Origin of the sequence: Sporosarcina pasadenensis, assembly GCF_047228845.1 — a bacterium.
Classification (GTDB): Bacteria; Bacillota; Bacilli; order Bacillales_A; family Planococcaceae; genus Sporosarcina.
On sequence record NZ_JBFEGM010000001.1, the window covers coordinates 1 to 115,343 of the forward strand.

A 115,343-nucleotide genomic window follows, 5' to 3' on the forward strand; every position below is an offset into this window, starting at 1 on the left:
GAGGTGGATAGGTCCGGGGTGGAAGCGTGGCGACACGTGCAGCTGACGGATACTAATCGATCGAGGACTTAACCTTAAGTTACTTAAGTACGGTTGAACTTGACGTTCAGCGACAATGTTGGTTTTATCCGGTTTTGAACGAACAAGCATCGTTCATACATAGTCTGGTGACGAAGGCGAAGAGGTCACACCCGTTCCCATACCGAACACGGAAGTTAAGCTCTTCAGCGCCGATGGTAGTAGGGGGCTTCCCCCTGTGAGAGTAGGACGTCGCCGGGCAAAGGCCATCCCCTGTGGGGGATGGTTTTTTTATGTTTGACAATATAACCGAAGGTTAAATATCTGTCATACCAATAGTAATATTTCTGCAAATCGAACACTGCGCTGTTCGATTGGAAAGCGTCCGCTCGCAGCGGAAATCAACATTGTAGCTTTATCTCTATTTTAAAAGAAAAAAGACTGTAGGCAAACACCCACATTCATGGTGTTTGTCTACAGTCTGAAGCAGTCCAAGCAGGTTAGTTTTTCATTTTTATAATATCATGCTCAAGCCGAAAAGGATACTTGAAGCGACCATAGCCGCTACCATTAGTAAGACGACAAACTTCTGTACTTTTTTATTGCTCATTTGGCAAATCTCCTCACGTTATAGATACTTCCATTTTAACAGATTCCTTAAAATTCTCAAGATGTAGCGGATTTAAATAGAAAACGTTACAATGGATTGAAAGGGGGGCGTACGAATGAAAAAAGTTGATCATATCGGAATTGCCGTTAAAAATTTGAAAGATACCTTGCCATATTATACAGAAACACTTGGTTTGAAACTGCTTGGAATTGAAGAGGTTGAAAGTCAAAAAGTGAAAGTGGCGTTCATCGATGCGGGAAATTGTAAAATTGAGCTCCTTGAGCCGATCGGTGAAGAAGGCGCGATTGCAAAATTCCTTGAAAAACGCGGGGAAGGCATCCACCATATCGCATTCGGAGTTACTGATATCCGTACGCGGATGGAAGAGTTAAAGAAAAAGGGTATTCAATTGCTGCAAGATGAGCCGAAGCCGGGCGCAGGCGGTGCAGAAGTGGCATTCATGCATCCGAAGTCATCTTTCGGGGTGCTTTATGAACTATGTGACAAAGGGGAGAAGTCGAATGGACATTTATGATAAAATTAATGAATTATACGACAGGAAACGGGAAATTGAATTAGGTGGAGGCGATGAAAGGATTGCCAAACAACATGAAAAAGGCAAACTGACCGCTCGGGAACGAATCGATCTTTTGCTCGATAAAGGATCGTTTGTCGAGTTGAATCCTTTCGTCATACATAGGACACGTGATTTTGGCATGGATAAGCAGATGGGGCCAGGAGACGGCGTCGTGACTGGATACGGGAAAATCGACGGACGCCCAGTTTATCTGTTTTCACAGGATTTCACTGTATTTGGCGGTGCGCTAGGTGAAATGCATGCCATGAAAATTGCGAACGTCATGGACTTGGCTGCGAAGAATGGCGCACCTTTCATCGGTTTGAACGATTCTGGGGGTGCACGTATCCAAGAAGGAGTCGTTTCACTGGACGGGTACGGCGAAATTTTCTATCGCAATGCGATTTATTCAGGGGTTATCCCACAAATTTCCGTCATTTTAGGGCCGTGTGCAGGTGGTGCTGTATATTCTCCAGCAATCACTGATTTTGTATTTATGACAGACGAAACGAGTCAGATGTTCATTACAGGCCCGAAAGTCATTGAAACGGTGACAGGTGAAAAGATCTCATCCGAAGATTTAGGCGGTTCGAAAGTACATAATTCAATAAGCGGAAACGCTCATTTTCGTGGAAAAGACGAGAAGACGGTATTGGAACAAGTCCGAAATCTCCTTTCCTACCTTCCACAAAACAATAATGAAAAAGCTCCAGTTCTTGAAACCGACTCCCATGATGATTATCGCAACGATTTAGCGGATGTCGTGCCTTTCGAAACGATTCGCCCATACGATGTCCGCAAAGTCATCGAACAAGTCGTCGACGAAGATTCGTTTCTCGAAGTGCAGGCGGAATTCGCGAAGAATGCAGTCGTCGGATTTGCCCGAATGAAAGGCGAATCGGTCGGGTTAATATGCAACCAACCAAAAGTGATGGCTGGAGGATTGGATATCAATTCATCAGACAAGATTGCCCGATTCATCAGGACTTGTGATTCGTTCAATATCCCTGTCATCACGTTTGAGGACGTTACGGGGTTCTTCCCAGGAGTGAAGCAGGAGCACGGGGGCATCATTCGCCATGGTGCAAAAATTCTTTATGCCTATTCGGAAGCTACTGTTCCGAAAATCACAGTCATTTTACGGAAGGCATTCGGTGGAGCTTATGTGGCATTGAACTCAAAAGCGATCGGCGCGGACATTGTCTATGCATGGCCGAACGCGGAAATTGCAGTCATGGGAGCTGAAGGTGCAGCAAACATCATTTTTGCAAGGGAAATCGCAAATAGTGACGATCCGGATTCGACGAGAACCGAAAAAATTGAAGAATACCGGGCGAAGTTTGCAAATCCGTATGTCGCTGCTTCCCATGGAATGGTAGACGACGTTATCGATCCTCGTGAGACACGCATCAAGCTTTTGCAGGCACTTGAAATGATGAGAAATAAGCAAGAGACGAGACCTAGAAAGAAACATGGCAATATCCCATTGTAATCGGACGAAATCGAAGGAGAGATGCATAGTGAATGCACAGCGGCTATTAGATGAGTTTTTTGAGCTTGTACAGATTGATTCTGAAACGAAGCATGAAGAAGGAATTGTCACAGTATTAAAAGAGAAAATGGAAAACCTCGGATTCACAGTAGTGGAGGACGACTCTAAAGATGCGACAGGACACGGCGCCGGAAACTTGATTGCAACATTGAAAGGAACAGTCGAAGGTGCTGATCCAATTTATTTTACATGCCATATGGACACTGTCGTTCCCGGTAAAGGGATCAAGCCGGAACTGCGTGAAGACGGGTATGTTTATTCGGATGGCACGACTATTTTAGGTGCGGACGATAAGGCTGGGATTGCCGCTCTATTTGAAATGGCAAGAGTGTTGAAGGAAGAAGGCAAGCCGCACGGCGATATCCAATTTATCATTACCGCAGGAGAAGAGAGTGGACTTGTCGGAGCAAAAGCGATGTATCCGTCACTGCTGAAAGCGAAGTATGGCTATGCTGTCGATAGTGATGGAAAAGTGGGCGGTATTGTTACTGCTGCCCCTTATCAGGCAAAACTTTGGACGACAATCCATGGCAAGACGGCACATGCAGGAGTAGCGCCTGAAAAAGGAGTTTCAGCGATCAATATCGCTGCCAAATCGATTGCTGCGATGACTCTTGGCCGAGTGGACTCAGAGACGACGGCAAACATTGGTCGTTTCGAAGGGGGACAAGCGACAAATATCGTCTGTGATGAAGTCCGTATTCTAGCGGAAGCCCGTTCCATCAATTCCGATAAGCTCGAAAAACAGACTACCCACATGGTTGAAACATTTAAAAAGACCGCAGCTGCTATGGGCGGCAAAGCTGAAACGGAAGTGAAGCTCATGTATCCGGGCTTCAGCTTCAATGAAGACGCAGAAGTCGTGCAAACGGCAATGGAAGCGATACGTAATGTCGGCAGAGAACCTGAACTCATGACTAGCGGCGGCGGAAGCGATGGCAACGTATTCAATGGGATGGGAGTTCCAACAGTGACATTGTCGGTCGGCTATGAGGAAATCCATACGAAAAATGAGCGGATGCCAGTGGAAGAATTGAATAAGCTCACTGAATTATTGATTGAAATAGTTCGCATTTGTGCGACTAAGGGGGCTTGACCGTTGAGCGACTTGAAAGCGGTAATCATTCAATGCGGGCAAGAGGAATATGCATTGCCTGTAGATACTGTCGTTTCAATTGAAAAACTTGAACGGGTAAATCCGATTCCACATTTGCCAGAGTATATGCTTGGGTTGATGAAAATCAGAGGTGAATTGGTGCCGATATTGGACTTTCAGCAGATCCTTTACGGCAATTCTGCGAAAGATGATCCGAACGCAAGAATTGTTGTCGTGCAAACCGAAAATCTATTTATTGGATTACTCGTTCTTGATGCTAAAGAGATTTTGGATATCCCGGAAAGCAAATTGACTTCATCTGGGTTGATGGCCTATTCAAGAACGCCATATTTCAAGACAGTCGCCAATCTGGAAGATCGGATGATCACCGTTGTCGATGCTGAAATACTATCACGGACGTTGTCAGGGATGGATGAAATCGGGGAATACGTGCAAGCAAAACGTATGCAGGAAAAATAATGTAGAACCGGATGGCTGCATCCATCCGGTTTTTTGAATGAAGTGATGGAGGTGAGGCAAATGACAACTGTCCCGAATGCACAGGCGAAAGTCATCCTTCATCTTGATATGAATAGCTTTTTCGCTTCTGTCGAGCAGGCGCATGATCCGAAATTGAAAGGGATACCGATGGCGGTTGCTGGAAATCCTAAAGAGCGACGGGGCATCCTCGTCACCTGCTCATACGAGGCGAGGGCGCTTGGCATTTACACGACGATGTCAGTCGGCGAGGCGAAGAGGATTTGTCCCCATCTCGTCATCGTGCCGCCGGACCATGAAAAATACCGGTTAGCTTCCAATGCTGTTTTTTCGATTTTGCGTTCTTATACCGATCTTGTCGAGCCTGTCTCGATCGACGAAGCGTATATCGACATTACAAATATCGGTGGGTTGACGAGTGCCATTCAAATTGCGGAGCATATGCAGCAGCGAATCCTAAATGAATTGGACCTTCCTTGCTCTATCGGAATTGCGCCAAATAAGTTTCTGGCAAAGACTGCTTCCGATATGAAAAAGCCAATGGGCATTACGATTTTACGTAAGAGGCAAGTGCCAGATGTTTTATGGCCAATGCCTGTTATAGAGATGCACGGGATTGGAAAAAGCACAGAAAAGCGTCTAAATGAAATCGGCATTATAACAATCGGGGATTTGGCGAAAGCAGACGAATCATTAATTAAAGGCACGATGGGGAAAAACGGCATTAGACTGCGAAAGCGGGCGAACGGAATCGATCATCGGCCAGTCGATCCTGACGCGGCGGAAGAAAGGAAGAGTGTCGGAAGCTCGACGACATTGCCGATTGACGAAACGGAGCTGTCTGCATGCCTCGAAGTATTCAAGCAGTTATCCGTGAAAGTCGCACAGCGATTAGACAGGCGACAGCTGGCGGGTACGGTCGTCATGATACAAATCCGGACGTCCGATTGGCGGAACTTCACAAGAAGCCGGACAGTGATCAATCCGCTTTACAAAGCGGAGGATCTGTACAAAGAAGCAGCAGAACTTTTCAAACGGCATTGGGACGGGGATCCGATCAGGCTATTAGGAATTACGGTATCCAATGTCATTCCGATTAATGAATTGAATGAGCAATTATCATTTGAAAACTTCGAGAAGTACGCAAAAGAAGCAAAAATGGAAGAGCTTGTCACAGAACTAGAGAAAAAATTTGGTCCAAATTCCGTAAAACGGGGGCTAGGAGAAAGGTAGGCGATCGTAATGGAACTATTATTCTTAGGAACCGGAGCCGGCATGCCATCCAAGCAACGCAACACATCGTCGATGATCGTCAATCTATCTGCAGAGCAAGGTGGCTATTGGATGTTCGATTGCGGCGAGGCGACGCAGCATCAACTGCTAAGAACGTCAATCAAACCACGGAAAATCAATAAGATTTTCATCACACATTTGCATGGTGACCATATTTTCGGTTTGCCTGGCTTCCTTGGGTCGCGATCTTTTTTAGGTGGTGAAGATGAATTGATCATCTACGGACCGGTCGGTATTAAGGAGTGGATAACGACTACGCTTCGTCTAACGAAAACCCATTTGACCTATCCATTGAAAATTGTAGAGATCGAGGAAGGAGTGATCTTTGAAGATGATCAATTTATTGTGTCTACACAAGAACTCCAACATGTCATCCAATGTTTTGGTTTTAGAATTGAGCAAAAGCCGTTGCCCGGAAAGCTACTTGTAGATAGAGCATTAGAATCAGGAGTCCCAAAAGGTCCTTTATTAAAAAAGTTGAAAGATGGAGAAGACGTCGAGCTCGCTGATGGGCGAATCGTTTATAGCAGAGATGTCACGGGTGAACCGCAAAATGGGTTTACAGTTGCTGTCCTCGGAGATACAAAATACTGTTCAGCCGCTGTCGAATTGGCGGAAGAAGCAGACATTCTTATCCATGAAGCAACATTTGATATTGAAACAGGTGACCTTGCGAAAGAGTACGGCCATTCTACAATAGGTGATGCGGCACGAACAGCGAATGAGGCAAATGTGAAGGCGCTTATCGCGAATCATATTAGTGCACGTTTCATGCCAGCTGATATCGGTATTTTACAGGAGCAAGGCAAAGCGGTTTTTCCGAACGTCCACATTGCAGAAGACTTCAGTCACTTTGAGTGGAAAAACGAACAGTTGATAAAAAAATAAAGCTGCCGCAGTCATCTTTGACAAGCGGCAGCTTTCCTTATTTATTAAAAGTCCATCCTCGATCATACTGCTTAGGCGGGTCAATCGTCACGCCCAATTCCTTCGCGGCCGTATAAGCCCAATATGGGTTGCGGAGCAATTCGCGGGCTAATAATACAACATCTGCTCGGCCGTTCTTCAAAATTTCCTCGGCTTGCAACCCGGTCGTAATCAAGCCGACAGCGCCTGTCGCAATACTGCTTTCTTTTTTTATCTGTTCCGCAAACGGCACTTGATAGCCAGGATACGCATCGATTTTAGCGGGAACTACAGCGCCCGAACTGACATCTATCAAATCGACATCTTGCGTTTTCATCCAATTCACCATTTCGATGTATTGAGAAGTCGTCATTCCGCCATCTGCATAATCCTCTGCGGATATACGGACGAATAAAGGACCGTTCCAAACTGAACGGACAGAATCGATGATTTCGCGCAAAAAGCGATATCGATTTTCAGAAGGTCCGCCATAATCGTCATTTCTCTCATTTGCAAGCGGCGAGAGGAATTCATTGATCAAATAGCCGTGGGCGGCATGAAGCTCGATGACATCAAAACCAGCTTTTTTCGCCCGGACAGCAGCATCTTTGAAAGCGACAATTGTTTCCTCGATTTCCTCAAGCGACATTTCGACTGGTGTTTTATACTGTTCATTGAAGCGAATTGCACTCGGCGCATAAATATCGCCATCCACCGTAGCCTTCCTGCCGGCATGCGCAAGCTGGATACCTGTCTTCGAACCATGCTGCTTCATAAGACGTACAATGTCAGTCAGTCCCTCCACATGGTCATCGCTCCAAATGCCAAGATCCCGATCCGAAATCCGGCCCTCCGGCAATACGGCAGTCGCTTCCACGATAATCAATCCGACTTGCCCGACAGCCCGAGTGGCATAGTGAATCTTATGCCAATCTTCAACTTTACCATCTAAGTTATGACTTGAATACATGCACATCGGTGCCATGACAATCCTATTTTTAAATTCTACCCCGCGAATCGAATAAGGTGTAAATAACATTGCCATTACAATAATCTCCTCCTAGTAATTATTCAAGACAACGCTCCCAGTTCCCGGGAACGAATTTCCGCACTGTTGATGCACTCTTGGATCGTCTCTTTAAATAGTCGATTCTCAAGTGCTTTCAATCCGGCTTCAGTCGTACCACCCGGACTTGTCACATTTTTTCTCAACAGTTGAGGTTCATCACCAGTTTGCCGTAACATCGCTGCCGCACCTTCGAATGTCTGGATGACCAGTTCGCGAGCCACTTCATTAGAAAGTCCCTTTGCGATCGCCGCCTCTTCCATTGCCTCGACCATGTAATAAACATATGCAGGGCCGCTGCCGGACAAAGCCGTAACTGTATGCAACTCATCCTCTTCAACTTCTTTCACAACGCCAATCGATGACAGCAGTTCAAAAATGCGCTTTCGCATATGTGGATCGACTGAAGCATTCATTGTAACCCCGCTTGCGGATTTGCCGATGGTCGCCGATGTATTTGGCATAGATCGGGCGATTGGGCGGGTGCCTAGGCCATTCTCAATCGTATTGATCGACACACCGGCAATTACGGATAAAACAGCCGCATCTTTATTGATCGTATCAGCAATATCACACATTGCTTGTTGGATATCTTTTGGCTTTGTTGCTAAGACGATGAGTTCTGCTTCACGCAATGCATTTCTATCTTGGCAAATAAGTGAAACCCCATATGATTTTTGCATGTATGCTAGCCTCTCATCATCCGATTTGTTCATCACATAGACATCATCGGCCAGCATGACTTCATTAGCAAGTATACCAGCAATAATCGCCTCTGCCATTGAACCGGCTCCTACGAAAACGATTGTTCCCATCCTCATCAATCCTTTCTAGTGAATAAAAAAAGCGCTTCCGTCCCGATGCAATCAGGACGAAAACGCATGTTTCCGCGGTACCACCTAAATTTGCCGAAATGATCCGGCACAACTTTCAAACTTTCGTAACGTGAAAGGGACGGCCATGTTTCCATGGCAGCTCAGAAGCAGGTTCGGGGTAGGAGAGGGATAGCGGCTCTCAGTCGGTGACCGCACTTCCTTTGTCCTTCACTACCTCTACTCGTCTTCGTCAACGCTCAAGTATTGTAAATTAAAGAGATTATTGCACGTTGTCAGACAAAAGTCAACAATTATAAAAAGTCTTGGAACATATATACGATGCCGATGACAAAAGAAATGACAAGAACAGTGATCATTACTTTCCACACGCTGATCGGTGCTTTGCCGCTTACTTTTCCCGTCTGCCCATTCACAAGGAAGCGGTACACGTTATTGTTGAAGGTGAAGGACGAAATCCAGAGCGGGAGCAAAATATGCTTGAACGTTATCCCGTCATATGTCGTGTCTACTTTCACAATTCTAACTTCATCCCCCGTTTCCTTTCGAAGAATGCCATTCCTTATCCGTTGATCGATAATGCCACGAGCGGAAAACCAACCCTCTTTTAAAGGTATGGAATATCGCTCTGCAAGGAAGCCTGATAAATATTCCGTCCTATAGTCGAGTAAGCTTCCAAGTTGGAAAGGCTCTACTTTGTCGATTAAACCGGAGGCGACATTACGTGATGCCTTAACTAATACATCATCGAAAAATTCATTATAGGTGCCATACTGTGTGCGCCACCTTATTTTCCTGACCTGCTCCGTAACTTGCTCGGCTTTTCCGTCGATATATTCAGTCCTTGTCTCGGTCACATAATAGTACGTTCCAATTTTCACTGTATACGAGGACTTAGTATCGGAGTCAAACGTCCAATAAGGGATATATGCACCACTGATTTTTTGCAGCTCATAATCTTTCTTCAATTTTGAAGGGGCGAAATATCTCTTGGATATCCATGCTTTGAATTTCTCAACAGCTTGTTCTTTTGATATTTGAAAGGGAAGCACCAATGCCGGTTTAATACCCGCATCATGATCCGTGACGGCAATATGAGAGGAACCGCAAAATGTGCAGAAATCAGCAACTTTATCATTATCCAACAATGTTTCCGCGCCACAATTATCACATTTAAAGACCCGTTTCTCTTTGCTCCAACTATGATCTGCCAGATCTAATGCATCCAAATAGTCGTGTTCTTTCGTATTTTCACGGGTTGCTTTAATTTCCACTTCAGTTCCGCAAAAAGGGCATTTCAAACCTCGGGAAACAGGGTCGTATACAGCATTTCCTCCGCATGAACCACATTGATTTACTTCTGTTTCTTCAATTGTCTCAACTTCCAGGAATTCGTTGTCTGCATTCGTCATTCCGTCACCCCGTCACGTTCAGCCTTCAAGGTTATCTCCGCAATCTCCACAAAACTTTGCTGTCGGTCCATTTGTTGCGCCGCATCCCGCACATTTTTTCTCTGTCGCTTGTTTTGCGCCGCATTCACCACAGAAATTAGAACCTTCTTTGATTTCCGCTTGGCAATTGACACACGGGACTTTCTTCTCTTGAACAGAAGTTCCGCATTCAGGACAGAATTTCGCCGACGCCCGAATTTCCGCCTGGCAGTGTGGGCAAGCCATTTTTGCCGGTTCGGCCGAAGGGGCTGCATGTTGCTGATTTACGGAGAAAGCTCCAGCCATCACATTACCGATAGCAGCGCCCGCTCCGATGCCGGCACCAGTGGCCGCCATACCGCCACCTTCGTTCTGGGCGGCATCACGGATCGCTTCGGCTGCCTGATATTGCGTGTACGTATTCATATTCCCTAGAACACCCATCGTCGTCCGCTTGTCCATAGCTTCCTCTACTTCTTTTGGTAGTGACAAATTTTCAATAAAGAGGGAAGTGATTTCAAAGCCGAATTCAGCAAAGCGTTCCTTCATCTTCTCCCTACCTTGTACGCTTAGTTCGTCATAGTGCATGGCAAGGTCAAGTGCAGGTATTTGCGATTCCGCAAATAGATCTGTCAATCCGGAAAGGATTGTCTTTTTCAAGTGATTTTCTATGCTGCTCGTATCATACGAACTGTTCGTACCAAACAGCTCTTTTAAAAAACGTGCAGCATCGGAAACTCTGTACGAATAGATGCCATAGCCACGCAAACGAATCATCCCGAAATCCGCATCACGCATCATAATCGGATTGGAAGTTCCCCATTTTTGATTAATGAACTGCTTCGTATTCACAAAATAAACTTCAGCCTTAAACGGGGAATTGAACCCGGTTTTCCATGACTTCAATTTCGTCAAAACAGGCATGTTTTGTGTGTATAAAACATGATGCCCTGGCGTGAACACATCGGCAATTTCGCCTTCATTCACGAATACAGCTACTTGCGATTCACGAACGATCAAGCTTGCGCCCATTTTTATCTCGTTATTTTGCACAGGAAAACGGTAAACCATTGTATTGGAATTTTGGTCCGTCCATTCTATGACCTCAATGAATTGACTCTTAAAAAAATTAAAAATTCCCATATTCATCCCCCTAGGAAAAAATTATCGTCATTATAGTATACTACGGATTAATCGATTAAAGGTTTCAAGATTGGGTTTGCCATGAGTGACGTAGCTGAAGAAAAGAGGTACAATGGACTGAATATCCATTCATTATTAAAACTGATGGAATTTGAAGGAGTTTACTTATATGATACATAAAATCGAAATTCCAACGCCGTTTGCCGTAGGCGATGTCAATTCTTTTGTCGTCAAAGGGGATGCTTTATCACTTGTTGACGCGGGACCTAAAACACCGGAGGCATATGATGCGTTAAAACGCGGTCTGAAAGAAATTGGTTATACATTCAATGATATTGAGCAAGTCGTTCTGACTCATCATCACCCCGATCATGCCGGCTGGATGGATGCCTTTGATAAAGCCGAAGTCGTCGGTCATCCGTATAACAACCTATGGCTGAAAAGGGATCAGGCATTCATGGAGTACCATGATCGCTTTTATTTGCAATGTCTAAAGGAAGAAGGCGTGCCGGAGGTCTATTTCAATTGGGTGGAAAAGATGAAAAGGCCGATACGTTTGATGGGGGACCGGACGCTGGACAGGACAATCGGAGAGGGCGACGAGTGGACAGGGCATCCAGGCTGGACTGTCCTGGAAACACTCGGACATGCTCAAAGCCATATTGTTTTATTCAATGAAAAGACAGGGGAGATGATTGGGGGAGACCTTGTACTGGAAAAAGTATCGTCCAATCCTTTAATCGAACCTCCTGCGGACCGTGCCGCAGAGCGTCCGAAGTCGTTATTGCAATACAATGCTTCTTTGACACGGCTGTTAGATCTGCCGGTTAATATCGTTTACGGCGGTCATGGAAATGAAGTTCGGAATGTCCATCCTCTTATCGAATCAAGACTTCAAAAACAACATGAACGGGCAATGAAAGTACACTCTATGCTAAATGATGGAAGTAGGACGATTTATGAGCTGACACAGCAATTGTTCCCGTCTGTCTATGAAAAGGAACTTGGCCTAACACTATCCGAGACAATCGGACAAACAGATTATTTAGTATCAAAAGGACTCGTACGAGAAACGATTGGAGAAGGCGGTATTTTGTATTATGAACAAACGTAAGACCGTTTTAGTAACCGGGGCGACGAGCGGTGTCGGCTATGCAACTGCGATGCGGCTGTTAGCTGACGCCAATCGGTACACTGTTTATGCAACGGGAAGGGCACCGGATAAACTTTGGGAATTGCAAAATGAAGGGGCGATTGCCATTCCTGCAGATATTACAAATACGGCAGAGATGGAAAGCTTATTGGAACAGACCGGCCCATTGGATGTCGTCATCTTTTCAGCTGGGGTAGGGCGTTTCGAAGCCGCCCATGTATTGTCTGATGAAGAAATCCAATCGATGATAGATACAAACTTCATTGCCCCAGTCGGACTGACGAAGCGGGTCCTTCCGCAAATGTTGGATCGACGGGAAGGGCATCTCATTTATATCGGGTCGCAGGCAGGAAAAGTGGCGACACCGAAAGCCTCCGTTTATGCGGCGACTAAGCATGCTTTGATCGGTTATACGAATGCTTTGCGCATGGAGGTTGCCCCGTTCGACATCAATGTTTCCGTCATTCATCCGGGTCCGATTGATACGCCATTCATAGACATGGCTGACAAAACGGGAAGTTATCGTACTTCAGTCGGCAGACATTTGCTGCAAGTCGACACTGTCGCGGATGCAGTCATTCGGATAATTGACAAACCTGTCCGTGAAATTAATCTACCCGGCATTATGGGGCTCACAAGCAAACTGTATGCACTCACTCCTGGATTAGTTGAAAAAGTCGGTCGTAAATATTTTATGAAGAAATAATTGAGGGAAAAGAACTTGTAAATCCGCAAAAAAAGAGCATGATCCCAATATCAGACCATGCTCTTCTTTCCCGCACCGGAAAATTTGATTGTTTGTTCACTTGCTTCAAACTGTTTTTCCTGACAAACAGTAAACGCCCGTCAGTGCAGTTTGATCGATCTGACCCCTGACTTTAAAAAGTTTGGTCCTATTCATTAATGACCATAATGGGTGTCAGCTTCAAGTTGCACTTCCACAAAAAACTTACCTCTTACCGTACTTAAAGTGGCCGGAACAATACTGTTTATCCCCGGACGAGTGTTCCACTTGCCAGTAAAGCAAATTTTCCGCCAAGGCTGTGCAAATCTCCGTGGAATCGACCATCTTGCTATCTCATCCACTTTCGTTCTGCCTTGTATTCTACATATACCCTTCACTACAACAGGATAAACACTAATTTCAAAAGTTTTTTATTCCTCATCAATTTTTATCTCTTGCCATTTGTTCCTGCGCTAATCGGACCATCTCTTTCACCATATTTCCGCCAATTGGGCCACCTATCCTCCCAGCCTGTTCCGATGTCAGTTTGCCATTGTATTCGTCTGAAAGGGGAATGCCCAATTCCTTTGCAATTTCAAACTTGACCGCATCCGGTTGGTCGTCATCCACTGCATATCCTTTTGCTTTCATTACATCCACTTTTAGCTGATCCATTTGTTTGCGTGCCTCAGGAACTAAAAGACGATTTTTGCTTCCCATCCACTCATCTCCTTTCCAGCATAGTCTTTCCCGAAAATCAATAATGATGTTGAAAGTAAAATATACATTGCTTCTCGAATGCATTAGCAGTTCAACATGTTATACTAAAATGAAATCAATTAAATGAACAAAACGAATAGAAACAGGAGGCGAGCTTGGATATGAAAACTGTAACCATTGAACATATCGTAAAGCGATTCTCATTGGAAGTCCTTGTTGGACATCATATGCTAACTAAAATCTTAAAAAAGACGAAAGTCAGAAGACCGGGCTTGGAGTTTATGGATAAATTTGATTTTATTGCGACGGAACATGTCCAAATTCTAGGGAAGAATGAAATCAATTACTTGCATACGCTTTCGGATGAAGAATGCAAGCTCCGAATCGCCAATATTGTCCAATATGATCCACCTTGCATCATTATTACGTCCAATCAGGAAGAACCGCTTGGTTTAAGGCAATATTGTACAGAAGAACAAATACCCGTCTTACGGACACCTGATTCGACGAGTGAAATGAGCGCCAAGCTAGATGCTTACGTCACGAAAGAGATGGCACCTGAAATTGCCGTCCATGGCGTATGTGTCAATGTAGCTGGCATTGGAATCCTGCTCCGTGGAAAGTCGGGAGTGGGGAAGAGCGAAACGGCCCATACACTGATCGGCAGGGGGCATCGATTGATTGCAGACGATATCGTTGTATTGAAAAAACTTAGTCCGCAAACGCTTCTCGGCACACATGACGAAACTAACAAGGAATTCCTGGCGTTGCGTAGCATCGGTCTGCTCAACGTTGTCAGGCTTTATGGCCGTGCGGCTTTTCAAGAAGAAAGTCGAATTGCGCTCGATATTGAATTGACGGAGTGGAAAGACAATGCATTGAATAATGAACTTGAACTGGACACGAAATTCAAGTCTTATATGGATGTTCCTGTTCCGCATATCCAAATCCAACTACAACCGGGTAGAGATGTGGCAGGTTTAATTGAGGCGGCAGCAAATAACTGGTATTTACAACAGCAAGGATATAGTGCTGCAGAAGAATTCAAGAAGCGGCTTGAATCCGAATTTAATTGATACAGTTAATAGAAGAAATATAACGTAACCAAAAAAACCGATGGATTCGTCCATCGGTTTTTTAGCTATGGATTTTTAATGATCAATGCATTTTTTACCATTTGATTAATGTATTCCAACGTCTTTTGTTGAGCTTCTTCCAAACTATAATCCAGCCGGTTATTCAATATATTCGTGAGCATCCCTTGCCATAAAAGATTAGTCATTTCATTAAGTGAATCCACTTGTCGTTCATCGATCAGTCCATCCTGTGCTACCAATTGTAAAAGTGACTTTCCTCTTTTCGTCATACTTCGTTCGAACAAAATCGGTTTCAACTCTTCGGGGATATTGATCAAGTCAGAAGGGTACATCTCATAATAACGTTCAATCATCCTTTCCGGATGATCCCCAAGATCCATAATGAACACTGCATGGAAAATGGCGGGCTGCTGGAAGGAATGTCTGCAGAAGCATTCCCATGCAAGCATATACTTCTCCAAAGAAGTTTGTCCTTTCTGCATGCTTTCCGTAACTTCCTCCGTATATTCTTTCAACAGCTTCATCGATGCAAAGAAAATCAAATGTGATACTTCACCAAAGTAATTGTATATCGTCGCACTGTTGTATCCGGCACGGTCTGCGACCTTCCGAATCGTTACTTGATTTATTCCATCCTCGTTTATAATCTCCATTGTCGCATCAATAAAATATTTCCACATGCGGCTCAATTGAATTTTCTTGTTGCTCATAACCTCAACTCCATCCTTTCCAATCCATTAAACATAATACATTATTTACATTATACAATATTTACAAAATATTAATTTACCTTTTACAATTGTTCTATCATTTTTCATGTGGTAGAATAATCAATATTAATAAATAATCATGATTAGTATATCTTATCTGATTATCAGAGGTGTTTCCATCTAATCTTTCAATACTAGGGAAACTTGTCTTTGAAAGCGCTATCAAATCAAGGAATGGTAGTTTTGCAATGTAAAAATTAAATAGGGGTGGGAATATGAATAAAGTGAGGATTGATCCAATTATCTTTTGGGCGTCACTAGCAGTCATTATTGCGGCAACTGTTTTGCTAGTTGTCAATCGATCAACTGCAGAGCCTTATTTGGATGAAATGATGACTGCGATTACGTATAAGATGGATTGGGCGTTTCAGTTTTTGACAATCGGTTTGTTTATTCTCCTTATCTGGTTGGCATTCAGCCGCTATGGAAAGATTACCTTAGGTGAAGGCAGGCCTGAGTTTTCAACTTTCAGTTGGGGGACAATGCTGTTTACGGCAGGTATGGGGACAAGCATTATGTATTGGTCAATGCTTGAGCCGATTTTTTACTTTACTGGCCCTCCGTTCGGGATTGAAGCGGAAAGTAAAGAAGCTGCTGAATGGGCATTGACGTACGGCTTATTTCATTGGGGCATTTCCGCTTGGTCACTATATGCATTCCCGACAGTTGTCATCGCCTATTCTTATTTCATTAAAAAACGTCCTTCTTTGAAAATGAGCGTCGCTCTTAGCGGTGCACTCGGCAAATATTCGGATGGCTGGTTAGGCAAACTGATTGATATTCTTGTCATTTGGAGTCTGGTCGGAGGTTTAGGTACATCGCTCGGTTTAGGAGTTCCAATGGTGTCTGCCGTAGTAGGGAGTATTTTAGGTATTGAACAAACCCTAACACTCGATGCCATCATCGTCATTTGTATAACAATTGTTTACTCGGCGAGCGCTTACTTGGGGCTTCATAAAGGAATCAGGAGATTGAGTGACATTAACGTCTATCTAGCATTGGCGTTAGCAATATTCGTATTCATCGCCGGGCCGTCTTTATTCATATTGACGTACTTCACTAACAGCTTCGGCATGATGATCCAGAATTTCGCCATGATGAGCTTTTATACCGATCCCATCAGCCAAGGCGGTTTTCCACAAGGTTGGACTGTATTCTACTGGGCTTGGTTCGCAGCGACAGCCCCTTTCATGGGACTTTTCGTCGCAAGGATTTCGAGAGGAAGAACAATCCGTCAACTGATCACCCATATGCTACTTTGGGGTTCTATCGGTGGCTGGATTTACTTCATGGTATTTGGCGGCTATACGATGAACTTGCAATTGCAAGATATCCTTCCCGTTAAAGACATCTTAACCGAAAGCGGAGGACCTGCATCAATCGTTGCCATCTTGAAGTCATTGCCATTAAGCGCTATCGTCTTGCCGTTCTTTGTCATACTGGCGGTCATTTTCCTTTCAACATCGATGGACTCGGCAACGTATATTCTTTCAGCCATCGCAACGAAGGAATTGGGGGAGGGGCAAGAGCCAGCACGATGGCATCGGATGATTTGGGGAGCAGTTCTAGCAACAATCTCCATTTCGTTGCTGCTTATCGGCGGATTACGGGTCATCCAAACGTCCGCAGTCGTCGTATCTGTGCCAATTTATATTTTCTATCTTCTGCTCGTCGTCTCTCTTTTAAGATGGCTGAAGCAGGACTTTCCAAAAGCGTAAACAGGATATCACTTAGGAGGTTTTCATAATGGTTTTCAACGTTCGTGAAACAAACCGGGTTGTCCGGACAGAATTTCCGAGAAAGATTAAGGAAATGAACAATATTTGGATTCCGATGTCGGACGGAACGTGTCTTTCTGCACGGATTTGGCTGCCTGAAGATGCTGTCCAAAACCCTGTCCCGGCGATTCTTGAATACATCCCGTACCGGAAAAATGACTTTACTGCATTAAGGGATTCGCTGCGTCATCCTTATTTTGCTGGACATGGTTACGCGAGCATCCGTGTCGATTTAAGAGGATCTGGCGATTCCGAAGGGATTATGTATGATGAATATTTAAAGCAGGAACAGGACGATGCATTGGAAGTGCTTACTTGGATTTCCGAACAGCCATGGTTTACCGGAGGCATTGGCATGATCGGTAAATCATGGGGAGGATTCAATGGTTTACAAGTGGCAGCGAGACGCCATCCATCATTAAAAGCGATCATCACACTTTGTTCAACGGATGACCGTTATGCCGATGACGTTCACTATAAAGGGGGGGCGATGCTTGCTTCGGATATGCTATGGTGGGCTTCTACTATGCTTGCCTATAATGCCCGTCCCGCTGATCCGGAAATGGTCGGAGAAGCATGGCGTGACAATTGGTTGGAACGATTGGAAAAGACACCACCTTTCGTTGAGGAATGGGTAAGGCACCAGCACCGTGACGATTACTGGAAGCATGGTTCTGTCTGTGAGAATTACGAGGACATCGAAATTCCTGTATATGCGGTAGGTGGTTGGGCGGATGGCTATACGAACGCCATCCCCCGGTTATTGGAAGGATTGAAAGGGCCGCGAAAAGGATTAATTGGTCCGTGGGCGCATGAATATCCGGAAATGGCAGTCCCGGGGCCGCAAATCGGATTCCTTCAAGAGTGCTTGCGCTGGTGGGATCACTGGTTGAAAGGCATAGATACCGGCATCATGGAGGAACCGATGCTGAGAGCATGGATTCAAGATAGTGTCCCTCCTCAAACCGATTATTTTGTTAGACCGGGCCATTGGGTGGCGGAGGAGCAATGGCCTCCAGCTAATCTCGAAACGAAACGTTACTATTTGGACGGTTCTGTATTGACAACAGAAATTACTGATGCAAATGAAATTAAAGTGGAAAGTGTCCAACAGCACGGTCTTCATGCGGGCGTATTCTGTCCGTTCGGCCAACCGGGCGACTTGCCGGGAGATCAAAGGAATGAAAATGGCTACGCGGTCGTTTTCGATTCTGAACCGGTTGATGAATCCGTGCATATTTTAGGGCACCCATCATTCACTGTTGAACTTTCATCCGACAAACCGAATGCTTTACTATCGGTACGGTTAAATGACGTTGCACCAGATGGTTCATCCACTCGTGTGACGTGGGGACTGTTGAACCTTACACATAGGGATAGCCATGAGTTTCCTGAGCATCTCGTGCCAGGTGAAAAATACAGCGTCACTGTCGAGTTGAATGCAATCGGCCACAAATTGAAGAAAGGGCATCGCTGGCAATTGGCCATATCACCTACGTATTGGCCACATGCTTGGCCATCTCCTGAAGAAGCGACCTTGACTGTCTATCCTTCAGAAAAGACATTTTTGTCGCTCCCTATCAGGGAACCGAAAGCGGTTGACCTGGAACTGGAGCCTTTTAAACATCCAGAGACAGCCCCAGTTTTGGAAAAAGACATACTACGTGATGCAAAAAGGACACGCGCCATTACACATGACTTCGTTTCAAACATGTGGACGCTCGATGACTTTTCGGACGAAGGTGCCAGAAAACTACATGTCAATGGCGTTGAATACGGGAGTACGAACCGCAATATTTATTCAGTCAAAGAAGGTGAGCCTCTATCGGCAAAAGTACAATGTGATTGGACGTTGTCGCTCGGTAGGGGTGAATGGCAGACAAGCCTTGAAACGACGAGTGTCATGACTGCCGATGAAGAGAACTTCTATTTGATGAACAAATTGATCGCGTATGAGGGTGAAGAGGAAGTTTTTAATCGGACATGGGAAACTAAAGTTCCGAGAGAGTTTGTATAAGACACATAGGTCAGGAAAGTGACCGGTTATGGTCCCATTCCGCCTAAGTTTTATATGCGTCAACAAAATACTAAAAAGTCTCTCGTCCAAAATTAGGACGAGAGACTTTTTATATTGTTGTTATTTAATGCTCGGTTCCACTATCACTTCAACATTTCCTTGTAACGCTCTGCTAATCATACATGAAGTTTCCGCTTTCAATGTCAATCGCTCTACAACATTCCGCTTATCCGCCATACCTTTGGTTAAAACGATTTCCGGCTTATGTATGATCTTTTTATATGTAACAACGCCATTTGTGAAGTCCACCACGCCGATTGACTGCATCGTCAGGCTCTTCTTTTCTACTCCGCTTCTATCCATCATCGCGGCAAGCGTGATGATATAACATGTTGCAGCTGCGCCAAGCAGCATTTCATCAGGATTTGTCCCAATGCCTGGCCCGTCCATTTCGGTTGGGATCGACACTTCCGTCTTTAAGTTCAAAGTTTCGATTGTCCCAATATCATTGCGTAATCCTGGCCAGTCCGCCTTAAGATAAAAACGATGTTCTGCCATTTACATATCCCCTTTCTACTGAATTTCATTATATATGATACTAAAAGACATTCCATCTCAAAGATTCCAATGGTAAAGTATAGCGAGTAGTCATAATAGTTAGAGAGAAAAACGAAATAGAATTGGTGGGGTAGATTTGGACAAACAAGATTTGTTATTACTTTTTGACAAAGAACTTCGTAAAAATTTGCATACACCGGGTTATCGTCGTGAAGAAACAGAACACGTAATCCGACATGTCTCATTGCATGGCGAGAGGGGGTTCATTATTGCCTCCTATGTTAATGAGGAGAATGCAAGCGAAGCCATCCAAGAAGAATTGAACTATTTCAATCGACTAGGTGTAGGGTTTGAATGGAAAGTGTATAGCTATGATAAGCCGAATGATTTGAAAGTGCTTCTCGAACAGGCAGGATTCACTATTGAACCTCGAGAATCTCTTATGGTCATGGATATTAATGATACGCATACATTGCTTCAACGGGAAGAAAAGAATTACGTGAAGGAAATAGTTGATGAGAAGGGGATCAGGGAGATGATATCTTTAATAGATATCATTTGGGAGGAATCCCATGAAGAGTTAGGGAACCGACTATGGAGAGACAAGCAAAATGATCCGGATTCTCTATATCTGTATGGAATATATGATGATGACCGACTCGTCAGTGCGGCATGGATTTATTTTGAGAAGAATTCTTCATTCGCAAGTTTATGGGGTGGCTCTACTTTACCGGAGTATAGAGGCAAGGGCTTTTATACATCTCTTTTATCTGTACGAGCTAATAAAGCAAAAGAAAAGGGATATCAATTTCTAACTGTTGATGCAAGTCCGATGAGCAAGCCAATATTAGAGAAACATGGATTCTACTGCCTTGCCTACTCCTACGGCTGTCAATCACCGGAACTAAGCAGCAACCATTAAGAGGATAATCTTTTTAGAATGTTTTAGGGATAAATACGATTAATAGACATATCCCTCAGCCTGATTGAAAACGCTTGTCATCCTAGGCGCGAAGTGGAGCGAAGACGCGAATAGAACTAAAGTTCATGAGCGGACGAGCGACACGAGCAACAACGGATGCGAGCGTTTGTCAACAGGCTGAGAGCCCTAGGGAATGGGCTCTTTTTGACATCTTATCTTATATTGAAAGCTAATTGATCAATTTGGATTTTCTAGTGAATTTGAGATAGACGATAAAAAACAATCCAGCACTCAACAATCGAAGAGCAGAATTAATATACATAGCAATTTCAACATCCCACTGCTCAAGCAACCAGATGCCGATTTGAGGCGCTATAAAGGCGATGATCGACAATAAAACATTATAAGTCGTTATGCAATATGTCCTTACATGATCAGGAGACTGTTCCAACAGCAAGTTGAATAGTAATAACACGACGCCTGCCAGGAAAAATCCCGATGAAGTCTGGACAATCGCGATATAATACAAATTTGTCGAAAGGACTGTTAGAAACGGAGTCGTCGCCATCCCGACCGCAGCCCATACAAAGACCAAAGTATTCGACCTTTTTTCCGCCCATTTTTTCCAAAGGGGGAAGGAGAGGAACTGCGCCAACATGTTACCGACAGCGAACATGCTGACCCAGAAAATGGTTACACCGACGTATCGGACATGATAAATATTAAAAACTCCCCACGCCATCTGCCATGCAAAATTAAAGAAAAGCGCAGCTATCAAGAAAGACACATAATTCTTATGCTTGAAAATTGACCAATCCATCGTTTTCTTCTTCACTGAAGATCCATCATTTTTTACTGGCTCTTCTTCATGCTTCATTAATAAGTATACTTCGAGCATGCCAAAACAAAAAGCAAATCCGAACAATAATTGGTAGGCTGTCACGCTAGCGGATGCATCCTTCATTAAAATCCCGATTACAAGTGTTGAGAGCAAGCCTACAATCGTCAACAATCTGTTCCGGTCGCTGAAAAATGCACCGCGCCTTGATTCCTCTACAAGATCGCTAATGAAAGTTTGCCACCCAATATTGGCAACTGTATTCGGCAAACTCATAATGGCGATAACGACTAAAAAGATCCATGCATGCGTCGATGGGGAGGGCAAGTAGACAATACTTATAATGAACAGGAACATGAGCCTCGCCAGTAAGACCGAAAGCGCCACGAGCTTTTTCTGTGCTTGCGATCTATTCAATAAAATTGCAGCAGGTATCGTCATAATCAATGCCATTAGTGGCGGCAGCGAACTGATTAGGCCGACTTGGTAATTGGTTGCGCTAAGCATAGTTATTGCGAAAATCGGAAAAAAGTTGTTTGAAAAATTTAATGCAATGGTCGAAGCCATCCCATGGTAAATGCTGATCTTCTCATTATATGTACGCATAATCTCTCCACATTTCTATTCATTTGAACAACATACTAATCTGAATTATATACTTCGCTATACGAAATACAAGACTCAATTTATGAACACCAATAAAAAATTCATAGTAAGTGTTACTGTGGCATAATAATTAAGGTGTCCCATTTTTTATTGATAAATCTTCTCACTTAAAGTAAAATGTATTTGAGAATGTTTCTCAATCATAAAAGAAGGAGAGGACAATGTTTATGCTTCGCATTATCATTTTGGCGCTGTTGACAGGTTCTGTCGTCAGCATTTCAGCAATATCCCTTATTAAAGGATTTGACATGCAAGGGGCATTGATCGGACTTACTTCCCTCATCTTCTTATTTGGAATTGCTTCCTTCTTCTATACTGAATATAAAAAACAGACAATCAGTTCATAAACACCAGCCCACTGGTGTTTTTTTAATGGTCAATGAAGGAAATTTTGATTTCAATGAAGTATAATCAAATAGCTATATCTGTATGAGGAGGTACTTATGTTTTTTATTGAAGTTAAACGAATCTTAGTCGTCATATTCGGTTCTTTACTGATGGCGATTTCATTGAACTTTTTCCTGATCAATGCGAATGTATATGCAAGTGGATTTGCTGGGGCTTCTCAATTAGTCTCAAGCATATTGGATGATCAACTGGGCATCTCAATCAGTACCGGTATTCTCCTGTTTCTATTCAACATTCCGGTAATTATCTTAGGATGGTTCAAAGTTGGAAGAGGATTTACCATTTACAGCATCGTATCGGTCGTATTTACGACAATTTTTCTCGAGATATTGCCGGTTCTTTCCCTTTCCAATGATATTATTCTGAATGCTGTATTCGGGGGAGTGATCGCAGGTGTAGGCGTCGGAATATCTTTGAAGCTTGGTGCATCGACAGGCGGAATGGATATTGTAGCGATGGTCTTGTCTCGACTGCAGGATAAACCGATTGGAACATATTTTTTGTTGCTAAATGGAATTATCATTGTCCTTGCAGGCGTATTATATGAGCCTGAAAATGCGTTATATACGATGGTAGCGCTCTATGTGACAACTTCAGTCATCGACATGATCCATACCCGTCATGAGAAGGTGACGGCAATGATCATCACTCATAAGGCTGATGAGATGCAAGAGGCGATTCATCAGAAAATGGTTCGTGGCATCACAATTGTTCCTGCCAAAGGCGCTTATTCGAAGGAAGATAAAAGCATGCTCTATTTGGTCATTACGAGGTATGAATTATATGACCTAGAGAAGATCATTAACGAAGTTGATCCACAAGCTTTCACAAATATCGTTCAAACGGTCGGGATTTTCGGTTTCTTTAGAAGGGAAGACGAGCTCCCAGAACGACCAACAAAATAAAACGAGGTATCCCGGGAATATCGGGATACCTCGTTTTATTTAATTCCATTATCATTTTTGTCCACTATTTTAGTTGTACCTTCCAAGAACTTATTCAATTCCTCTTTATTCTTATCAAAGTCAATTTTAAGGACTTCACCAACATTGACCCTTTCAGGGCTGTAGGAGTTGTCGACCGGGATTCGAAGTGTATCTATTTTTTCGGATTTATTGTCCAAAATCCCTTTGCCTATGGAAAGCATTGTCATCTTGTCCAGATTCGTGTCGATATAGGCGTTTGTAGCTCCTAATAGCTTCGGTAAATTCATAAGACTATGCATGCCCACTGCTTCTTCCTTCAATTTTGAAAGCACTTCCTGCTGGCGCGCTACACGGCCAAAGTCGTTTTGGCTATCGTGCCGGAAACGGACATAACCTAATAGTTGCTCACCTTGCAGCCTTTGCACTCCGGGATGTAGCGTCATGTAAATTCCATGTGACATTGTATATGGAATGTCGACTTCGATACCATCTGGTGCGATAATATCTGCAATTTTAGGAAAGCCTTTGAAATCTACCATCGCATAATAATGTACATCCAAGTTGAAATTTTCCTTGATCGTCTGGCGTACGAGTTCGGGTCCGCCGAGAGTATAGGCGGAATTCATTTTATGCATTCCGTATCCAGGTATATCGACATACGTATCACGCATAATCGATATTAGTTTCACCTTTTCGGTTTTTTGATTGTAATTCGCTATCATCAACGTATCTGAACGGCCTTCTTCATCTTTTCGCGCATCTGAGCCTAGCAACATGATATTGATTTCGCCGAATTGGGGTTCCGGCCCGTCAAATATACCAAAATCCTCGTTTTGGTCTGACAATGTACCATCTTCAGCTAATGCCAATCCTTTATTATACTGATCAAACCAGTAATAAGCTCCAATTCCGAGCAAGACTAAGAAAATACTGATCACAACACCGAATTTCTTTTTTTTCTTTTTCTTCCGTATATCTATTCTTTTCAAATGTATCACCGCCTAATTATAAAAATCTATAATGAGATTGTTTAGCACGCGTATCATATCACCTATTGAACTGCTGAGCAAGGGGCATTTCCACTAGATATAGACGTCGTACAAGGCAAAAGGTTTTCATTTTATATAAAATAATAATTTCCAATTTCTGCAATTACATTTCTTTACCCTCGCTTTGCTGCTTGTATTCCATTGCTACATTACATTTTTACCGATTGAAGTCGCATGATTTGACTCCGAATCTTATTGTATTTATACTAAAATCCACTAAAAGGAGCTATACAACAAAGTCTTCAATTCGGGGCATTTGCCCTCGGCTTTGCTGACAACAACAAGTTGTTTGTGAGACCTTACCGATTATTTGGAGAGGTCTATTTTTGAGGCGATATGACCAATAATTGGTTATATCGTTTTTTATTTTTTATACTGGAGGCCGAATTTTGAAGACTTATGAAGAACTTGCTAGAACAGTACAGATAAATATCAACAAACGACTATTAAAATACGATGAATCATTACTTCACGTCGGAACAGGAAGGAGTGCATTCGTGTTTAGGATAAAGTCGACAATGAAAGCGATGAAAGTGTTTTTTCCTACTTATACTCATATTGCTAAGGAAGAGGCAATCATCTATGGAAAGCTGCAGCATATTGTCCATTATCCTTCCATCTATGCGTCAGGTGCGAATTTTATCGTCATTGATTTCATTGAAGGTCTTACACTTTTTGATTGTATAGTCCAAGGGAAAGTCATAGAGCCTACACATATTTCTGAAATCGATTACGCACTTTCATTGGCAACTGCCAGAGGTCTTAACCCTTCTGATATTCACTTACGTAATATTTTCATAACTACAGAAAATGAAATAAAGATTATTGATGTTGCGCGTTTTAGACAGAAGAAGGACTGTCAACAATGGAAAAACTTTAAAAGGGCGTATAGACAGTTTTATTGCAAGCGATACTTCCCTAAGAAAATTTCCGCCGATCTCTTAAATACTATTGCATGGTTATATAAGAAAGACTGGATACCTTTCTATAGAGCAGAAGCATAAATGGACTGTGTAGAGACTAGGGCAGCCGAATCCATGAATAGAATGCGAGGGATAGGGAATGGAATAAGGAGTGAAGCAATAAAGGAGGCATTATCTTGAAGCAAACAGCAGATTTGAATGAACTGAAGGATTTTGCAATGATGATGAAAGATAATAAAGTTAAAGGAAAGATATTTGTGAACCAGGCAAATTATAATTTGGAAGAGCCTCTTTTGTCGGATGAAAATACCGCTGGGCGGCAACCTCTTCAAATATTTCGGATTGTTATTCAAACAGGTCAGGAATCGATATATTATGAGTATCTCTTCAATGAAGCAACTGACTTGGAAGAAATAAATCTGCAGTTGGAAGAAGTGTATACTTATTTTGAAAAGGAAATAGTATCAGTGGAATATATGAACAAATTGGTGCGTTAAAATCATATTTTTATGCCAAACTAAAAACACACGTGAGCAACTCATCGTGTGTTTTTAGTTTGGAAATCTAAAGAATTATTTTGCTTCTACATACACATGAATTTCAGGCCCATACTTTTCATTGATTTCAACAGCTCTCTTTTCAGCATCTTCCTTATTATCAAAAGACCCGATTTCTATATAAAACTCACTCTCCAACGAGGAAAATAGAATGCCATTTTCTCGAAGAATGCGTAGTCCTTCTTCCTCATGCATAAATCCCTCCAAATTTGCAATTTTGCCACCAAACAAATAAGGGGCGGTCCGGACAGCATACCGCTTCGTATCATCCGTATGCTCATCCTCCGAAATACTTAATATGATTTTTGCTGGATCTGCAAATTCTTTACCTTCAATTAAAACGGGCCCTTTGAAGACTACGACAAATCGTATTAACGAGTCATCATGCGTAACGAGCCAATAGGCATCTTCCACGAAATCACTTTTTTTAAGATCCTCAAAATCATTCGCATCGAATGCTCTTGCGCCATGTATGAAAAAGGTCATAGTGTATGGACGATTCTGATACACAATTTCGAAGAAAGGCGGTACGAGCTGAGGTTCGTCGAATTCTCCTCTCTGTGTGAAGCCGATACTAAGATGCTCAACGTTGCCATCTTTTGTGACAGATATAGATTTTACATTCACGTTATCGGTAATTTGCCCTCCTGTAGCTATACCATTCTCAAACGAAAAATCCTTAATCGGATTACCTGAAACAGAAACGTTTTTAGTTTCTGTTTTTACTACTGTTAGCGGAGATTCATCACTTTCCTTTTTGATAACTGGTTCTTCTCCGAATTCAACCGTTGTAATTATCTTTCCCAAAACCGGGATATTAGAAGTGTTAGCCACCAAGCCCGGGATTGTGTTAACCACCGCAATAAATATAATAATTGTTGCCACTAGCCAAGCCAAAAAGGAATACCGATTTTTGGTTCTTCGTTTATTCATTATTTGTTCAGCTCCTTGAGTGAATCTAATTTTTCTGAATGTTCATCTATATATTATCATTCAAGCGATATGAAAAGAGCACTTTCTTAAAATATAATTTACGGTTGAGCAGGATAAAAACAAGCGTAAGATGAATAAAGTAGAGAAGTGGTCATTAAGAGCAAGGGGAGAAAAAAGTGAGGTTGTCAGAGATTCATCCGTTTTTTTATTACGTTCGAATTGAGCAAAAGAGATTTTTTCGTTTTATAAAAAAATTGTGGGAAAGAAAACGTTTTGCAAAGAGGAAATCTGAAACGAATTTCATCTTTACATGTAAAAAACATCAATCGTTATTGCGTAGGAAGCTAGGAGATAGCGATCCGGTGCTACAGGAAAATAAAATCGTGAATCTCACTCTAGCAGCAAAAAGAATCGATGGAATCATTATTCAACCGAAAGAAATTTTTTCATTTTGGGGATTGGTCGGTAGGGCTACAAGGAAAAAAGGGTATATTGATGGAATGCAGCTTTCAAGGGGAGAAGTGAAGACAGGTGTGGGTGGCGGTATTTGTCAGTTAGCAAACCTTCTATATTGGATGGTGCTCCATACGCCGATGACTGTAGTGGAAAGACATCATCATAGCTTTGATCCATTTCCGGACGAGGGAAGGGTGCTTCCTTTTGGCAGTGGGGCGAGCGTTTTTTATAATTACGTAGACTTCCGTTTCAAGAACACAACTGAATATGCTTTTCAAATTCGTGTATGGGTGACGGACCGTCATTTGAAAGGTGCTTCAAACGAGGAAATTACAAACAGTTATCATATCGAAGAAAGGGCACACCAATTTTATAAGAAAGATGGAAAGACCTTTAGACAAAATGAGATTTGGAGGTGGACTGTCGATAAACGGACAGGAGACTATGTACACGAAGAACTATTAATCAAAAATAATTCGGAAGTGAAATATGAATTGATTGATAGACAGCTAGCGAGTGACCTACAAAAAAGGCCGGGCGGGTAACTATCCCACCTGGCCAATTATTTGTGATCATTGAATTGTTGCAATTATACCTTCTTCTCTATCTAATAACAATTTGATCCCTGCAGCATAAGGATCTTCGTTCAGTGTTTCTCCAATCCAATAACGGATGGCTTGAATCATGTCAAAAGAACCAAGGACTTGTTTATGACCACGATGAGCAATCTCAGCAAAAAAGCCTTCTTCATCGTCGTAGACAAGCTCTACTTCGATTTCTCCCGGGAGAATGTTGTGTTTTTGGGAATAATCAATGCATATTGCATTTACAATATCCTGCTCGGACATCATTAATTCCGCCATGGATTAGCATCCTCTTTTTCTTTTTTTGCTTTTAGAAGAGAGAAAATCCTTCGAATTATACTAATAATGAAGATGATGGCCAACATATTGATCAGAAAACCTAAAACTGAACCTAATATTCCCATATTGGCAAAAAGGCTTCCGAAGAGAAGACCTGCAATCCCTCCGATGAATAAACCGCGCATGAGACCACCTGAGAAGAAACCACCTTTTGAAGATTGGTTTTTAGTAGGTTTAGCAAATGAAGTATTGTCTTCTTGCTTCTTATCCACTTTAGGTTTAGTGAAGTTGTTCTGATTCGGGTTAAAACTTTTCTTGCCAGACTTATATCTTTTCGCTTCAACCGTAGTAGCATGATCATTCAGTATAAAGCTGCCGATTGGTGACATGACTATCGTCAAGGCAAGTAACGCTGATAGTAATTTCTTCAATCCATAAACCTCCGTTAATATGCAAAAATAAACTCTGTACAAGTATAAGTATAAAATAAGTTGATGGCAAATAAATAAACGTTTGTTAACGTTAGGAAGAATGCAGATCAAATTTGACCATGCATTCTTCCCGGTTAGTCAATTACTCCTCTGGTTTAAACGTTTTGCAATCGGTGTCTTCACTATCGGCTGCCTGATCGCCGGTTTGGCTGACGACGTAAATGACATCGGCGTGACACTTATTGCCGTCTCCCCAATACGTGCAGTTATTCACTTCACATAAAATTTTCTGAGTCATTCTCTCACCTCCGTATTTGTATCGTTCCACTAAACTAATGAATCCATGCTTTCCTGAATGAGCATTGGAAGTGATAAAATGACAAAAAGGGGTGTAAGTTATTATGAAGCGTCTGACTGATCATCTAATAGTAATTTCTTTCGACTGTTTATCCTCATTGGATATGCCTATGCTTGAATCGTTGCCAAACTTCCAGAAGCTTTTACATGGTGCAGCCATTTGCAAGCAAGTCAAAACGATTAATCCTTCTGTCACTTACTCTTGCCATACATCGATAATAACGGGAAATTACCCGATTAAACATCGAATTACGACGAACACATTGCTGCAACCGGGGAAAGCATCGCCGGATTGGTATTGGAAAAGGCGATATATTAAAGGGACGACATTATATGATGAAGCGAAGAAGGCGGGAATGAAAACGGCGGCTTTGTTATGGCCGGTCACTGCCAGGGCAAAGATTGATTATCACATACCTGAAATCTTCGCCAACCGTCCTTGGCATTCCCAAGTTGCAGTCTCGCTAACCAACGGCAGTTTGCTTTATACGATTGACATGAATCAGAGGCTTGGACATTTGCGAAAGGGGATTCAGCAACCTTGGCTAGATGATTTTGTGACGGCCACTGCTGTACATACGATCAAAGTGAAAAAACCGGATTTGATGCTCATCCATTTAGTTGACCTTGATTCTCAAAGGCATACCCATGGTTTTGCTTCAAAGGAGGCAGATGATGCTTTGCGAAGACATGACAAAAGATTGGGCGACATCCTAAAGGCATTGGATGAAAGCGGAATCGCAGAGAAATCGACCATCATCGCTCTTGGTGATCATAGTTCCCTCGATGTATCGAGGGTGATCAAGTTAAATGTTTTATTGAGAGAAAGTGGGCTCATTCAAGTGAATGAAAAAGGGCAGGTGAAAAGCTGGAAAGCTTATTGCAAAAGCAACGATGGATCGGCCTACATTTATTTGAAGCATCCAGATGATAGACAATCCAAAGAAAAAATCCAAGCACTATTGCATTCACTGTTGAGGAATCCAGACAATGGTATAGAGCTTGTATTATCGGGAAAGGAAGCAGGTGAGTCAGGAGCCGATATCGAAGCTGCTTTTATGTTAGAAGCACGTGTAGGTTTTTATTTTACAGAAGAGCTTGATGGGGGAGCGATTGTCGAGATTGCAGATGAAGATTTCGTAGCTGGCAAATATTCAAAAGCCGTACACGGGTATTCGCCGCTAAAACCGGACTATCGGACTGTTTTTATTGCGAAAGGAAATGGGATAATTCCTGATGTGGATATTCCAAATATGAGTTTGGTCGATGAAGGACCGACATTTGCAAGGCTTTTAGGACTCAATTTAGGTGAAACGGATGGGCGGCTCATGAAGGAAATTATAGAAGAATGAAAAATGCCCGGAAATGGATGTTCATTCCCGGGTATTAATTTCGGAAGTCTGATACTCGTTCAGCAATGATGTCGGGATGAACAAACCGACTTTTCCGTGTTCCTCATGATCCATTGTAGCGAAAATAATTCCGATGACTTTTCCATCTTCGTTAAGTACAGGGCTGCCGCTATTTCCTCGGTATACAGGCGCTTTAATCATCATCACTTCATCAGTCCAACCGGAAAGCTTGATTGGTGCCAATATGGAGCCTTCATTGGCGATTCCTTTGAAGCTAAGCGGATTTCCGATAAATGTAATTGGGTCATCCATTTCTAAATTCACGGCATGATCGATAGGAAGAGAAGGGAAACTGTCTCCATTGATTTCGAGAACAGCCATATCAATAGAAGGAAACGTTTCTTTGACAGTTGCCTCATATCGGCCTTCTACCGGGAAGACAACTGAAATGGCTTGGTTATCCTCTACGACATGATAGTTGGTGAGGATAAGTCCATCATTGGAGACCGAGAAGCCTGTTCCTTTCCCATCTTCCGTTACTACAACGACGACAGATTTTTTATATTCAGCGATATTTTTTTGCTTCGACAATGAAGCTGAAGTCATAAGAAAATCGAGTGCGGGTATCGAGAATACTTGAAAGAGGCCGGCAAATGTACTGACGAATAACGTCAAAGACAAAAGCCAGATGAACCATCTCGGTATTTTTTTCTTTGGTTCCGTTTCTTCCTGCTGTTTCAATAACGCTTCCCGTTGCGCTTGCAGCACCAGTTCATGCATTTCTTCCTCGCTTATATCCTCGAAGTGCCTGTGTTCCGTATTATCTTTATGTTCTTCTTTCTCTTCATCTAACACTTTGCATCACTTCCTCTAGTCATTCGTTATCTATTAGTACTATTATAGCAGTGATAATGAATGGATATGGAAGGGCACAATTATGTATGAAAGTCCATATGTATAGAGTGGAAAGGGGAGATTGGCTTGGTAACATTGACACCGATACTCATTGGAGGATATACATTTACCGCGGTAACTGTTCAATTGCCAAAAACGACCTTATTGACAGTGTCCAATGATAAAGGATATATTATGTGCGGAGCTTTGGATGTCGGACTGTTGAATAATGTCTTGGCAGATCGGAAAATAGTGGCTGGCAGGGCGGTCGGCGTAAAGACGATTGAACAGTTGTTGAAAGCGCCATTAGAATGCGTTACGTTGGAAGCTGAGACGCTTGGAATCCATGCTGGAATGCGTGGAGAAGAAGCGTTGTTGAAAATGCTTTAACATATGCAACACATACTGCTTTACTGACTATTTGCGAATTAATAAAAAGACCCCCATCGCGCATAATAAGCGATGGGGTCTCTTTTTGTTATTATCGGTTGTCGTTACGGTTATTGCGGTTGTTTCTGTCGTTATCGTTGTTGTTGTTGTTGTTGTTGTTGTTTCTGTCGTTTCTGTCGTTTCTGTTGTTGTTGTTGTTGTTGTTTTGCCCGAAGAAATCATCGGCAAATTCTGTGTTCCTGTTTCTGTTATTGTCGTTATTGTTGTTGTTGTTGTTGTTCCTGTCGTTATTGCGATTGTTGCGATCGTTTTGACGATTATTCATTGTGTGAGACATCTCCTTTAAATTGTTTTTTGTTAAGTGAAATGCATTCACTTACATGATGTATGATGTCCTCTGTTCAAAAAAATATCCGTTTTTCCGGGGAATGAAAAAAACACCAACCATAAAGGTTGGTGTTTATTAGTGATAACTATGTAAAAGAAAAGCCGCCTTTGCCGTATCGAATCATAGAAAGTTTTAAACCACCACTCCTCAAAGTGGGTGTTCGCAGAAGCGATCCTGTCCGTCCTGATTAGTAATGAATCAGGCATACCATTCCAGCCTCGATATAAAACTCCCTTTTACAGCTTAAAGGTTAAAACTTAATGTGTATACGAACAATGCAGCTCATGTATATATAGTACACTTTTCTTCTGAAAGTATCAATGAAAATATATTCCAAGTCGAAATTCATCGGAAAGAATCCTGTTTGTTTCAGCCGATTACAGGGAAACATATGGGGGAATTTCATTGAAGGGAAGTGAATACCGTGAATCGTATATTTACATTGCTTGTATTCATTGGCGTTCCGCTGATCATCATTGGTTCGGTGATGGATTGGCCGGATATTCCGATTTTCATCATAAGTTGTGTCAGCATAATTGCGCTCGCGGGTTTCATTGGGAGAGCAACTGAAAGCCTGGCGATTGTAAGCGGTCCGAGGGTCGGCGGCTTATTAAATGCCACTTTCGGAAATGCTGTCGAGTTGATCATTTCGTTTTTCACTTTGAAAGCCGGGTTAATTGGGATAGTTCTCGCTTCCTTAACTGGATCAGTTCTAGGGAATTTGTTGCTTGTTTTGGGCGTCTCGTTCTTTGCTGGGGGGATAAAATACAAAACACAAAATTTCAGTATTCATGATGCGAGATATAATTCAGGTTTATTAATATTTGCAGTTATTGTCGCATTTGTCATCCCGGAAATTTTTTCGCAGACGTTGGATCAGGCTGATACTGTCACGTTAAGTATAGGCATTTCCATCATATTGATCACTTTGTATCTTGCTGGCTTGTTTTTCAAGCTTGTAACGCACCGGGGTGTTTTCTCATCTGCTGATACAGACAAGAAAGAGGAAGAAGTACCCGAATGGACAAAAAAGAAGTCAATAATCATATTGCTACTATCGACGATTGCAGTTGCTTACGTCTCTGAGCAGCTTGTACATACATTTGAGACGCTCGGTGATAAGTTCGGTTGGTCAGAGTTATTTATCGGTGTCATCATTGTGGCTATTGTCGGAAATGCTGCCGAGCATTTTTCCGCTATTACGATGGCTATGAAGAACAGGATGGATGTAGCCGTGGAAATCGCGGTCGGCTCAACATTGCAAGTAGCGATGTTCGTAGCTCCAGTACTTGTTTTGTTATCGCTAATGATGCCTGAATCAATGCCGCTCGTCTTTACAATACCGGAGCTTGTAGCGATGATTACTGCAACATTCCTCGTCATCAACCTCTCAAACGACGGCGAGTCGAATTGGTTTGAAGGTCTAACATTATTGGCTGCTTATGTCATTATCGGAATCGGGTTTTATCTATTATAAGGATGCTTACGAATTCTCATTCAGTGGTATAGACGGATAGGGAGGGATGAATCGATGTTAGTTCCAATCGGAGTATTCATGATGGCGATTTCTTTCGCCATTTTTGCGGTTGCACTATCTAAATTGCTCCTTCGTGCTTCATCTAATATTGAAGTAGTACGAACGACAGCAGTGCAAATGGAGTCTAAATTGGATGGAACCATTCAAGCGCTTGAGGGAATGTTGGATGAGACCGGCAGGACAATATCCGACATGGAGGAAAAATCCACATCGCTTGACAGTGTGTTTTTATCAGCAGAGGAATTAGGTAAGGCATCGAATGCTTTAAGTGAAGAATTGGAGTCTTTGACGCAAGGTTATGCTAGTAATGGAGATGCCCGAGGGGCAAAACCATTTGTACGTATTATTCAAACTGCTGAGTTTGTAAAGGGTTTGTTCAATTCATGGAAGCGCGGAAAAGCGCTATCCGACATTTAGAAAGGAGAGGGAGCAATGAGTTTGTCTGGAATTGGTGTCTTATTAATAGGGATAGGATTTTTAATTCTTTCTATCTTTCTTGCCCGAGTGCTTAATAATATGGCAGCAATTTTAAATGGTGTAGGCCGAACCGTAGAGCAATTGCCAGACCAATTAGATGACGTATTGAATGAAACTGGACAGATCATTCAAAATTCCAATGATACGTTAGCCGACGTGAATGAAAAGTTAGGCACGCTTACACCACTCTTTCATATCGTGGGAGATGTCGGAGAATCGACGAGAAAGCTTGCTTCATCCGTCAATGATATTGCAGGGACAATCATAAGGAAGACGGAGTCGGTTGATGAAGAGACGCGCAATAAGCGCCTTGGCGGTCTTTATGGATCAGCTGCGCTTGCATTATATGCAGTAAATAGTGGCAAGGAAAAGAAGAGGGGATTTTTAAAGCGACATTCTAAATTATATGCATCTGGTGAACAACGGGCTTTTGACATCGACCGGATGAAAGAGGAAGCAAAAGAAGCTGCCATGGAGAGCAATTACATGAGCAATGAAAAGTAAAAGCGATGGAGGAATAATTGTCCTCCATCGCTTTTACTTGTTATTTTCGAGCATCTGACCTTTCTTTCATTTCTTTCATTTAGTTTTCCGTTGGGAAAGATAGAAGATGAATGACAGAATGCCGTATATGCCTTCATATTTTTCGCGTTTCGTGAAATCGGAAGCATGGCTTGTATTCGTCTTTATCTCATTTGTTTTTTCCAGTGCGGCAAGTGTCAGTTTTCTTGTCGCCTCGCCAGTATCCCCGATAATATGGAAAAGTGGACTGACCTCTTTCACTTGATTATTGACATTGGCAATCGTTTCATTGCTCGATTGCATCACTTCTGTAGTATGTTTCGACAAATCATCAACCAATAGCGGCAGGCGATCTGTTGTCTGTCTAACCCCATCCAATGTATCGGTCAATTTACGTAATGGTTTGATTAATAACAAAGTGAGAAAAGCAAACGCTATACCGATGATGAGAACTCCGATCCCGAGCCAATCCATATGAATCACCTCTGCATATAAGTTTACTTAACTTTCTGTGGAGAAGGGAGTTGGTTCAGCTCTTGCTGAACGAAAGGGTCTTGCTTTCGCTTTACTGATTTGAATTTGAAGTACATTCGGGAAGCCGTTTCAGTCAAAATCGTCAATTTCTCCATTAGTTCACGTTGTTTCGGTTCGGGAGTGGCAATTTGATGAGAGATTGACTGGAATGAACGATTGAGATTTTCCGTTGATTGTCCAATATGTTGAGCTGATTGCGAAATGCTTTCCAATCGTTGGATCTTGCTTTCTACATCTGCGGCTATGCGATTGGTCCTTTCCATCAACTCATTCGACTTTGTTGTGATGCCGCCTAACTTATTTTCCATTCTGGCAATCGTATCTGATACTTCTGTCATCGTCTTTTTCGCATTCCGTAAAGCGACAATGACAAAAATGGCGATTAATAATAAAGATAAAGCCGCGATGATTGCACTTATATAGAGGAGAATCTCCATCCGGGTATCAGCTCCATTCTAATAATATTCCACTTACCTATCTCGTACCACTCTTTCCTTCCTTATAAACACCATAGAAGGATCAAGCTGAGTAGAAGAATAAAGCAACGAGCATGAAGAAGATGATTGGCAAACCGGAACGGAAGAAGAAAGATGCTTTCATCGTCACAACTTCAGAAGGTGGTCGCATCGTTGTTATTTCACTTTGAACATGTTTCCGGTAAAGCACCTTTTTCATACTAGTAGAAAAGAAATCGAAAAACCCAGATTGTAAAATTAATACGAGGATTCCAATGAAGAGATAGGATGCTCCTATATAGAAAGAAACGTTAATATAATCTAGAATTGTATGTTTCTTATAGAAGATTAAAACAAATAGCAAAATTAATAATTGGTTTACAATAATGTTCAACGCAATTTTCTTCATATTCTAACCTCTCTTATATCGTTTATATTATTTATTATTTATGTATATTATATCATTTGATTGAAGAATGCAATTTGAGCAAAAGTCAATGATTATATGGTTTTGCGAGTATATAAGTAGAATAATCGGACTTTTGTTTCTTTAATAATTATGTTCTTTCAGAAAAAAACATAAAAAAAGTCTTTGACTTAAGATGTTTTGAATGTATAATAAAAAGTGATAATTCTTTCAGACAATTACAAAAGGGAGGTCAATGCTTTGAAAACAAACAAATGGCTTTTGCTTGTCGCTTTATCATTAGTGCTAAGCGTCGTGCTTGCTGCTTGCGGTGGCAAGGACAAGGACGAAGACAAAACTGCTGCACCTAACAAAGAAGACGACAAAGCAACAGAACAAAAAACAGAAGAAGCCGGCGAACCGGATGCAGAACAAGTTGTAAACTTGATCGAAACTGCAGCAATCCCATCTGTTGACTCCGCAATCGTGGAAGATGCAGTAGGATTTAATGTATTGAACAACGTTAATGAAGGTTTGTACCGCTTGAACCTTGAAAACATTGCTGAACCGGCAATGGCAGCAGAGGAAGCAGAAGTGAGTGAGGATGGTCTTACGTACACATTCAAGCTTCGTGATGCAAACTGGTCTGATGGAACACCTGTAACAGCGCATGATTTCGTATTTGCATGGCAACGTGCAATCGATCCTGCAACTGGATCACCTTATGGTCCGTTCATGATGTCTGGAGTTATCAAAAATGCAACAGCAATCAGTGAAGAGAAAATGGACAAGTCGGAACTTGGCGTAGTTGCTGAAGACGACAAGACATTGGTCGTTACATTGGAACGTCCAGTGCCATACTTCCTATCACTCATGTCGTTCGGAACTTTCTATCCGCAAAAAGAAGAGTTTGTAACTTCTAAAGGCGATGCGTACGCAACGAACTCAGATAACCTTCTTTACAACGGTCCGTTCATTCTTACTGAGTGGGATGGAACTGGGGATAGCTGGGTATACAAAAAGAACGAACATTATTGGGATGCGGAAAATGTAAAACTTGAAACTATCAATGTAGACGTAGTTAAAGATTCTGCAACTGCAGTTAAGCTTTACAACGACGGAAAGAAAGACCGTGCAGGAGTTTCAGGAGACTTAGCTCTTCAATATGGAACTCATGAAGAAGCCGTAAATGAGTCGGACACTGCTGTGTTCTACTTCAAATTCAACCAAGAGCGCAATGGTGAAAAAACACCTCTTGCAAACGTGAATATCCGTAAAGCGCTTGCAAAAGCTTTTGAAAAAGAAGATTTGGCTGACGTTGTTCTTGCAAACGGATCAACTGCTGCAAACTTCTTAGTACCAAGAGACTTTGCATATGATGAAAGCGGAACAGACTTCCGTGACATTAGCGGAGATCACCTTGTATACAATGTGGAAGAAGCTAAAGAATATTGGGCAAAAGGTTTGGATGAGCTAGGTGTAACTGAAATGGAACTTGAAATCCTAGGTGGAGACACTGAACTTTCCAAGAAAATGAACGAGTATTTCAAAGCACAACTTGAAGGCAACCTAGAAGGATTGAAAATCAAGTTGAAAGAAGTACCGTTCGCAGTACGTTTGGAGCTTGATGGAAACCAAGACTATGATATCCAAGTTTCTGGTTGGGGCCCTGACTTCCAAGACCCGATTTCCTTCATGGATTTGTTCGTCACAAATGGAACTAACAACTTGATGTCATTCTCTAATAAAGAATACGATGAGTTGATCGAAGCTACTAAAGATGAGCTTGCATTAGATCCTACAGCACGTTACGAAGCATTCGCGAAAGCTGAAAAAATCCTACTTGAGGATGAAGCAGCTATCGCACCGATCTACCAACGTGGTTTGATTCAACTTCAAAAACCGTACTTCAAAGGACTTGGAGTTCATCCTTTCGGAGCTGATCATAGCTACAAATGGGCTTATATCTCTGGTAAAGAGTAAGTAAGCTTTGACAGTTTAATAACAAAGAGAGTATATGGCGGAAAATCCATATACTCTCTTTTTACTAAAAGGTAATAAAGTGAAAGTTTGTAAGTGTTTTCATTTTGAAAAGAAATTGATTATTCAATTTGACATAAATCAAACTCACGTACTTTGGAGGTGTGCAACGTGGTTAAGTATATTGGAAAACGGCTTGTTTACATGTTCCTGACGATGTTCCTGATTGCAACTGCAACGTTTTTCTTAATGCAAACGCTACCAGGTTCACCGATCGCTTCTTATAACAAGCTAAATGAAACTCAACGGGCGATTGTGGAAAAGAAGTATGGCATCGATAAACCGAAACCGGTTCAGTACGCCATTTATATGAAAAACCTTGCTAAAGGGGATTTAGGCACATCTTTCGTCTTTAAAGGGAAAAGCGTTAACGACCTGTTGGCGTCAAGGGTGAAGCCTTCATTTATTTTAGGGGCGCAGGCGATGGTGTTCGGTACGATTGTAGGAATTCTGTTAGGAATGCTCGCCGCCTTAAAGCAGAATACGATATGGGATTATGGAAGTACATTTCTAGCAATATTAGGGGTATCAATACCTTCATTCGTATTCGCCGCATTATTGCAATATTGGGTCGCTACTCAGTGGCATCTATTACCGGTTGGTCTTTGGGATGACGGATGGAAGTCAAGTATTCTACCATCCATCGCATTGGCAATGGGGCCGCTTGCACTATCTGCACGTTTCATACGTACTGAAATGATCGAAGTATTGAGCTCCGACTATATAACATTAGCAAAAGCGAAAGGCGCCAACGGTTTTGAAATCGCATTCAAACATGCTTTACGAAACGCGCTCATCCCTCTCGTTACTGTATTAGGACCGGTAGCAGCTGGAATAGTCACGGGTTCCCTTGTTGTAGAACAGATCTTTGCGATTCCGGGAATCGGGGAGCAGTTCGTATCTTCCATCATGACGAATGACTTTGCAACGATCATGGGTACGACACTATTCTTCTCTGCATTGTTGATTATTATTATCTTCATTGTAGACCTTCTGTACGGAATCATTGATCCGCGAATCCGTTTGTCTGGAGGTAAAGGGTAATGAGAAAAGAAGAACTTCAACAATTGCCGCCGGAAAAATTCGAGCGTATTACGATTGATAGCAGTAACGCCGAACGTATTACTAAACCGAGTTTAAGTTTTTGGCAAGATGCATGGTTAAGATTGCGCAAAAACAAAGCTGCAATCGTTAGCATGTTTATCCTTGTGTTACTAATCGTTATGGCATTGATAGGACCGCATCTAAATGGACATGATGGCGAGCAACAAGTTTTACGCCACGCCAACTTGCCACCAAAAATTCCTGGACTTGAGAAATTGGGGATATTTGATGGTATGGGTCAATTGGGCGGCGAGAAAGTAAACTTATATGAAATTAAGAAAGTGGACGAGTATTACTGGTTCGGAACCGATGGACTTGGCCGTGACTTATTCACCCGTGTTTGGGAAGGAACACAGATTTCCTTATTGATCGCATTCGTTGCTGCGGCAATCGATGTAGTCATCGGCGTCCTTTATGGAGGAATATCGGGGTATTTCGGCGGCCGTGTCGATGATATTATGCAGCGGATTGTCGAAATTTTGATTGGTATCCCGACACTGATTATCGTTATTTTGATGCTAATGATTATGGAGGCGGGATTAACCGCCATTATCATTGCGATTTCCATTACAGGATGGATCGGCATGTCCCGTATCGTGCGCGCCCAAATATTGAAATATAAAGGTCAAGAATTTGTACTAGCGTCCCGTACGTTGGGAGCAAGTGATAAGCGAATCATTGGCAAACATTTAATGCCAAATATTATGGGCATCATCATCATTAACACGATGTTCACGATTCCGACTGCTATTTTCTTTGAGGCATTCTTAAGCTTTATCGGACTAGGGCTGCAACCGCCTGCCGCATCATTAGGTACGCTAATCAATGATGGCTTTAAAGTGATGGAACATCAGCCGTATTTCCTTTTGTTCCCGGCTGTAATTATCAGTGTCTTGATGATTGCATTTAACTTGATCGGTGACGGACTGCGTGATGCGCTTGACCCGAAAATGAAAGATTGATTGGAGGAAAGCCAAGATGGAAAAAATATTGCAAGTAAAAGACTTGGAGCTTTCCTTCCACACGTTTGCCGGTGAAGTGAAAGCAATCCGCGGAGTCAGCTTTGATTTGAATAAAGGAGAGACATTGGCGATTGTCGGTGAGTCAGGATCCGGGAAATCGGTGACAACAAAATCGATTATGCGTTTATTGCCAGAGTCGAGCTCTGAATTTAAAAATGGTGAAATTCTTTTTAATGGAAATGACTTGACGAAACTTTCCGACAGGCAAATGCAGAAAATTAGAGGGAAAGAGATTTCAATGATTTTCCAAGATCCAATGACTTCATTAAATCCGACGATGACAATCGGCAAGCAGGTAATGGAGCCAATTTTAAAACACCAAAAAGTTAGCAAGGCAAAAGCGAAGGAAGTCTGTATCGATTTATTGCGCATGGTAGGTATACCAAATCCGGAAACCCGGATAAAAATGTATCCACATCAGTTTTCTGGCGGACAGAGACAGAGGATTGTCATTGCGATTGCGCTAGCTTGTAACCCGAAAGTATTGATTGCCGATGAACCTACTACTGCACTTGATGTAACAATCCAAGCGCAAATTCTTGAACTTATGAAGGATATCCAGAAAAAAGTAGATACGTCGATCATTTTTATCACACATGACCTCGGTGTTGTTGCAAACGTAGCAGACCGTGTCGCTGTCATGTATGGCGGTCGGATTGTGGAAGTGGGAACAGTGGATGAAATCTTCTACAACCCGCAGCATCCATATACATGGGGGCTTCTCAGCTCGATGCCATCCATGGATTTGAATGAGGAAAAGCTGTATGCGATTCCCGGCACTCCGCCAGATCTGTTAAACCCTCCTGTTGGAGACGCATTCGCGTTGAGGAGTGAATATGCTTTGAAAATCGATTTGGAGCAAGCACCGCCGATGTTTAAAGTGAGCGATACCCATTATGCCGCAACTTGGCTACTGCATCCGAATGCACCACAAGTTGATCCACCAAAAACAATTATCGAACGGATGAAGACATTCCGTGGAAGCAGATATTATGAGCAATCGAATGGAGGTAATGCATGATGGCAAAAAAATTGCTTGAAGTGAAAAACTTAAAACAATATTTTAATGCCGGGAAGCCTTCCGAAGTTCGTGCGATTGATAATATCAGCTTTGATATTTATCGGGGGGAGACATTCGGTTTAGTAGGTGAGTCGGGATGTGGAAAGTCGACGACTGGTAGGACAATCATTCGGCTTTACGATGCGACTGACGGAGAGGTTCTTTATGATGGAGTTAGTGTACATGCCAATAAATCTAAATCCGAAGTGAAGGCTCTGAATCAGAAGATGCAAATGATTTTCCAAGACCCATATGCATCCTTGAACCCGCGAATGAAAGTCCTCGATATTATTGCTGAAGGACTGGATGTTCACGGTTTGGCGAAAAACCCGAAAGAGCGAAAGCAAAAAGTTGTAGAGTTGCTGGAAACAGTCGGATTGAATAAGGAGCACGCTGATCGTTACCCGCATGAATTTTCGGGAGGTCAGCGGCAACGGATCGGGATTGCGCGGGCGCTTGCCGTCAATCCAGAATTCATTATCGCCGACGAACCGATTTCCGCGCTTGACGTTTCCATTCAAGCCCAAGTCGTCAATTTGCTGAAAGACTTGCAGAAAGAAAAGGGATTGACGTATTTATTCATCGCACATGATTTATCAATGGTAAAATACATCTCAGATCGCATTGGCGTCATGTATTTCGGAAAGCTTGTTGAAATGGCTCCTGCTGATGAATTATATAGAAATCCACTACATCCGTACACGAAATCGTTATTATCCGCAATTCCGCTTCCGGATCCGATTTATGAACGGTCACGGGTAAGACAACCGTACGACCCTAACCAACATAATTACGGACCCGATGAAAAAGTGGATTTCCGTGAAATAACACCTGGACATTTCGTGCTTTGCTCTGAAAAAGAGTTCAAAGAAATGAAAGCGCAAGTAAAGTAATAAAGAAAACCGCTATTCACATCGGATATTTCGATGTGAATAGCGGTTTTCTTATTTCTAATGTTAGACGCTCTTCGCAGTTTGTACTACATTTGCTTGTTTGCTACTATGCTGTTCAGCCTTTACTTTTTTAATATCAAATTGAATTAAGATTGAAATGACCAATGCAACGGCAAATAGTCCGGCGAAAAAGAGCAAGCTGCTTTCATAACTTCCAGTCGTGTCTTTCATCCAGGCCGCAAACATCGGTCCGGCAATGCCCGCCGCTGCCCAGGCTGTTAATATATATCCATGAATTGCCCCAAGTTGCTTTGTTCCAAAAATATCACCGATATATGCAGGTATGCATGAGAAACCACCGCCGTAGCAAGTGTAGATCACGGCGAGCATTACTTGGAAAGCAAGAGCGTTTGTTGTGAAGGGAAGAAGAGAAAATAATACTACCTGAATAACAAAAAATGCCGTGTACGTATGTCTTCTGCCAATGTAATCGGAAATGGATGCCCAGCCTAGCCGTCCAAAGCCATTAAAGAGGCCTAGCACGCCAACTAGTGCAGCAGCTTGTATTGTAGTCATTCCAATACTTTCGATAGCTAGAGGCTTGGCCGCCGACAAGATGGCGATTCCGCAAGTGACATTTAAGAATAGCATCATCCATAGATAGTAAAATCGTTTGGTCTTGACAGCTTCGTTCGCTGTCAATTGTGCCAAGTCTACCTTTGCTTCGACTTTTCCGGACTCTAATTTCTTCACATAACCTGCAGGCGCCCAGCCTTCCTCAGGTTTCTCAAGATATAGGGAAGAGGCGATCATAACTAATAAGTAGGAAGCTCCAAGGATATAAAAGGTGTTTTGAAGACCAACAGAATTAATGAGTGCTTCCATTATCGGACTACTGATTGCAGCAGCGAAGCCAAATCCCATTATTGCCATTCCTGTTGCAAGACCACGCCGATCGGGGAACCACTTCACAAGTGTGGAAACTGGAGCGATATACCCTACACCTAAACCAATACCGCCTAGTACCCCATAAAAAATATACAATAGCGTTAGTGAGGACATGCTTACAGCAAAACCAGCACCCATGACGCCGATTCCAAAGCAGGTTGCCGCAAGCAGCCCTGCTTTACGTGGGCCATGCTTTTCAACGAAGTGGCCCAGAAATGCAGCGGACAGACCTAGAAATAAGATTGCAATACTAAATGTCAATTGTACTTGGCTTGTGGACCATCCAAATTCGTCGATGAGCGGGTTGGTAAAGTTGCTCCAGGCATACACGGAGCCGATTGAAATGTGAATCCCAACAGCAGAGGCGGCAATTAACCATCTGTTCTTTGTTTTCTTCAATTTTCCTTTCACTTTCCACATCTCCCTTTGATAATAAAGTAGTATGACAAAGAAATCATTCTCTCGTTTAGTAATTACAATTGTAGAATGTAAGCGTTCTCATTCAACTGGAATATCAATGCGAGAGAAAATACATAATTTGTCATATTCCTGTCATAGTACCATCATCATTTGGGTTTGTCACTAAATATTATATATAATCTAAAAACATAGAAAAGTCATAATTCAATTCTTTCAGGATGCGAATACACGTTGAATGATTGACCTCTAATGAATCCCACTGCCGTTATTCCTAACTCATCTGCTAACTTGACTGCCAGTTCTGTCGGTGCGGATTTTGAGAGGACGACTTCACAGCCGATTTTTGCGACCTTCAATAATATCTCTGAAGATATTCTGCCGCTAAAGACAATTACCTTGTCTTTAACAGAGATATCTTTTTTTAAACAATATCCATAAATTTTATCGAGTGCATTATGACGCCCAATATCCATTCTAGTCAGCATGAAATTTTTTGGATCGCAAAGTGCAGCAATATGAACTCCGCCAGTTTGTTGAAACAAATCAGCTTTTTGATCCATCTTTTCCATTAACGTAAAACAGTCCTTAGGTGCTAATACTACATTCCTTTGCAACATTCGTTTTGCTGTGAGTGCATCATTGGCGAATACAAACCCTTGTCTACTCATTCCGCAGCATGATGTAATATATCTTTTGTTTTGGAGCTGTTCGTAAAATGGGAATGTTCTTCTTGTCTGTACATGGACTAAGCCCGCTTCTTCCTCCAACCGAATTTCCTCAATGTCTTGATAATGTAAGATAATCCGTTCGGATGCAAGAAATCCGACAACCATATCCTCTACATGTTCGGGCGTACAGACGATTGTCAATAACTCTTTACCGTTCAATTTAATAGTTATCGGGTATTCGGTTGCGACGTCATCCGTCTTTTGTTCAAACCCACCGTTGGCAAATCGGTAAATGGACCGACTTTGAATCCGGTTCATAATTGTTCTCCTTTCATTGATCAATGATTCTGTCAAACAAAAATACAGATACTGCAATATCATCCTCTAATTTAATGTCTGAAAATAGATGGAGGAACTTCGCTCCTACTACTTCTTCAAGACCCTCGGGAGGGGATTCCTCATACACTTCTTGTATCATTTTTGTTCTGGCGGAATGAACCATCTCTTTACCTTCACGTGTCCCTGCGATGAATTTTTCTGTAGGTGTTAAATTACCGTAAAGCGTCGAGATTGCCATATTGTCGATGAATATTGTTGAAATCCTTTCCGGGCCTTTTCCAAAGAGTTCTTTTCTCAACCTTCTAATAATGTCATTGAAGTCATGTATTCTTTTAGACATCCTCCATACTCCTTTTCAAAACAATGTGAATTGCCTTGCACTAATCCGTGAAATCTATTGAATAGTCTGTTCTTCTATTCTATAATACTAATAAGTATGATATCGGGGTATGAATCTGCACCGGTGTTATCCTTCCATTACTTTACATTCGGATTGGTTATTTAGCAAGCTCTGCTACTAGACTATTCCACCATAGACAAGCACACCTACTAGCAGGTGTATTTGTCTATGGTGGTTTTTTAATCTCAAAGGAGGCATTTACATGTCAATCAAGATTAATGGAAAGGCATTTCCGTTCAGGGACGGCATGACAATATTACAAGTGGTCAATGAACAGCAGATTGAACATCCGCAAATCTGTTATTTGCCTGAAGTGGATCCGATAGAAACATGTGATACGTGTATTGTGGAATTGAATGGACGCCTTGTACGTGCGTGTTCTACTAAAGCTGAACGAGGAATGGATGTGCAATTGTCTTCTCATCGCGCCAAAGAAGCGCAAACGGAAGCGATGGATCGTATCCTTGAAAATCACTTACTATATTGCACGGTTTGTGATAACAACAACGGCAACTGCAAAATCCACAATACCGTCGACATGATGGGTATCGAGGAACAGAAGTATCCATATGAACCTAAATGTACGCAAGACAGCGTCGATTTCACTCATCCATTTTATCGTTATGACCCTAACCAATGCATCGCTTGCGGCCAGTGCGTGGAAGTGTGTCAAAATCTACAAGTGAATGAAACGCTAAGCATCGATTGGGAAAGGGATCGACCGATTGTACTATGGGATGGGGGAGCGAAAATCAATGATTCTTCCTGTGTAGGCTGTGGCCATTGCGTCACTGTCTGCCCTTGCAATGCATTGATGGAAAAGTCCATGTTGGGAGAAGCCGGATTCATGACCGGGATGAAAGAAGAGATTTTGACACCGATGATTGATTTGGTGAAAGACGTCGAACCCGGATACAGTGGGATCATGGCAATTTCGGATGCGGAAGCTGCGATGCGCGATACGAGGACGAAAAAAACGAAGACAGTCTGTACATTTTGTGGGGTCGGGTGTTCCTTTGAAGTTTGGACGAAAGATCGTAAAATCCTGAAGATCCAACCGGTTTCTGAAGCACCCGTCAATGCGATTTCGACTTGTGTCAAAGGGAAATTCGGATGGGATTTCATCAATAGTGAAGAGAGGCTGACAACACCGCTTATCCGGAAAGGGGATTCTTTCGTAGAAGCGAGTTGGAAGGAAGCTTTGGATTTAGTAGCCGAGCGTTTAGGAACGATTCATAAAGAGTATGGAGAAGATAGTGTCGGTGTCATTTCATCCTCAAAAATTACCAACGAGGAGAACTATGTTATTCAAAAGCTCGCAAGGCAAGTGTTTAAGACGAATAACGTCGACAATTGTTCACGCTATTGCCAATCGCCAGCGACCGACGGCTTATTCAGGACAGTTGGAATGGGTGGGGACGCAGGAACAATTAAGGATATTGCAAAGGCAGGTCTTGTAATCATCATTGGAGCGAACCCAGCTGAAGGACATCCGGTTCTTGCCACGCGTGTAAAACGGGCACATAAACTACATGGTCAGAAATTGATCGTTGCTGATTTACGCAAACATGAAATGGCGGAGCGTTCGGATATTTTCATTAGCCCAAAGCAGGGAACTGACCAAGTATGGCTTATGGCAGTGACAAAATATATGATTGACAAAGGCTGGCATGATGCGGCATTTATACGTGAAAATGTCCACCATTTTGAAGAGTTCAAAGATGTTTTGAAAACATATACGCTTGATTTTGCTGAGCACGTGACAGGAGTACCGAAAGAAATGTTGGTCAGGACAGCTGAAATGATTCGCGACGCTGATGGAACATGTATTTTATGGGGAATGGGAGTCACTCAAAATACTGGCGGATCGGACACTTCCGCTGCGATTTCCAATTTACTTCTTGCAACGGGCAACTATCGCAGACCAGGTGCAGGGGCATATCCGCTTCGTGGCCATAACAATGTACAGGGCGCATGTGATATGGGAACGCTCCCCGGATGGCTGCCAGGTTATCAGCATGTGACCGATGAGTCTGCACGTGCAAAGTTCGAACGTGCTTATGGAGTGGAAATTGGCAATAAGCCAGGATTGGATAATATCCAAATGCTGCATGCGGTCGACGAAGGAATTATGAAAGCGATGTATATCGTCGGAGAAGACATGGCGCTTGTCGATTCTAATGCGAATCATGTACATGACGTCTTATCCAAACTCGATTTTCTGGTAGTCCAAGATATCTTCTTCTCGAGGACTGCAAGATACGCAGATGTAATTCTGCCAGCGGTACCTTCCTTGGAGAAAGACGGGACATTTACAAACACAGAAAGAAGAGTTCAGCGATTATATAAAGCATTACCGGAATTAGGGGATGCAAAGGCTGATTGGTGGATTGTCCAGGAAATCGCTACAAGACTGGGAGCGGATTGGAAATATTCACATCCTAGCGAAATTTTCGCTGAAATGGCCAGCCTTTCGCCATTATTTAGCCAAGCAGATTATAGCAATATGGAAAACTGGGATAGTTTTTTATGGGGGAGCCTTGACGGGAAAAGCACTCCATTACTCTATGTCGACGGTTTCAATTTCTCTGATGGAAAAGCAAGGTTCGCTTTATCCGATTGGGTGGAGCCTGTCCGTTATGATGATGAATTCGATTTGCACATTAATAACGGAAGGATGCTTGAACACTTCCATGAAGGGAACTTGACGAACAAATCTGAAGGAATCCAATCAAAAGTCCCTGAAATCTTCGTGGAAGTATCACCGGAACTTGCGAAGGAGAGGGGCGTACTTAGCGGCTCATTAGTAAGACTCGTGTCACCGTACGGAGCCCTTCGATTGCCGGCTTTAGTGACAGATCGGGTAAAAGGGAATGAATTATTCCTTCCGATGAACTCAGTCGAAAAAGAATCGGCCATCAATTTTTTGACTGGCACAGCGGTGGATCAGAGAACAAATACGCCTGCTTTTAAACAAGCTAAAGTTCGGATGGAAGTTTTGCGTAAGGAAGGCGAGAATCCATTGCCGGCAAGTAATCACCGGAATAAAAAACGGCATCCTCAAGATGGAGTCGAAGTCGAGCGGAAGTGGGCAAGACCTGGCTATGAGCATCTGACAGATCAAGTGGAGAAAGGGTGATTTCGATGGCAGCGCCAATTACTTCTATTAAAAGAAAAGAACTTACGGCGGAGGAATTGCAATATCAGAAGCTGAATGAACTGCAATCCCTCCTTACAGAACAGCAACAATCCTTGCAGAAAATCATTGAAATTACCGCCGAATTGGACAATGCAGGCGTGCTGGATGCGATGACTGCAATGGTGAAGGCGAAAGATGAGATTGCAGGCATCGCTGTCGCTCAAGTTTCGCGGGAACCGATGACGAATCTCATCAATAATATAATGAATGCGACAGGTCTTTTAACAACACTCAATCCAGAAATTACGGAAAGATTGAAGGATAGCATTTCAAAGGGGATTGAGGAAGCCGAGCTGTATAAAGGAAATGGCGATAAAGTATCCATTTTGCAAGTAATGACAGCGCTTAACGACCCACATATAAATCGTGCAGTGAAATACGGATTGGATTTCCTTAAAGGTGTTGGCAAAGGGCTTAATAAGTAAAATCAAATTTCCTATTATTCTTGAAACGAAATTACTTCTTATACGTATGTATGAATAAGGAAGAATAAGAATAATAGGGAGTGAGATTTCGTTGCAGAACATTGATAATGACGAAAATGAAAGTCAACAAGTTAACCCGTGGACTTCTGTATGGCTTCACCCAAGAAAAACAGTCCAACATGTCATGGAATGCAAATCTAGCAGCTTTGTTCTTTTCATTGTTGCTATTTCCGGGGTTATCCACTTACTCGATCAGGCAGTAGACAATGATTTAGTTGAGTCATGGAATATCGCCGCCATATTATTAGTTGCATTAATTGTGGGACCTATTGTTGGAATACTGGGCCTCTATATTGCCTCAGGCATTTATCATCTGTTTTCAATGATGCTGGGTGGGATGGGAACATATGAGCAAACTAGAACGGCATACGCCGTTTCGGAAATCATTATCGTAGTCGGTGGTATCGTTTGGATTCCGAACCTGCTCATTTTAGGTCAAGGCAATTTTATAAGCGATTATGATTTCTCGATTGGCCAATCTGTATGGCTCGTCATTTCGTTAATCATTAATGTTATTGTCAGCATTTGGTCACTAGTCGTCGTTATAGCAACAATTTCCGAAGTTCATCAATTTTCAGCGTGGAAGGCTGCTTTGGTCATCTTCCTTCCAATTATTATTCTAACTGTAATCGTTGTCTTTATTGTCGGATTGACTGCTCCAGCTTTATTTTGAAAATGAAAAAAGAGACGTCTCTTTGTCAATTACATCGAGACGTCGTCTTTGTTATTAGTTCGTTTTTGATTCATCTTTTTCTTTTTGTTCCTGTTGGGTCTTCCTGTATGCATTAATCATGGCTTCCTTATAATCGCCTAACGAAGCGAATTCATGGAATTGTTTTGAGTACTTTTTGTTCAACGACTCAATTTCATTCCGTTTCGTAATTCTTCGTTCAACTTTGTCCATTACCCGACCTCCTCATGGATCTTTTTTCTTAGCTTGTCTGATATGTCTTAAAATATGACATGAAACTAAGAAAGATGGAGCCGGGACAATGAACCATTGATTTTATTTTGAGTCGTCCACGAACTTTCCGTGATCGGGAACCGCAAGCGATTTAAATTCTGACGCCAATCTATTCAGATTCTCCTCCAACCATTGACCTTCGACTGGGACTCCGTGACCCGTAATGGCAATACTCGGATGTAATGCAGCTAAAATTTCAACCGACTGTTCCGCTGTCTCCCAATCGGGTGTCAAATAGCGAGGAGGACCTCCTAATTCTTTTTCTTGAGTAAACACTTTATATAGCTCATCCTGTATGACTGTTACGAAAGCATCGCCGACAATCATGGCATGATCATCATTTCGGAACATCGAAATATGTCCTTCAGTGTGTCCAGGTGTATGGATCCATTTCCAGCCTGGCATGAACGGGATTGTATGATCGTCTGCAAGAACATGAGCTTTTGACCCGATGTCAATGCCTTCATTGGGAAACATGAATGACAACTTGGCAACCATGCCTCCTTCAACGCTTGTATCCGGCTCAGGGTAATTCTTTTTGCCGGTAATATAAGGTAGCTCTAATTCATGGGCATATACCGGCACATCCCAAATCTCCAATAGGTCAATCAATCCTCCGATATGGTCGAAATGTGCATGTGTCAGGATAATGGCCTTTGGAGGGTTATCTTTACCGAATCTCTTTTCTGCTTCTTCCTTAATCCTTTCAGCTGACTTCGGCATTCCCGCGTCAATCAACACCCAGTCATTTCCTTCTCCCGGATAGCCGTAAAAGACAACATTAACAATCTGAACCGTATAACAGTAGAGGTCAGGAGCAACTTCTACTCCTTGTCCACTCGATACAGAAGTTAAAGGCTGAAATCTTTCTGTAGAAGAACTTCTTTCCATATGTCAAATCCTCCTTAGATATTTATCCATTTCTCTTATACCCTAATATGTGTATAAAACACTTTGTCATACGATTTATATAGAGATGGGAGAATAAATTTGTTGCCCTAAGCAGATCTAGTCTTTATAATAGAAAGGTACTTTCCTTTGTCTCAGTAGCTCAGGGGATAGAGCAACAGCCTCCTAAGCTGTGGGTCGCAGGTTCGATTCCTGCCTGGGACGTTTTTAGATAAAAAAGAGAACACGAAAATAATGACCGTAAACGCTGATATAACAGTGTTTACGGTCATTATTTGTTTTTTGAGAATATGTTCAGGCATGAAAGAAACTGAAATCATTTTACACATTCAATATACTAGCCATGTCCTCATATAACTGTACTGTCTGGTTAGCAGATTCCGTATCAAGCTCCTTAACAACATGAGTATATCCGGGTGAATTGCCATTCCTATATCAATAGTAGAAACGCCCTTGGAATTTAGAAAATTAACTACTCTTGTTGCGATAAACAAATTCTTGCCATTTGATGATTGAATTAGTTTAATGCTTGTCCTCCTTTACAACTGAAAGGCCCCTCTTTGTCAATTTTTGATAAGGACCAGTCTTTCCTTTTTGTCACTGTATGTAAATCACTCGTTTGAACAAAATTCGCGAATTAACCTAGAGGCTTTCGATTGGCTGATAGCTAAATCGCTTGCAACGCCTCGAGTCGACCCATGTTTTGCATATGATTTTTTAATTAATGTTCGAGTAACTTCGGTGATTGCATTGTCGAGTGAATTAGGATGCATAAGTTCGGGAACTTCCTTCACTTCTTCTGTAATTACTTGCGGTAAATCGGTTACCTCAATGATCGAGTCACTCGTAATTACTAGGCGTTCCATTAAATTTTCCAACTGACGGACATTACCAGGCCAAGAATAATGGTAAAGTACTTGTAAACAATGTTCGGAAATCGCTTTGTTTACATTGTATTTGCTATTGAATTTATTTAAAAATCGATACGTCAAAGGAATAATATCATCCTTTCTCTCTGCTAAAGTCGGCATGTGAATATCAATCACATTTAGACGATAATATAAGTCCTCCCGGAATGTTTTATTTCGAATCATTTCCTCCAAATCTTGATTGGTTGCAGCAATAATTCGGATATCAACCGTTTTACTCGTATTGCTCCCAATAGGTATAAATTGCTTATCTTGTATAACTTGCAATACTTTCGCTTGTAACGGCAACGCCAATTCTCCGATTTCATCCAAAAAGATAGTCCCAGTATCAGCCGTCTCAAATAGACCTGTTTTTCCACCTTTATTGGCCCCTGTAAAGGATCCGCTCGTATAACCAAATAATTCGGATTCTAACAGTTCTGCAGGAATTGCTGCACAGTTAACATTTAAAAAGGGTCCATTTTTTCGATTACTAATATTGTGTAAATGATGGGCAATGACCCCTTTTCCTGTACCTGATTCTCCGTGAATTAAAACGGTGGAGTCGGTCGGAGCAATTTTCTCGCAAAATTGTAAGATTTTCCTGAATTTTTCATCGTTTGCAATGATAATATTGTGCAGCTCGTGATTTTGGGCTTCTTCGATTTGTTGTTTTTTCATTGTAATCATTTGGTTAAAAACTTGGATTTCGGTAGACGTAATGACAATATAATCAATGTCTTGATCCTCATTGAGAATTGGAAATGCTCTCGTTAATAGCTCTGCGCCTATATAGGTTTGCTGTCGTATAGAAACGGGCTCTTTCTTTTCAAAAACCTCTGGAAGGACGGAAGGTGCCCAATAGCCTTGATCCAAAAATTCATTATTTAACTTCCCAAGGACATCATCTTTTTTTAGACCATAGTGCTTTTCGCAATTTTTATTTACATAGACAATACGCGTATCGCGATCGACTACATAAATTTCATCAGAAGAATAATCCAATATTTTCAAAAAGGACTCTAATGTTAAATCGCTATTTTTTAACTTTTCATTCTCTGGCATGAAACCACCCCTTTAAGGTTAGTTGAGTCATTTTTGGAAAAACACATTTTTTTGTGAGTCAATTTTGAATAGATTATAGCACGTTTTTAAATGAAATAGGAGATTGAGATAGAATTTTACGATTTTTTGAAACTTGGCATGCAAGTTGCATAACTATTTAACAACGTGATTAAGATATGCATTTTTAAAGATCACGTCATCAAGAGCAATCGGTTTTAACACCAAAGCAAACAAGGAGGCAAAGTTATGAATCATTCTGAAGTTATGGATATAACAATAATTGGTGGTGGACCAGTAGGATTATTTACTGCTTTTTATGCAGGATTGCGTCAAACATCAGTAAAAATTATTGAGAGCTTACCCCAATTAGGTGGGCAATTATCCGCACTTTATCCGGAAAAATATATTTACGATATTGCCGGTTTCCCAAAGGTCGGGGCTCAACAGCTTGTGGATCAACTCATCGAGCAAATGAATCAATTCGAAACGACAATTTGTCTCGGAGAGTCTGTCGAAGAAGTTGAAAAAGGTGATAACGGTATTTTTAAATTAACGACAAACGAAGGTGTTCATTATACGCGAACGATTATTATTACAGCGGGGAATGGGGCTTTCCAGGCGCGGAAAATGAATATTATTGGAGAAGACAAATTCCAAAATACGAACCTTCATTACTTCGTAAACAATATGAACCAATTTAAAGATAAAAAAGTCGTGCTATTTGGCGGCGGCGATTCAGCGGTCGACTGGGCATTAATGCTAGAACCGATTGCCGAAAAAGTGACACTTGTCCATCGACGGGACAAATTCCGTGCTCATGAGCATAGTGTTGAGCTTTTACAGCAATCGAAAGTCGACATTGTCACTCCGTACGTTCCGGTCGAGCTCGTAGGTGATGAGAAAATTGAAAGGGTTATCATTCAAGAAACGAAAAATGGTGAACAACTGGAACTTGAAGTAGATGATGTTCTTGTGAACTACGGTTTCGTTTCATCCTTAGGACCGATTAAAACATGGGACTTGGAAATTGATAAGAACTCAATTGTTGTGAATTCAAAAATGGAAACAAATATTGAAGGCATTTATGCGGCAGGAGATATTTGCACCTATGACGGAAAGGTAAAACTTATTGCAAGCGGGTTTGGTGAAGCGCCGGTTGCTGTCAGCAATGCAAAAGTCTATATTGATCCGACTGCAAAAGTACAACCACTTCATAGTACATCCGTTATGGGAGAACAAGAAACGAAAAAGAAAAAAGATCAGGTAAGTGTCTAGATTTAATTATAAGGAGGATTTCTGATGGCGACATACACAATGGTAGATCGTAGTACTTGTATTGCCTGTGGTGCCTGTAATCCCAATGCTCCAGATCTGTTTGAATACACAGAGGATGGATTGTCCTATGCGTTATTAGATGGCAATGAGGGCATTACGGAAGTACCCGAAGATTTAATTGAGGATTTGGAAGATGCTATAGAAAGTTGTCCAACAGACTCGATTAAGATGTCTGACACACCATTTAATTGTCAAAGGGTCGAAGCGAGTTAAATCTAGATACAACAATTTAAAAACTAAAATGAGAGTTAGGGGAGACGGAAAAATGGCTTATAACAAAGTGCAAAATGCGACAAACAGGACGTTTGAAAGAACAATGACATATGACATGTACACAGATCCAAAAATATTAGAAAAAGAAAGAGAGCTCATTTTTGACAAGACCTGGCATCTTGTCGGTCATGTAAGCCAAGTAGAAAAAGCAGGGCAGTTTTTCACAGCTGAAGTGATGGACGAGCCAATTATCATCATGCGTGGGACAGACGAAGTGTTGCGTGCATTTTATAATGTTTGTCCACACCGTGCAACAAAGCTTGAAAAGAATGAATTTGGTAAAAAGAAAATTTTGCAATGTATGTATCATGGCTGGACATTCAAAACAGATGGTAAGTTGAACAAAGCACCAAACTTCCGTGGAGAAGAAGAAGCGTGTGTCAAGGATGCTTGCTTGCGATCTGTCAGAATGGAAGTACTTGAGTCTTTAATTTTCGTTAACTTGGATGATGATGCCAAGCCGCTAAGCGAGTCTTATGGAGATTTCTTTGACCGCTTAAGCAAGTTCGAATTTTTAAGTGATTTAAAACGTACTCACCGTAAGACACGTACTTTTAAATCAAACTGGAAAGCTTTTATCGATAACTACCTAGAGTGTGATCACTGTCATGTTGCACACCCAAGCTTTGTTGATACATTGGATATGGATGACTACCAAATCATTACATGTGAGAACTATTCATTCCAGGGATCTATTGTGAAGCCGGACAAACAATACGGTGAAGTCGATCTAAATGAGGCGGAAATGCAAGGCGGTTCGTTCTTCTGGCTATGGCCGAACCTCATGTTAACGTTCTATCCTGGACCAGGGAATATGGCGTCGATTGAAATGATTCCAATCGATCACGAAACGACAATGGCTGTTTACACGTATTACTTCCGTGAAGATAGCTTGGATAAGATTTCCCAAGAAGAAAAAGACTTGATGACATTTGCTGAACAAGTTCGTTCAGAGGATATTGAGCTTGTTGAACTGGAGCAAATCGGCTTCCGCTCTCGTGCATTTAACAGAGGACGTTTCTCTCAATCAGAACAAGCAATTGTGCAATTCCACGAAATGGTATTGGAGGCCCTCGATGAATAAGATACTCGATCGAACAACGAAAAAATATTTATTGATTAATGGTGAAAAAGTGGAGACAGCAAATTACGCTCCACTTTACTCCCCGTATTCACGTGAACAAATCGCTGATATTGCGATGGCAGATGAAACGTTGACAAAACAAGCCATTACAGCTGCATATGAAGCAAAAGATATTATTGGCGAAATGCCTGCTTATCAACGAGCGCAAATTCTAGAAGATGTTGTAAAAATCTTAACGGATAGAGCTGAAGAAGCTGCAACCATCATTTCCACGGAATCGGCAAAACCAATCGTATTTGCACGGGCAGAAGTGGCAAGAACAATTGAGACGTACAAGTTCTCCGCAGAGGAAGCGAAGCGAATTCACGGCGAAACGATTCCATTTGATGCGGCAAGCGGCGGTGTAGGACGAATTGGTTATACGATGAAAGAGCCTATCGGTGTCATTGGCGCAATTACGCCGTTCAACTTTCCATTAAATTTGGTTGCACATAAAGTTGGACCTGCGATTGCAGCGGGTAATTCAATTGTATTGAAACCAGCTTCACAAACGCCACTTTCGGCTCTATTCATTGCAGAAGTGTTCGAGGAAGCTGGATTACCAGCAGGAGTTCTGAATGTTGTAACAGGTCCTGGCGGTGTTGTCGGGGAAGCGATGGTAGAAGATGACCGTGTGAAAATGGTGACATTTACAGGGAGTCCACGCGTCGGCATCGGCATTAGCAATAAAGCGGGCTTGAAAAAAACGACATTGGAGCTCGGTTCAAATTCCGCTTTAATTATCGACAAGGACGTTGAAATCGACGAAATCATTGACCGTTGTGTTATGGGTGCGTTTTCGAACCAAGGGCAAGTGTGTATCTCTTTACAACGCGTATATGTTCACGAAGATCGACACGATGAGTTTGTCGAGAAATTCGTGGCAGCAACGAAACAATTGAAAATGGGTGATCCGCTCGACTCGGAAACGTATATCTCTTCGTTAATTACACCTGGCGAACTGGAACGTACACTGGGTTGGATTGAAGAGGCGAAACAGAGTAATGCAACAATTCTTACAGGTGGGGAAGCACAGGATGGTATACTTGAACCGACGATCATCACAGATGCGGATTCATGCTTAAAAGTATCATGCCATGAAGCTTTTGCGCCGATTGTTGTTGTGAACAAAGTAGCTTCTGTTGAAGAAGCGGTGGTCCTTGTGAATGACTCCCAATTCGGTTTACAAGCGGGCATCTATACAAATAATGTGAAACATGCATTATACGCCGCCAAAAAGCTGGAAGTCGGTGGTGTGATGATCAATGACGTACCAACGTACCGGGTTGATCAAATGCCATATGGTGGATTGAAAGATAGTGGGACAGGTCGTGAAGGGATTAAGTATGCTGTTGAAGAAATGACAGAGTTAAAACTCATTGTTTGGAATCAAGGATAAGGGTGAAAAAACGTGAAAAGAATATATAAAATTGCTGTAATTGCTGGGGATGGCATAGGTCCTGAGGTAATTGATCAGGGAATTAAAGTACTCCACAAAGTAGCAGAACTAGACGGTAGTTTCGAGTTTAACTTTACACATTTTCCATGGGGTTGTGAATATTACGCCGAGCATGGTCGAATGATGGAGGAAGACGGTATTGAACAATTAAAACAATTTGACGCGATCTACTTGGGTGCTGTTGGTTTTCCAGGTGTTCCCGATCATATCTCCTTATGGGATTTATTATTGATCATCCGTAAGAGTTTTGATCAATACGTGAATATCCGTCCGGTGAAGCTATTGAAAGGTGCACATTGCCCATTAACAGATGTAAATCGTGAGGATATTGACATGTTGTTTATCCGTGAAAATACCGAAGGGGAATATTCTGGCGCTGGTGACTGGTTATTCAAAGGCCAAGAAAATGAAGTTGTGTTGCAAAATGGTGTCTTTTCACGTAAAGGGACGGAGCGAATTATTCGTTACGCATTTGAAACGGCGAAAAAACATGGACACAGCGTAACAAGTATTAGTAAAGCAAACGCTTTAAACTATTCAATGGTTTTCTGGGATCAGGTTTTTGAAGAAGTAAGCGCGGAATATCCAGAAGTGGAAACGGCCTCTTATCTCGTGGATGCGGCAGCGATGCTTATGATCACAGATCCAAAACGATTTGAAGTCGTCGTTACATCGAATTTATTCGGTGATATTTTGACGGATATTGGGGCTGCTTTGGCAGGTGGTATTGGCCTTGCAGCGGGTGCGAATGTGAATCCGGAGCGTGAGTTCCCGTCCATGTTTGAGCCAGTTCATGGTTCTGCACCGGACATAGCCGGAAAGGGTATTGGAAATCCATTAGCTTCTATTTGGTCCGCTAGTCAAATGCTAGACCACTTTGGACACGAGAATTATGGCAGATTAGTTGTAGACGCAATTGAAGAATTGCTAATCGAGAACACGACATTAACACCAGATATGAAAGGGACTGCCTCTACCTCTGAAGTCGGAGATCGTTTGGTCGGCATAATTGCAGAAATGATGCCTGCTACTGTATAAGTAACTATACTATCGGTGTGATTTTTCGCGCCGATAGTATAGTTGTAAATTTTTAAATTAATGCATGATTCGGTTAACTAGAAGAGAGAGATCAACTAGGAGTGAATGCATGAGAGGAAATACGATTGACAAACAGATTTTGAGTATCGCATTGGCATTGGTGGCACTATTAACGGTTCCGATTTTGATAAATCCAAAAAAGGGAACTGCTTTTTTAAACACAGTTTTGAATACGATTACAATTAATTTTGGACCCTTATATTTATGGGCATGTTTGGGTATATTCGGTTTTTTACTTTGGATTGCATTCGGTAAGTATGGAAAAGTAAAGTTAGGTAGTGGCAAGCCCGAGTTTTCTACGTTTAGCTGGCTAGCACTGATTTTTACTGCTGGAATCGGTTCTGGGATTATGTATTGGGGTATTATTGAATGGGCTTACTACTATTCAAGCCCACCCTACGGACTCGATCCTCTGAGTGTGGAAGCGGCCAGTTTTGCTTCTACATATGGCATGTTCCATTGGGGGTTCTCAGCTTGGGCAATTTACTGTGTTCCGTCAATCCCGATTGCGTACGCTGTCTATATTAAGAAGCATACGTCCTTCAGACTAAGTACGGCATGCCGTGGGATTATCGGCGATCGTGCAGACGGGCTTGTAGGAAAAATCATTGATATTTGCTTCATGTTTGGACTAATTGGTGGAATTGGAACTTCTTTAGCATTAGGTACACCGCTCTTGGCAGAAGGAATCCATCATTTGTTCGGTGTGGAGAAAACGCTTACACTGAATTTAGGTATCGTCGTATCGTTAATGGTTTTTTTCTCAATCTGTCTTTATTTCGGACTGAAGAAGGGGTTAAAGCTGTTAAGTGACTGGAATTTGTATTTATATATGGCGATTGCCGTATTTATCTTCATTTTCGGTCCGACGGCCTTTATCGTTGCTAGTTTTTCAGAAAGCGTTGGTGTGTTGTTTCAAAACTTCTTTAGGATGAGTCTCTATACTGATCCAGTCGGAAAATCTGGTTTTAGTGAGTCGTGGACATTATTTTATTGGGGTTGGTGGTTTTCTTACGCACCATTTACAGGTATGTTTGCTGCTCGAATTTCTAAGGGGAGAACCATTAAATCGCTTATTGTTGGGCAATTGGTGGGCGGTACGTTAGGATGTTGGCTGGCGTTCGCGATCTTCGGTAACACGAGTATGTTCTTCGAAATGACAGGTCTCGTCCCTGTATTGGACATTCTTCAAAATGAGGGTGCTCCTGCAGCCATTCTTGCGTCGTTGAATGCACTTCCGTTGGGCGGTATTGTGCTTGTCCTGTACTTGCTTGTGGCAGCGATTTTCCTTGCGACGACCGTTAACTCTGCAGCCTATACATTATCAGATGTCGCTTCTCAAAACTTACAAGCTGACGAAGAGCCTGCTCGCTGGTACCGTGTGTTTTGGGGAATACTGTTGACTAGTATCTCAATCGTTCTGATGTACGGCGATGGGTTAGAAGCGTTGCAGACACTATCCATCATTACTGCATTACCGTTAGTATTTATCATGTTGTTAATGATTGCTTCATTTGTTAAATGGATTAGAATAGATTATGACACAATCATTCGGGAGCAAGAAAACGCTGTAACTGATAGTTCACATTCGGAAGAGGAACAAGTTCCAGTTGAGAAGAAACGGAAGCGTTCGGATAAAGCATCGATTCTTTCAAAAACTAGATTCGAAAATTAAAACGGCCCATAAGAATATCCCTAATCATAAATTGCATCCCAATTGTCAGACGATCATCTGACAATTGGGATACTTTCCTTATGGGGGAATTTATAGAAAGGGGAAAGTTAGAATCTGTTCAATATAAGGTAGCTTCAAAGCTTTTACTATATGAGAAATAATCTTGAAGGAATGAAAGCTGATCATTGGTAAAAGGTTCGTTGTTGAGGGAAAACATCATATAACAAACTATTCGGAGACACAATTCATATTTGAATTAGTGTCTCCTTTTTAGAATTATAATAGACCCGAACAGAATTTGAGTTAATCTCAATTGTCTATTTGAGGAAATTGGTGAGCAAACACGTTGCCAATTCCTTAAAAATCACAAAACGGATTTGGCTGTTTTAGATAGCCCCGATTGATGGTTTTCTTTATGCTGAAATTATCCGTTTTCCGATATACGATTTTCGACGATAGACACTTAACACTAAGCCGATTAAAAAGGCATTTAGCAGTAATGGTGTAATCCCGTAGCTAATAAATGGCAACGGCACTCCTGTTAGTGGTAAGAAACCAAACACCATGAAAATCGAGTAAATACTTTGGCAACAATATAGTGTAACGGCTGCTATAACGAGTAATTTTCCAAATGATTGTGGCATTGTGCCTACCATCCAAAAAATACGTAGCGCAATAGCGAATATGACAATAATGACTGAGATTCCTGCAACATAACCATACGCTTGAATAAGCTGTACTAATACAAAGTCAGTATGTGCTTCGGGAACATAGTAATTCGTTTCCGTGCCAAACCAACCAGCCGCCGCAAGTACTGTTTTTAATTGGAGCATCATGTAACCTGCTGATTCTGCATATAATTCAGGATGTAAAAATGCCGCGATGCGGACTTTTTGATAGGGCGCAAGTAAATAGTGATAGGCAAATACACTATACGCCAATACCGTTAATCCAATTCCCCCTACAACTAAAAATACATTACGCTTCGCTTTTCCTGTGAAATAACTAAATCTGAACAATACAGCTACAACTGCAATATATAGCAGCGTTACAGTAAGATTCGGTAGCATCATAAAAAAGAATAGCGGAAGTATAAATAACCCAGTTAGCTGCCAACCTTTCAATTTATATTCAGTGAAAAATCCTGCAAACGCTACTAATAACAACGGTAGTACCGTCCACGCCTGAATGAGAATCGGGCCGATTCTAAACATTGCCTCGCCATTAAAAAAGATATTCGGCATAAACAATAAAACAATTAATAACAACAGTGCAACCCCATATATGAGCATACTAAAGCGTTGTAATTTACGGTAATCAATAAACATTAACATCGCCATTAACGCAATGGCTAAAACAATATGAACAACTTTATATTCGACAAAGTGACGTGTCATATCTGCCCCAAATTGCTGATTAAAATCGGTCGTTAAAATAGGCACAAAGCTGACAACAATCAACATGATTACCCCGCTAATTAACCAAAAATCCCATTTTGGCCGATGAATTTTGTCCATCGATTTCCCTAGCTGTGAAGCAGATCCCATTTCAGCAATCGATTTTTGCTCAGCCTCTTTTGGTGAGTAACCTTTGTTCATCCAAGCTTGTTTGGATTGCAGTAGATGATGCTGTAATTCTTCTTCTACGTAGCCACGCGCTTCTTTTGAGCGGATATAGCTCGTTACTTGCTGTAGAAATTCTTTATTCGACATGCATGTGCACCCCCAAAATTTGCTCCTTGATTGATAGCTTTACATGCGCGCCACCTTCCTGTAATTGCTTTTTACCAAGCAGCGTTAATTGATAGTATTTCACGCCATTTTCCCACCTTGCAGTAAGCCAACCCTGCTGTTCAGCTTCATGTAAAATCGAGTAGATAAGCCCTTCGTTATCCACAATTTGCTCAACACCGCCTACATGTAGCATTTGCGTTAACTCAACGCCTGATTTTACTTCCGTGAGCATAGATAACATTGTTTGTTTTAAGGGCAATACCTGTAGTTGTTTGTGTATTTGTTGTTGATGCTTAGCCGAAAATTCGACTTTGTTAAAGGCGGTTTGATCGACAGCTTTTTTTAAATTTTTCAAACGTTCCTCCACCTTATTCACGCTCCAATCGTTTCTTTAATAGTTGTTTTGCTTTCCGCAACCTCGTCTTCACGGTACTTTCATTTAGCTGCAAGACGTCTGCCATTTCCTTCATCGATTGCTCCTCGTAATAGCACAAATAAATAACTTCGCGGTACTTTACCGGTAGAGCGAATACAGCTCGTGCTAGTTCATCAAATTGTTGCTGCTGAATAACCTTCTGCTCGACACAATCTCCACTTTTCACTCGTGTGAAAAGACCTTCTTCAGTCGCGTCAACATTTCTTGCGTACCAGCTTCGTAAATAATCCTTTGAATGATTAATCGCAATGCGCCATAACCAAGTTTTCATTGAGGAATTAAAATGGAAGGTTGGCAATGCCTTATAGCACTTTACAAATATTTCTTGTGTTAAATCCTCCGCAACAGAAAGGTTATGTACATATTGCATAACAAGTTGTAATATATCTTGGCCGTAATCGGTCATTAGTTCATCTATGATTGTTTCATAGGAAAGTAGTTTCGTTTGTTCAAGTGAATAGCTATCCATTTCATTTCCTCCCTTTATAACATTAGACGATTGCCGATTGATGAAAGTTTGATTTTTATTTGTATTAATTTTTTAATGTGCCATTCTGGGTACGATCCAATCTTTTTGCGCACGCTATAAAAAAGTGTTTTTCGTACTTGGAGTCCTTTTAATCGTTGGATTAGTTGCTTAATATTGCCGACACTTATAATTCAGGCTTTCAATAATCTTAGTTATAATTCAAAATAAATGATACTCCTTTTTACTGGATTGTGGAGATATCAACTCATTCTTGTTCAACTAACAGGGCAGTTTAGTTGAACAGTATTTTTATTAAATTTGGAACATTTGCCAATATATAACGTTAAACTTATTGTGGTATGTGAATTTATTTTTGAAAGGGGAATTTAGAAGTGATGAAAAAAGCTATAATTGGAATTGTATTGTGTTCAATCTTGTTAATTGGATGTAATACAACCGAGGTATTAGAAAGCGAGCAGGAATTAGTATTTTCTCAAGGAAACGTGGAGAATGATGGAATATCAAATTTAATATCAGAATTAAAAAATGAAATAATAGTATCTATTACAGAGCAAACGGAGCTTGAAAGTGATTCACTAACAATAATGATAGATGGTGGTACTGATGAATTAACAGTTTCAGTAGGTTCCCCGAAGGATGCAAAAATTGATGATACGTTGATTCAACAAATAGTTGAAGATTCTATTAAGAATGTTTCTGAAACAAATACAGTAACAACTAGCGAAAAAAAAATAAAGGTGAAAATAAAGATAGAGAAATACTAACAGTGAATTTCTTAAAGGATACAAACAGTCTTATAAATGAAGTGGTTTTATAAGTGTGTGAAGAAATGTACTTAAACTAACGGGTGCTTAGTTGAAGAAATTTTTTGCTACTCTAAATCCACTATTATAAAATAGAAGGAATATAAAAGCTGTGATGGGGTGTGTACATTGGCTGAGATAATTCCTTTCAAGACAAAGCAGCAGTTGGAAACAGAGAAGGCGAGAAAAGCTATCTGTGATTGGGAAGATTATTTAAAATGGGAAGAGGCTAACTGGCATAATGTAATAAATAATGATGAAAACAAGGTCGATTTATCAAAGGAAGAGGTCGACTGGCTAAATGACTGGTTGCAGAAGAACGATGAGTAGTTGATGAGATTTTGGATATTAATTACGCAGAGAAATTCTGAAGGATTTATTTAAACGCAACACAAATACAACACAAGATACTTATAAAGGCTGTAACAGCAACGTATTTTGGCATATATACACGTCTGTCTGTTAGATGAAAAGTTAACTCAATAAGAAGTGAAAATAATGACCGTAAACGTTGATAGCACAGCGTTTACGGTCATTATTTGTTTTTCATAGAATATGTTCAGGAATGAAAGGAAGTGAAATCATTTCACAAAAATTTTACACATTCGAAGTACTAGCCATGTCCTCATATAGCTGTACTGTCCTGTTAACAGATTCCGTATCAAGCTCCTTAACAACATGAGCATAGTGTTTGAGTGTGGTTTGTCTCTTAAAGTGTACAATTTCGTTCGGGAAGTCCCAAATAAACGAGTGAACGTTCAAAAGTGATACTACATTTTAACGAACGATTTTCTAATATGAATTTCATTTAAATTGTTCAGTTCGTAAAAGTGTACAATTACGAAATTACCTTAAGTCTAATAATTTTATCTTTTGCAAACTCCTATTCTTTTAAACGGTGATTCAATGCTTGTTTTGTTTTTTTAAATAGACCAGCATTGTCTCATTTGGTCCAGCCAATTACATTAGAATGGAGGGGATTTGCATGAACGTTTTTCTAAAGGACTATCAATAAATGAATAGTGTGATACAATAGAACCACCTTCTGACTATATTATGATGATTTCGGATCAGGAAAAAGGTTGGTTGGTTAGCAGGATGTCATGAGTGTAAAGTTGTTATTCTTCAGGGGAAAGTATATCTTTCTCCAAAAATAAAACCACTAAAAAACTGTATTGAATATAACAAGGGGCTTCGTAGCATAAGGCTCAACGCTATAGATATGTTGAAAAAGGAAAGTAATGGTACGCTAAATAAAAAAGAAAAACTAGTATTGGGAAAATGGAAAAAAGACGAGGTATTAAATTTGGTCCCCAACTAAACCTAAATTCGATAATGAAATAAAAATGGGAAGTTCTGATTTGAAAAGACGGCTGAATAAATAAAGGTGCTGTCGGGTGACTGAACCTCTCACTAGGTCACGATGTATGCGGTGAAATATAGATAGTTAGTTAATGAATTTACTTCCTTGTTATGAACTGCACTATGTAATTGGGTGGTTGTGTTTTACGTTGACAGAGGACTTACTTTTAATGTGCTATTAACATATTTAAAATCATGACGATAGATATAGTTAGAAACACCTTCGATAATGGCAAACTTATTGAAAGATAAGGACGCAAAGCCACGGGTCTAAGGCTATGGAAAGAATAGCTATGACAGCCGGGTTACCGAAAAGGATTGGATAAAATAGGATTTGCAAGCTGAGTAGTTCTTTTTAAATAGATCTATTTACTGCTATTTCTTAGCCCACCAACCTTTTGGTGGGCTTTTTTTTGGTGCTGCGTCTGCGGTATTCGATTTGTACACGTTAGGGTACGTATGGCTTTATAAGGGGACAACCTTGAGGAAGGTTTCACTAATCTATACTCATTTAAAAAGGAGATTTATATTATGACAGTTGAAATAAAGAAGGGGTTACTTGAGGAACATATCCGTTCTGTTTTGGAGTTAATTGGTGAAGACCCAAATCGTGAAGGATTAATGGATACGCCGAAACGAGTTGCCAAAATGTTTGGAGAAGTCTTTGCGGGGGTTGGAATTGATCCGGAAACGGCGTTAACAACAACGTTTGAAGAGTACTATGAAGGAATGGTTGTTGTGAAGGATATTACATATTACACATTTTGTGAACATCATCTGATTCCGTTCTTTGGAAAGGCGCATATTGGCTACATTCCGAATGGACGAGTTGTTGGGTTAAGTAAATTTGCCAGACTTGTTGAATTGGTGTCGAAACGACCACAGGTACAAGAGAGAATGACCCAACAAATTGCTGATGCCATTATGAATGTATTAAGCCCTGAAGGCGTGATTGTTAGCGTCGAGGGACAGCATCTTTGTATGTGTGCAAGAGGAATAAAGAAGCCGGGTAGCTCTACTGTAACTACAATAAAAAAGGGCGTCTTTAAAGAAAATACTGCGTTAGCGGAAGAATTTGAAAGGTCTCTGCTACGAAATTAGGAGGTATGTTACCAATGCTTTATTTATCACGTAAGATGTATTTCTCGGCCGCTCATTATTATCGAGTTGATGAGTGGAGTGAAAAGGAGAATCAAAGGCTGTTTGGGCCATGCAGTAACCCACATGGACATGGACATGATTACATCCTTGAAGTGATGGTCAAAGGAAAGTTAAACAATGATTCTGGGATTGTTGTGAATATTACGGATATCGATAAAGTTGTAAAATCCTTTGTCCAAAAAGAATTAGATGGAAAGTTTTTAAATAAAGAAATTCATTATTTCGAAACTCATATGCCGACAACAGAGAATATCATTTCATATATATGGAATTCGTTGGATGGAAAGATTGATAATTGTCAAATTCATAAAATTCGTTTGCGAGAAAATGATTTCTTATATGCTGAAAAGGAGGAATCGACTTTGGTTCGATTAACACGAAAATATCATTTTTGTACTGCACATCGTTTGCATAGCGATCAACTAAGTAATGAAGAAAACCGTGAAATCTTTGGGAAATGCAATAACCTCTATGGTCACGGTCATAACTACTATCTAGAGGTAACAGTTAGTGGGAAGCCTGATCCGATAACTGGTATGGTTTCGAATCTTGCTGATATTGACCAGATAGTTGAACAAGAAATTATGAAAAAGTTCGATCATAAGAATCTGAATTTAGATACCGAAGAGTTTAAAGAATTAAATCCAACCTCAGAAAATATGACAATCGTTATTTGGAATCTTCTCTCTCCGAAACTCAGGAATCTATTCAAAATTGGATTATTTGAAACGGAAAAGAATTATTTCGAATATTACGGTCCGGAAATGGAATAAGCAGGATGACTAGTAAATCCTTATTTGGAAAAACAATTGCAATTACAGGTTCTAGTAAAGGGATTGGGAAGGAAACAGCAACTTTGCTTCAGGGGTTAGGAGCAAACCTGGTATTAGGAAGTCGTAGCAATTCCAAATCGCTGAATGGAAATGCATTGGAACTTCCACTTGATGTCACGAACGAGGAATCAGTTAAAAACTTTTTTTTACAAGCAATTAATCAGTTCGGCAAAGTGGATGTATTAATTAATAGTGCTGGGGTTGGAGTATTTGAAAGTATCGTAGATTCGTCAACTGAGGACTTTGATAATATGCTTTCTATCAATTTACGCGGGACATATCTTACGTGCAAACATTTTGGTAGACATATGGCTGAACTAAAGAAAGGCCATATTTTAAATTTAGTTTCAATTGCTGGAACAACCGCATTACCTGGCTGCGGAGGGTACTCAGCTTCGAAATTTGGTGTAGTAGGATTAACGAAAGTGCTACAGACTGAGCTACGTGGGAAAGGTGTCCAGGTTACATCTGTCATTCCAGGTTCCGTAAGTAGTAGTTTTTGGGACGATATCGAAACAGATCTCGACACCACAAAGATGATTCCGACAAATACTGTTGCAAAGCATTTAGTTTATTTAATTACTCAACCGCCAGGGGCATTTATTGATGAAATTACCATCATGCCACCTCAAGGTATTTTATAGGGAGGGGCTACCGTGAGACGGCTATTTGGTAAAGTTTTTAAGGATTTTTCAAAAGTAAATGACCAACCTGTCATGTCTCTCCCCTCTGAGTTGGAATTCACAGACATAAATAGTATGACGAAAAGGGGATTTCTAGCGAAGAAGTTGTCTAAATACGTTGGGTTAGGGACTGATAGGACTCAAGGAGATTATTTGTTTTACTTATCGTTTTCCAAAAAAACATTTCATAACCCAGATAATGAAAATGAACTTGTTCTCTTTTTAAGTGAGCTTATGTTGAAGTGGAGTGAACAAAATGAAGACATTCCACTTCAAATTAATCAATTAGACGTAGAGAATGAGACTCAAAATGCTATGCTGAAAGCTTTTGAAATCTATAAAAAAGACTTATTTCGTGTCCCTGATCCATCAGACAAAAAACATGAAATGTCGAAATTATCGCGGCATCCTGATGAGGGTAAGTGGGAAGTTTATCGTGATGTAATTTTAGCGGCTACGCAAGGTAAGTTTACGCTATTAAGAAAAGATGAAATAAACGGATATATAGCAGGAGACGTTTTTTGTGAAGGGACGATAAAAAACCGTTCAGATATCCCTAAATGTAGAAATCGCGCTAAAGAAAGTCTTGAATCGAAAGATCTTGCCAAAACGCAAATCATGAGTTGGTTACTTGTTCTATCAGAAGCCATTACGAACACGATCAAACATGCTGAAGAAGGAAAGATGACTCTGATTGAAAATGTTGAGAATAATGAAATTCGATTTGTGATTGAAGACAAGGGGCCAGGCTTTTTGTTAAGTGATTTGCCGCAGATGACTTTATTGGCTGGATACTCAACGAAGAAATCAATGGGACAAGGGTTTACTCTAATGATGAAGATGGCAAAGCATGTCGCACTGCATACCTCTCAAACAGGCTCAACCATTATCTTGACTTTTGACTCGAGCAAAGAGAAGGAGAAGAAATTTGATGCAACAGGTTAATAAGCAAAAACAATTAATGACGACAATTGATAAAACACTATTAACAGCTAATTTATTTGATGGCTTTTGGGATCGATGGATCGTGCATGGAGTTGAAATCGATGACTTAGCAAAAATACGTTCATCGATTTTAACAAAGGAACAATGGATCAATAGCTGGCAAAATCTTGCCATTCAAAAACATACGGAAGCAAAAGTATTAGAAGCAATGAATCAAAATGTGGACGCAGAATTAAAATATCGAACTGCAGGCCTGTACTACCATTTGATACAATGGCTAATTCCGGAAGATAGTGATGAAAAGTTAGATTGGTTAAATAAAAGTGTGATGAATTTTCATAAAGCTGATCAACTTTCTGAAATTAAGACAAGCTATGATCTTTTTGAAATAGAAGGTTCGCTTTATTTCGGAAGAGTGAGAATCCCGACAAATCCAAAAGGATTAGTTATCATTATTAACCCATTGGATTCAACAAAAGAAGAATTGTTTTCATATGAAATGGACTTTGTAAACAAAGGTTTGATTACGGTAAGTTTTGATGGACCTGGTCAAGGCCAAACGTTTACTTATATGGGAGTGCAAGGTACGAGATGTCTTTGGGAACGATTTGTCGATAAATTGATAGACTATGCAACAGAAAAATTCCCGCACTACCCAATTAATTTATTTGGAACTAGTTCAGGTGCAGCATGGTCTATATACGGTAGCTGTAACCCAAAAGTAAATAAAGTAACAGCTGTATCACCTGGATTTTTAACGGAAGATATTAAGTTGCCAGATTACTTTATTGAAAGGACTCAATTTATATTAGAAGAAGAAAATATTCTTCCAGCATATGATCGACTAACCTACCAAAGTCCTGTTTTATTAGTACATGGCAAGATAGATGTCATGGTTTCTGATAAAGACATTTATGACTTGTATAAATATTTACCTGAGGGGAAACGATTTTTGGAGTTTGAGGATGAAGGTCACTGCTGTAATTATAAACTTCCAGAAATCCGTCAAATTGCAACTGATTGGTTTCTAGAAAACAAGGAGGAAACGAAGTGAGTTTTGAAGAATACTGTCAGCTTATTTCAGAGCTTTCAAATGTACCAGTCACGAAAATTGAAAGACAATCTTCGTTTCGTGATGATCTAGACTTAGACTCTTTACAAATGGTGAATTTAATCGTAGAAATATCGTCTAGATTTGGATTGGATATGCCTAAAATCCAAAGCAATGAGGATCTTAAAACTGTTGAAAATATGTATAAAATATTTACGGGGGAGTGTTAATCTATGGGAACTATTTATAATTGGATTTTCAATCAAGATTTAGTCTTAAATAAAACGATAATTTCAACACAGCATGAAGATTACACATACAATGACATTCAGAATGAAATTGAAAAGTACACGAAATTATTACAACCACTTGGAGAGTTGAAAAACAAAAAAGTTGCACTAATAGTACCTTCTGTACCAAGTTTTATTTCTCTGGTGCTAACGGTAAATAAGTTAGGTGGTATTTTTATTCCGGTAAGTCCACTTCTTAGAAAAGATGATTTAGTTAAAGTATTGGACTTTTCGGATCCACATATTATCTTTACAACTAAGAATCATAATGGTTTTTCTTTAGAAGAAAGTGTTCATTCTTGGGCGGAAAGCTCCAAACTGGAAACAATCATCTTCGATTCGGAAGATCATAAGGTCTGGGAGCAAGTACACTATAAAGGTGAAAAGCGACCGTTAGAGCTAGAAGAAATGCAAATGCTAGCTTGTACGTCTGGAAGTACAGGTACACCAAAAGGGATTGTTGCTGATTTAGAATACGTTAAAGCAGCAAGTAATAGCTTCGTTGTGATGGGTGAATTAAACAAGTATGATGATGTGTTTCTAATGGCTCCAGCATCAGGAAACTTCGGAGTATGTTGGTTGTTATCAAGCTTACATGCTCAATATCACCTAATTACGACAGAATCTTTTAGTTTCCCAGACATTATTCAAATTTTGGAGAAGAAGCCATGTCAAAAACTAGTTTCCACGCCATCATTAGTACGCGCATTGTACTTATTTGCTACATCTTCTAGTAGTCCTGTATTTGAAAAACTCTCATTGATTTTCCTTGCAGGCGAAATGATATCAGAGGACTTTTTACATGCCCTTTCTAATGTTAAAGGTAAAATGAGAAGCTGTTACGGGATATCTGAATATGGTGGGATGATGTATACCGTAAATGATATTCGTGAGGGAATCAATTGGACAGTACTTCCAAATGTCGAATATAAATTGGACAAACAATCGCAAGAAAGTATTGGGGAGCTGGCGTTTAAAGGTGAAAACGAGTTTTTAGGATACTATAAACGTCCTGACCTCACCGAAGAAGTATATAAGGCAGGATGGTATAACTCAGGCGATCTAGCAAAAATAAACGAGGATGGAACTATTGAAATTATTGGTAGACAAAAAGATATGATTAAAAAAGGTGGACAACAAGTCATTCCTGGTGAAATTGAACAATTCTTCGGGAAACATCCTAGTGTTCAAAAAGCGGTCGTTGTGGGCATTCCGGATTCAGTCTACGGTGAGCGAATAGTGGCATTTGTCTCAAAAGAGACTGAAATAGACGTGAAAGAATTATATGAGTATTGTCACAACCAAATTGCCCGATATAAGGTACCTGATGAAATTCGCTTTATTGAAGAGATTCCCATTATCAATGGTAAGACCGATAAAGTAGCTTTGAAACAATTAGCAATGCAATCCAACTAATCTTAAAATTGAATTGGGGAATTATACCGGGATGATAAAACATACTACATTACGAAAACAGTTTTCAGTTAGAATGATATCGATTTTACTAGTTATTACATTAATTTCAGGGATTATACAAATCTTTGTTATGAATCGACAAATGGATTATGAAATTGAAAAACAGTCATTTATGATTTCTAAAAGTATAAGCCAGGGAATCAATGAAACAAATCTTGCTGCAACAAGTATTGAACATCAAATTGATTTGAAAATCACCGAACAGTCAAAGCGGATAGCAGAAATGTTGAATACAAAAAAAATTGATGATATTACAAATGAAAAATTGAATGTGATTAAAGAAGAATTGAGTCTATCTGATATATCTCTTTTTGTTAGAAAAGATAATAATTTTGTTGTTGTAAGAGCAACGGACCCCGAGGAAATCGGCTTTACTTTTGACCAGCCAGATATTATTCAATCAACTGAAGTTATGTTTAAAAACGAAGATCCTGCGGTGCCAGGATTATACACTGAAAAAGGGCTAGTTGTGTTACCGATCATGAGATCTGGAGTACATGAAAATAGCTATTATAAATATGCATACTATCATCCAGAAGGTGCTGACTTTTTGATAAATCCGTATATTACCTCGGATGAAGTATATAAATTTACCGAAGAAGTTGGCCCCAATTCCTGGATAGAAAAAATGAAGGAAGAAAATACTTATGTAAAAGAAATTGCTGTTATAGACCCACACGTTGTCCAAAATCCGGAATTAGCGGATCAATTTTTTCCTCCATTGAAAAAGATTGTCTATGGAGATTATCAATACGAGTCAGAGGATGACAAAGAAATTTTTATTAAAATGTTAGAGTCACCTAATAAACAATCATTTGTTCAAAAGGTAAATGGTGAAAAGGTTTTAAAACTCTTTTATCCTACGGAAACTAATCAAGTCATAATGCTTGTATTAGATTATAAAGAACTGACAGGACCAATTATCCGTCATTCTTTAATTTTATTAATAACTGGAATCGTTTCATTAATCTCATTACTTTTATTAATTGTTCGTTTCTTCAACAATATTTATGAAAACATCAAAAATATAACTAATCAAATTGAAGCTTTGGAAAAAGGGGATTTAACTGCTCACAGTACGATTAACGACGGAAGTGAGCTAGGAAGGTTGTCTGAGACTACGAATAGAATGGTGGACAGGTTGAACAAACTTGTGAAGGATACTCAGGAACAAGCAACGAAAACACAGGGACTTTCAGTTCTATTAGAAGCGGAAGCATCTCAATCTGTTGAAAAAATGTATGAGTTATCTACGGAAGCAACAATTAAATCAAGAGAACAATTATATGATATTTCCACCTTCTTAGATGAAGTAGTCGAGGTATTACTACCGTATAAAGAAGATGTACACGTACAGTCTGTTGTTGAGAGGATTGATCTTATGAGGAACATTGCGAATGAACGTACAGCTGCAACTACTGATATGACGATTACACTTTCAGATTTATTGAAGTCCTTGCATGGACAATCAAGTGAACTATCTGATATTTCAAATACATTGCTTGGACAAATGGGAAAATTCAAGTTGTAAAGTGAGGGCTATGATATGGAATTAACGATAAATAAAATAGTTGAAGGAAATAAAGTTACGCTGAACCTTAAAGGGATGTTAGATATTACAACAGCGAATGTCATTGACCCATTTCTTGACGAAGTGAATGATATTGATACATTAATTATTGATTTTTCCAACTTAGAGTTCATTGATTCAACCGGTATTGGGGCAATTATGAATGCGATTTTCTTATCAAATGAAAAGAATTTCAAACTAAAGCTTCAAGGAGAAGATGAATTAACGAAGGAAGTCTTAGAAACTGTCGGTCTATATGACATTTTGACTGCTATGCAAGGGGAGGTTGAATAATGTATATGGATAGTTTGACATATACTTTTTCAAATGCCCCGGAAGAGGAAAATAAAATGGATAAGACTTTACAGCGTGAAATCAATCTAGCGAAAAATATTCAAACATCCTTGCTTAATGGTAAAACTCCCCCTGTTGAGGGGGGAGAAGTTAAGGGGTCTTCGGTTCCTGCAAGATTAATTGGCGGAGATTACTTTGACTTCTACCCATTGGTAAATGGAAACCTTCGCATAGTTATAGGAGACGTCATGGGTAAAGGCATTCCAGCCGCGATGCTAATGATTTTAACGAGAGGTGCATTTCGAAGTGCTGCAGAGAGCACCCAAAGTCCGGGTGATACATTAACTGCGATGAATCAAGCATTGTTTGAAGATTTACGAACACTAAAATCGTTTGTGACTCTCTTCTGTGCGGATTGGAATCCGCAAACTTCTGTTTTAACGTATGCAAATGCCGGTCATAACCCACCGTTACTTATTAGAGGTTTAGGTAACACGGTTCAGGAGCTGCCTAAGGTGAAGGGGATAATGGTAGGAGGTCTTCCTAATCAAGTATATAATGAAAAAACGATTAAATTAGAGGAACAGGACACCGTCTTTTTTTATACGGATGGAATTGTTGAGGCACAAAATAAAGCTGGGGAGCAATATAAGTTAGAACGTCTTTCTCAAACATTATTAAAGAATAAGGATAGTGCTGTTGGGGAAATTGAAAAAAGTGTTATGGATTCTGTACTTCATTTCACAGAAGGAATGCCTCAGAAAGATGATATTACTATGGTTTTATTAAAAATCAGTGAAAAAAAGGCTGATATAACAAGTTTAAACTCTCCGGTGATATGGTAGGGGGATATACTTATGAACAGTATTGTTTCAAAGGGTAAGGATATCAATCAAGCAATTACGATTGGTTTAGACTTACTAGAGGCGAAAAAGAGTGAAGTATCAATTGAAATTATCCAAAATGAAACGAAAGGCTTTTTAGGGATTGGATCACAGGAAGCAATAGTAAAGATAACAAGGAATAATGGAACCAATAAACAAAAGGATATAGATCCGTTTGACTTGGTTGAGAAAATAGCTTCTGAATTACCCGGACAACAGAGTTATATTGAAGAATACAAAGAAGATAATTCTGAGGATACGCAATTAGAATCGCTTGAAGGAAAAGTCTGGGTGGAGGATGGACGTTTATATTGTAAATCTTCACCGATACGTTTTCCGATGGTGACAATACCGGATGGAGTTAAACTTTATAAAAATGGGCGGCAAGTATCAGAAAGAACAGCGGTTATTTCTGAGAAGGATTCGTACGAAATTAAGGTAGAAGATGTTGAGCAAGATACAAAGTGGTCAATATCGATGGACCAACAGCGACTAAAGGTTATGCTAGATGTAGAGCCTGGTTACAAGGTAAAAAGGAAAGTGATCGATCTTGACCCAGCTCATCATCTTGAACTAGTGGTTGAGGAAACGAGTGAGGTTGAAAATAATCTATCATATGCAACAGTTCTTCAAGAGTTAGAATCATTACGAGTAAAGCATGGCTTTAATCAGTCCGAAATTAGCAAGGCAATGGAAGTAATGCAACCGGCTACTTTTGAAATTGCGACAGGTATCAAACCAAAGCCTGGCAAGGATGGCTGGCTTGATATCAAGGTAGATGTGGATACATCTGAAGGGCTTAAGGAAAAAAAGGATGGCAGTGTAGATTTTAGAGAAATTAAAACCATTCCATCGGTTGAAAGAGGTCAGGTCTTAGCCGTTGTGCATCCTCCCATACCAGGCGAAATGGGTTATACCGTGACGAATGAACCGCTTCCAGCGAAACAAACCTTTCCTCTTATTATAAAAACCGGAAAAGGTGTTATGTCCGTCGATAATACAATTGTAGCAACTGAATCTGGTCGTCCTTTTATCGAAAAAAGAGGACAGCTCGTTAAAATATCAATTATGCAAAAACTGACCCATATTGGTAATGTTGATTTGACGTCAGGAAATATTCGATTTTTAGGCGATGTTGAAGTAGTTGGTGAAGTGAAAGGAACGATGAGTGTCGAGGCGGATGGGGATATAATTATTCACCAAACGGTTAACATGGCAACTTTGACAGCAGCAGGCGCTGTTATTACGTACGGAAATATTATTGGCTCAGAGATTTCGGCTGGGAAAAATAATATGTTAGTCGCTGAATTGGGGCACTTGCTCGGTATTATGAATCAACATGTTTCAAATCTAATCGGGGTTATTCAACAACTCTCCGTTTCACCAGCTTTTAAATCAAGTGATTTATCAAGAGCAGGGATTCAACCATTGATCCAGATTTTACTAGAGAAGAAATTTAAAGCCTTGCCACCAATTGCCAAAAAATATGTAGACATTGTAAGAATGAGTGAGGATTATTTACAAGAGGATGATTGGAGAGAGGTTGCTACATGGCTGCATAAACTTTTCTTATCATTAACGAATGAAATTGCATCCATTGATACTATTATGGGACTATCGCAAAAGATGATGCATTTGCATGAATTAAGTCAAACACCAATCGAACCTGATTCGTATATTACGATTTCGAATTCGCTTAATAGCAGTCTATATTGTAGTGGAAATATAATTATTATTGGTCAAGGCTGTATCAATACGAAGGTTCATGCCGGAGGTAGCCTGAAAATTATGGGTATCCTTCGTGGCGGTGAAGTGTATGGTCGATTAGGTGTGGAAATTAATGAAGTAGGTGCGGAAAGTGGTACTTCTACTTTAATTTCAGTGCCGGATGACCAACAAATTCACATTAAAAAGGTGATGGAAGGTAGTTCTATCAAAATCGGAAATAGCAAATATACCTTTACCAATACAAGATATAATGTTACAGCATACCTCAGTGAGGATGGACGAATAGTTATTCATTGATGTGAGAGGTAGGGAAAAAAATGTTTTGTTTTTTATTAACAATGATAAAAGAGCATGTAGAAGTTGAATTTGAAGGCGATTTAGATATAGATGGTACGGAGGTAGTGATAGATGAGCTCATCCCATCATTAGAGTCGTTCTCCTCAGTTAAATTAAACTTAAAGGATGTACCGTTTGTAGATTCTTCAGGTATTGGACTCCTATTAGATTTGGTCAAAACGATGCAAGAAAAAGGGGCAGAGGTCACTATTTCAAACGTAAGACAAGAGGTAATGGAGGTATTTGAGTTATTGCAAATCCAAGAAATTATTGGAGAAGAAATATTCGTTTAATCATTCGGCAGGGCTTTCCCAGAAGGTCATGAAAAATGGCTCTTGGGATGGCCCCTTATTCCATTATAAAACCAACTGATTTCCATTCTGGCGGACAATTTCCGTGGGCAAGGCGAGGATTCAACAGATGACTGGGTAGGACAATTGTCGATTGAAAAAAGCGACTATCAGTATTCCCTGCTTAAACGTTTATATTCTTCGATTACATAGGAATTGCGTTAGTGTGTAAATACATTCGGTTAAAATGAATATTTTCTATAGACCGAACGATCTCAAAAGGCTCCATCTTTTTACGAAGGATTCCTTTTATCCAAATCCTTAACGCTTCTTAGATACAATCTATTCCTTCATATGAAGACAGGGTGATAATTTTTATGTTTGATTCCTCGTTAATTAATTTTTCCGTATCCCGAAAAATAAAAAGGGTTTTTCCAAATGAACCCTATATAAATGATTAAATAGTACGCCAAGCAGAAGTTTCTGACAAGAAAAGATAGGTCTTGGATGCATTCGAATAAATTCATAAACGAGTCATCCTGCATATTTAATATTATTGGGCTTGAGAAGGCATTTAAAGTGTTATTGTTTCATAGATACAATTACTATGCAATAAGAACTAATTAAAGGGTTTGTGTTGAGTAATAGGAACTATTATTAATTGTCGAGTATTGTCGAATGACGGATAATAATAGTGAGAAAATGTTTTTAAAAAGAAGGTTAGTGCAAATGGATAAATATTATCTTTCAAAGTCACACTTGGATATTTTAGACCCGATAACTGATCATTTTTTTGAGGCTGTTGTTCTCTTTGATCGAAATGGCTTTTTAAAACTTTCAAGTGATTCTATAGAAACTGTACTGGGATATACACCAGAAGAGATGAATGGTAAAAAGTATTATGATTTCATCGATAGAGAAGAATGGCAAATTGCCAAAATGATTGCTTCAACTTGTGTAAAGAAAAAAAGGGGATTTCTTGTAACCGAATTGAAATTGAAGAAAGCGAACGGTTCATCAATCTTCTGTGAGATTCAGATTGAAAATGGTTTAAGCAATTCGGCAATTGCTGGCATGATCATCAATGTCAGACGAGCTTCAAACAAAGTAGAACCCTTATTTGCATTGAGTGATGCTAGACGGCATACAATTATATATAATGATTTGCCAAAGGCGATTGAAAGAGACGAATTACGACTTCATTACCAGCCAAAGGTGAATTTGAATACAGGGAAGGTTGTCGGGGTTGAAGCACTTGTTAGATGGGAACACCCTGAGCTGGGTCTAGTATTTCCAAATGAGCTGATTCCTGTTGCGGAGGAATTGGGTGAAATAACTGTAATCGGCAATTGGGTCATTCGGGAAGCGTGTATGCAAAACAAAACATGGCAAAACGAAGGTCATCCAACCCTAGTTATGTCCGTCAATCTTTCAATGCAACAATTTCAAGAAGACAACCTCGTTTCCGTCATAGCTGAAATATTACAAGATACCCTACTCCATCCCCGGTATTTGGAGCTGGAAATCACTGAAAGCATGACGGCAGACGTACAGCATACAATCAGTGTTCTTCAACGAATAAAATCTCTCGGTCTACTTATCAGTATCGATGACTTCGGAACCGGATATAGCAATTTGAATCATTTGAAGAATTTTCCTTTGGATATATTAAAAATAGATAAATCATTTATCTCAGAATCGACCCATAATCCAGTCGATCAAGCGATTGTGAAGACAATCATTCACCTCGCCAGAGATTTGGACTTGAATGTATTGGCTGAGGGAATTGAAAGTGTGGAGCATCTCCAATTCCTAAAAGAGCAATCCTGTACGTTAGGACAAGGATATTTATTCAGTAAACCTGTAGACGCCTCCGAATTAATGAGGACAATTAATCATATCGAATCCAATATTGATTTGCGGATGAATAGAGCCGCTTATGCGGAGTATTGAGCCACCAAGTACGAGGAAAAGAGCCACTGTCTTTGGGACAGGAGGCCACCAATCTAAATAATAGCCTCTTGTATAATTAGTTTGCATGCAAATACGCATGACAATAATGTACAGGAGACTTTTTTATAATTAATTGTCGGAGGATTCCGGAACTTTATTTTGAAGGAATCAGTCATAGAACAATCAGTTCTAGCACTGGACACTCAAGGAATACTGTTTCCGATGCCGTTCGCAGCACCAAGAAACTCGGCGTTGAAGACTTGGATGATACAATGACCAACTCCTGTCTAGAGGCATCTCTTTCCAGAAAAACAAGCCCTCGATAAGGGGTACTTCCCTGTTGACTGGGGCACGGTGCACCAGGAATCACAAAAAAAGAATCTCACTCTGATTACAGCCATCGGAATGTACCGCCTCTGCCATCTTTCTTACCTCTGAATGAAAATAAATGTACCAGGGTGTGAATATCAGTGTTAAAATCCTCAATAATAACGGTTTAAAATTCCCCAGTTTTCACTTTGTACAATCCTTGACATAATTTTATCCATTACCTAGCCAAAAGGGTACTAATGAAGAATGGAGAGCTTATTACTTCATATCATACGGATTATCAAAAACTGCATTTCGATATAGGAAATGTTATAATTGGCGATTGAAATTGAATGTTTTAATAATGTTGTTACTTCGCAAACGAGCCATTTAATGGAATGAGTCTTGTTAAACAACGGAGCAGTTTAGACCACTAAGAGTCAATGACAGATTTATTTAGCCTTGGAAGTATCTAACTGTTGTATACTTATATACTAAGGCAACTCTATTGATAAAGGCAAAATTATCGAAAGATAATGACGCAAAACCACAGATCTAAAGCATTAAGCTATGATGGCTGGGTTACCGAAAGGAGTAAGGGAATAATTGAAAAGAAAATGTTTTAAATACTCATTAATTTTTTTATTTACTGCTGTCCTTATTTTTATTGATACAATTTTGTCTGAGGAAGCGAGTGGACATTATCCATTTATATGGTCACTCGCTCTGATTCCGATTATCTATATTATAAATATGTATCCTAAATGGAAAGTAACTATAGGGGCTGGAGTCATTTATAGCTTATTGAAGTACACAACAGAGTTTAGTCAGAAAATTAAACCTGATAATAGCGAAATTAATGCTCTTATCTTAGGTTCGCTGATTAATTGGTCTATTGCTCTAACTGTTGGATACTTCATTATCAAATCTCATAAATTATATTTAAAAGTAGAAGAGCTAACTATTATAGACTCATTGACTGGTGCTTATAATCGAAGATATTTAGAGCTTTTTATGGAAAGAACTATTCCTATTAGTAAAAGGACGAACAGTTCTTTAGTTTTTATGATATTAGACATAGACCATTTCAAAAAAGTTAATGATAATTATGGTCATCAATGTGGGGATCAAGCTCTTAAGCATACTTCCAGTATTATTGATAATCACGTAAGAAACTCTGCTGGTGTCTTCGTTCGTTTGGGCGGAGAAGAATTCGCAGTTATTCTTCCAAACACCGATCTTGCTGAAGGGTTAATAATAGCAGAACGTATACGTGAGGCTGTAGAAAAAACAGAGTTCATTTATAAAAATGAACGTATTCATTTTACAATTAGCATTGGTGTATCTATTTACAATGAGGAAACCGTTGAGGAGTTTATAGAGAAGTCAGATAATGCGTTATATAAAGCAAAAGAAAACGGTAGAAATCAGATAGCAATTATTAATTGATACTTACTTTTTCTGCTGATTTTTATTTTACAGGAGCTTACTACGATATCTAAGAATTATTATTAATATAATTTGTATTTGAAATGACAGATACTTATGATAGCTTACGCCTCTGAAAATTTAAGGTCTGTTTTTCCAAAGCAAAGTCAATTTAAATTGAATTATTATAATAAACTAAGGAAAAATCGAATGGCAAATTATTAGGTACTATACATAGGATGTGGATTTTTTTCTATTTGTGCGAACGGGGAATATACTCTTTTTTAGCACAAAGTGTTGTCCAATATACTTTTAATTGATCGACACGCGGTCTCCGACTTGTTTTGCTTTAGTTTGATCTGCTTTTTCTAAGAAATGTAAATACACGCTTATTAACGCCTAAATCGTCAAATACCTATGACGTTCCTGTATCACTTTTGCATGAACTCCTTTGTAAAGATGAATTCGTCTGGCGTTACCATGTCGGTTCACAATCCTCCTATTTTTAGTTATGATTGGATGCGGAGGAGATCAACATGAAAAAACTATTCATCTTATTTATGGCTGCTATGTTATTGGTTGCTTGTGCAGATGGCACAAAAGAGCCGGCTGTTGTCGAAGATGATGCGACAGTCAAAGAAGAAATGCCTGAGCAGGAAGAAGTGAATGAAGAAGAACCTGTGGAAGAAGAAACGCCTGTTCAGGAAGAACCTGCTAAGGAAGAATCACAAGGTATGTCTATTGAAGAAGTTACTGAACTTATTGACTACAATGGCGTAGGTGTTGACGATAAGTTAGTTAGCGTGACTATTGAAAATGAAGAATTAAAAGCTGTTATAAAAATGGCAACAGATGATAGATTATCCGCAGAAGATTTAGCCGTTACAAGATATAGCCAACTCTCAGATGAATTACTGGATCATGAAGGTTGGGAAACTTTGACAATCGAATACGTGGGTGTGGGAACAATCAGTATGAATCGCACGGAAAAAGAATCAAACGAGTACGGCGATTACTTCCCAACAATAGAAATAGAAAATCGTTTAAAATAAAGTCCAACTATCATATCGCAGTAAAGTAAACACTCTCTAAATCGGGAGTATTTTTTTGTACTTAGCACTGTTAGACTTCGTAGTCGATTTAAGGAGTTCCGTTGATTGAAGCGGAAGGCGGGGACTCCTGCGAAAGCCGTTACGAAGAACGGCTTTTGCGAGCAGGAAGGGCTGCCTTAATTTCTGCAAAGAACGCAGAAATACGGCAAATCGAACCCTTCGCTGTTCGATTGGAAAGCGTCCGCCTGTAGCGCAATTCAACAGTGTAACAAAGCTTTGTACTTAAAAATAAATGGGGGTGACGGTGATGGGAAGTGCCGAATTTGAAGAGGTTCAACAAGATCGGGAAACAACTGAGGTAACCTTCAAGGATCTAGCTGAAAAGCATGGCATTAAAGATGGCAATCGGTATGAATAAATTCATCCGGGTCATTTGTATTTATTTCATTAACGAAGTATTCTTAACTACAATGTTTACAATACCTATAATTATAGTATATATTAAGGATAGAATGTTGGAAGGGGAGATTGAATATGTCAATTAAAAATGATCATCTGAAATTCGGCAGTGCGGATGCACCTTTGAAACTAGAGGCTTTTATTAATTTAGCATGCCCCGGCAGTGCAAGAATTTATCATTTAGCAAAAGAAGTATTGCCCCCATATATCGAAAACGGTCAAATCGAAGTAATTGTGAAATTATACGATAAACCGCGCGAAGAACTTCTCCGCGGTGCATTAATTCACTGGACATTTGATAATGCGAATCCAACAGAAACATTAGACGTGATAGGTAAACTACTTGAAACACAACAAGAATGGCATGATCTATCAGATAAAGAATTAAAACGATTACTTGTCGATAAATACACTTTGCAAGAAGAGGAACGCCTTGAAAATGTTGATGTAAGCTTAGCGATTACGGCTGAAGCGATAGAACGCGAAGTGAAAATCGTGCCAACTTTATTCTTCAATGGTGAAAAATTATTAGGTTTTACATATGAGCTAGAGCCTTCTGATTTAAAACAGGCAGTAGAAACGTCATTGGCTAAAATTTCATAAGACGATCAATGAGGAGAAGGTCTCGCACATCTATTAACATGCCTTTAAACCTAGATTATCATTATTTTGGACAGCAGCTTGTAAGTAAAGCTGCTGTTTTTTTATCTTCACTCAGCAAATATTTTTAAGCTGAGCGTCAGCTACAGAAGACTCCCGCCTTTATAGGTATAGGGATGAATGTGCTTTACTGATCAGCGGGTTTTCAAACGCCCGCTGATCGGGGGAGGAATGAAGTTCGATTCCTCCTTTATAAAGCCTCCGGCGTAATTGCTTACATTGACTCGGCCTCTTTAATTGCCGTTTGAGCTAATTTTGAAATCGTCATATCGTCCATCGGTGGATTATGTAGACCCGCTCTTACATCACGATAATACCTTTGCAATGGATTTGACATTTGAAGACTTTTGGCTCCGACCAATCGCATCGCTTTATCCACAATCGTAATTGCTGAATTCGTCACTATATGCTTAGCGGCAGCCAGTTCATTCGTTATCTGTTTGCGGCGAGAATCATCATCTACGGCATCGGCCACACTGTAAAGGAAGTGTCTTGCTTTCATCAGTTCTAGGTCCATTTCGCCTACTAAATTTTGGACATTCGGCAATTGACTAATCGGCCCTTGTAAACTATTAGGGGAGTATTCAACTGCAAATTTCACCGCATAGTCACGAGCCGCTTGTGCAATGCCTAGATAACAAGCGGGAATATGCAGAATCCAGCCATTCACAGTATTGCCCCTAGGCCCAAGATTGAATTCAACAAATTTCTCTTCCGAAACTTCAACATGATCTAACACTAAGTCATGACTCTCTGTTCCCCTCATCGCGATAACATCCCATGTTTCTTTAATGGATAAACCTTTTGAATCTCGTTCCACTAAGAAGAAGCCGATGCCCTCTTTTTCTTCAATCCATGCAGATACTAAAAAATGTGTTAACACGGGTGACATCGTCGTAAAGTTTTTTTGCCCCGTAATAACCCATTTGTCATTTCGTTTTACGGCATTCGTCCCAGGACGTCCACCACGTGTTGGACTGCCTGTTTGAGCTTCACTAACTGCTCGATTCACCAGCGCCCCGTCCAAAACCTCTTGTGCAAATGAAGTTAACATATCTTTACTCCACAGTTTTTTTCCATAAAGTTCACCGACAACACCTTGGTGCCACCCAATTGCTAACCCTGTAGCTCCATCAAAACTAGCAATCGTTTCTTGGAAAAGAACCATGTCACGGACGCTTATACCATCGCCGCCATATTCCTTCGGTAACGTTAGTTTCGTATATCCTAAATCTACAAGTGCTTTTATATTTTCTTTTGGAAACCGAACCTGCTCATCATTTTCTTTCGAATGACTTTTAAAGGCGTCCTCAAGGTTCATTAGCTCTTCAAGCCATTCCTTTTGAAATGCATTTTCAATAAATAACTTTTTTGACATGCCCGACACTTCCTTATTAGATTGATTAGTCTACACTTTCAATGTAACTAGTATATCTTTCTAATGTCTACTTTACAACTCGGATTACTTATGATAATCTATGAACTATTAAAATATATTCAGAATATTATAGGAGGGGGTGGGGAATTGATAACGGTAAGAAATATTAAAAAGAGTTTTAATAAGAATCCAGTGCTACATGGCATTGATGTAATAGTAAATAAAGGAGATATCGTGGTAATTGTCGGGCCGAGTGGATCAGGGAAAACAACCCTCCTTCGTTGCATAAACTATTTAGAAAAACCCGATGAAGGAAGCATTTCAATCGATGATTTTTCCATAGATGAAAAAAGTGCAACGAAAAGAAACATTCTAACCTTGAGACGAAAAACAGCTATGGTTTTTCAGCATTATAATTTATTTAAAAATAAAACTGTACTTGAAAACATTATGGAAGGCCTTCTCGTTTCGAAGAAAATTAACGTAGCTGAAGCACGTCAGATCAGCATGGATCTTCTTCGAAGAGTCGGTCTTGAAGAAAAAGCAAATGACTACCCGGTACAACTTTCAGGCGGACAGCAACAGCGCGTAGGGATTGCCCGCGCACTGGCATTAAAGCCTTCCGTATTGTTATTCGATGAACCAACGTCTGCACTCGATCCCGAAATGGTAGGAGAAGTTCTCTCTATTATTAAGAAAATCGCGGATGAAGGAATTACAATGATTATCGTGACACATGAAATTGACTTTGCTCGAGAAGTGGCCACTGAAGTTATTTTCATGGCAGATGGGGTTGTTGTTGAACAAGGTACGCCGAAAGATGTCCTAGTCCAACCAAAACACGAACGCACGAAACAATTTTTAAGTAGACTTACGAAAGAACCGGAATATGAAATTTAAGAAAGAGGAAGGGATACGTATGAAACGTAATTGGCTAGTACTTTTAGGAGCAACGGTGTTCCTAGCTATTCTCGCGGGTTGTTCAAATGGCGGGAGTTCAACAACAGAAGACGGAAAAAAGATTATTAAAGTCGCATTGAGCGATGATGTCAATCCTCCCTTTCTATATACAGATAGTGAGAATAACCCGATTGGCTACGACATGGACTATTTAGCTGAAGTTGAAAAAAGGTTGCCGGACTACAAATTCGAATATATCTTCGGAGAGGAAGAATCTAATTTAGTTGGTCTTGCTACAGGTAAAGTTGACATGGCGATTAACTGGTTTTTCAAAAATCCGGAAAGAGAAGAGAAGTTTCATTATCCTAAGTATGAATATGGCTACTCTCTAACATCTCTTATAACGAAAACAGACAGAGATGATTTAAAAACATTAGATGACATGGTTGGAAAAAAGTTCACGCCTATGTCTGCTAGTGGCGGACTTCGTTCTATTTTAAATGGGTACAACACAAGTAATCCTGATAATCCTTTAACAATTGAAAGCATTGAACACCCTTCAAATGCAGATAACTTAAAGCGTGTTGACGAAGGAAAAGCGGATGCGATTTTCCTCAATAAATCGACATTTGATGCCGTGCAAGAAACATTGAACTTAGATTTAAAAGTAGCTGGAATCGTTTCAAAAGAACCTATCTTTATTGTATATAATAAAGAAAATATCGAACTGGCCGATCAAATCGACGAAATTACGCTCGAATTGACAGAGGACGGTACACTTTCGAAGCTATCCGATAAGTGGTTTTCGACAGACTTCTTCCAAGACCTCGAATATATCAATGAAAAAGGATTCAGCTACGAATAATAATGAACACCGCATTGAATTGAAACAAATTCATGCGGTGTACGTTCGTACATATTTATTAGGTGGTGGGAAAGATGGGCTCGAGTTTGACAGACTGGATTGACATATTCGTTAGAGTACTGGATAAACTCCCGCTAACACTACTGATGACGGTCTTGTCCTTATTCTTCGCTTTACTTATAGGTTTAGGTATTGCGGTTATACGAATTCAGAAGTACCGGTATATCTATGGAATTGCAACATTATATTTATCATTTACAAGAAGTACACCTTTGTTAGTACAACTGTTTCTAGTTTATTTTGGACTCCCTCAGCTGCTACTTGTCTTTAATGTAGATATTAATCATTGGGATCGGCTTGTATTTGCCATTATGGCCTTCTCATTTCATACAGGTGCATTTATGTCTGAGGTTATTCGTTCAGCCTATTTAGCAGTAGGGAAGGACCAACTTGAAGCAGCCTATAGCGTCGGAATGAGCTATCCACAAGCGTTAAGGAGAATTATATTACCGCAAGCCTTTCTCATCTCGTTGCCTAATTTAGGAAACAATATTATCGAATTATTGAAAGACACATCGCTAGCCTTTACGATTGGCATCATCGACATTATGGGGCAAGTCCGTATTATTTTAGGGAATAATCATGGCATCGGCATGTTTCAGATTTACGTTGTGATTTCGCTTGTATACTGGGCAACTTGCATTATTATTGAAAGTCTTGTCGGTTATGCTGAAAAAGCCTTCAGGAAAGGGCATGTTGGTCTATCGAAGTAATATCTTGTTGAGGATCGTGATGAATTATGGCTGTTGTAGACTTTAAATTTGCTTTAGAGCAAGTGCCGACAGTGTTAAAAGGCGTGCCTTGGACAATAACAATAGCCATTGTTGCAATGCTTTTTGGGCTCGTTTTGGGTTTACTAATTGCTCTTTGCAGGATATATAAAATACCTGTATTAAATCAGTTATCCATTTTGTATATCTCTTTCATTAGAGGAACGCCCTTAATTGTTCAGCTATACGTCTTTTTCTACGGTGTTCCCGTACTCGTAGACTATCTGAACCCTCGTCTCGGTTTACAAATAGATGCAGATGAAATTCCACCACTTCTGTATGCGCTTGTTGCTTATACGATAAATACCGCAGCTTATCAGGCGGAAATCTTCCGTTCATCCATTAATGCCACAAATGAAGGACAGATGGAAGCAGCCTATTCGGTCGGGATGACAACGAGACAAGGTTTAATGCGAATCATTCTGCCACAAGCGTTCTTAATCGCATTGCCTAATTTAGGAAACGTTTTTATTGGGCTTATTAAAGCAACCTCGTTAGCTTTCGCTGTAAAAGTTGTAGAAGTAGTAGCCATTTCCAAAATTATAGCGAACGATGGATACCGCTTTATCGAAATGTATCTAGTCGCATCCATTATCTATTGGGTTCTTTGCCTCGTCTTTGAATTTATCTTTTTTAAACTGGAGAAGAGGATGAGTCGTTCTGAAGCAAGAATCGGTCTGAATACATCTGCTTAATATGGAAGTGATGAAAAGTGCCATTGCTCATGACTATGAGCAATGGCGCTTCAGATTGTAGCGTTTTGTTTCTGTTCATCTATCTTTTGGGTTGATGCTGTTTGGCTCTTTTCCAAAATGATTCATCCGCTGTGAATAATATTCCTCGGGAGTTTCCTGGAATGACAAGCCTTTTTCAAATATGGTTTCCGGATCCATTCCATTCGGTTCTCTTTCTGACTCGTTCCTTGCAGGGTGACCCGAAGGAGGCTGCTGTTTTTGCCTTGCTTTATCATTCATGCTGTTTTCCACAAATTCATTTTTGAATTCCTGCTCTTTATCTTCACTTTGCAATTTTTCTCCCATGAGATCTTTATCCATTTCAATCTCCTCCTTTAATGTATTATCCGTGCTTCTCAATTGAGGCTATTACTGTTCAATTGCCTTTTTTAACAGAATCAAAACTTATCTTCCATATAATAAGGACGGGTTTATTAAAAAGAAAATTCCGTAATTCGTTTAAGGGGTTCTCTTTAAAGGTAAAGCATGATATATTAGCAATACGTTAACAGACTAAAGTGATAAAGCGAGATAATAAAAAAGGAGAGAGATCAATGAGAAAATATATGACATTATTCATCCTTTCAGTAGTTGCATTGCTCGTCGTAACAGGATGTGGCAATTCAAAAACAGACGGAAAGTCGGGTGGGAAAGACGTTCTCGTCATCGGTGTAGATGATAAATTTGCTCCAATGGGCTTCCGAGATGAAAACAACGAACTCACCGGATTCGATATTGAATATGCGAAGGCTGCTGCAGAGCACATGGGAATGGAAGCAAAGTTCCAACCAATCGATTGGAAAACGAAAGAAACAGAATTGAGTAGTGGACGAATCGATTTGATTTGGAATGGGTATACAATTACGGATGAACGGAAAGGTAAAGTGCTCTTTACAAAACCTTATTTGGAAAACGCCCAAGTTGTTGCGACGTTAGTGGATTCAGATATTGCAACATTGAAAGATCTGTCCGGCAAAAAAATAGGTTTGCAAGGTCTTTCCTCGGCAGCGGACGCTTTGAATGCCAATCCAATTCATTCTGAAATTAAGTCTGTCTCCGAATATGCGGATAATGTTCTTGCACTTTCTGACTTGAAATCTGGCCGTGTTGATGCGGTCATCATTGACGAAGTTGTCATTGATTATTACATGTCCAAAGAAGAAGGCAAGTTTAAAGTGTTGGACGAGTCCTTAGCGCCTGAGGAATATGGAGTAGGTGTGAAAAAGGGCAACGAAGAATTGCTTGAGAAGCTACAGAACGCACTAGATAAAATGAATGAAGACGGCAGTGCTGCAAAGATCTCCACGAAATGGTTTGGGGAAGATAAAGTACTTAAATAATGAAACGAGCATGCCGGGTTTTCGATAAGAAAACCTGTTTTGCTTTTTAGAAGGAGTTATCATATGTCTATCGACTATTTCTTATCCATCTTGAAACCGATGCTGGAAGGGGCCCAAGCGACCGTTCTACTATTCCTAGTGGCGATCATTGTCTCAATTCCACTTGGCTTCCTGCTAACATTGGTTGCTAGAAGTTCCATCAAGCCGTTAGCATACTTGGCACATACTTATATTTATTTGATGCGGGGAACGCCGCTCTTATTGCAACTCCTATTCATCGTTTTCGGTCTACCGCTTATCCCAGTTATTGGGGAATTTTTAGTGCTTGACCGGTTTGTTGCAGCGTGTTTAGGATTCATTTTGAATTATGCAGCTTATTTTGCTGAGATCTTCCGTGGAGGTTTGCTTGCGATTGACAAAGGTCAATATGAAGCTGCCCAAGTGCTTGGTTTGAATCGCTGGCAGACAATGAGGAAGGTTGTACTTCCTCAAATGTTCCGTGTTGCATTGCCCGCAGTGGCGAATGAGTCGGTCACTTTGGTGAAGGATACGGCTTTGTTGTACGCGGTAGCAGTCCCTGAACTGTTGCACTTTGCGCAAACAGCTGTCAACCGTGACTTCACAATAACTCCATTCTTACTTGCTGGAGTCATATATCTACTCATTACGTTATGTTTGACACTGTTCTTCAAATGGTTGGAAAGACGATTGCGGTTCGATTAACTTTTGTTCGGAATAGATACGAGATTATTCGTTATTGATAAAGAGGAGTGTAAGGCATGCCGATTCTTGAAGTTGAAAACATAAAAAAATCATTCGGTCCGTTGGAAGTACTGAAGCAGATCAGTTTTGAAGTGAATAAAAATGATGTCATCGCTGTCATCGGACCTTCAGGATCGGGGAAAAGCACGATGCTTAGAAGTCTTGTTCACTTAGAAGAACTTGATGGAGGCAGCATTGCGGTAAATGGAAACTATATCGTTAAGGATGGAGTTTATTCAAAACCTCAACAATTGAAAGAGATTACATCCAAAATGGGAATGGTGTTTCAACATTTCAATCTGTTTCCGCATTTGACGGTCGTGGAAAACCTTGAACTAGCACCAAAGCTTTTGAAACAGGATAGCTCGAAACAAACCCGTGAGTTGAGCATGGAATTATTGTCAAAGGTCGGCCTGTCAGATAAGGCTGATGTATTGCCGTCCAAGCTTTCGGGCGGACAGAAACAAAGGGTGGCGATTGCCCGTGCCTTAATGAGGAAGCCCGAGATTCTATTGTTCGATGAACCGACTTCTGCCCTCGATCCGGAGTTGACAGGAGAAGTTCTCCGTGTCATGAAGGACCTTGCTCACGAGGATATGACTATGGTTGTTGTCACTCATGAAATGGAATTTGCAAAAGACGTTGCAAATAAAGCGATTTTCATGGATAAAGGCGAAATCGTGGAATCCGGAAGTCCGATCGATCTTTTGACGAATCCGCAAATGGACAGGACAAAAGCTTTCTTATATCGCACATTGTCCAAATGAACAGTCAGTAATTATCATGCAGTCGGGAAATGAGTCCCGGCTGTTTTTTTTCGGTTCTAAAATATTTGTTGGGGTATTCCCCAAATTCAACAAAAAAAGCACGTGAACACCAGAATTCCAAAGGTTTTCTTGAGGAGATTAACCATAATAAAAGTTATGAAATGCAATGCGTACGGTTTTAGGCGTTTTGATCACTTTAAAGCAAAGATATTATTGAACATTGGATATAAAGAAATCGGGGTTCATTTAGGTTAGGGATTTATCTTACGGCGCCGTTGATTTAAAAGAGATTCGTTGATCGGAGCGAAAGGCGGCGACTCCTGCCGGAATAGCATGAGCTGAAGACCCTGGACTGAGCAAAGCGAGGGAAGCGGCTGAAGCCATGCCGGCGGAAAGCGTCCGCCTGTAGCGTAAATCAACATTCTACTTCGCAAAATCTAAATGAAAGGGTGACGTGCAGATCACATCACACCAATATTTGACTTAGAACCTTTTTTCATTTTGACAACAATGTGAAGTGGAGTTTATGGTACGGAAATTATGTTACACTACGGATAGAAATGTATTGTTTAAGGAGATGTTTTCATGAATCAATCCGCAGAAGGGAAGCCGTTTAAAAAACGAAATTACCGGCCTGCCATCATCATTTTATCAGTCGTTTTAATAGGTATAATCGGCATATTGTCGGGGATGCAGGGGGTAGAGAATTTTGATGCGTTCGATGTTACAATCCTCCCGATGTTAAATGCTATTTTTAATAGCTTCACATTCCTCTTTTTAGTCGCAGCTCTCATCGCCATAAAGAAAAGAAATGTGAATGTTCATCAGAAATTCATATATGCCGCATTTTGTACGACAGCATTATTTCTCGTCACCTATGTTGCGTTTCATTATTTGTCCCCTTCTACACCATATGGCGGGGAAGGCATCTTAGCTGGGATCTATTATTTTGTGCTCATAACACATATTGTTCTTGCTGCGGTAATCGTTCCGCTTGCGTTGACAAGTGTCGCAAGGGCATGGAACAGGGAGCATGAACGCCATCGTAAAATAGCACGTTGGACAATGCCGATATGGTTGTATGTCAGCTTTACTGGTGTTCTCGTCTATATCATGATTTCACCATATTATTAAAATAAAAAGGCTGTTCCCGTGTGAGGGAACAGCCTTTATTTATTTTAGATAAGCGGGCGATCCGGATAATCCATACGATTGTTTACATACTCGCCATCTACTAAAACAAGAATTTTGCCTTCATTGAAATAATCATTATAACGATGAGCTTCCTCCTCCGGAATACCCATTCCGATCAATGCGCCAGTAAGTCCGCCGACTCCAGCCCCTGCAGCCGCGCCAGTGATTCCTGCCACGATTGGCCCCGCCGCAATGATTGGCCCGATGCCTGGAATCGCTAGTGCTCCAATTCCAGCTAATACTCCTCCAAGTCCGCCAAGCAATCCTCCTGTTGCAGCACCTGTTGCAGCGCCGTCTGCAGCATGGGTTCCTGTCTGCTCTTCGATGTTTTCTACGTGATCTCTATCTTTACTAATGATGGAAATTTCATTTGAACTGTATCCTTGTCGTTTCAATTCTTCAATTGCTGCTACAGCTTCAGATTCGGTTTCGTAATAACCTACCACGTGTCTTTGTACCATTTCAAAACGCCTCCTGATTATATTTTTGGTCTAGCTAATTGCTATTCTAGAAAATACCCCAACTAATCTATTTAAAACATCATAAGCCGTTTTTGATTTAAAGCGGCATATTCGGGTATTTAACTACCAATAGAATAGGAGGTATCAAGATGGATTATCTAATAATTGGTATGAAGCTCGTCGTCGGATTGATTACTTTCATGATTGTCATTCGGCTTCTAGGCAAGAAACATTTGGCTGAAATGACTCCGTATGACATCATCTATTTAATAATGTTCGGTGGAATCCTTGAAGAAACTTTGTATGATGAAAAAATTACAGTATGGAAGTTCCTATTCGCAATCGCAATTTGGGCTGTAGCAATTTTTGCTGTCGAGAAGCTGGTTGCTAAATTCAATTCGTTGCGAATTCTTCTTAAAGGAGAGCCTGATCAATTAATTGCAAATGGAAAAATCAATCAAAAAGCCTTTAAGAAAAACCAATTAGAAATGGAACAGGTTCGAACAATGCTTCGTCAACAAGGGATCTTTTCATTGAGAGAAGTACGTGACATGTATATTGAACCAGGCGGCCAAGTTTCCATTAATACGTTCGCAAAGTATAAGTCCGTCGTAGCCGAGGATTTAGGAATCGAAAAGAAGGAAGAAGAGCCAAGTGTCTTGCTCATCGATGAAGGCAAGGTGAAAACCGAAGTCTTGAATGCCATTGGAAAATCCAATGAGTGGCTGCAAGAAGGAATCAATGCAAAAGGATATGATCGTGTGGAGGAAATTCTCTATTGTGAATGGTCAGGTACAGATGGTTTCTTCATAAGAGGATTTACTGATACTATAGAATTGAATAATCATCAGCCGAGCTGATCGGTTGATGGAGGAGGCTGTAAGATGCAATCATTTTCAATGCTCATTAATGGAGAGGAATTCGGAGAGAGTCTTTCTATTATACAAGTCATGAATCCCGCGACAGGAGAACAGATAGCTACTGTACCTAATGGAGGCACAAAGGAAGCTGTTTTGGCTGTGGATGCAGCATATGACGCTTTTACAGATTGGTCCGCTTTATCTGCCTATGAACGGAGTTCACTTTTGAACAAATGGCATGAGCTGATTGAAATCCATATGGAAGAACTTGCGCGAACAATGACGGAGGAACAAGGAAAACCTTTAGCTGAAGCTAGGGGTGAAATAAAGTACGCGAACGGATTCATATCTTGGTATGCGGAAGAAGCGAAACGCATTTATGGTGAAGTGATCCCTTCAAGCCATACGGGAAAACGGATTTTCATCCATAAACAGCCAGTTGGCGTAACGGCTGTCATTACGCCTTGGAATTTTCCGGCGGCAATGATTACAAGAAAGGTTGGACCTGCACTGGCAGCAGGTTGTACAGTCGTCATCAAGCCTGCCGAACAGACTCCGATAACAGCTATCCGATTGGCTCAGTTGGCGTTGGAAGCTGGTATACCTGCTGGTGTCATTAACGTTGTAACAGGTGATGCGAGTGCTATAGGTGAAGCTTGGCTGAAAGATACACGTGTCCGTAAGCTGACATTTACCGGTTCTACGGAAGTAGGGAAGCTGCTAATGCGCGGAGCGGCGGACACGGTGAAGAAAATTTCTTTGGAACTCGGAGGTCATGCCCCGGCAATCGTCATGGATGACTGCGATATTGAAAAAGCGGTAGATGGAGTCATTGCCGCTAAGTTTAGGAATGCAGGACAAACATGTGTATGTGCAAATCGTATTTACGTACATGAAACAATTGCGGAAGATTTTACAGAAAAGCTTGTTGATCGGGTAAAACGTTTAAAAGTCGGAAACGGAGTGGATGAAGATGTTTCAATCGGTCCACTTATCGATGAAGACGCAATTAGTAAAGTACAATCACATGTAGATGATGCACAGTCAAAGGGTGCGAAAATTGCTGTCGGCGGCTCAAGGAAACAAGGTCTGTTTTACGAGCCGACTGTCTTAGTTGATGTTAAAGATAATATGGTTTGCATGCAGGAAGAGACCTTTGGCCCCGTAGCACCGATTACAACTTTTTCTTCGGAAGAAGAAGTTCTCCGAAGGGCGAATGATTCGATTTATGGATTGGCAGCCTATCTATTTACAGAAAATATCTCAAGAGGAATCCGGATGAGCGAGCAATTGGAATATGGAATTGTTGGTTTAAATGATGGACTTCCTTCGACTCCCCAGGCGCCATTTGGAGGATTCAAGCAGAGTGGTCTTGGTAGGGAAGGCGGCCATCATGGCTTGGATGAATATATTGAAATCAAATATATTTCAGTAGGGTTATAAGGCAAAATAGAGACATCCGCTCAAAGTGGATGTCTTTTTTTGTCTTTTTTATTTCATGCCTATCAAAAGTAGTATATTTCTAGGTTGAATATTTTAATAAATAAAATAGTTTTATCTTAAAATCTATTTATTTGCCTTGTAATAAATGGTAGACTGAAAACGACAACGCAGAAGAAGGGGGAAATGGTTTGGTTTTCAAAAGAACTTCCATATTTTTTATGGTTGTTATTATGTCGTTTGCTGCCGTGTTCACAGTTGTTCCAAGTCAGTCAGATGTACAAGCTTCAGGTCAGTACGAGAGTCTGGAAAGAAAAATCAATACGATAATGGCTGATTCATCAATGAAGTCTCTCGACGCCAGTGTCACTGTACGAAAGGCGTCAACTGGGGAGATTATATTCGAAGCTAATGCGGATCGCAAAGTTACACCTGCATCTACTTTAAAGCTTCTCACATCAGCGGCCGCTTTGGAAACGCTTGGTGAAGAATACCAATTCACGACAGATGTGCTCACGGACGGCTCAATAGCAAAAGGTGTTTTAAACGGCAATCTTTACTTAAGAGGGCAAGGGGATCCCACTCTTATGAAAAGGGATTTGGATCAATTTGCTGCCACTCTTTCAAAGCTTGGCGTAAAGAAAATCACCGGTGATTTAGTCGGAGATGACAGTTGGTTTGATTCCGAACGCCTATCACCAGGAATTGATAAAAGTGACGAAACTTTTTACTATGCCGCGCAAATATCCGGATTGACGTTATCACCGAATACTGACTATGATGCCGGCACTGTGATAGTCAACGCCATACCGACAAAAAAGGGGTATAAAGCGAAAGTGACAATGACGCCTGATACGGGCATCATCACGATTATTAATAAAAGTAAAACTGTTTCGAAGGGCTCTAAAAACACATTATCTATTAAACGCCAACATGGAACGAATAATATTGTCATAACGGGAAATGCCCCTCTCGGAAGTGGGGGTAAAAAGGAATGGGTGACCGTCTCTAACCCGACAGCTTATACGCTAGATGTTTTTAAAAAGGCACTTTCCGAAAAAGGGATCACGTTCACAAAACCATCGAAGGTGACAAGGCGGGAAGCCCCTCAACAAGCCAAAGTTCTTGCATCCAGACAATCGATGCCATTGAAGAAATTGATGAAGCCTTTCATGAAGTTAAGTAATAATACACATGCCGAAACATTAGCAAAAACGATGGGCAAACGAGTGTATGGGGAAGGAAGCTGGAATGCTGGTTTGCGAGTTATGCGTGAATTTGGACAAGCCATTGGTTTACAAACGTCTGAATGGAAATTTGAAGATGCATCTGGCATGTCCCATAATAACAAAGTAACGTCAGCCCAATTAACGGAATTGTTGTTCCTTGCGCGACAAGCACCTTGGTATGGAAGTTTCGTACAAGGTTTGCCTGTTTCAGGCATGAATGACCGTTTCGTTGGAGGTACGTTGAAAAACAGATTAAAAGGTGCTTCTGTGAAAGGGAAGATTATTGCAAAGACCGGTAGCTTGAACCAAGTCAGTTCATTGGCAGGATATGTTGAAACGGGAAATGGGGAGACATTGATTTTCAGTGTCCTAACCCATGGGAAGAAAACGAATGCACTACCAGCGATTGACAGAATTGCGACAGTAATCGCGACAACACCGATTAATTAAAACCCACAAACGGCATTAAAGTGTCGTTTGTGGGTTTTTCCTTTTGCAATCAAATTAGCAATTCGAATAACGTGCTGTCTTTATTCACTTCGGTGAACGGGAAGCCATTCTGTTCCATACGGAGCAACAGGCCTTCGTAATCTTCCTTCCTCTTCAATTCTATGCCTACCAGTCCCGGCCCGTTTTCCTTATTATGCTTCTTCGTATATTCGAAAGTGGTAATATCATCGTCCGGTCCTAACACGGAGTCTAGAAACTGCCGCAAAGCGCCTGCACGTTGTGGGAAATTGATAATGAAATAATAGAGCAGCCCTTCATGCAAAAGGGATTTTTCCTTAATTTCCTGCATCCGTCCAATATCGTTATTCCCACCGCTGATAATGCAAACGACCGATTTCCCTTTGATCTGGTCTTTATAGAAATCAAGGGCGGCAATCGGCAAAGCCCCTGCAGGTTCGGCGATGATAGCATGTTCGTTATATAAATTCAAAATAGCGGTACACACTTTTCCTTCAGGAACACTCATAATGTCATCGACATATTTCCGACAAATCTCAAATGTTTTAGCCCCTGCACATTTGACAGCAGCTCCATCGACGAATTTATCGATGTTTTCCAAAGTCATGACAGCGCCGTTCCGGATTGCGGCTTTCATACTGCTTGCCCCCTCCGGTTCGACTCCGATCATCTTAGTCATAGGGGATAGGTTTTTAATATACGTGCTGATCCCCGCCATGAGACCGCCGCCGCCGATGCTTGCGAAAACAAAATCAATCGGCTCTTCAATATCATTCATCACTTCGACAGCTACTGTACCTTGACCCGCGATAATATCCTCGTCATCGAATGGATGGATGAAAATCCGATCTTCCTTTTCTGCGCACTTCACTGCATGGGCGGAAGAATCATCGAACGTATCGCCGACAAGGATGACCTCGACAAAATCCCTCCCGAACATTTTCACTTGGTTTATTTTCTGTTTCGGCGTTGTTTGCGGCATGTAAATTTTGCCACTAATCTTCAAATGGGCACAAGCATATGCGACACCTTGTGCATGATTGCCCGCACTTACACAAACAATACCCTTTTCGCGTGCAGCTGTTTCAATCCGCTTAATTTTGTAAAATGCGCCACGTAATTTGAAGGAGCGCACATATTGTAAATCTTCCCGCTTAATATAGACATTACAGTCATATTTCTCGGATAGCCTCTCGTTTTTTTGCAAAGGTGTATGATTTACGACATCCTTGAGCAATTGATTGGCAATCAGTATATCTTCCACTTGTACTGTCTTCGTTTCACTCTTAGCCATCTTTGTCATACGCTCTTTCCCCTCCGGTAATAAAAATGAATATTTTATTATATTACCATGAAACCCGGAAGAAGAACATAAGATTGTTCATAATTGCTAATTAATTTTAACGATTTCATCAAGACACATTATTCAATAAAATATGTAAGCGTTTTCTTTACAGGAAAATCAAATATTAAGACGTCACGACAAGTTTTAATGCCTTTGGCCGGATGGAGAGATGAATTTTTTCAGAGTAGAAGATTTCCCCATCGATGACATAAGGCAATTTCCTTTGTCCTTCAATCATAATTTCCTTTCCTTTGAAATAGGAAACTTCATTAGCAATGAGAGGCTCTCCTTTTAGCAGTTCGGGGAAGAGTTTGGATAAGACTTTCAAACGTCTCGCATCATGTAAAGCTGTTACATCTATCAGACCATCGTCAGGTTGTGCAAGAGGGCAAATCGTAAGGCCGCCACCATACATTTTCACATTGCCATTCGCAATTAGCCATAGGTCAGTTTGGAGAACGAGGTTCCCATCGACGAAAAGTTTACCGTAGAATGACTTGAACGTCAGCAATTCAATGATGGCTGCAATCGTATAGGCGTCTCCTCCACGATTAAATTTATTGAGCCATCTTTTATAAATGGAGCGATCGGCCCTTATTCCAATCTGTGCATCCATTCCGACACCGACTACCGTCATTGCGTACATTCCATTCACATATAATAGATCCACAGACCTCGTTTCGCCGTGAATCAGCTTTTCGACAAATTGCTTCGGCTCGGCAACCAAACCGAAATTTCTAGCGACATCATTGCCTGACCCGGCAGGAAAGACAGCTAATGGTATGTTTGTATCGACCAATTGTTGGAGGACAGAGCTTACTGTACCGTCACCGCCAATTACGACAAAAGCCGTTTTTGAATGCATAGCTGTAGTTTCATTTATATAAGCACGTGTGATTTCTGAAGAGACGCATATATGCGCTTCATAAGGTAATTTCTTTTCTATAAGAATCGCTTCAATTTCATGCCATATGGCAACTGCTGCACCCTTACCTGAAGTTGGATTAATCATAAATACAAACATCGGATGACCTCTTTTCTATCTAATAGTTTAACATAATTAAAACTAAGGAATTACTCCAATTTCGAATAGTCTGTTTAGAGAATTAGAAGTCGGGGAAACTTATAGGGATGTACGAAGAAAAGGAGATGATATCATGCAAAAATGGGATAGTAGACCAGACAAGCCCGATGCCGGTTTATGGACCGCATTGGGAGTGTCTACACTTATCATACTCATTGTCATCTTCGTAAATCTTATGTAATTCTGTAAGGCTTCTTTCCGTTAAAGGAAAGAAGCTTTCTTCGTTTGTCTAAATTTCACTCTATTATTATAATGAAAATAGTGAATTGTGTTTAAAATGGGAGGGGGGAAAGTAATGAATAAGGTGGAATCCATATTACGTGCAGATGCTTTTGATATTAAGGAAATGATACTCAATGAGAAAGTGACTGTTGCAGAAGTCACTTCGATCTTCAGCGAGAGAATGAAAGAAAAAAATCCGACAGTCAACTTCCTGGTGGAAAACCGTTTTGATGCTGCGGTGGAGCAGGCTGCAAAGGCAGATGCCGCACGATCGAACGGTGAAGCAAAAGGAAAATTGTTCGGTGTTCCGATGAGCATGAAAGAGTCATTTAATGTCGCTGGAATGCAAACGACAGGTGGATTGATCGGAAGAAAAGGATTCGTACAGGACCAAGATGCGGAAGTTGTCAGGAAGTTGAAAGCTGAAGGTGCGATTATTATCGGGAAGACGAATACACCGGAATTATGTTTTTGCCAAGAAACGGACAATAAATTGTATGGCAGGACAAACAATCCATGGAATCTAAATCGAACAGCAGGCGGTTCCAGCGGGGGAGAAGGAGCAGCGATTGCACTCGGAGCGGCTACTGTAGGACTCGGTTCGGATATTGGTGGTTCAATCCGGTTTCCAAGCCATTTTAATGGTGTCGTCGGATTCAAATCTGGAAAAGGGCAAGTTTCCCAAAAGGGAAGTTTTCCGTTAGTGGAGAATGCATGGCAGCAAAGGATGCTTGGCATTGGACCGCTCGCGAAAACAGTAAGGGATGCGAAACTAATCTATTCGATCATTGCAAACCATGAAATGGATGAAAAGGACATTGGTGATTTTTCTATTGATGTATTTCGCACGACTGAATTCCCGCTTTCAGATGACATGGTGAAAATATTGAACGATGTATATCTATACTTGAAAAACAGCTATACGACGGAACGGGAGCCCATTCCGCACCTCGAGGAATCGGCACTTCTTTGGCAGGAGATCATGTCGATAGATGGTGGGAAGTCAACTAGAACGATAGCCTTCGAGAATGGAAAGGGTAGTCCATTTACCGCATTCACTAAAGAAATGACAGGCAGGAACGCAACTATTCATCGTTATTTGTCGTGGGCGTTGATCGGCGCTTCTTTATTCAAACCATCGGCGAAAAGGGTGAATGAAATATCGCTTCTGTTGAAAGATGGGGATGAATTCCTAGAAGAGTATTTGGAAAGACGGTTGATCGTCATGCCGGTTTACCATACTGCCGCACCGCCTCATGGCATCGTTTATAAAGAAATATTCTCAATTAAAAAGACATTCCTTAAATATATGCCATTCGTTGCGTATGCAAACACATGGGGACTTCCCTCATTGACGGTTCCAATGGGAAAGGATGATGACGGAATGCCGGTCGGTCTGCAAATCATCAGTAAAAACGGCAACGAGGACGCCATCTTTTCCCTTGGTACGATTCTTGAAAACCAATTTGGAGGCTACACGATGGCGAATTAGTTGTCAGAAAAGTATTCAAATAAGGCAGATGGGGGAGAGCAAAATGCTTTCCTTCATCTGTTTCTTTGTTGAGTTGCTGAATAATAGAAGATAATGAATACTATTTTTTTTATCACTAATTTTGATGGTGATTAAAGGCTGCTATGTTATAATGCATGATGAACATAATTTTTTTATCGAGGAGTAATGAAAATGTTAAAAGACTTCTTTATCGGCCTATCTCAAAATCAATTTTTGAATAGTGCGGCAAAAAAATATGGACTAAAACTAGGTGCGCAAAACGTAGTAGCTGGAACAAATATTGCAGAAACGATTGAAAGTATTAAAGAACTGAATAAGCATGGCATCTCTTGCACTGTAGACAACTTGGGCGAATTCGTGTTTGAGAGAGAGGAAGCAATTGCTGCGAAAGAACAAATTCTCGCAGTCGTTGAAGCCATTCATGAAAATGGCGTAGATGCACATATTTCATTGAAGCCTTCTCAATTAGGCCTAGATATCGATTATGATTTCTGTAAGGTAAACATTGGAGAAATAGTTGCTTCGGCAAATAAATACGGTATCTTCGTCAATTTTGACATGGAAGACCATGCTCGTCTTCAACCATCATTCAACTTGCTGGACGAGCTATCGAAGCAGTACGGCAATATCGGTACGGTCATCCAAGCTTACTTTTTTCGGGCAGAAGAGGACTTGCATAAATATAAGAATTACCGTCTCAGAATTGTTAAAGGGGCATATAAGGAACCTGCAGAGTATGCTTACCAAGACAAACAGGACATTGATAAGAATTACATCAAATTGATTGAATGGCATTTACTGAACGGTAAATTCACTTCCATTGCAACACATGACCATAATGTCATTAACCACGTTAAACAATTTGTCAAAGACAATAATATTTCAAACGATAAGTTTGAGTTTCAAATGCTATATGGTTTCAGGAAGGATATGCAGTTGGAGTTGGCGAAAGAAGGGTATAACTTCTGCACATATGTCCCTTTCGGCCAAGATTGGTATGGCTATTTCATGCGTCGTCTTGCTGAAAGACCACAAAATATGAACCTTGTTGTCAAACAAGTGTTTACGAAGAAGACGAATACGATGATCGGGTTAGCTGCAGGCGCATTCCTACTTGGACGCCTAACGAAGAAGAAATAATAGACGGCCAGCCACTAGGATATAACTAGTGACTGGCCGTTTTCTTATCCGAAAACAACGATTGTAATGAAATAGATGATCATGGCGATCAGGCCGATCGGCACTCCGAATCGCGCCCATTCGACACTTTTAATATTTAATTTTCCTGCGGCGATAATATTAGGGATATTGCCGGGGATGAGCATCCCGCCACTAATTAGAAGCCCTAATAAGATCGCTTTAATCGTCGGCTCGTCCATCTCACTGCTAATTTCCGCGGCAGCAAGCGTTGCATTATCGAGTACGGCCGATATCATATTGATCCAATAGAGAATATATGGATTAAGATCAAGCAGGAATCGTTTAATGAACGGTTCAAATCCGGCACCTAATAATGTCAAAGCCATAACGAATAGATACACTTTAAAGCCGCGGATAAGAATATCCGTCAATGACTCTTTCCCTTGATTCGCCTTCAACCCTTTTGTCTTTTTGGTAGGGTGGATAAGAATAATTGCTAATAAGCCAAAAGCGATGACTCCAGGAATGATATCTGAACCGATTAGCCTTAATAGATAAAAGAAATCTGCATTCAGTTTGCTCGTTGCAATTGTTGAAAGGGGCTCCCCGATAGGTGTCAATACAGCACCCATCCCAATTGAATAACAGGCAAGAATGACAAAACGGACTTCCGACTTACGATCAAGCTCCAACACACTAACGATCGCCACTAAAACGAGCGCTGCAATGATTGCAGTGATTACACTTGAAACGATTCCAAGAATGATGATAATGAGCGCCAAAAAGAGTTTGAAAGGAAGGATCTGGCTGACTCCTTTGATACTTTTTTCAAATGGCTTCTGCAGCCATTTGAAAATGAGGCCCGCCACTACGACAGCAATCGTAATATGTATGGGGTCTTCAAGAGCTTTCATTACCAAATCCCTATTCAGAACTCCGCTCACTACAACTGCCGCAATACCCATTACGAAGAGGAACATTTCTAAATTGCGCTCGACAAACGGGATTGTAAAGGGCAGAAATAGAACTAAAACTAGGATAATCGACAATCCCACAATCATAATATTTCCCCTTTTTACATTAATTAATTTTCTATCTATTCTATCATACCATTTTTAATTTTAATGGAGAACATCTTTAACAAAATAAAAAAGCAATACCGCGAGCGGTATTGCTTCATAAATGAAATAAGATCAATGAACACCCTTCATATACTTAAGGATGATAGGGGAGATGGCGAAAAGAATTAAACTTAAGGCAATCGCCACACCACCGATAATACCGAAATACATCATTTCAGTTTCAACAGAATAAAACTTCACGAGCTGTGCGTTAAGTGCTTGAGCTGCGGCGTTCGACAGGAACCATAAGCTCATCGTCTGTGCAGAGAAGGCTTCGGGTGCCAATTTAGTCGTTGCCGACAAACCTACTGGAGAAAGACAAAGCTCACCTAATACTGCAATGAAGATACTTAATACAAGCCATAGTGGATTTACAAGTGTACCAGCTCCACCGAAATAGGCAGGCAATAGAATGACGATAAATGAAAGCCCTGCAAAAAGGATACCGAATGAGAATTTTTGTGGGATCGTCGGTTGGCGATTACCCATTTTAATCCATAACCAAGCAAATATAGGTGCTAAAACAATGATGAATAATGGATTTAAAGATTGGAACCAAGCAGGTGAAATACGGAATCCTAAAATATCCAAATTTGTTCGTTTATCTGCATAGAGTGCCAAAATGGTTGAACCTTGTTCTGCAATAGCCCAAAACATGACAGAAGCTAAAAATAATGGAATGTACGCGAGTATCCTTGATTTTTCGTCAGATGTCGTCTTCTTGCTTCTATACATGAGTACGAAATAAGAAAATGGTATTAAGAACCCGAGAATCCCTACAAGACCGATGAACGAGTCAAACGTGAGCCAACCTCTAGGAATAGAAATGAATATAAGAGCCCCTAAAACTAATACAGCCGCTAGAGTGGCTATGAAGAAACGTTTGCGTTCTTCTGGGGGCAACGGATTTGCGATTTGAGTGCCTGCTAATCCCAAGTTCTTTTTCTTAGTTAAGACGAACAAAACTAACCCAAAGAACATTCCGACCGCTGCAAGACCGAAACCGAGGTGGAAGTTATATTTCATCCCCACAGTCCCTACAATCAAAGGTGCAAGGAAGCCCCCCATATTAATGCCCATGTAGAAAATACTAAAGCCGGAGTCACGGCGAATATCGTCTCTTTCATAAATATCTCCGACGATGCTTGAAACGTTCGGCTTCAATAGACCAGTTCCTAGAACAATTAATCCCATCGAGATGAAGAGCGCTGTCGCACCTCCAGGCAACGCAAGGACAATATGGCCCAGCATGATTAATATTCCACCATAGAATACCGCCTTGGACGTTCCAAATATGCGGTCTGCAAGCCAGCCCCCGATAATTCCGGACATATATACTAATGCACCGTAAATGGACATAATGGAGAGCGCTGTCGTCTCATTGATGCCAAGTCCGCCCTTTGACACTTCATAATACATGTAGAAGACAAGGATTGCCCTCATACCGTAATATGAAAAACGTTCCCAAAATTCTGTGAAAAACAACGTAAAAAGGCCTTTTGGATGTCCGAAGAATCCTTTTTGGGGAACGCTTTCAACAATTTGCTTTTTCGTTATTTGTGACATTTGAAATGTTGCCTCCTTTAGTATTTCATTATTATATAGACAAATTAATTATATTGTCAAAATAAAAATGGCTTCATTAAAATTTGTTTTTATCGCGATAATAGAGTGTTTTCAGATACTTCATGTATTTTTAAAATTATATTTATATCAAATCTTCGTATAGGTCATCTTTATCGGGACCTCTTTATCATTCCCCGGGTAATGGAACCGATACTTCACGGAAATAACGTATATTCATTGCATGTTCATTTTCAGTACAATTCATAATGAAAGAGAACGTCAACATACAAAAACAGTTGAAAATGAGCTATCATGAAGATATGCAGTTAGTAGAAATGGATGTGTTGGTATGAGCCAATTGATAGTTGAGAACTTAACAAAAACCGTCGGAGAGAAAACGTTGTTCCGTGATATTTCCTTCACGATCTTGAATGGCGAAAAAGTCGGCTTGATCGGGATAAACGGAACAGGCAAGTCGACGCTCCTTTCAATCATAGCCGGTACAGAGGATGCAGACTCCATCGCGAAGGAGCACCCGAATAAATATAGCATTTCTTATTTACCTCAATCTCCTGTACTAGACCCGGATAAAACTGTAATGGAAACAGTTTTCATGTCAGATGCACCGATTATTAAATTGAATTTGGAATACGAGTATGCACTTGCGCAACTCGCCAACGATTCTTCTTCATCTGAAAATCAAGAACGTTTTTCACGTTTGCAAAACGAGATGGACGCAAGATCGGCATGGGACTTGAATACAAAAGCGAGGATGGTCCTCACGAAATTGGGGATTGATTCATTTGATAAAAAGATGGGTGAGCTATCAGGAGGGCAACAGAAGCGAGTAGCTTTAGCGAAAGTGATCATTGAACCGACAGATCTATTGCTTCTTGATGAGCCGACGAACCATCTAGACGTCGAGTCGATCACTTGGCTTCAAGAATACTTGAAGGGCGAGCAAGGCGCTGTTATGTTCATTACTCATGATCGGTACTTCCTTGACGAAGTGTCCACGCATATTTACGAATTAGCCGACCGTAAGCTTTACACCCATACAGGAAATTTTGCCGATTATTTAGAATCAAAGGCACTTAGGGAAGAAATGGCGGAAGCGACCGATGCGAAAATGCGTAATCGGTACCGAACTGAGTTAAAGTGGATAAGACGCGGTGCAAAAGCCAGGTCGACGAAGCAGAAGGCGCGGATTGGCCGCTTTGAAGAACTGCAGGAGAACTTGAAGAAAGACGGGCCTGCTGTTGACATGGACGTATCATTGAAAACATCCCGCTTAGGCAAGAAAGTGATTGAGGCGAATAATATCTCAAAAGCATACGGCGAGAAAAAAATCATCAATCGCTTCAGCTGTATTTTGCAATCGGGGGACCGTATCGCCATCGTCGGTCCGAATGGAGCTGGAAAATCGACACTTATGAAACTATTCGCGAAAGATCTTGAACCGGATGACGGTTCCATTGAAATGGGATCGACCGTGAAGATTGCCCATTTTCATCAACATCTTCCTAAAATGGACGAAAACAAGAGGATCATTGAATATATTCGGGAAACTTCAAATGATATTGAAGATGGAAGCGGAACGCGGATATCCGCTACTCAAATGCTTGAACGCTTCCTGTTTCCTTCCGCCTCCCATGGTACCCCAATCGGAAAGCTATCCGGCGGTGAAAGGAAGCGGCTATATTTGTTGAAACTTCTCATGGAGCAGCCAAATGTGCTGTTGCTCGATGAACCGACGAACGATCTCGATATCGAAACGCTGTCGGTGCTTGAATCATTTATTGATTCCTTTCCAGGCGTTGTGTTGACAATTTCGCATGATCGCTTTTTCCTTGATCGAACTTCATCAAAGCTGTGGGTGCTCGATGGGTCAGGGAATATCGAAACCCTTTACGGCGTTTATTCCGACTACTTGGAGATGGAGAATGCCAAAAACAATGATGCCGTACCGATAAAAACTTCCCAAGACGAACATAAGCCGGAGCAAGCGCCAACTAAAAAAAGGATGTCCTACTCTGAGAAAAAGGAATGGGAATCGATCGAATTAAACATTGCCGATGTAGAGGCGAAGATTGAATCGACAGAAGCACAAATGGTTGCATCGGGATCAGACTATGATCGTTTGAGTGAATTGACGAAGGAACTGGATGAATTGAATGCGGAACACGAGCGTTTATTCGAGCGGTGGGCATATTTGCAGGAAATATCCGAATCATAATGAGAGGAGTTTTCGAAATGAAAATTGTAACGATAGAACCGACACCAAGTCCGAATTCAATGAAGATCATATTGGATGAAACACTACCTATGGGTATCAGCCATAACTATAAAAATGAAGATGCAGAGGGAGCACCTCACCCTGTTTCGAAAATACTTGCAATCAAAGGGGTTAAAGGAATTTACCACGTCATGGATTTCATGGCGGTCGAACGAGTAGGCAATATCGCTTGGGAAGACATTCTTGCGGAAGTGCAAGCTGTCTTCAATGACGAATCTGTGCATGTAGACAGAGATTCCGAAAAAACACCGGATGATCATTATGGAGAAGTGTATGTCCACGTCCAAACGTATAAGGACATTCCTCTTCAAGTGAAAGTTTTCGACAGTGATTCCGAACTAAGATTTGGGCTGAGTGAACGTTTTCGCGATGCAATGGAAAAAGTCCATAGTACTGAGGTGGAGAACTATATCCTCCTTAGGAAATGGGCTGACTACGGCATCCGATATGGAGACAAGCAGGAAATTGGTGAAACTGTCGTTCTGGAAGTTGAAGCGGCCTATCCGGAAGATCGGTTGCAGGAAATTATTCGCCAATTTGGACAGGGGAAAAGCAATGTGGAAGAACGGAAGCGCAAAGTCACGTTGCCAGATTTTGACGTTCCAGAATGGGAAAAACGTTTCCAACTGATCGATCAGATGCCAGATCCAGATATTTCGGATCTTCCTTTGCTTGATCGGGCATTGGATGATGAAAAGATGTCGATCCGACGTCTTGCAACGGTCTACCTCGGAATGATCGAGGATGAGTCTGTCATCCCTTATGTAGAAAAAGCGTTGAAAGATAAGAGTTGGGCGGTTCGCAGAACGGCAGGCGATTGCATGAGCGATTTAGGGTTTGCCGGTTTTGAGAGTGCTGCCATCGGGGCGTTGAAAGATAAGAACAAGCTCGTCAGATGGCGCGCTGCCATGTTCCTTTACGAAACGGGGACCGAAAAAGCATTACCCGCATTGCATGATGCCGAAGACGACACGGAATTCGAAGTGAAGTTGCAAGTGAGGATGGCCATTGCAAGAATTACTGAAGGGGAAGAGGCGAAGGGTTCCATCTGGAAGCAGATGACAGAAATCCATAGCAATTCCACCGATTAATTAGTATAACCGTGATTGTTCGTATAATTATATTATGTAAACAACTGCAATCACTTTTTGGTTTAAGTAATATCGAAAACATGAAATCGCTTTTTATTCATTGTAGAATGATGCTGATAGAATTGATTTGAATTGTCGAAAGGGGAATGGATTATGAACGCTTATGATGAGTATATGAAAGGTATCGTGAAACCGATGCGGGAAGAGCTCGTTCAATTTGGATTCACTGAGCTAACAACTTCCGAAGAGGTCGAAGGGACGATGACATCCCTTGATGGGACTGCGCTAATTGTCATCAATTCTGTTTGTGGCTGTGCGGCAGGGCTTGCACGTCCAGCTGTCCGGGAGGCTTTGCAAGCAACTGAGTCAAAACCGGATCATTTATTCACTGTGTTTGCAGGACAGGATCGAGAAGCGACTGAAATGATGAGAAGCTATTTTCCTGAAGTCCCTCCAAGTTCTCCTTCAATCGCCGTATGGAAAGACGGGAAGCTCGCCTATTTCATCCCAAGGGAGCAAATCGAGAACTTTGAGATGGAACAGATTAAAGATCATTTGACCGGCGTGCTTGAACAAGTTTGTGGCAAATAATACGATCATTACAACGGCTGGAAGACCAGATCCGATCACTTATGAATTGGCTGCAATCGCTAGCAGGGACCTCGGATATCCAGTTGTGGAAAGGAAAAAACGGTCCGTATTGCGTATGCAACGTGAATACGAAGCGGATGTCCTTGTAGCCGGAAAAGAGCGTTATGAACTTTTCCGCGTAGGAATGGAGCAACCGTTATTCTTCCATCCGAATTCAGCAGCTTTTCGTTTGAAGCGCATGTTGAAAGGTGAAAAAGATCCTTTGATCGAGGCGAGTGCTTTAACGGAAGGGGACACGTTCCTCGATTGTACACTCGGTCTTGCTTCAGATAGCATTATTGCCTCCTTTATTATAGGAAGCAAAGGTAAGTGTGTAGGTCTGGAAGCGGACCCTACTGTTGCATTCTTAACCAAAACAGGCCTTCGGCAATTTCCAGCTTCGACGGAAGCATTGGCGGCATCCATGAAACGCATTGAAGTCATTCAATCCGAAGCAGTAGAGTTTCTAGCGAATGAGCCGGATCGCTCTTGGGACGTTGTTTATATTGATCCGATGTTTCATGCGCCGATTGAAGAGTCATCGAATTTCAAACCTCTTCGCCAAGCGGGCGTACACACATCCTTATCAGCGAAATGGATGGAAGAAGCATTCCGGGTATGTGCCCGTCGAGTAGTAGTGAAAGATCGGTTTGATTCGAAAGTCTTCGACCAATTTGCATTGCAACGAAAAATTAGGCCGAACACCAAGTTCCATTTCGGTTTCTTGTCAAAATGAAAAAGCCGTCCATTCCGTTTCAGGAAGGACGGCTTCTTGTATCAATTTGTAAAGTTCAATGAGCTCAAATAAAGGACGAGTACGAGCATTCCGATTCCCATAAGTAATTCCACGTTCATTTATAAAAACCTCCTTCATAAAACCTCACAATTATCTTCATTTTTATTGTACAATGAATTTAAGAAATATGAAACCTTTTCAAGCCCATTTCGTAATATGAATAAGCCAATGAAACATAGAAGAATCAAATAATAATAGTAATTGAGTAATTGGAAATTTCTAAACACATAATAAAAAGCAGGTGACCTGATGAAAAAACATTTACAGAACTTTATTATTGCACTCGTTGCAGTCCTTACTCTTGGCGTCATTTCGCCTAGCCATGAAATTTGGACAACTCTTCAGCCTAAAGACGATACGAGGGAAGCAGACCTTCCAACTTCATCTAAACATGATTTACGGTTAGGGTTAGAGGATTCCATTTTCGAAAGTGAACCATTTGAACAACCTTTGTCAATTGAAGAAGCCCTTTTTCAGCCCGCTAAGGAATTGGCATACTTGAAATTCGGTTCGAAAATCGGACCGGTCATTGAAGACGAATTCGAGGAAATCATTTTCCCTAAAATTGAAGAGGTTATCCAACGCACAGTCGCTTCCACAGAAAGTTTTGGAAATAGCATGCTATCCATTACTGAATATCCTTCCGGGGATTATGCAGAAAAAATGTTCCACGTTTCTGACAAAGTGCTCGATAAAGATCTAATCCGTTTTCATGTACGGACAGAGAAAAGGCCACAGGACGGATATTTCTATAATTTCCATTATCATACTGCAGAAGACGGCTTTACAGTGCATCATTCACTTGGAGATATTTATTGGTCCAAGAATACACCGCCAAAATGGTTATCTTAAAAATGTTAAAACACTCGTCGAAATAACGAGTGTTTTTTCTTTATGAAAATTTCTTAGTCACCCTAGAAAATGCCAAATTGTAACCTTAGCATTCTAAATATGTTCCGTATGATGATTTACTATCAGGTTACTTTCCGGGCATCACGCCTAAGCCCTTATTCACCTCAATGCATACTTTGTATGTATCAGCTATTTGCCCAACTACCATCAAATGGCAGAAATATTGAAGGGATGTGTACCACTGATGATAGTAAAGAGATTCAAACATAAGTTGGCATTATTTAGTAGCCTACTTTTAGTTATGGGGTTGGCCTTGAGTGCTTGTGGAACGACTGAAGATGCAAAATCTCAAACTACTTCAGACCAAAAAATTCGGATCGGTTATCAGAAAAATGGTCCTTTGTTCATCTTAAAAAACTTAGGAACGTTAGAGGAACGGTTAGAACCGCTCGGATATAAAGTTGAGTGGCATGAATTTCAAGCAGGTCCAGCTCTTCTTGAAGCTTTAAATATGGGGAGTGTCGATTTCGGAAGAACTGGTAATTCTCCACCGGTCTTTGCGCAGGCCTCGGGTTCTTCACTGCAATATATAGCTGTCGCATTCTCGAAGTTCAGAGGTTCAGGAATTTTGGTGAAGGGTGACTCACCCATCCAAGAACTTGAGGATTTGAAAGGAAAAACAATCGGTTTTGCTAAGGGTTCTAGCTCCCATTTTTTACTTGTAAAAGCTTTGGAGAAAGCAAGCCTGAAGTATGAGGATATTACACCGGCATTTCTGTCGCCGGGGGATGCACGCGTTGCGTTCGAAAAAGGGGACATCGATGCCTGGGTGGTTTGGGATCCATATACGGCCGATACGGAAATCTCAACAGGTGCACGACTTTTAGTAAACGGTGAAGGGTTAACTACGGACCGTGATTTCTTTCTCTCATCGTCAGACTTTGCCGCTGAACATAGCGACATCTTGAAGGAAGTAATTGAAGAAATCCAGAACTCCAGTAACTGGGCCAATGAAAATCCTGAAGAACTTACGAAGATGCTCTCAGATATTTTAGGGATCGATGAAGCTTCCATGAAGTTAGCGGTAGAAAGAAGGGTACATGGAGTAGAGAAAGAGATTTCCGAAGAAATCATAAATGAACAGCAGTCAATCGCAGACACTTTCTATGAATTAGGAATCATCCCCCAAAAAATTAACGTAAAGGAACGGGTATTTTCATTTGAAAAGGATGGGGGGAAATGAGACCCGTCGTTACAAAGACCCTTTCCAAAACACTCCCTTGGGTCGTACCCTTTCTGCTTCTGATCATCTGGCAACTAACAAGTATGACAGAAATCCTGTCAGCTAAAACCCTATCTGCGCCATCGGACGTCCTAATGGCAGCAGTTAAGCTAACTCAATCAGGAGAGCTGTTCCATCATGTTTGGGTGAGTCTTAGGAGAGCTTTAATCGGTTTCTTGATTGGAGGAAGTATCGGGTTCATTTTAGGACTCGTGAACGGATTATTTCGTACATCTGAACTGTTATTTGATACTTCCGTACAGATGCTACGGAATATTCCACATCTGGCGCTAATTCCGCTCGTCATTCTATGGTTCGGAATCGGGGAAGAAGCGAAAATCTTTCTCGTTGCATCAGGAGTACTATTCCCGATCTACATTAACACGTACCACGGCATTAAATCTGTCGACTTAGGGCTAATCGAGATGGGAAAGATTTATGGCTTGAATAGAATCTCCCTATTTTTCAACGTGATCTTCCCAGGAGCCCTCTCCTCGATCTTAGTCGGAATTCGCTTTTCTCTCGGAATAATGTGGATTACCCTCATTGTGGCTGAAACCATCTCCTCCACATCCGGAATCGGCTATATGGCGATGAATGCCCGGGAATTCATGCAAATGGATGTCATACTCCTGAGCATCTTACTGTATGCCTTCCTCGGTAAATTTTCTGATATAATTGCACGCTTCCTTGAACAACGATGTCTAAAATGGCATCCAGGCTACGCGAAACAACTTTAGGGGTGGAGGATGAGCATGAAAGAAGAACAATTTCACATACAGCTTAAGGATTTGAAGAAATCATATAACGGCACAAAAGTGCTTGATCAATTATCCCTGAACATACGCAAAGGCGAATTTGTTGCTATTGTCGGAAAGAGCGGCTGTGGGAAAAGCACGTTGCTTCGGCTACTTTCCGGTTTGGAGAAACCTTCGTACGGACAGATCCTGATTGAGGACGAACAATTAATGTCCATCAATCGACAATCGTGCATGATGTTCCAAGATGGACGCCTACTGCCTTGGAAGAGGGTTTTGGAGAATGTTGCCTTAGGATTGAAAGGATCGCACCGGGAAGAGGCTATGGCTGTATTAAGAAATGTTGGTCTCGAACATCGAATCCATGAATGGCCTGCCAAACTATCTGGAGGTCAGAAACAGCGGGTTGCATTAGCGAGAGCCCTCATCCATCAGCCAAGTCTATTGCTGCTCGATGAACCGCTCGGAGCACTCGATGCGTTTACCCGTCTGGAGATGCAGAGCCTAATTGAAAACATATGGCAGAAACACGGGTTTACGGCGTTACTCGTTACACATGATGTGGAAGAAGCGGTAGCATTGGCAGATCGAGTCATCCTGCTCCAAGATGGAATGATTGCCCAGGATTTAGCGATTCCACTTTCGAGGCCAAGACAACGAGATCACGCCACCTTCACTTCTACTGTGAATCAAATCTTGAAGCAGATCCTTGCTGAGCCGAAACATAGCAAACTAGACAGGTCGGAAGAGATTAGTTATCAGCTCAAACCAGTACCTAAAGCGGTCCTATAAGAAGTTGCCGGGGCAGTCGAATAGACGAATGTCCCGGCAAAATTATGGTATCCATTCTTTTTTCAAAGCATAGACTTATATAGTACAAACCATTGTGCTATATCAAATTAGGATGATGCCAAGTGAAAAGAAAAGGTCGTAGACAACCCGCAAAAAATATTAGCAGTTTCTTAAGAAAATATATTCTTGTGACAATAGGGGCCGTTATCCAAGGCTTTGCCATGGGCGTGTTTTTATTTCCAAACTATATCCCTTCAGGTGGAGCAGGCGGATTTACAGTATTGCTGAACTATTGGTTCGGAATTCCGTTAAGTCTGGCTCTTTGGATCATGAATGCTTCAATGTTATTATTTGCCTTACATTATCTCGGCGGCAAAAGTACGATTGGCACCCTCTTTGGGATTACCGTCACCTCGATCTCCGTTAATCTATTTGAAGTGTCTTTGGAATCCCCATTCTCAACTGTTTCGCTCGACTTATTATTCGGATCTATTTTTTTGGGCACGGGAATTGCTGTTCTTCTAAGGCAGGGTGTATCAAACGGTGGCGTAGGAGTCATTGCGCTAATCATTGCTAAGTATAAGAAAATCAATCCAGGAAAGTCACTATTTTGGATCAATGGTATCATCTTTGTTATTACTGGTTACGTCATTGTGTGGGAAATTATTATTCAAGCATTAATTTGCCAATGGGTATCTACAACAATTGTTAGATGGTTATACAATGTACGCGTGCCTAGAAAAAGAGTGATTATTGATTTGATTTGGGGAAGGGATTAGTAATAAATATGGATAGGTTGAACGCATAAAATGAACACGTATGGAAACCATACCTTTAATCAGCAAAATTTAGATTGGACGAGGTGTGGTATTGGAAAAAAGTGTTGATAAAGTGAGTGTGTGGTGTATTGTAAGTTTGGCTTCAATTCCTCTCATCATGACGCTAGGAAATTCCATGCTGATTCCCGTACTTCCTAAATTGGAAGACAAGGTTGGAATTACATCATTTCAATCGAGTATGATCATTACCAGCTATTCAGTTGCGGCTATTTTCCTTATACCAGTAGCGGGTTATTTGTCAGACCGCTTTGGGCGGAAAATGGTGATATTACCAAGTTTAATCATTGCTTTAATCGGAGGTCTGGTAGCTGGGTTTGCTTCATGGAAGATGGAAGACCCTTACTCGGTTATTATTATTGGCCGGGTTTTACAGGGTATAGGGGTGGCTGGAGCCATGCCAATTGTAATGCCACTCGTAGGAGACCTCTATAACGATGACAGCGAAAAAATGAGTTCTTGTTTAGGTATTATTGAAACGTCGAACGCTTTTGGAAAAGTGTTAGCCCCCATCTTAGGTTCAGTATTTGCCGCAATATTATGGTTCCTGCCATTCTTCGCCATTTCAGCGCTCAGTTTAATTTCAATTGCACTCATCTTTTTCTTTGTTAAAGTCCCAAAAGAAAAAGATGAGCCAGTAAAGTTTAAGAAGTTTTTAGGTAACACAAAAAAAATATTTAAAACAGATGGTAAATGGTTGTATACCGTATTTCTTAACGGGGTTGTTGTGATGCTGGTTTTATTCAGTATGTTGTTTTTCTTATCGGAAAACCTTGAAAAAGTCCATGATATAAAGGGCATTAAGAAAGGTTTCGTTCTGGCAATTCCGCTTTTGTTTTTTTGTATTGCTTCTTTTGTTTCCGGTCGGAAAATCAAAGGGAGTCTACCGACCATTAAAAAAGTAATGATTGTAAGCTTAATCGCAATGTCCGCTAGCGTCATTTTCGTTGGGTTTACAAGCAAAAAACTGATCCTTCTGTTAGTCGTAACTAGTGTAGTGGGCATCGCAATTGGCGGTTTATTGCCTGCACTTGACACAATTATTACAGAAAATATTAAAAAGGAGTTTAGAGGCACCGTTACCTCTTTTTATAGTTCAGCAAGATTTATCGGTATTGCAGCAGGTCCCCCTCTTATGTCACTAGCCATGAAAGATTTTCTCAAAGGCAGTTATATTATCGCAGGTGTACTGGGAGCTGTCCTAGCGTTCATTGTTTTTAAGTTCATTAAAGTCAATGAAATTGGAGGATCGAGTGAAGTAACATAAAGCGATACTTCATCAGTGAAGATTTTACTGCCCGTTACCGCGGAATAAAAAAAAAGGACCTAACAGCAATTGTGAGCTGTAAGGGTCCTTTTCATAATGCAGATATGTAAATAAGGAAGCCTTTAATTTGATTTTAAACTATAAAAAATGAGGCAAATTCCGGCGAACAGACAAATTATTCTTGCTAATGAGATTTTATCAGTCAGACCATGTAAGGCTATTCCTGTCGTAACAATTAAAATAAAGGGACCTACTAAGGCAAGTAGCGAATTAATATAAAAGGCTTTTTCTAAATCATTAAATTTAAACATGAATGCTGCAGCTGTTATTTCTATACTTCCTGAAATTACTCTTAACATAATGATGAAAAGCAGTGCCCTTTCTATAAAGGTAATCACATCCCCTGGTCGTTTTCATATGTAATATATGCAACGCTGGCAAGAATTATTTTGGATCACGAAACTTAATCTCACACATTCTAGGAAGTTTATTAAGCACATTTAATAAAAACTCCTGATGCAATACTGCTGAGGCGATATTGATAGTTATTTTTGCTATACTGTCAATTAAGAATAAGGAGGATTTATTACATGAAACAATACTTAGAGTTATGCTCACATATTCTTGAAAATGGAACAGTGAAGGAAGATCGAACAGGGACCGGAACAATAAGTGTTTTTGGTTATCAGATGCGATTCGATCTCCAACAAGGATTTCCGTTAATGACAACGAAAAAAACGGCATTCCGATTGATTGCTTCTGAGTTAGTATGGTTTTTAAAAGGAGACACGACTCTTCGGACGTTGATAAATGATCGAAATCCAATTTGGGATGAGTGGGGCTTCGAACGATGGGTTAATAGCGAGGAGTATGAGGGGCCGGATATGTCGGATTTCGGCAGGCGCAGTCTTCAAGATGAAGAATTTGCACGTACATACGAGGCTGAAATGACAGCTTACAAAAAACGCATTCTCGAAGATGACGAGTTTGCAGCTAAATATGGTGATTTGGGACCAGTCTATGGAAAGCAATGGAGATCTTGGGGTGTTGGGGATGGCGTAATCGATCAGATAGAACAATTGATTGAGGGGATTAAGCGAAATCCAGACTCGCGCAGACACATTGTCACCGCTTGGAATCCATCGGAAGTGAACGATATGGCTCTACCGCCTTGCCATGCGTTATTCCAATTTTACGTTGCGGATGGCAAGCTATCCTGCCAGCTCTATCAAAGGAGTGCAGATGTATTCCTTGGAGTGCCGTTCAATATTGCTTCATACGCATTGCTCGTACATTTAATAGCGCATGAATGCAATTTGGAAGTCGGTGAATTCATTCACACGTTAGGGGATGCACATATTTATTTGAATCATATGGAACAAGTGAAGGAGCAATTGTCGAGAACTCCGAAAAAACTGCCTACGCTTCAATTGAATATTGGAGACAAATCCATTTTTGAATTGACATACGAAGACATCAATGTTGAGGGATATGACCCTTATCCAAAAATAAAAGCACCAATAGCAGTCTAAAACAAAAGCGCTGGGCGCCTGCCCGGAGTCTAGACGATTACAAAAGCGGAGGGATGATAATATGATTTCTTTACTTGTTGCATACGATTTGAACCGGGTAATCGGTATCAATAATAAAATGCCTTGGCATATCCCGGAAGAGCTGAAATACTTTAAAAAAGTGACACTGGGTAAAGCCATTATCATGGGAAGGAAAACGTTCGAATCAATCGGTCGGCTGCTGCCTGGAAGATTGAACATTATCGTAACCCGTAAT

At 40.7% G+C, this 115,343-nt stretch carries 115 protein-coding genes, 1 tRNA gene, 1 rRNA gene, 1 other RNA gene and 2 riboswitches (1 of these 120 running past the window's edge); of the genes, 82 read left to right on the forward strand and 36 right to left on the reverse strand.

Annotated features, from left to right (window positions below; translation table 11 throughout):
• Positions 1-163: 163 nt before the first annotated feature.
• Positions 164-279: ribosomal RNA gene (rrf, locus tag AB1K89_RS00005) — 5S ribosomal RNA — on the forward strand.
• 253 nt (positions 280-532) lie between these two features.
• On the opposite strand, the gene prli42 is transcribed toward rrf, so the two are convergent.
• A complete protein-coding gene (prli42, locus tag AB1K89_RS00010; protein WP_413052787.1) occupies positions 533-628 on the reverse strand; it encodes a stressosome-associated protein Prli42 in 96 nt (31 codons plus the stop codon).
• A gap of 115 nt (positions 629-743) precedes the next feature.
• Between prli42 and mce the strand changes: the two genes are divergently transcribed.
• Genes mce through rnz form a run of 6 tightly spaced genes read left to right on the forward strand, consistent with a single transcriptional unit; the run spans position 744 to position 6,532 of the window.
• Positions 744-1,163 carry a methylmalonyl-CoA epimerase gene (gene mce / locus AB1K89_RS00015; protein ID WP_413052788.1) on the forward strand — a complete coding sequence of 140 codons (420 nt, stop codon included), beginning with the start codon at positions 744-746 and terminating at the stop codon, positions 1,161-1,163.
• On the forward strand, positions 1,150-2,697 hold the full coding sequence (locus AB1K89_RS00020) for an acyl-CoA carboxylase subunit beta (RefSeq protein ID WP_413052789.1): 1,548 nt from the start codon (positions 1,150-1,152) through the stop codon (positions 2,695-2,697). Before mce ends, AB1K89_RS00020 begins: the two co-directional genes overlap by 14 nt.
• A gap of 28 nt (positions 2,698-2,725) precedes the next feature.
• Positions 2,726-3,853 (forward strand): M20/M25/M40 family metallo-hydrolase, encoded by a 1,128-nt coding sequence (locus tag AB1K89_RS00025; RefSeq protein WP_413052790.1) that lies wholly within the window; start codon positions 2,726-2,728, stop codon positions 3,851-3,853.
• A gap of 3 nt (positions 3,854-3,856) precedes the next feature.
• Positions 3,857-4,333: a chemotaxis protein CheW gene (locus tag AB1K89_RS00030; RefSeq protein ID WP_413052791.1), complete on the forward strand. Its 477-nt coding sequence runs from the start codon at positions 3,857-3,859 to the stop codon at positions 4,331-4,333.
• Between the two features lie 60 nt (positions 4,334-4,393).
• The gene (locus tag AB1K89_RS00035) at positions 4,394-5,584 is read left to right on the forward strand and encodes a DNA polymerase IV (RefSeq protein ID WP_413052792.1); all 1,191 of its coding nucleotides are present in this window, start codon (positions 4,394-4,396) and stop codon (positions 5,582-5,584) included.
• 9 nt (positions 5,585-5,593) lie between these two features.
• The gene (rnz, locus tag AB1K89_RS00040) at positions 5,594-6,532 is read left to right on the forward strand and encodes a ribonuclease Z (RefSeq protein ID WP_413052793.1); all 939 of its coding nucleotides are present in this window, start codon (positions 5,594-5,596) and stop codon (positions 6,530-6,532) included.
• Positions 6,533-6,569: 37 nt separating this feature from the next.
• Here the strand turns inward: rnz and namA are convergent, their stop codons facing one another.
• The 4 genes from namA to AB1K89_RS00060 all read right to left on the reverse strand — a co-directional run bounded on the left by namA (position 6,570) and on the right by AB1K89_RS00060 (position 11,022).
• The gene (gene namA, locus AB1K89_RS00045; RefSeq protein ID WP_413052794.1) at positions 6,570-7,595 is read right to left on the reverse strand and encodes an NADPH dehydrogenase NamA; all 1,026 of its coding nucleotides are present in this window, start codon (positions 7,593-7,595) and stop codon (positions 6,570-6,572) included.
• Positions 7,596-7,621: 26 nt separating this feature from the next.
• The gene (proC, locus tag AB1K89_RS00050; protein WP_413052795.1) at positions 7,622-8,431 is read right to left on the reverse strand and encodes a pyrroline-5-carboxylate reductase; all 810 of its coding nucleotides are present in this window, start codon (positions 8,429-8,431) and stop codon (positions 7,622-7,624) included.
• A gap of 311 nt (positions 8,432-8,742) precedes the next feature.
• On the reverse strand, positions 8,743-9,861 hold the full coding sequence (locus AB1K89_RS00055; protein WP_413052796.1) for a TFIIB-type zinc ribbon-containing protein: 1,119 nt from the start codon (positions 9,859-9,861) through the stop codon (positions 8,743-8,745).
• Positions 9,862-9,879: 18 nt separating this feature from the next.
• On the reverse strand, positions 9,880-11,022 hold the full coding sequence (locus AB1K89_RS00060) for an SPFH domain-containing protein (RefSeq protein WP_413052797.1): 1,143 nt from the start codon (positions 11,020-11,022) through the stop codon (positions 9,880-9,882).
• 169 nt (positions 11,023-11,191) lie between these two features.
• Here AB1K89_RS00060 and AB1K89_RS00065 point away from each other — a divergent pair, with 169 nt between their 5' ends.
• Positions 11,192-12,136, forward strand: a complete 945-nt coding sequence (locus AB1K89_RS00065) for an MBL fold metallo-hydrolase (RefSeq protein ID WP_413052798.1) — start codon at positions 11,192-11,194, stop codon at positions 12,134-12,136.
• Positions 12,123-12,881 (forward strand): SDR family NAD(P)-dependent oxidoreductase, encoded by a 759-nt coding sequence (locus AB1K89_RS00070; RefSeq protein ID WP_413052799.1) that lies wholly within the window; start codon positions 12,123-12,125, stop codon positions 12,879-12,881. Before AB1K89_RS00065 ends, AB1K89_RS00070 begins: the two co-directional genes overlap by 14 nt.
• Positions 12,882-13,340: 459 nt before the next feature.
• On the opposite strand, the gene AB1K89_RS00075 is transcribed toward AB1K89_RS00070, so the two are convergent.
• The gene (locus tag AB1K89_RS00075) at positions 13,341-13,619 is read right to left on the reverse strand and encodes an alpha/beta-type small acid-soluble spore protein (RefSeq protein WP_413052800.1); all 279 of its coding nucleotides are present in this window, start codon (positions 13,617-13,619) and stop codon (positions 13,341-13,343) included.
• A gap of 161 nt (positions 13,620-13,780) precedes the next feature.
• Between AB1K89_RS00075 and hprK the strand changes: the two genes are divergently transcribed.
• Positions 13,781-14,695: an HPr(Ser) kinase/phosphatase gene (gene hprK / locus AB1K89_RS00080; RefSeq protein WP_413052801.1), complete on the forward strand. Its 915-nt coding sequence runs from the start codon at positions 13,781-13,783 to the stop codon at positions 14,693-14,695.
• A gap of 65 nt (positions 14,696-14,760) precedes the next feature.
• On the opposite strand, the gene AB1K89_RS00085 is transcribed toward hprK, so the two are convergent.
• A complete protein-coding gene (locus AB1K89_RS00085) occupies positions 14,761-15,426 on the reverse strand; it encodes a TetR family transcriptional regulator (protein WP_413052802.1) in 666 nt (221 codons plus the stop codon).
• A 275-nt stretch (positions 15,427-15,701) separates the two neighbouring features.
• On the opposite strand from AB1K89_RS00085, the gene AB1K89_RS00090 reads away from it, so the two are divergent.
• Together AB1K89_RS00090 and AB1K89_RS00095 are read left to right on the forward strand one after the other, a co-directional pair.
• Positions 15,702-17,204, forward strand: coding sequence for a BCCT family transporter (locus AB1K89_RS00090; protein WP_413052803.1), 1,503 nt, complete (start codon positions 15,702-15,704; stop codon positions 17,202-17,204).
• 28 nt (positions 17,205-17,232) lie between these two features.
• Entirely contained in the window at positions 17,233-19,281 is a 2,049-nt protein-coding gene (locus AB1K89_RS00095) for a CocE/NonD family hydrolase (RefSeq protein ID WP_413052804.1), read from the forward strand.
• 120 nt (positions 19,282-19,401) lie between these two features.
• Here AB1K89_RS00095 and AB1K89_RS00100 read toward each other — a convergent pair whose 3' ends face one another.
• Positions 19,402-19,839 (reverse strand): OsmC family protein, encoded by a 438-nt coding sequence (locus AB1K89_RS00100; protein ID WP_413052805.1) that lies wholly within the window; start codon positions 19,837-19,839, stop codon positions 19,402-19,404.
• Positions 19,840-19,975: 136 nt separating this feature from the next.
• Here AB1K89_RS00100 and AB1K89_RS00105 point away from each other — a divergent pair, with 136 nt between their 5' ends.
• Positions 19,976-20,761 carry a GNAT family N-acetyltransferase gene (locus AB1K89_RS00105; protein WP_413052806.1) on the forward strand — a complete coding sequence of 262 codons (786 nt, stop codon included), beginning with the start codon at positions 19,976-19,978 and terminating at the stop codon, positions 20,759-20,761.
• Between the two features lie 229 nt (positions 20,762-20,990).
• On the opposite strand, the gene AB1K89_RS00110 is transcribed toward AB1K89_RS00105, so the two are convergent.
• Entirely contained in the window at positions 20,991-22,205 is a 1,215-nt protein-coding gene (locus AB1K89_RS00110; protein WP_413052807.1) for an MFS transporter, read from the reverse strand.
• A gap of 221 nt (positions 22,206-22,426) precedes the next feature.
• On the opposite strand from AB1K89_RS00110, the gene AB1K89_RS00115 reads away from it, so the two are divergent.
• Positions 22,427-22,612 (forward strand): hypothetical protein, encoded by a 186-nt coding sequence (locus AB1K89_RS00115; protein ID WP_413052808.1) that lies wholly within the window; start codon positions 22,427-22,429, stop codon positions 22,610-22,612.
• 96 nt (positions 22,613-22,708) lie between these two features.
• The gene (locus AB1K89_RS00120) at positions 22,709-23,578 is read left to right on the forward strand and encodes a YitT family protein (RefSeq protein WP_413052809.1); all 870 of its coding nucleotides are present in this window, start codon (positions 22,709-22,711) and stop codon (positions 23,576-23,578) included.
• Positions 23,579-23,613: 35 nt separating this feature from the next.
• Here the strand turns inward: AB1K89_RS00120 and AB1K89_RS00125 are convergent, their stop codons facing one another.
• Positions 23,614-24,588 (reverse strand): LCP family protein, encoded by a 975-nt coding sequence (locus tag AB1K89_RS00125; RefSeq protein ID WP_413052810.1) that lies wholly within the window; start codon positions 24,586-24,588, stop codon positions 23,614-23,616.
• Between the two features lie 449 nt (positions 24,589-25,037).
• Between AB1K89_RS00125 and AB1K89_RS00130 the strand changes: the two genes are divergently transcribed.
• Together AB1K89_RS00130 and AB1K89_RS00135 are read left to right on the forward strand one after the other, a co-directional pair.
• Entirely contained in the window at positions 25,038-25,652 is a 615-nt protein-coding gene (locus tag AB1K89_RS00130) for a protein kinase family protein (protein WP_413052811.1), read from the forward strand.
• Between the two features lie 95 nt (positions 25,653-25,747).
• A complete protein-coding gene (locus AB1K89_RS00135; protein WP_413052812.1) occupies positions 25,748-26,068 on the forward strand; it encodes a hypothetical protein in 321 nt (106 codons plus the stop codon).
• A 75-nt stretch (positions 26,069-26,143) separates the two neighbouring features.
• Here the strand turns inward: AB1K89_RS00135 and AB1K89_RS00140 are convergent, their stop codons facing one another.
• Positions 26,144-27,061, reverse strand: coding sequence for a hypothetical protein (locus tag AB1K89_RS00140; RefSeq protein WP_413052813.1), 918 nt, complete (start codon positions 27,059-27,061; stop codon positions 26,144-26,146).
• A gap of 362 nt (positions 27,062-27,423) precedes the next feature.
• Here AB1K89_RS00140 and AB1K89_RS00145 point away from each other — a divergent pair, with 362 nt between their 5' ends.
• Positions 27,424-28,062 carry a VanW family protein gene (locus AB1K89_RS00145; protein WP_413052814.1) on the forward strand — a complete coding sequence of 213 codons (639 nt, stop codon included), beginning with the start codon at positions 27,424-27,426 and terminating at the stop codon, positions 28,060-28,062.
• 27 nt (positions 28,063-28,089) lie between these two features.
• On the opposite strand, the gene AB1K89_RS00150 is transcribed toward AB1K89_RS00145, so the two are convergent.
• The 3 genes from AB1K89_RS00150 to AB1K89_RS00160 all read right to left on the reverse strand — a co-directional run bounded on the left by AB1K89_RS00150 (position 28,090) and on the right by AB1K89_RS00160 (position 29,109).
• Positions 28,090-28,380, reverse strand: a complete 291-nt coding sequence (locus AB1K89_RS00150) for a DUF2653 family protein (RefSeq protein ID WP_413052815.1) — start codon at positions 28,378-28,380, stop codon at positions 28,090-28,092.
• Positions 28,368-28,811, reverse strand: a complete 444-nt coding sequence (locus AB1K89_RS00155) for a hypothetical protein (RefSeq protein WP_413052816.1) — start codon at positions 28,809-28,811, stop codon at positions 28,368-28,370. The genes AB1K89_RS00150 and AB1K89_RS00155 overlap by 13 nt, the downstream gene beginning before the upstream one ends.
• Before the next feature lie 142 nt (positions 28,812-28,953).
• Complete coding sequence (locus AB1K89_RS00160) at positions 28,954-29,109, reverse strand: DUF1540 domain-containing protein (protein WP_252503033.1); 156 nt, start codon at positions 29,107-29,109, stop codon at positions 28,954-28,956.
• Positions 29,110-29,212: 103 nt separating this feature from the next.
• Between AB1K89_RS00160 and AB1K89_RS00165 the strand changes: the two genes are divergently transcribed.
• Positions 29,213-30,520 (forward strand): alkaline phosphatase family protein, encoded by a 1,308-nt coding sequence (locus AB1K89_RS00165; RefSeq protein ID WP_413052817.1) that lies wholly within the window; start codon positions 29,213-29,215, stop codon positions 30,518-30,520.
• A 21-nt stretch (positions 30,521-30,541) separates the two neighbouring features.
• Here the strand turns inward: AB1K89_RS00165 and AB1K89_RS00170 are convergent, their stop codons facing one another.
• Positions 30,542-31,375, reverse strand: a complete 834-nt coding sequence (locus AB1K89_RS00170) for a S1C family serine protease (protein ID WP_413052818.1) — start codon at positions 31,373-31,375, stop codon at positions 30,542-30,544.
• Between the two features lie 126 nt (positions 31,376-31,501).
• Here AB1K89_RS00170 and AB1K89_RS00175 point away from each other — a divergent pair, with 126 nt between their 5' ends.
• Entirely contained in the window at positions 31,502-31,804 is a 303-nt protein-coding gene (locus tag AB1K89_RS00175) for a YunC family protein (protein ID WP_413052819.1), read from the forward strand.
• An 85-nt stretch (positions 31,805-31,889) separates the two neighbouring features.
• On the forward strand, positions 31,890-32,150 hold the full coding sequence (locus tag AB1K89_RS00180; RefSeq protein ID WP_413052820.1) for a hypothetical protein: 261 nt from the start codon (positions 31,890-31,892) through the stop codon (positions 32,148-32,150).
• Between the two features lie 136 nt (positions 32,151-32,286).
• Here AB1K89_RS00180 and ssrS read toward each other — a convergent pair.
• A non-coding RNA gene (gene ssrS / locus AB1K89_RS00185) (6S RNA) lies at positions 32,287-32,479 on the reverse strand.
• Positions 32,480-32,616: 137 nt separating this feature from the next.
• Between ssrS and cax the strand changes: the two genes are divergently transcribed.
• The 3 genes from cax to AB1K89_RS00200 are packed head-to-tail and all read left to right on the forward strand — an operon-like array spanning position 32,617 to position 34,710.
• On the forward strand, positions 32,617-33,669 hold the full coding sequence (cax, locus tag AB1K89_RS00190; RefSeq protein WP_413052821.1) for a calcium/proton exchanger: 1,053 nt from the start codon (positions 32,617-32,619) through the stop codon (positions 33,667-33,669).
• Between the two features lie 54 nt (positions 33,670-33,723).
• On the forward strand, positions 33,724-34,146 hold the full coding sequence (locus tag AB1K89_RS00195) for a DUF948 domain-containing protein (RefSeq protein WP_413052822.1): 423 nt from the start codon (positions 33,724-33,726) through the stop codon (positions 34,144-34,146).
• 15 nt (positions 34,147-34,161) lie between these two features.
• On the forward strand, positions 34,162-34,710 hold the full coding sequence (locus AB1K89_RS00200; protein ID WP_413052823.1) for a DUF948 domain-containing protein: 549 nt from the start codon (positions 34,162-34,164) through the stop codon (positions 34,708-34,710).
• Positions 34,711-34,785: 75 nt separating this feature from the next.
• Here the strand turns inward: AB1K89_RS00200 and AB1K89_RS00205 are convergent, their stop codons facing one another.
• The 3 genes from AB1K89_RS00205 to AB1K89_RS00215 form a co-directional block, all read right to left on the reverse strand.
• The gene (locus AB1K89_RS00205) at positions 34,786-35,202 is read right to left on the reverse strand and encodes a DUF948 domain-containing protein (protein WP_413052824.1); all 417 of its coding nucleotides are present in this window, start codon (positions 35,200-35,202) and stop codon (positions 34,786-34,788) included.
• A 23-nt stretch (positions 35,203-35,225) separates the two neighbouring features.
• Positions 35,226-35,699 carry a DUF948 domain-containing protein gene (locus AB1K89_RS00210; RefSeq protein WP_413052825.1) on the reverse strand — a complete coding sequence of 158 codons (474 nt, stop codon included), beginning with the start codon at positions 35,697-35,699 and terminating at the stop codon, positions 35,226-35,228.
• 82 nt (positions 35,700-35,781) lie between these two features.
• Positions 35,782-36,126 (reverse strand): DUF3899 domain-containing protein, encoded by a 345-nt coding sequence (locus tag AB1K89_RS00215; RefSeq protein WP_413052826.1) that lies wholly within the window; start codon positions 36,124-36,126, stop codon positions 35,782-35,784.
• A gap of 258 nt (positions 36,127-36,384) precedes the next feature.
• On the opposite strand from AB1K89_RS00215, the gene AB1K89_RS00220 reads away from it, so the two are divergent.
• From AB1K89_RS00220 to AB1K89_RS00240, 5 genes are all read left to right on the forward strand, one after another.
• The gene (locus AB1K89_RS00220; protein ID WP_413052827.1) at positions 36,385-38,106 is read left to right on the forward strand and encodes a peptide ABC transporter substrate-binding protein; all 1,722 of its coding nucleotides are present in this window, start codon (positions 36,385-36,387) and stop codon (positions 38,104-38,106) included.
• A gap of 168 nt (positions 38,107-38,274) precedes the next feature.
• Positions 38,275-39,207: an oligopeptide ABC transporter permease gene (opp3b, locus tag AB1K89_RS00225; protein ID WP_413052828.1), complete on the forward strand. Its 933-nt coding sequence runs from the start codon at positions 38,275-38,277 to the stop codon at positions 39,205-39,207.
• Complete coding sequence (opp3C, locus tag AB1K89_RS00230; protein WP_413052829.1) at positions 39,207-40,229, forward strand: oligopeptide ABC transporter permease; 1,023 nt, start codon at positions 39,207-39,209, stop codon at positions 40,227-40,229. The genes opp3b and opp3C overlap by 1 nt, the downstream gene beginning before the upstream one ends.
• 16 nt (positions 40,230-40,245) lie before the next feature.
• Positions 40,246-41,310 carry an ABC transporter ATP-binding protein gene (locus tag AB1K89_RS00235; protein ID WP_252503047.1) on the forward strand — a complete coding sequence of 355 codons (1,065 nt, stop codon included), beginning with the start codon at positions 40,246-40,248 and terminating at the stop codon, positions 41,308-41,310.
• On the forward strand, positions 41,310-42,242 hold the full coding sequence (locus tag AB1K89_RS00240; RefSeq protein ID WP_413052830.1) for an ABC transporter ATP-binding protein: 933 nt from the start codon (positions 41,310-41,312) through the stop codon (positions 42,240-42,242). The genes AB1K89_RS00235 and AB1K89_RS00240 overlap by 1 nt, the downstream gene beginning before the upstream one ends.
• Positions 42,243-42,305: 63 nt before the next feature.
• On the opposite strand, the gene AB1K89_RS00245 is transcribed toward AB1K89_RS00240, so the two are convergent.
• The 3 genes from AB1K89_RS00245 to AB1K89_RS00255 all read right to left on the reverse strand — a co-directional run bounded on the left by AB1K89_RS00245 (position 42,306) and on the right by AB1K89_RS00255 (position 44,957).
• Positions 42,306-43,589: an L-lactate MFS transporter gene (locus AB1K89_RS00245; protein WP_413053416.1), complete on the reverse strand. Its 1,284-nt coding sequence runs from the start codon at positions 43,587-43,589 to the stop codon at positions 42,306-42,308.
• A 218-nt stretch (positions 43,590-43,807) separates the two neighbouring features.
• Positions 43,808-44,596, reverse strand: a complete 789-nt coding sequence (gene fdhD / locus AB1K89_RS00250; RefSeq protein ID WP_413052831.1) for a formate dehydrogenase accessory sulfurtransferase FdhD — start codon at positions 44,594-44,596, stop codon at positions 43,808-43,810.
• A gap of 13 nt (positions 44,597-44,609) precedes the next feature.
• Positions 44,610-44,957 carry a Na-translocating system protein MpsC family protein gene (locus AB1K89_RS00255; protein WP_413052832.1) on the reverse strand — a complete coding sequence of 116 codons (348 nt, stop codon included), beginning with the start codon at positions 44,955-44,957 and terminating at the stop codon, positions 44,610-44,612.
• Positions 44,958-45,219: 262 nt separating this feature from the next.
• On the opposite strand from AB1K89_RS00255, the gene fdhF reads away from it, so the two are divergent.
• The 3 genes from fdhF to AB1K89_RS00270 all read left to right on the forward strand — a co-directional run bounded on the left by fdhF (position 45,220) and on the right by AB1K89_RS00270 (position 49,374).
• A complete protein-coding gene (gene fdhF / locus AB1K89_RS00260; protein WP_413052833.1) occupies positions 45,220-48,156 on the forward strand; it encodes a formate dehydrogenase subunit alpha in 2,937 nt (978 codons plus the stop codon).
• A gap of 5 nt (positions 48,157-48,161) precedes the next feature.
• Positions 48,162-48,641 (forward strand): helical membrane plugin domain-containing protein, encoded by a 480-nt coding sequence (locus AB1K89_RS00265; protein ID WP_413052834.1) that lies wholly within the window; start codon positions 48,162-48,164, stop codon positions 48,639-48,641.
• Between the two features lie 91 nt (positions 48,642-48,732).
• Positions 48,733-49,374 (forward strand): YIP1 family protein, encoded by a 642-nt coding sequence (locus AB1K89_RS00270; RefSeq protein ID WP_413052835.1) that lies wholly within the window; start codon positions 48,733-48,735, stop codon positions 49,372-49,374.
• Between the two features lie 54 nt (positions 49,375-49,428).
• Here AB1K89_RS00270 and AB1K89_RS00275 read toward each other — a convergent pair whose 3' ends face one another.
• The gene (locus AB1K89_RS00275; RefSeq protein ID WP_413052836.1) at positions 49,429-49,605 is read right to left on the reverse strand and encodes a hypothetical protein; all 177 of its coding nucleotides are present in this window, start codon (positions 49,603-49,605) and stop codon (positions 49,429-49,431) included.
• A 102-nt stretch (positions 49,606-49,707) separates the two neighbouring features.
• Positions 49,708-50,556, reverse strand: coding sequence for an MBL fold metallo-hydrolase (locus tag AB1K89_RS00280; RefSeq protein WP_413052837.1), 849 nt, complete (start codon positions 50,554-50,556; stop codon positions 49,708-49,710).
• A 149-nt stretch (positions 50,557-50,705) separates the two neighbouring features.
• Between AB1K89_RS00280 and AB1K89_RS00285 the strand changes: the two genes are divergently transcribed.
• Positions 50,706-50,778 (forward strand) — tRNA-Arg (locus AB1K89_RS00285).
• Between the two features lie 407 nt (positions 50,779-51,185).
• On the opposite strand, the gene AB1K89_RS00290 is transcribed toward AB1K89_RS00285, so the two are convergent.
• The gene (locus tag AB1K89_RS00290; RefSeq protein ID WP_413052838.1) at positions 51,186-52,547 is read right to left on the reverse strand and encodes a sigma-54 interaction domain-containing protein; all 1,362 of its coding nucleotides are present in this window, start codon (positions 52,545-52,547) and stop codon (positions 51,186-51,188) included.
• Positions 52,548-52,793: 246 nt separating this feature from the next.
• Between AB1K89_RS00290 and AB1K89_RS00295 the strand changes: the two genes are divergently transcribed.
• From AB1K89_RS00295 to AB1K89_RS00320, 6 genes are all read left to right on the forward strand, one after another.
• Entirely contained in the window at positions 52,794-53,822 is a 1,029-nt protein-coding gene (locus tag AB1K89_RS00295) for an NAD(P)/FAD-dependent oxidoreductase (RefSeq protein ID WP_413052839.1), read from the forward strand.
• 24 nt (positions 53,823-53,846) lie between these two features.
• Positions 53,847-54,095 (forward strand): ferredoxin, encoded by a 249-nt coding sequence (locus AB1K89_RS00300; protein ID WP_381445124.1) that lies wholly within the window; start codon positions 53,847-53,849, stop codon positions 54,093-54,095.
• A 52-nt stretch (positions 54,096-54,147) separates the two neighbouring features.
• Positions 54,148-55,239, forward strand: a complete 1,092-nt coding sequence (locus AB1K89_RS00305) for an aromatic ring-hydroxylating oxygenase subunit alpha (RefSeq protein ID WP_413052840.1) — start codon at positions 54,148-54,150, stop codon at positions 55,237-55,239.
• Positions 55,232-56,677 carry an aldehyde dehydrogenase family protein gene (locus AB1K89_RS00310; protein WP_413052841.1) on the forward strand — a complete coding sequence of 482 codons (1,446 nt, stop codon included), beginning with the start codon at positions 55,232-55,234 and terminating at the stop codon, positions 56,675-56,677. Before AB1K89_RS00305 ends, AB1K89_RS00310 begins: the two co-directional genes overlap by 8 nt.
• 12 nt (positions 56,678-56,689) lie before the next feature.
• On the forward strand, positions 56,690-57,775 hold the full coding sequence (locus AB1K89_RS00315) for a tartrate dehydrogenase (protein ID WP_413052842.1): 1,086 nt from the start codon (positions 56,690-56,692) through the stop codon (positions 57,773-57,775).
• 109 nt (positions 57,776-57,884) lie between these two features.
• The gene (locus tag AB1K89_RS00320) at positions 57,885-59,510 is read left to right on the forward strand and encodes a BCCT family transporter (protein WP_413052843.1); all 1,626 of its coding nucleotides are present in this window, start codon (positions 57,885-57,887) and stop codon (positions 59,508-59,510) included.
• Positions 59,511-59,923: 413 nt separating this feature from the next.
• Here the strand turns inward: AB1K89_RS00320 and AB1K89_RS00325 are convergent, their stop codons facing one another.
• The 3 genes from AB1K89_RS00325 to AB1K89_RS00335 are packed head-to-tail and all read right to left on the reverse strand — an operon-like array spanning position 59,924 to position 62,148.
• Positions 59,924-61,222: an FtsW/RodA/SpoVE family cell cycle protein gene (locus AB1K89_RS00325; RefSeq protein WP_413052844.1), complete on the reverse strand. Its 1,299-nt coding sequence runs from the start codon at positions 61,220-61,222 to the stop codon at positions 59,924-59,926.
• Entirely contained in the window at positions 61,212-61,598 is a 387-nt protein-coding gene (locus tag AB1K89_RS00330; RefSeq protein WP_413052845.1) for a helix-turn-helix transcriptional regulator, read from the reverse strand. The genes AB1K89_RS00325 and AB1K89_RS00330 overlap by 11 nt, the downstream gene beginning before the upstream one ends.
• A gap of 13 nt (positions 61,599-61,611) precedes the next feature.
• Positions 61,612-62,148, reverse strand: a complete 537-nt coding sequence (locus tag AB1K89_RS00335; RefSeq protein ID WP_413052846.1) for a sigma-70 family RNA polymerase sigma factor — start codon at positions 62,146-62,148, stop codon at positions 61,612-61,614.
• A gap of 395 nt (positions 62,149-62,543) precedes the next feature.
• Between AB1K89_RS00335 and AB1K89_RS00340 the strand changes: the two genes are divergently transcribed.
• The 18 genes from AB1K89_RS00340 (at position 62,544) to AB1K89_RS00425 (ending at position 81,679) form a co-directional block, all read left to right on the forward strand.
• Complete coding sequence (locus tag AB1K89_RS00340; RefSeq protein ID WP_413053417.1) at positions 62,544-62,933, forward strand: topoisomerase; 390 nt, start codon at positions 62,544-62,546, stop codon at positions 62,931-62,933.
• A gap of 168 nt (positions 62,934-63,101) precedes the next feature.
• Positions 63,102-63,302 carry a hypothetical protein gene (locus AB1K89_RS00345; RefSeq protein ID WP_413052847.1) on the forward strand — a complete coding sequence of 67 codons (201 nt, stop codon included), beginning with the start codon at positions 63,102-63,104 and terminating at the stop codon, positions 63,300-63,302.
• 1,253 nt (positions 63,303-64,555) lie between these two features.
• A riboswitch (cyclic di-GMP riboswitch) is annotated at positions 64,556-64,647 on the forward strand.
• Positions 64,648-64,865: 218 nt separating this feature from the next.
• Complete coding sequence (gene folE, locus AB1K89_RS00350) at positions 64,866-65,435, forward strand: GTP cyclohydrolase I FolE (RefSeq protein WP_413052848.1); 570 nt, start codon at positions 64,866-64,868, stop codon at positions 65,433-65,435.
• A 14-nt stretch (positions 65,436-65,449) separates the two neighbouring features.
• Positions 65,450-66,268: a 6-carboxytetrahydropterin synthase gene (locus AB1K89_RS00355; RefSeq protein ID WP_413052849.1), complete on the forward strand. Its 819-nt coding sequence runs from the start codon at positions 65,450-65,452 to the stop codon at positions 66,266-66,268.
• 5 nt (positions 66,269-66,273) lie between these two features.
• Positions 66,274-66,972: an SDR family oxidoreductase gene (locus tag AB1K89_RS00360; protein WP_413052850.1), complete on the forward strand. Its 699-nt coding sequence runs from the start codon at positions 66,274-66,276 to the stop codon at positions 66,970-66,972.
• A gap of 12 nt (positions 66,973-66,984) precedes the next feature.
• Complete coding sequence (locus AB1K89_RS00365) at positions 66,985-67,956, forward strand: ATP-binding protein (RefSeq protein WP_413052851.1); 972 nt, start codon at positions 66,985-66,987, stop codon at positions 67,954-67,956.
• Entirely contained in the window at positions 67,943-69,010 is a 1,068-nt protein-coding gene (locus AB1K89_RS00370; RefSeq protein WP_413052852.1) for an alpha/beta hydrolase family protein, read from the forward strand. The genes AB1K89_RS00365 and AB1K89_RS00370 overlap by 14 nt, the downstream gene beginning before the upstream one ends.
• On the forward strand, positions 69,007-69,237 hold the full coding sequence (locus tag AB1K89_RS00375; RefSeq protein ID WP_413052853.1) for an acyl carrier protein: 231 nt from the start codon (positions 69,007-69,009) through the stop codon (positions 69,235-69,237). The genes AB1K89_RS00370 and AB1K89_RS00375 overlap by 4 nt, the downstream gene beginning before the upstream one ends.
• Before the next feature lie 3 nt (positions 69,238-69,240).
• Positions 69,241-70,713, forward strand: a complete 1,473-nt coding sequence (locus AB1K89_RS00380; protein ID WP_413052854.1) for a class I adenylate-forming enzyme family protein — start codon at positions 69,241-69,243, stop codon at positions 70,711-70,713.
• 31 nt (positions 70,714-70,744) lie between these two features.
• Complete coding sequence (locus AB1K89_RS00385) at positions 70,745-72,304, forward strand: HAMP domain-containing protein (protein ID WP_413052855.1); 1,560 nt, start codon at positions 70,745-70,747, stop codon at positions 72,302-72,304.
• A 15-nt stretch (positions 72,305-72,319) separates the two neighbouring features.
• Positions 72,320-72,637, forward strand: a complete 318-nt coding sequence (locus AB1K89_RS00390) for an STAS domain-containing protein (RefSeq protein ID WP_413052856.1) — start codon at positions 72,320-72,322, stop codon at positions 72,635-72,637.
• Positions 72,637-73,482: a PP2C family protein-serine/threonine phosphatase gene (locus AB1K89_RS00395; RefSeq protein ID WP_413052857.1), complete on the forward strand. Its 846-nt coding sequence runs from the start codon at positions 72,637-72,639 to the stop codon at positions 73,480-73,482. Before AB1K89_RS00390 ends, AB1K89_RS00395 begins: the two co-directional genes overlap by 1 nt.
• 12 nt (positions 73,483-73,494) lie before the next feature.
• Positions 73,495-75,546, forward strand: coding sequence for a flagellar assembly protein A (locus AB1K89_RS00400; RefSeq protein WP_413052858.1), 2,052 nt, complete (start codon positions 73,495-73,497; stop codon positions 75,544-75,546).
• Positions 75,547-75,566: 20 nt separating this feature from the next.
• Entirely contained in the window at positions 75,567-75,878 is a 312-nt protein-coding gene (locus AB1K89_RS00405; protein WP_413052859.1) for an STAS domain-containing protein, read from the forward strand.
• A gap of 726 nt (positions 75,879-76,604) precedes the next feature.
• Complete coding sequence (locus AB1K89_RS00410; protein WP_413052860.1) at positions 76,605-77,828, forward strand: sensor domain-containing protein; 1,224 nt, start codon at positions 76,605-76,607, stop codon at positions 77,826-77,828.
• A gap of 815 nt (positions 77,829-78,643) precedes the next feature.
• Positions 78,644-78,727: riboswitch (cyclic di-GMP riboswitch) on the forward strand.
• A 16-nt stretch (positions 78,728-78,743) separates the two neighbouring features.
• A complete protein-coding gene (locus AB1K89_RS00415) occupies positions 78,744-79,586 on the forward strand; it encodes a GGDEF domain-containing protein (protein ID WP_413052861.1) in 843 nt (280 codons plus the stop codon).
• A gap of 515 nt (positions 79,587-80,101) precedes the next feature.
• Positions 80,102-80,617 (forward strand): hypothetical protein, encoded by a 516-nt coding sequence (locus AB1K89_RS00420; RefSeq protein ID WP_413052862.1) that lies wholly within the window; start codon positions 80,102-80,104, stop codon positions 80,615-80,617.
• A 534-nt stretch (positions 80,618-81,151) separates the two neighbouring features.
• The gene (locus AB1K89_RS00425) at positions 81,152-81,679 is read left to right on the forward strand and encodes a thioredoxin domain-containing protein (RefSeq protein WP_413052863.1); all 528 of its coding nucleotides are present in this window, start codon (positions 81,152-81,154) and stop codon (positions 81,677-81,679) included.
• 271 nt (positions 81,680-81,950) lie between these two features.
• On the opposite strand, the gene AB1K89_RS00430 is transcribed toward AB1K89_RS00425, so the two are convergent.
• Positions 81,951-83,114 (reverse strand): acyl-CoA dehydrogenase family protein, encoded by a 1,164-nt coding sequence (locus AB1K89_RS00430; protein ID WP_413052864.1) that lies wholly within the window; start codon positions 83,112-83,114, stop codon positions 81,951-81,953.
• A 147-nt stretch (positions 83,115-83,261) separates the two neighbouring features.
• Here AB1K89_RS00430 and AB1K89_RS00435 point away from each other — a divergent pair, with 147 nt between their 5' ends.
• The 4 genes from AB1K89_RS00435 (at position 83,262) to AB1K89_RS00450 (ending at position 86,404) form a co-directional block, all read left to right on the forward strand.
• On the forward strand, positions 83,262-84,014 hold the full coding sequence (locus AB1K89_RS00435; protein WP_413052865.1) for an amino acid ABC transporter ATP-binding protein: 753 nt from the start codon (positions 83,262-83,264) through the stop codon (positions 84,012-84,014).
• Positions 84,015-84,033: 19 nt separating this feature from the next.
• On the forward strand, positions 84,034-84,879 hold the full coding sequence (locus tag AB1K89_RS00440; protein ID WP_413052866.1) for a transporter substrate-binding domain-containing protein: 846 nt from the start codon (positions 84,034-84,036) through the stop codon (positions 84,877-84,879).
• A 74-nt stretch (positions 84,880-84,953) separates the two neighbouring features.
• Positions 84,954-85,652, forward strand: coding sequence for an amino acid ABC transporter permease (locus AB1K89_RS00445; protein WP_413052867.1), 699 nt, complete (start codon positions 84,954-84,956; stop codon positions 85,650-85,652).
• A gap of 26 nt (positions 85,653-85,678) precedes the next feature.
• Positions 85,679-86,404, forward strand: coding sequence for an amino acid ABC transporter permease (locus tag AB1K89_RS00450; protein ID WP_413052868.1), 726 nt, complete (start codon positions 85,679-85,681; stop codon positions 86,402-86,404).
• A gap of 75 nt (positions 86,405-86,479) precedes the next feature.
• Here the strand turns inward: AB1K89_RS00450 and AB1K89_RS00455 are convergent, their stop codons facing one another.
• On the reverse strand, positions 86,480-86,764 hold the full coding sequence (locus AB1K89_RS00455) for a hypothetical protein (protein WP_413052869.1): 285 nt from the start codon (positions 86,762-86,764) through the stop codon (positions 86,480-86,482).
• Between the two features lie 233 nt (positions 86,765-86,997).
• Between AB1K89_RS00455 and AB1K89_RS00460 the strand changes: the two genes are divergently transcribed.
• The 4 genes from AB1K89_RS00460 to AB1K89_RS00475 all read left to right on the forward strand — a co-directional run bounded on the left by AB1K89_RS00460 (position 86,998) and on the right by AB1K89_RS00475 (position 90,446).
• Positions 86,998-87,783 carry an amino acid ABC transporter substrate-binding protein gene (locus AB1K89_RS00460; protein WP_413052870.1) on the forward strand — a complete coding sequence of 262 codons (786 nt, stop codon included), beginning with the start codon at positions 86,998-87,000 and terminating at the stop codon, positions 87,781-87,783.
• Between the two features lie 63 nt (positions 87,784-87,846).
• Entirely contained in the window at positions 87,847-88,506 is a 660-nt protein-coding gene (locus AB1K89_RS00465; RefSeq protein WP_413052871.1) for an amino acid ABC transporter permease, read from the forward strand.
• Positions 88,507-88,562: 56 nt separating this feature from the next.
• Positions 88,563-89,312: an amino acid ABC transporter ATP-binding protein gene (locus tag AB1K89_RS00470; RefSeq protein WP_413052872.1), complete on the forward strand. Its 750-nt coding sequence runs from the start codon at positions 88,563-88,565 to the stop codon at positions 89,310-89,312.
• Between the two features lie 585 nt (positions 89,313-89,897).
• Positions 89,898-90,446 carry a DUF420 domain-containing protein gene (locus tag AB1K89_RS00475; RefSeq protein ID WP_413052873.1) on the forward strand — a complete coding sequence of 183 codons (549 nt, stop codon included), beginning with the start codon at positions 89,898-89,900 and terminating at the stop codon, positions 90,444-90,446.
• Between the two features lie 44 nt (positions 90,447-90,490).
• Here AB1K89_RS00475 and AB1K89_RS00480 read toward each other — a convergent pair whose 3' ends face one another.
• Entirely contained in the window at positions 90,491-90,967 is a 477-nt protein-coding gene (locus AB1K89_RS00480; RefSeq protein WP_413052874.1) for a general stress protein, read from the reverse strand.
• Positions 90,968-91,116: 149 nt separating this feature from the next.
• Between AB1K89_RS00480 and AB1K89_RS00485 the strand changes: the two genes are divergently transcribed.
• From AB1K89_RS00485 to dacB, 3 genes are all read left to right on the forward strand, one after another.
• A complete protein-coding gene (locus AB1K89_RS00485) occupies positions 91,117-91,827 on the forward strand; it encodes a DUF421 domain-containing protein (protein ID WP_413052875.1) in 711 nt (236 codons plus the stop codon).
• Between the two features lie 24 nt (positions 91,828-91,851).
• Positions 91,852-93,270: an NAD-dependent succinate-semialdehyde dehydrogenase gene (locus AB1K89_RS00490; RefSeq protein WP_413052876.1), complete on the forward strand. Its 1,419-nt coding sequence runs from the start codon at positions 91,852-91,854 to the stop codon at positions 93,268-93,270.
• A 188-nt stretch (positions 93,271-93,458) separates the two neighbouring features.
• Positions 93,459-94,946 (forward strand): D-alanyl-D-alanine carboxypeptidase/D-alanyl-D-alanine endopeptidase, encoded by a 1,488-nt coding sequence (gene dacB, locus AB1K89_RS00495; RefSeq protein WP_413052877.1) that lies wholly within the window; start codon positions 93,459-93,461, stop codon positions 94,944-94,946.
• A 49-nt stretch (positions 94,947-94,995) separates the two neighbouring features.
• Here dacB and ilvA read toward each other — a convergent pair whose 3' ends face one another.
• Positions 94,996-96,258, reverse strand: coding sequence for a threonine ammonia-lyase IlvA (gene ilvA / locus AB1K89_RS00500; protein WP_413053418.1), 1,263 nt, complete (start codon positions 96,256-96,258; stop codon positions 94,996-94,998).
• Positions 96,259-96,433: 175 nt separating this feature from the next.
• Positions 96,434-97,333 (reverse strand): diacylglycerol/lipid kinase family protein, encoded by a 900-nt coding sequence (locus AB1K89_RS00505; RefSeq protein ID WP_413052878.1) that lies wholly within the window; start codon positions 97,331-97,333, stop codon positions 96,434-96,436.
• Between the two features lie 355 nt (positions 97,334-97,688).
• On the opposite strand from AB1K89_RS00505, the gene AB1K89_RS00510 reads away from it, so the two are divergent.
• Both AB1K89_RS00510 and AB1K89_RS00515 read left to right on the forward strand, forming a co-directional pair.
• Positions 97,689-99,107, forward strand: a complete 1,419-nt coding sequence (locus AB1K89_RS00510) for an amidase (RefSeq protein ID WP_413052879.1) — start codon at positions 97,689-97,691, stop codon at positions 99,105-99,107.
• Between the two features lie 192 nt (positions 99,108-99,299).
• Positions 99,300-100,268 (forward strand): proline dehydrogenase family protein, encoded by a 969-nt coding sequence (locus AB1K89_RS00515; RefSeq protein WP_413052880.1) that lies wholly within the window; start codon positions 99,300-99,302, stop codon positions 100,266-100,268.
• A 44-nt stretch (positions 100,269-100,312) separates the two neighbouring features.
• Here AB1K89_RS00515 and AB1K89_RS00520 read toward each other — a convergent pair whose 3' ends face one another.
• A complete protein-coding gene (locus AB1K89_RS00520) occupies positions 100,313-101,329 on the reverse strand; it encodes a DUF1646 family protein (RefSeq protein WP_413052881.1) in 1,017 nt (338 codons plus the stop codon).
• A gap of 132 nt (positions 101,330-101,461) precedes the next feature.
• A complete protein-coding gene (locus AB1K89_RS00525; RefSeq protein WP_413052882.1) occupies positions 101,462-102,955 on the reverse strand; it encodes a peptide MFS transporter in 1,494 nt (497 codons plus the stop codon).
• Positions 102,956-103,304: 349 nt separating this feature from the next.
• Between AB1K89_RS00525 and AB1K89_RS00530 the strand changes: the two genes are divergently transcribed.
• From AB1K89_RS00530 to AB1K89_RS00575, 10 genes are all read left to right on the forward strand, one after another.
• The gene (locus AB1K89_RS00530) at positions 103,305-105,191 is read left to right on the forward strand and encodes an ABC-F family ATP-binding cassette domain-containing protein (RefSeq protein WP_413052883.1); all 1,887 of its coding nucleotides are present in this window, start codon (positions 103,305-103,307) and stop codon (positions 105,189-105,191) included.
• A gap of 17 nt (positions 105,192-105,208) precedes the next feature.
• Positions 105,209-106,342, forward strand: coding sequence for a conserved virulence factor C family protein (locus AB1K89_RS00535; RefSeq protein ID WP_413052884.1), 1,134 nt, complete (start codon positions 105,209-105,211; stop codon positions 106,340-106,342).
• A gap of 153 nt (positions 106,343-106,495) precedes the next feature.
• Positions 106,496-106,933: a BrxA/BrxB family bacilliredoxin gene (locus AB1K89_RS00540; RefSeq protein ID WP_413052885.1), complete on the forward strand. Its 438-nt coding sequence runs from the start codon at positions 106,496-106,498 to the stop codon at positions 106,931-106,933.
• Entirely contained in the window at positions 106,923-107,708 is a 786-nt protein-coding gene (locus AB1K89_RS00545) for a class I SAM-dependent methyltransferase (RefSeq protein WP_413052886.1), read from the forward strand. The genes AB1K89_RS00540 and AB1K89_RS00545 overlap by 11 nt, the downstream gene beginning before the upstream one ends.
• Before the next feature lie 309 nt (positions 107,709-108,017).
• Positions 108,018-108,620: a YpjP family protein gene (locus AB1K89_RS00550; RefSeq protein WP_413052887.1), complete on the forward strand. Its 603-nt coding sequence runs from the start codon at positions 108,018-108,020 to the stop codon at positions 108,618-108,620.
• 244 nt (positions 108,621-108,864) lie between these two features.
• The gene (locus tag AB1K89_RS00555; RefSeq protein WP_413052888.1) at positions 108,865-109,863 is read left to right on the forward strand and encodes a sulfonate ABC transporter substrate-binding protein; all 999 of its coding nucleotides are present in this window, start codon (positions 108,865-108,867) and stop codon (positions 109,861-109,863) included.
• Positions 109,860-110,642: an aliphatic sulfonate ABC transporter permease SsuC gene (gene ssuC, locus AB1K89_RS00560; RefSeq protein ID WP_413052889.1), complete on the forward strand. Its 783-nt coding sequence runs from the start codon at positions 109,860-109,862 to the stop codon at positions 110,640-110,642. The genes AB1K89_RS00555 and ssuC overlap by 4 nt, the downstream gene beginning before the upstream one ends.
• A gap of 15 nt (positions 110,643-110,657) precedes the next feature.
• Complete coding sequence (locus AB1K89_RS00565) at positions 110,658-111,452, forward strand: ATP-binding cassette domain-containing protein (protein ID WP_413052890.1); 795 nt, start codon at positions 110,658-110,660, stop codon at positions 111,450-111,452.
• Between the two features lie 122 nt (positions 111,453-111,574).
• Positions 111,575-112,231, forward strand: a complete 657-nt coding sequence (locus AB1K89_RS00570) for a YitT family protein (RefSeq protein WP_413052891.1) — start codon at positions 111,575-111,577, stop codon at positions 112,229-112,231.
• Between the two features lie 157 nt (positions 112,232-112,388).
• Positions 112,389-113,555, forward strand: a complete 1,167-nt coding sequence (locus AB1K89_RS00575; RefSeq protein WP_413053419.1) for an MFS transporter — start codon at positions 112,389-112,391, stop codon at positions 113,553-113,555.
• A 122-nt stretch (positions 113,556-113,677) separates the two neighbouring features.
• On the opposite strand, the gene AB1K89_RS00580 is transcribed toward AB1K89_RS00575, so the two are convergent.
• Positions 113,678-113,953 (reverse strand): YqhV family protein, encoded by a 276-nt coding sequence (locus AB1K89_RS00580; protein WP_413052892.1) that lies wholly within the window; start codon positions 113,951-113,953, stop codon positions 113,678-113,680.
• Between the two features lie 192 nt (positions 113,954-114,145).
• Here AB1K89_RS00580 and AB1K89_RS00585 point away from each other — a divergent pair, with 192 nt between their 5' ends.
• Positions 114,146-115,087 carry a thymidylate synthase gene (locus AB1K89_RS00585; protein WP_413052893.1) on the forward strand — a complete coding sequence of 314 codons (942 nt, stop codon included), beginning with the start codon at positions 114,146-114,148 and terminating at the stop codon, positions 115,085-115,087.
• Between the two features lie 61 nt (positions 115,088-115,148).
• Positions 115,149-115,343, forward strand: partial view of a dihydrofolate reductase gene (locus AB1K89_RS00590; protein ID WP_413052894.1) — the 5' portion only. The gene runs 294 nt beyond the window's last position; the window shows 195 of its 489 coding nt (coding positions 1-195); its start codon is at positions 115,149-115,151; its stop codon lies off the right edge, out of view.

Excerpts from the sequence above, each read along its gene's own strand:
- prli42 (WP_413052787.1), bottom strand. The coding sequence starts at position 628 with ATGAGCAATAAAAAAGTACAGAAGTTTGTCGTCTTACTAATGGTAGCG.
- mce (WP_413052788.1), top strand. The coding sequence starts at position 744 with ATGAAAAAAGTTGATCATATCGGAATTGCCGTTAAAAATTTGAAAGAT.
- AB1K89_RS00020 (WP_413052789.1), top strand. The coding sequence starts at position 1,150 with ATGGACATTTATGATAAAATTAATGAATTATACGACAGGAAACGGGAA.
- AB1K89_RS00035 (WP_413052792.1), top strand. The coding sequence starts at position 4,394 with ATGACAACTGTCCCGAATGCACAGGCGAAAGTCATCCTTCATCTTGAT.
- rnz (WP_413052793.1), top strand. The coding sequence starts at position 5,594 with ATGGAACTATTATTCTTAGGAACCGGAGCCGGCATGCCATCCAAGCAA.
- namA (WP_413052794.1), bottom strand. The coding sequence starts at position 7,595 with ATGGCAATGTTATTTACACCTTATTCGATTCGCGGGGTAGAATTTAAA.
- proC (WP_413052795.1), bottom strand. The coding sequence starts at position 8,431 with ATGGGAACAATCGTTTTCGTAGGAGCCGGTTCAATGGCAGAGGCGATT.
- AB1K89_RS00055 (WP_413052796.1), bottom strand. The coding sequence starts at position 9,861 with ATGACGAATGCAGACAACGAATTCCTGGAAGTTGAGACAATTGAAGAA.
- AB1K89_RS00060 (WP_413052797.1), bottom strand. The coding sequence starts at position 11,022 with ATGGGAATTTTTAATTTTTTTAAGAGTCAATTCATTGAGGTCATAGAA.
- AB1K89_RS00065 (WP_413052798.1), top strand. The coding sequence starts at position 11,192 with ATGATACATAAAATCGAAATTCCAACGCCGTTTGCCGTAGGCGATGTC.
- AB1K89_RS00070 (WP_413052799.1), top strand. The coding sequence starts at position 12,123 with ATGAACAAACGTAAGACCGTTTTAGTAACCGGGGCGACGAGCGGTGTC.
- AB1K89_RS00075 (WP_413052800.1), bottom strand. The coding sequence starts at position 13,619 with ATGGGAAGCAAAAATCGTCTTTTAGTTCCTGAGGCACGCAAACAAATG.
- hprK (WP_413052801.1), top strand. The coding sequence starts at position 13,781 with ATGAAAACTGTAACCATTGAACATATCGTAAAGCGATTCTCATTGGAA.
- AB1K89_RS00085 (WP_413052802.1), bottom strand. The coding sequence starts at position 15,426 with ATGAGCAACAAGAAAATTCAATTGAGCCGCATGTGGAAATATTTTATT.
- AB1K89_RS00090 (WP_413052803.1), top strand. The coding sequence starts at position 15,702 with ATGAATAAAGTGAGGATTGATCCAATTATCTTTTGGGCGTCACTAGCA.
- AB1K89_RS00095 (WP_413052804.1), top strand. The coding sequence starts at position 17,233 with ATGGTTTTCAACGTTCGTGAAACAAACCGGGTTGTCCGGACAGAATTT.
- AB1K89_RS00100 (WP_413052805.1), bottom strand. The coding sequence starts at position 19,839 with ATGGCAGAACATCGTTTTTATCTTAAGGCGGACTGGCCAGGATTACGC.
- AB1K89_RS00110 (WP_413052807.1), bottom strand. The coding sequence starts at position 22,205 with ATGCGTACATATAATGAGAAGATCAGCATTTACCATGGGATGGCTTCG.
- AB1K89_RS00115 (WP_413052808.1), top strand. The coding sequence starts at position 22,427 with ATGTTTATGCTTCGCATTATCATTTTGGCGCTGTTGACAGGTTCTGTC.
- AB1K89_RS00120 (WP_413052809.1), top strand. The coding sequence starts at position 22,709 with ATGTTTTTTATTGAAGTTAAACGAATCTTAGTCGTCATATTCGGTTCT.
- AB1K89_RS00140 (WP_413052813.1), bottom strand. The coding sequence starts at position 27,061 with ATGAATAAACGAAGAACCAAAAATCGGTATTCCTTTTTGGCTTGGCTA.
- AB1K89_RS00150 (WP_413052815.1), bottom strand. The coding sequence starts at position 28,380 with ATGGCGGAATTAATGATGTCCGAGCAGGATATTGTAAATGCAATATGC.
- AB1K89_RS00160 (WP_252503033.1), bottom strand. The coding sequence starts at position 29,109 with ATGACTCAGAAAATTTTATGTGAAGTGAATAACTGCACGTATTGGGGA.
- AB1K89_RS00165 (WP_413052817.1), top strand. The coding sequence starts at position 29,213 with ATGAAGCGTCTGACTGATCATCTAATAGTAATTTCTTTCGACTGTTTA.
- AB1K89_RS00195 (WP_413052822.1), top strand. The coding sequence starts at position 33,724 with ATGTTAGTTCCAATCGGAGTATTCATGATGGCGATTTCTTTCGCCATT.
- AB1K89_RS00200 (WP_413052823.1), top strand. The coding sequence starts at position 34,162 with ATGAGTTTGTCTGGAATTGGTGTCTTATTAATAGGGATAGGATTTTTA.
- AB1K89_RS00205 (WP_413052824.1), bottom strand. The coding sequence starts at position 35,202 with ATGGATTGGCTCGGGATCGGAGTTCTCATCATCGGTATAGCGTTTGCT.
- AB1K89_RS00210 (WP_413052825.1), bottom strand. The coding sequence starts at position 35,699 with ATGGAGATTCTCCTCTATATAAGTGCAATCATCGCGGCTTTATCTTTA.
- AB1K89_RS00215 (WP_413052826.1), bottom strand. The coding sequence starts at position 36,126 with ATGAAGAAAATTGCGTTGAACATTATTGTAAACCAATTATTAATTTTG.
- opp3C (WP_413052829.1), top strand. The coding sequence starts at position 39,207 with ATGAGAAAAGAAGAACTTCAACAATTGCCGCCGGAAAAATTCGAGCGT.
- AB1K89_RS00235 (WP_252503047.1), top strand. The coding sequence starts at position 40,246 with ATGGAAAAAATATTGCAAGTAAAAGACTTGGAGCTTTCCTTCCACACG.
- AB1K89_RS00240 (WP_413052830.1), top strand. The coding sequence starts at position 41,310 with ATGGCAAAAAAATTGCTTGAAGTGAAAAACTTAAAACAATATTTTAAT.
- fdhD (WP_413052831.1), bottom strand. The coding sequence starts at position 44,596 with ATGAACCGGATTCAAAGTCGGTCCATTTACCGATTTGCCAACGGTGGG.
- AB1K89_RS00255 (WP_413052832.1), bottom strand. The coding sequence starts at position 44,957 with ATGTCTAAAAGAATACATGACTTCAATGACATTATTAGAAGGTTGAGA.
- fdhF (WP_413052833.1), top strand. The coding sequence starts at position 45,220 with ATGTCAATCAAGATTAATGGAAAGGCATTTCCGTTCAGGGACGGCATG.
- AB1K89_RS00265 (WP_413052834.1), top strand. The coding sequence starts at position 48,162 with ATGGCAGCGCCAATTACTTCTATTAAAAGAAAAGAACTTACGGCGGAG.
- AB1K89_RS00275 (WP_413052836.1), bottom strand. The coding sequence starts at position 49,605 with ATGGACAAAGTTGAACGAAGAATTACGAAACGGAATGAAATTGAGTCG.
- AB1K89_RS00280 (WP_413052837.1), bottom strand. The coding sequence starts at position 50,556 with ATGGAAAGAAGTTCTTCTACAGAAAGATTTCAGCCTTTAACTTCTGTA.
- AB1K89_RS00290 (WP_413052838.1), bottom strand. The coding sequence starts at position 52,547 with ATGCCAGAGAATGAAAAGTTAAAAAATAGCGATTTAACATTAGAGTCC.
- AB1K89_RS00295 (WP_413052839.1), top strand. The coding sequence starts at position 52,794 with ATGAATCATTCTGAAGTTATGGATATAACAATAATTGGTGGTGGACCA.
- AB1K89_RS00300 (WP_381445124.1), top strand. The coding sequence starts at position 53,847 with ATGGCGACATACACAATGGTAGATCGTAGTACTTGTATTGCCTGTGGT.
- AB1K89_RS00305 (WP_413052840.1), top strand. The coding sequence starts at position 54,148 with ATGGCTTATAACAAAGTGCAAAATGCGACAAACAGGACGTTTGAAAGA.
- AB1K89_RS00310 (WP_413052841.1), top strand. The coding sequence starts at position 55,232 with ATGAATAAGATACTCGATCGAACAACGAAAAAATATTTATTGATTAAT.
- AB1K89_RS00320 (WP_413052843.1), top strand. The coding sequence starts at position 57,885 with ATGAGAGGAAATACGATTGACAAACAGATTTTGAGTATCGCATTGGCA.
- AB1K89_RS00325 (WP_413052844.1), bottom strand. The coding sequence starts at position 61,222 with ATGTCGAATAAAGAATTTCTACAGCAAGTAACGAGCTATATCCGCTCA.
- AB1K89_RS00335 (WP_413052846.1), bottom strand. The coding sequence starts at position 62,148 with ATGGATAGCTATTCACTTGAACAAACGAAACTACTTTCCTATGAAACA.
- AB1K89_RS00340 (WP_413053417.1), top strand. The coding sequence starts at position 62,544 with ATGAAAAAAGCTATAATTGGAATTGTATTGTGTTCAATCTTGTTAATT.
- folE (WP_413052848.1), top strand. The coding sequence starts at position 64,866 with ATGACAGTTGAAATAAAGAAGGGGTTACTTGAGGAACATATCCGTTCT.
- AB1K89_RS00355 (WP_413052849.1), top strand. The coding sequence starts at position 65,450 with ATGCTTTATTTATCACGTAAGATGTATTTCTCGGCCGCTCATTATTAT.
- AB1K89_RS00360 (WP_413052850.1), top strand. The coding sequence starts at position 66,274 with ATGACTAGTAAATCCTTATTTGGAAAAACAATTGCAATTACAGGTTCT.
- AB1K89_RS00370 (WP_413052852.1), top strand. The coding sequence starts at position 67,943 with ATGCAACAGGTTAATAAGCAAAAACAATTAATGACGACAATTGATAAA.
- AB1K89_RS00380 (WP_413052854.1), top strand. The coding sequence starts at position 69,241 with ATGGGAACTATTTATAATTGGATTTTCAATCAAGATTTAGTCTTAAAT.
- AB1K89_RS00385 (WP_413052855.1), top strand. The coding sequence starts at position 70,745 with ATGATAAAACATACTACATTACGAAAACAGTTTTCAGTTAGAATGATA.
- AB1K89_RS00390 (WP_413052856.1), top strand. The coding sequence starts at position 72,320 with ATGGAATTAACGATAAATAAAATAGTTGAAGGAAATAAAGTTACGCTG.
- AB1K89_RS00395 (WP_413052857.1), top strand. The coding sequence starts at position 72,637 with ATGTATATGGATAGTTTGACATATACTTTTTCAAATGCCCCGGAAGAG.
- AB1K89_RS00400 (WP_413052858.1), top strand. The coding sequence starts at position 73,495 with ATGAACAGTATTGTTTCAAAGGGTAAGGATATCAATCAAGCAATTACG.
- AB1K89_RS00405 (WP_413052859.1), top strand. The coding sequence starts at position 75,567 with ATGTTTTGTTTTTTATTAACAATGATAAAAGAGCATGTAGAAGTTGAA.
- AB1K89_RS00410 (WP_413052860.1), top strand. The coding sequence starts at position 76,605 with ATGGATAAATATTATCTTTCAAAGTCACACTTGGATATTTTAGACCCG.
- AB1K89_RS00420 (WP_413052862.1), top strand. The coding sequence starts at position 80,102 with ATGAAAAAACTATTCATCTTATTTATGGCTGCTATGTTATTGGTTGCT.
- AB1K89_RS00425 (WP_413052863.1), top strand. The coding sequence starts at position 81,152 with ATGTCAATTAAAAATGATCATCTGAAATTCGGCAGTGCGGATGCACCT.
- AB1K89_RS00430 (WP_413052864.1), bottom strand. The coding sequence starts at position 83,114 with ATGTCAAAAAAGTTATTTATTGAAAATGCATTTCAAAAGGAATGGCTT.
- AB1K89_RS00440 (WP_413052866.1), top strand. The coding sequence starts at position 84,034 with ATGAAACGTAATTGGCTAGTACTTTTAGGAGCAACGGTGTTCCTAGCT.
- AB1K89_RS00445 (WP_413052867.1), top strand. The coding sequence starts at position 84,954 with ATGGGCTCGAGTTTGACAGACTGGATTGACATATTCGTTAGAGTACTG.
- AB1K89_RS00450 (WP_413052868.1), top strand. The coding sequence starts at position 85,679 with ATGGCTGTTGTAGACTTTAAATTTGCTTTAGAGCAAGTGCCGACAGTG.
- AB1K89_RS00455 (WP_413052869.1), bottom strand. The coding sequence starts at position 86,764 with ATGGATAAAGATCTCATGGGAGAAAAATTGCAAAGTGAAGATAAAGAG.
- AB1K89_RS00460 (WP_413052870.1), top strand. The coding sequence starts at position 86,998 with ATGAGAAAATATATGACATTATTCATCCTTTCAGTAGTTGCATTGCTC.
- AB1K89_RS00465 (WP_413052871.1), top strand. The coding sequence starts at position 87,847 with ATGTCTATCGACTATTTCTTATCCATCTTGAAACCGATGCTGGAAGGG.
- AB1K89_RS00470 (WP_413052872.1), top strand. The coding sequence starts at position 88,563 with ATGCCGATTCTTGAAGTTGAAAACATAAAAAAATCATTCGGTCCGTTG.
- AB1K89_RS00475 (WP_413052873.1), top strand. The coding sequence starts at position 89,898 with ATGAATCAATCCGCAGAAGGGAAGCCGTTTAAAAAACGAAATTACCGG.
- AB1K89_RS00480 (WP_413052874.1), bottom strand. The coding sequence starts at position 90,967 with ATGGTACAAAGACACGTGGTAGGTTATTACGAAACCGAATCTGAAGCT.
- AB1K89_RS00485 (WP_413052875.1), top strand. The coding sequence starts at position 91,117 with ATGGATTATCTAATAATTGGTATGAAGCTCGTCGTCGGATTGATTACT.
- AB1K89_RS00490 (WP_413052876.1), top strand. The coding sequence starts at position 91,852 with ATGCAATCATTTTCAATGCTCATTAATGGAGAGGAATTCGGAGAGAGT.
- ilvA (WP_413053418.1), bottom strand. The coding sequence starts at position 96,258 with ATGGCTAAGAGTGAAACGAAGACAGTACAAGTGGAAGATATACTGATT.
- AB1K89_RS00505 (WP_413052878.1), bottom strand. The coding sequence starts at position 97,333 with ATGTTTGTATTTATGATTAATCCAACTTCAGGTAAGGGTGCAGCAGTT.
- AB1K89_RS00510 (WP_413052879.1), top strand. The coding sequence starts at position 97,689 with ATGAATAAGGTGGAATCCATATTACGTGCAGATGCTTTTGATATTAAG.
- AB1K89_RS00515 (WP_413052880.1), top strand. The coding sequence starts at position 99,300 with ATGTTAAAAGACTTCTTTATCGGCCTATCTCAAAATCAATTTTTGAAT.
- AB1K89_RS00520 (WP_413052881.1), bottom strand. The coding sequence starts at position 101,329 with ATGATTGTGGGATTGTCGATTATCCTAGTTTTAGTTCTATTTCTGCCC.
- AB1K89_RS00525 (WP_413052882.1), bottom strand. The coding sequence starts at position 102,955 with ATGTCACAAATAACGAAAAAGCAAATTGTTGAAAGCGTTCCCCAAAAA.
- AB1K89_RS00530 (WP_413052883.1), top strand. The coding sequence starts at position 103,305 with ATGAGCCAATTGATAGTTGAGAACTTAACAAAAACCGTCGGAGAGAAA.
- AB1K89_RS00535 (WP_413052884.1), top strand. The coding sequence starts at position 105,209 with ATGAAAATTGTAACGATAGAACCGACACCAAGTCCGAATTCAATGAAG.
- AB1K89_RS00540 (WP_413052885.1), top strand. The coding sequence starts at position 106,496 with ATGAACGCTTATGATGAGTATATGAAAGGTATCGTGAAACCGATGCGG.
- AB1K89_RS00550 (WP_413052887.1), top strand. The coding sequence starts at position 108,018 with ATGAAAAAACATTTACAGAACTTTATTATTGCACTCGTTGCAGTCCTT.
- AB1K89_RS00555 (WP_413052888.1), top strand. The coding sequence starts at position 108,865 with ATGATAGTAAAGAGATTCAAACATAAGTTGGCATTATTTAGTAGCCTA.
- ssuC (WP_413052889.1), top strand. The coding sequence starts at position 109,860 with ATGAGACCCGTCGTTACAAAGACCCTTTCCAAAACACTCCCTTGGGTC.
- AB1K89_RS00565 (WP_413052890.1), top strand. The coding sequence starts at position 110,658 with ATGAAAGAAGAACAATTTCACATACAGCTTAAGGATTTGAAGAAATCA.
- AB1K89_RS00575 (WP_413053419.1), top strand. The coding sequence starts at position 112,389 with ATGACGCTAGGAAATTCCATGCTGATTCCCGTACTTCCTAAATTGGAA.
- AB1K89_RS00585 (WP_413052893.1), top strand. The coding sequence starts at position 114,146 with ATGAAACAATACTTAGAGTTATGCTCACATATTCTTGAAAATGGAACA.